At 61.5% G+C, this 109409-nt stretch carries 120 protein-coding genes, 2 tRNA genes and 1 riboswitch (1 of these 123 running past the window's edge); of the genes, 62 read left to right on the top strand and 60 right to left on the bottom strand.

The window, feature by feature from the left end; all coding sequences use genetic code 11:
• Window positions 1-314 carry the 3' end of an FAD/NAD(P)-binding protein gene (locus tag GNP00_RS20945; RefSeq protein WP_011582335.1) on the top strand. 1210 nt of this gene lie to the left of the window's left edge, so the window shows 314 of its 1524 coding nt (coding positions 1211-1524); its start codon lies off the left edge, out of view; its stop codon occupies window positions 312-314.
• Window positions 315-644: 330 nt separating this feature from the next.
• Here the strand turns inward: GNP00_RS20945 and GNP00_RS20940 are convergent.
• A tRNA-Leu gene (locus GNP00_RS20940) sits at window positions 645-729 on the bottom strand.
• Window positions 730-893: 164 nt separating this feature from the next.
• Between GNP00_RS20940 and GNP00_RS20935 the strand changes: the two genes are divergently transcribed.
• Window positions 894-1397, top strand: coding sequence for a disulfide bond formation protein B (locus GNP00_RS20935; RefSeq protein WP_041544827.1), 504 nt, complete (start codon window positions 894-896; stop codon window positions 1395-1397).
• Window positions 1398-1439: 42 nt separating this feature from the next.
• Here GNP00_RS20935 and GNP00_RS20930 read toward each other — a convergent pair whose 3' ends face one another.
• Together GNP00_RS20930 and GNP00_RS20925 are read right to left on the bottom strand one after the other, a co-directional pair.
• Window positions 1440-1997, bottom strand: coding sequence for an HNH endonuclease (locus GNP00_RS20930; RefSeq protein ID WP_011582337.1), 558 nt, complete (start codon window positions 1995-1997; stop codon window positions 1440-1442).
• A 126-nt stretch (window positions 1998-2123) separates the two neighbouring features.
• Entirely contained in the window at window positions 2124-2768 is a 645-nt protein-coding gene (locus tag GNP00_RS20925) for a DNA-3-methyladenine glycosylase family protein (protein WP_011582338.1), read from the bottom strand.
• An 86-nt stretch (window positions 2769-2854) separates the two neighbouring features.
• Between GNP00_RS20925 and gluQRS the strand changes: the two genes are divergently transcribed.
• Window positions 2855-3742: a tRNA glutamyl-Q(34) synthetase GluQRS gene (gene gluQRS / locus GNP00_RS20920; RefSeq protein WP_011582339.1), complete on the top strand. Its 888-nt coding sequence runs from the start codon at window positions 2855-2857 to the stop codon at window positions 3740-3742.
• A gap of 145 nt (window positions 3743-3887) precedes the next feature.
• On the top strand, window positions 3888-4778 hold the full coding sequence (locus tag GNP00_RS20915) for a DMT family transporter (RefSeq protein ID WP_011582340.1): 891 nt from the start codon (window positions 3888-3890) through the stop codon (window positions 4776-4778).
• Here the strand turns inward: GNP00_RS20915 and GNP00_RS20910 are convergent.
• Window positions 4745-5596 carry a YhjD/YihY/BrkB family envelope integrity protein gene (locus GNP00_RS20910; RefSeq protein WP_011582341.1) on the bottom strand — a complete coding sequence of 284 codons (852 nt, stop codon included), beginning with the start codon at window positions 5594-5596 and terminating at the stop codon, window positions 4745-4747. The genes GNP00_RS20915 and GNP00_RS20910 overlap by 34 nt on opposite strands.
• A gap of 94 nt (window positions 5597-5690) precedes the next feature.
• On the opposite strand from GNP00_RS20910, the gene GNP00_RS20905 reads away from it, so the two are divergent.
• The 7 genes from GNP00_RS20905 (at window position 5691) to GNP00_RS20875 (ending at window position 10993) form a co-directional block, all read left to right on the top strand.
• Window positions 5691-6524 carry an SDR family oxidoreductase gene (locus GNP00_RS20905; protein ID WP_011582342.1) on the top strand — a complete coding sequence of 278 codons (834 nt, stop codon included), beginning with the start codon at window positions 5691-5693 and terminating at the stop codon, window positions 6522-6524.
• A 21-nt stretch (window positions 6525-6545) separates the two neighbouring features.
• On the top strand, window positions 6546-6746 hold the full coding sequence (locus GNP00_RS20900; RefSeq protein ID WP_011582343.1) for a twin transmembrane helix small protein: 201 nt from the start codon (window positions 6546-6548) through the stop codon (window positions 6744-6746).
• A 20-nt stretch (window positions 6747-6766) separates the two neighbouring features.
• Window positions 6767-7345 (top strand): cob(I)yrinic acid a,c-diamide adenosyltransferase, encoded by a 579-nt coding sequence (locus tag GNP00_RS20895; protein WP_011582344.1) that lies wholly within the window; start codon window positions 6767-6769, stop codon window positions 7343-7345.
• A gap of 34 nt (window positions 7346-7379) precedes the next feature.
• Window positions 7380-8093, top strand: a complete 714-nt coding sequence (locus tag GNP00_RS20890) for a rhomboid family intramembrane serine protease (RefSeq protein WP_011582345.1) — start codon at window positions 7380-7382, stop codon at window positions 8091-8093.
• A 195-nt stretch (window positions 8094-8288) separates the two neighbouring features.
• Window positions 8289-9038, top strand: a complete 750-nt coding sequence (locus GNP00_RS20885) for an electron transfer flavoprotein subunit beta/FixA family protein (protein WP_011582346.1) — start codon at window positions 8289-8291, stop codon at window positions 9036-9038.
• Window positions 9039-9066: 28 nt separating this feature from the next.
• Window positions 9067-9996, top strand: coding sequence for an electron transfer flavoprotein subunit alpha/FixB family protein (locus tag GNP00_RS20880; RefSeq protein WP_166016263.1), 930 nt, complete (start codon window positions 9067-9069; stop codon window positions 9994-9996).
• Window positions 9997-10111: 115 nt separating this feature from the next.
• Complete coding sequence (locus tag GNP00_RS20875; protein ID WP_011582348.1) at window positions 10112-10993, top strand: 3-hydroxybutyryl-CoA dehydrogenase; 882 nt, start codon at window positions 10112-10114, stop codon at window positions 10991-10993.
• A gap of 23 nt (window positions 10994-11016) precedes the next feature.
• Here GNP00_RS20875 and GNP00_RS20870 read toward each other — a convergent pair whose 3' ends face one another.
• Window positions 11017-13290, bottom strand: coding sequence for an acyl-CoA dehydrogenase (locus GNP00_RS20870; protein WP_011582349.1), 2274 nt, complete (start codon window positions 13288-13290; stop codon window positions 11017-11019).
• Window positions 13291-13408: 118 nt separating this feature from the next.
• Window positions 13409-14074 carry a thiol:disulfide interchange protein TlpA gene (gene tlpA / locus GNP00_RS20865; RefSeq protein WP_011582350.1) on the bottom strand — a complete coding sequence of 222 codons (666 nt, stop codon included), beginning with the start codon at window positions 14072-14074 and terminating at the stop codon, window positions 13409-13411.
• Window positions 14075-14102: 28 nt separating this feature from the next.
• On the opposite strand from tlpA, the gene argH reads away from it, so the two are divergent.
• The 3 genes from argH (at window position 14103) to lysA (ending at window position 17114) form a co-directional block, all read left to right on the top strand.
• Window positions 14103-15524, top strand: coding sequence for an argininosuccinate lyase (gene argH, locus GNP00_RS20860; protein ID WP_011582351.1), 1422 nt, complete (start codon window positions 14103-14105; stop codon window positions 15522-15524).
• Between the two features lie 32 nt (window positions 15525-15556).
• On the top strand, window positions 15557-15763 hold the full coding sequence (lptM, locus tag GNP00_RS20855) for an LPS translocon maturation chaperone LptM (protein ID WP_011582352.1): 207 nt from the start codon (window positions 15557-15559) through the stop codon (window positions 15761-15763).
• Window positions 15764-15848: 85 nt separating this feature from the next.
• On the top strand, window positions 15849-17114 hold the full coding sequence (gene lysA, locus GNP00_RS20850) for a diaminopimelate decarboxylase (protein WP_011582353.1): 1266 nt from the start codon (window positions 15849-15851) through the stop codon (window positions 17112-17114).
• Window position 17115: 1 nt separating this feature from the next.
• Here the strand turns inward: lysA and GNP00_RS20845 are convergent, their stop codons facing one another.
• From GNP00_RS20845 to GNP00_RS20815, 7 genes are all read right to left on the bottom strand, one after another.
• The gene (locus GNP00_RS20845) at window positions 17116-18282 is read right to left on the bottom strand and encodes an OpgC family protein (RefSeq protein ID WP_011582354.1); all 1167 of its coding nucleotides are present in this window, start codon (window positions 18280-18282) and stop codon (window positions 17116-17118) included.
• The gene (mdoH, locus tag GNP00_RS20840) at window positions 18279-20075 is read right to left on the bottom strand and encodes a glucans biosynthesis glucosyltransferase MdoH (protein WP_011582355.1); all 1797 of its coding nucleotides are present in this window, start codon (window positions 20073-20075) and stop codon (window positions 18279-18281) included. The genes GNP00_RS20845 and mdoH overlap by 4 nt, the downstream gene beginning before the upstream one ends.
• A gap of 39 nt (window positions 20076-20114) precedes the next feature.
• Window positions 20115-20267 (bottom strand): hypothetical protein, encoded by a 153-nt coding sequence (locus tag GNP00_RS20835; RefSeq protein WP_157038108.1) that lies wholly within the window; start codon window positions 20265-20267, stop codon window positions 20115-20117.
• Window positions 20254-21858, bottom strand: coding sequence for an OpgD/OpgG family glucan biosynthesis protein (locus GNP00_RS20830; protein WP_011582356.1), 1605 nt, complete (start codon window positions 21856-21858; stop codon window positions 20254-20256). Before GNP00_RS20830 ends, GNP00_RS20835 begins: the two co-directional genes overlap by 14 nt.
• A 525-nt stretch (window positions 21859-22383) precedes the next feature.
• Complete coding sequence (locus GNP00_RS20825) at window positions 22384-22881, bottom strand: MarR family winged helix-turn-helix transcriptional regulator (RefSeq protein WP_011582357.1); 498 nt, start codon at window positions 22879-22881, stop codon at window positions 22384-22386.
• Between the two features lie 67 nt (window positions 22882-22948).
• Window positions 22949-24073 (bottom strand): alpha-hydroxy acid oxidase, encoded by a 1125-nt coding sequence (locus GNP00_RS20820; protein ID WP_011582358.1) that lies wholly within the window; start codon window positions 24071-24073, stop codon window positions 22949-22951.
• Window positions 24074-25234 carry a mandelate racemase/muconate lactonizing enzyme family protein gene (locus tag GNP00_RS20815; protein ID WP_011582359.1) on the bottom strand — a complete coding sequence of 387 codons (1161 nt, stop codon included), beginning with the start codon at window positions 25232-25234 and terminating at the stop codon, window positions 24074-24076. It lies immediately after the preceding gene.
• A 145-nt stretch (window positions 25235-25379) separates the two neighbouring features.
• Between GNP00_RS20815 and GNP00_RS20810 the strand changes: the two genes are divergently transcribed.
• Genes GNP00_RS20810 through GNP00_RS20795 form a run of 4 tightly spaced genes read left to right on the top strand, consistent with a single transcriptional unit; the run spans window position 25380 to window position 29094 of the window.
• On the top strand, window positions 25380-26339 hold the full coding sequence (locus GNP00_RS20810) for a tripartite tricarboxylate transporter substrate binding protein (RefSeq protein WP_011582360.1): 960 nt from the start codon (window positions 25380-25382) through the stop codon (window positions 26337-26339).
• A gap of 44 nt (window positions 26340-26383) precedes the next feature.
• Window positions 26384-26869, top strand: a complete 486-nt coding sequence (locus GNP00_RS20805) for a tripartite tricarboxylate transporter TctB family protein (RefSeq protein ID WP_011582361.1) — start codon at window positions 26384-26386, stop codon at window positions 26867-26869.
• A gap of 30 nt (window positions 26870-26899) precedes the next feature.
• Window positions 26900-28372 (top strand): tripartite tricarboxylate transporter permease, encoded by a 1473-nt coding sequence (locus GNP00_RS20800; RefSeq protein WP_011582362.1) that lies wholly within the window; start codon window positions 26900-26902, stop codon window positions 28370-28372.
• Window positions 28369-29094 carry an arylmalonate decarboxylase gene (locus GNP00_RS20795; protein WP_011582363.1) on the top strand — a complete coding sequence of 242 codons (726 nt, stop codon included), beginning with the start codon at window positions 28369-28371 and terminating at the stop codon, window positions 29092-29094. The genes GNP00_RS20800 and GNP00_RS20795 overlap by 4 nt, the downstream gene beginning before the upstream one ends.
• Window positions 29095-29358: 264 nt before the next feature.
• Here the strand turns inward: GNP00_RS20795 and GNP00_RS20790 are convergent, their stop codons facing one another.
• Both GNP00_RS20790 and GNP00_RS20785 read right to left on the bottom strand, forming a co-directional pair.
• The gene (locus GNP00_RS20790; RefSeq protein WP_166016261.1) at window positions 29359-30573 is read right to left on the bottom strand and encodes an MFS transporter; all 1215 of its coding nucleotides are present in this window, start codon (window positions 30571-30573) and stop codon (window positions 29359-29361) included.
• Window positions 30574-30585: 12 nt separating this feature from the next.
• On the bottom strand, window positions 30586-31410 hold the full coding sequence (locus tag GNP00_RS20785; protein WP_011582365.1) for an aldo/keto reductase: 825 nt from the start codon (window positions 31408-31410) through the stop codon (window positions 30586-30588).
• Window positions 31411-31600: 190 nt separating this feature from the next.
• Here GNP00_RS20785 and GNP00_RS20780 point away from each other — a divergent pair, with 190 nt between their 5' ends.
• Window positions 31601-32536, top strand: a complete 936-nt coding sequence (locus GNP00_RS20780; protein ID WP_011582366.1) for a LysR family transcriptional regulator — start codon at window positions 31601-31603, stop codon at window positions 32534-32536.
• Window positions 32537-32597: 61 nt separating this feature from the next.
• Here the strand turns inward: GNP00_RS20780 and GNP00_RS20775 are convergent, their stop codons facing one another.
• From GNP00_RS20775 to GNP00_RS20760, 4 genes are all read right to left on the bottom strand, one after another.
• Complete coding sequence (locus GNP00_RS20775) at window positions 32598-33704, bottom strand: LuxR family transcriptional regulator (RefSeq protein WP_011582367.1); 1107 nt, start codon at window positions 33702-33704, stop codon at window positions 32598-32600.
• 132 nt (window positions 33705-33836) lie between these two features.
• Window positions 33837-34223, bottom strand: coding sequence for a hypothetical protein (locus GNP00_RS20770; protein ID WP_011582368.1), 387 nt, complete (start codon window positions 34221-34223; stop codon window positions 33837-33839).
• Window positions 34224-34538: 315 nt separating this feature from the next.
• A tRNA-Arg gene (locus tag GNP00_RS20765) sits at window positions 34539-34615 on the bottom strand.
• 107 nt (window positions 34616-34722) lie between these two features.
• A complete protein-coding gene (locus tag GNP00_RS20760) occupies window positions 34723-35886 on the bottom strand; it encodes a M20 aminoacylase family protein (RefSeq protein WP_011582369.1) in 1164 nt (387 codons plus the stop codon).
• Window positions 35887-36071: 185 nt separating this feature from the next.
• Between GNP00_RS20760 and GNP00_RS20755 the strand changes: the two genes are divergently transcribed.
• Both GNP00_RS20755 and GNP00_RS20750 read left to right on the top strand, forming a co-directional pair.
• Window positions 36072-37178: a D-alanyl-D-alanine carboxypeptidase family protein gene (locus GNP00_RS20755; RefSeq protein ID WP_041545605.1), complete on the top strand. Its 1107-nt coding sequence runs from the start codon at window positions 36072-36074 to the stop codon at window positions 37176-37178.
• A gap of 6 nt (window positions 37179-37184) precedes the next feature.
• On the top strand, window positions 37185-38237 hold the full coding sequence (locus tag GNP00_RS20750) for a GTP-binding protein (RefSeq protein ID WP_011582371.1): 1053 nt from the start codon (window positions 37185-37187) through the stop codon (window positions 38235-38237).
• A 46-nt stretch (window positions 38238-38283) separates the two neighbouring features.
• Here the strand turns inward: GNP00_RS20750 and GNP00_RS20745 are convergent, their stop codons facing one another.
• From GNP00_RS20745 to xerD, 4 genes are all read right to left on the bottom strand, one after another.
• A complete protein-coding gene (locus tag GNP00_RS20745; protein ID WP_041544828.1) occupies window positions 38284-38541 on the bottom strand; it encodes a sulfurtransferase TusA family protein in 258 nt (85 codons plus the stop codon).
• Window positions 38525-39817 carry a L,D-transpeptidase family protein gene (locus GNP00_RS20740; RefSeq protein ID WP_041544829.1) on the bottom strand — a complete coding sequence of 431 codons (1293 nt, stop codon included), beginning with the start codon at window positions 39815-39817 and terminating at the stop codon, window positions 38525-38527. The genes GNP00_RS20745 and GNP00_RS20740 overlap by 17 nt, the downstream gene beginning before the upstream one ends.
• A 210-nt stretch (window positions 39818-40027) precedes the next feature.
• A complete protein-coding gene (locus tag GNP00_RS20735) occupies window positions 40028-40978 on the bottom strand; it encodes an acetyl-CoA carboxylase carboxyltransferase subunit alpha (RefSeq protein ID WP_011582374.1) in 951 nt (316 codons plus the stop codon).
• A 95-nt stretch (window positions 40979-41073) separates the two neighbouring features.
• Entirely contained in the window at window positions 41074-42000 is a 927-nt protein-coding gene (xerD, locus tag GNP00_RS20730) for a site-specific tyrosine recombinase XerD (protein ID WP_011582375.1), read from the bottom strand.
• A 337-nt stretch (window positions 42001-42337) separates the two neighbouring features.
• Between xerD and GNP00_RS20725 the strand changes: the two genes are divergently transcribed.
• Genes GNP00_RS20725 through GNP00_RS20715 form a run of 3 tightly spaced genes read left to right on the top strand, consistent with a single transcriptional unit; the run spans window position 42338 to window position 45353 of the window.
• Entirely contained in the window at window positions 42338-42925 is a 588-nt protein-coding gene (locus GNP00_RS20725) for a shikimate kinase (protein WP_011582377.1), read from the top strand.
• A 14-nt stretch (window positions 42926-42939) separates the two neighbouring features.
• Window positions 42940-44067 (top strand): 3-dehydroquinate synthase, encoded by a 1128-nt coding sequence (gene aroB / locus GNP00_RS20720; RefSeq protein WP_011582378.1) that lies wholly within the window; start codon window positions 42940-42942, stop codon window positions 44065-44067.
• Window positions 44064-45353: an HlyC/CorC family transporter gene (locus tag GNP00_RS20715; RefSeq protein ID WP_011582379.1), complete on the top strand. Its 1290-nt coding sequence runs from the start codon at window positions 44064-44066 to the stop codon at window positions 45351-45353. Before aroB ends, GNP00_RS20715 begins: the two co-directional genes overlap by 4 nt.
• Window positions 45354-45362: 9 nt before the next feature.
• On the opposite strand, the gene GNP00_RS20710 is transcribed toward GNP00_RS20715, so the two are convergent.
• Window positions 45363-45665 carry a BolA family protein gene (locus GNP00_RS20710; RefSeq protein WP_011582380.1) on the bottom strand — a complete coding sequence of 101 codons (303 nt, stop codon included), beginning with the start codon at window positions 45663-45665 and terminating at the stop codon, window positions 45363-45365.
• Between the two features lie 212 nt (window positions 45666-45877).
• Between GNP00_RS20710 and GNP00_RS20705 the strand changes: the two genes are divergently transcribed.
• From GNP00_RS20705 to GNP00_RS20685, 5 genes are all read left to right on the top strand, one after another.
• Window positions 45878-46498, top strand: coding sequence for a J domain-containing protein (locus tag GNP00_RS20705; RefSeq protein ID WP_011582381.1), 621 nt, complete (start codon window positions 45878-45880; stop codon window positions 46496-46498).
• A 76-nt stretch (window positions 46499-46574) separates the two neighbouring features.
• Window positions 46575-47561 carry a cobaltochelatase subunit CobS gene (cobS, locus tag GNP00_RS20700; protein ID WP_041544831.1) on the top strand — a complete coding sequence of 329 codons (987 nt, stop codon included), beginning with the start codon at window positions 46575-46577 and terminating at the stop codon, window positions 47559-47561.
• Between the two features lie 28 nt (window positions 47562-47589).
• Window positions 47590-47937 (top strand): GFA family protein, encoded by a 348-nt coding sequence (locus tag GNP00_RS20695; RefSeq protein WP_011582383.1) that lies wholly within the window; start codon window positions 47590-47592, stop codon window positions 47935-47937.
• Between the two features lie 21 nt (window positions 47938-47958).
• On the top strand, window positions 47959-49854 hold the full coding sequence (gene cobT, locus GNP00_RS20690; RefSeq protein ID WP_011582384.1) for a cobaltochelatase subunit CobT: 1896 nt from the start codon (window positions 47959-47961) through the stop codon (window positions 49852-49854).
• The gene (locus tag GNP00_RS20685) at window positions 49844-50863 is read left to right on the top strand and encodes an esterase-like activity of phytase family protein (RefSeq protein WP_011582385.1); all 1020 of its coding nucleotides are present in this window, start codon (window positions 49844-49846) and stop codon (window positions 50861-50863) included. Before cobT ends, GNP00_RS20685 begins: the two co-directional genes overlap by 11 nt.
• Window positions 50864-50865: 2 nt before the next feature.
• On the opposite strand, the gene GNP00_RS20680 is transcribed toward GNP00_RS20685, so the two are convergent.
• Complete coding sequence (locus GNP00_RS20680) at window positions 50866-51492, bottom strand: queuosine precursor transporter (protein ID WP_011582386.1); 627 nt, start codon at window positions 51490-51492, stop codon at window positions 50866-50868.
• 57 nt (window positions 51493-51549) lie between these two features.
• Window positions 51550-51846 carry a 50S ribosomal protein L28 gene (gene rpmB / locus GNP00_RS20675; RefSeq protein WP_011582387.1) on the bottom strand — a complete coding sequence of 99 codons (297 nt, stop codon included), beginning with the start codon at window positions 51844-51846 and terminating at the stop codon, window positions 51550-51552.
• A 302-nt stretch (window positions 51847-52148) separates the two neighbouring features.
• Here rpmB and GNP00_RS20670 point away from each other — a divergent pair, with 302 nt between their 5' ends.
• From GNP00_RS20670 to yddG, 5 genes are all read left to right on the top strand, one after another.
• A complete protein-coding gene (locus GNP00_RS20670; RefSeq protein ID WP_011582388.1) occupies window positions 52149-52502 on the top strand; it encodes an ArsR/SmtB family transcription factor in 354 nt (117 codons plus the stop codon).
• Window positions 52499-52975, top strand: a complete 477-nt coding sequence (locus GNP00_RS20665; RefSeq protein WP_011582389.1) for an SRPBCC family protein — start codon at window positions 52499-52501, stop codon at window positions 52973-52975. The genes GNP00_RS20670 and GNP00_RS20665 overlap by 4 nt, the downstream gene beginning before the upstream one ends.
• Window positions 52972-53616, top strand: a complete 645-nt coding sequence (locus GNP00_RS20660; RefSeq protein WP_011582390.1) for a glutathione S-transferase family protein — start codon at window positions 52972-52974, stop codon at window positions 53614-53616. Before GNP00_RS20665 ends, GNP00_RS20660 begins: the two co-directional genes overlap by 4 nt.
• A 231-nt stretch (window positions 53617-53847) precedes the next feature.
• Window positions 53848-54615 (top strand): DUF3108 domain-containing protein, encoded by a 768-nt coding sequence (locus tag GNP00_RS20655; protein ID WP_011582391.1) that lies wholly within the window; start codon window positions 53848-53850, stop codon window positions 54613-54615.
• A 15-nt stretch (window positions 54616-54630) separates the two neighbouring features.
• Complete coding sequence (gene yddG, locus GNP00_RS20650; RefSeq protein WP_011582392.1) at window positions 54631-55521, top strand: aromatic amino acid exporter YddG; 891 nt, start codon at window positions 54631-54633, stop codon at window positions 55519-55521.
• A 2-nt stretch (window positions 55522-55523) separates the two neighbouring features.
• Here yddG and gloB read toward each other — a convergent pair whose 3' ends face one another.
• Window positions 55524-56291, bottom strand: a complete 768-nt coding sequence (gloB, locus tag GNP00_RS20645; protein WP_011582393.1) for a hydroxyacylglutathione hydrolase — start codon at window positions 56289-56291, stop codon at window positions 55524-55526.
• 104 nt (window positions 56292-56395) lie between these two features.
• Here gloB and GNP00_RS20640 point away from each other — a divergent pair, with 104 nt between their 5' ends.
• Window positions 56396-57154 carry a class I SAM-dependent methyltransferase gene (locus GNP00_RS20640; protein WP_166016271.1) on the top strand — a complete coding sequence of 253 codons (759 nt, stop codon included), beginning with the start codon at window positions 56396-56398 and terminating at the stop codon, window positions 57152-57154.
• 1 nt (window position 57155) lies between these two features.
• On the top strand, window positions 57156-58220 hold the full coding sequence (locus tag GNP00_RS20635) for an NAD(P)H-dependent flavin oxidoreductase (protein ID WP_011582395.1): 1065 nt from the start codon (window positions 57156-57158) through the stop codon (window positions 58218-58220).
• Between the two features lie 21 nt (window positions 58221-58241).
• Here GNP00_RS20635 and metA read toward each other — a convergent pair whose 3' ends face one another.
• Entirely contained in the window at window positions 58242-59180 is a 939-nt protein-coding gene (metA, locus tag GNP00_RS20630) for a homoserine O-acetyltransferase MetA (protein ID WP_011582396.1), read from the bottom strand.
• Between the two features lie 53 nt (window positions 59181-59233).
• A riboswitch (SAM riboswitch) is annotated at window positions 59234-59311 on the bottom strand.
• Between the two features lie 78 nt (window positions 59312-59389).
• Between metA and hisC the strand changes: the two genes are divergently transcribed.
• Window positions 59390-60490 (top strand): histidinol-phosphate transaminase, encoded by a 1101-nt coding sequence (gene hisC, locus GNP00_RS20625; RefSeq protein ID WP_011582397.1) that lies wholly within the window; start codon window positions 59390-59392, stop codon window positions 60488-60490.
• Window positions 60491-60493: 3 nt separating this feature from the next.
• Window positions 60494-61453 (top strand): prephenate/arogenate dehydrogenase family protein, encoded by a 960-nt coding sequence (locus tag GNP00_RS20620; protein WP_011582398.1) that lies wholly within the window; start codon window positions 60494-60496, stop codon window positions 61451-61453.
• Window positions 61454-61528: 75 nt separating this feature from the next.
• Here GNP00_RS20620 and GNP00_RS20615 read toward each other — a convergent pair whose 3' ends face one another.
• Window positions 61529-62506: a DUF2125 domain-containing protein gene (locus GNP00_RS20615; protein WP_011582399.1), complete on the bottom strand. Its 978-nt coding sequence runs from the start codon at window positions 62504-62506 to the stop codon at window positions 61529-61531.
• Between the two features lie 61 nt (window positions 62507-62567).
• Here GNP00_RS20615 and GNP00_RS20610 point away from each other — a divergent pair, with 61 nt between their 5' ends.
• A complete protein-coding gene (locus tag GNP00_RS20610) occupies window positions 62568-63101 on the top strand; it encodes a gamma-glutamylcyclotransferase (RefSeq protein WP_011582400.1) in 534 nt (177 codons plus the stop codon).
• 23 nt (window positions 63102-63124) lie between these two features.
• On the opposite strand, the gene GNP00_RS20605 is transcribed toward GNP00_RS20610, so the two are convergent.
• The 4 genes from GNP00_RS20605 to ftsE form a co-directional block, all read right to left on the bottom strand.
• Entirely contained in the window at window positions 63125-63931 is an 807-nt protein-coding gene (locus tag GNP00_RS20605) for a lysophospholipid acyltransferase family protein (protein WP_011582401.1), read from the bottom strand.
• An 81-nt stretch (window positions 63932-64012) separates the two neighbouring features.
• Window positions 64013-64669 (bottom strand): YdcF family protein, encoded by a 657-nt coding sequence (locus GNP00_RS20600; protein WP_011582402.1) that lies wholly within the window; start codon window positions 64667-64669, stop codon window positions 64013-64015.
• A 143-nt stretch (window positions 64670-64812) separates the two neighbouring features.
• The gene (locus tag GNP00_RS20595; protein WP_049764951.1) at window positions 64813-65742 is read right to left on the bottom strand and encodes a cell division protein FtsX; all 930 of its coding nucleotides are present in this window, start codon (window positions 65740-65742) and stop codon (window positions 64813-64815) included.
• Window positions 65743-65794: 52 nt separating this feature from the next.
• Entirely contained in the window at window positions 65795-66454 is a 660-nt protein-coding gene (gene ftsE, locus GNP00_RS20590) for a cell division ATP-binding protein FtsE (RefSeq protein WP_011582404.1), read from the bottom strand.
• 194 nt (window positions 66455-66648) lie between these two features.
• Between ftsE and GNP00_RS20585 the strand changes: the two genes are divergently transcribed.
• The 3 genes from GNP00_RS20585 to GNP00_RS20575 all read left to right on the top strand — a co-directional run bounded on the left by GNP00_RS20585 (window position 66649) and on the right by GNP00_RS20575 (window position 68062).
• Complete coding sequence (locus GNP00_RS20585; RefSeq protein WP_157038109.1) at window positions 66649-66972, top strand: hypothetical protein; 324 nt, start codon at window positions 66649-66651, stop codon at window positions 66970-66972.
• Window positions 66973-67095: 123 nt separating this feature from the next.
• The gene (hpt, locus tag GNP00_RS20580; RefSeq protein WP_011582406.1) at window positions 67096-67638 is read left to right on the top strand and encodes a hypoxanthine phosphoribosyltransferase; all 543 of its coding nucleotides are present in this window, start codon (window positions 67096-67098) and stop codon (window positions 67636-67638) included.
• A gap of 58 nt (window positions 67639-67696) precedes the next feature.
• Window positions 67697-68062, top strand: a complete 366-nt coding sequence (locus GNP00_RS20575; RefSeq protein WP_011582407.1) for a response regulator — start codon at window positions 67697-67699, stop codon at window positions 68060-68062.
• Between the two features lie 62 nt (window positions 68063-68124).
• Here the strand turns inward: GNP00_RS20575 and groL are convergent, their stop codons facing one another.
• The 7 genes from groL to GNP00_RS20540 form a co-directional block, all read right to left on the bottom strand.
• The gene (gene groL / locus GNP00_RS20570) at window positions 68125-69753 is read right to left on the bottom strand and encodes a chaperonin GroEL (RefSeq protein WP_011582408.1); all 1629 of its coding nucleotides are present in this window, start codon (window positions 69751-69753) and stop codon (window positions 68125-68127) included.
• Between the two features lie 41 nt (window positions 69754-69794).
• Window positions 69795-70109 (bottom strand): co-chaperone GroES, encoded by a 315-nt coding sequence (locus GNP00_RS20565; protein WP_011582409.1) that lies wholly within the window; start codon window positions 70107-70109, stop codon window positions 69795-69797.
• 338 nt (window positions 70110-70447) lie between these two features.
• The gene (locus GNP00_RS20560; protein WP_011582410.1) at window positions 70448-73036 is read right to left on the bottom strand and encodes a TIGR02302 family protein; all 2589 of its coding nucleotides are present in this window, start codon (window positions 73034-73036) and stop codon (window positions 70448-70450) included.
• A 252-nt stretch (window positions 73037-73288) separates the two neighbouring features.
• Window positions 73289-73579 (bottom strand): GNAT family N-acetyltransferase, encoded by a 291-nt coding sequence (locus GNP00_RS20555; RefSeq protein ID WP_011582411.1) that lies wholly within the window; start codon window positions 73577-73579, stop codon window positions 73289-73291.
• Window positions 73576-74208 (bottom strand): alpha/beta hydrolase, encoded by a 633-nt coding sequence (locus GNP00_RS20550; RefSeq protein WP_011582412.1) that lies wholly within the window; start codon window positions 74206-74208, stop codon window positions 73576-73578. Before GNP00_RS20550 ends, GNP00_RS20555 begins: the two co-directional genes overlap by 4 nt.
• Before the next feature lie 3 nt (window positions 74209-74211).
• Window positions 74212-75144, bottom strand: coding sequence for a ring-cleaving dioxygenase (locus GNP00_RS20545; RefSeq protein WP_011582413.1), 933 nt, complete (start codon window positions 75142-75144; stop codon window positions 74212-74214).
• Between the two features lie 188 nt (window positions 75145-75332).
• Entirely contained in the window at window positions 75333-76535 is a 1203-nt protein-coding gene (locus GNP00_RS20540) for a PRC-barrel domain-containing protein (RefSeq protein WP_011582414.1), read from the bottom strand.
• 203 nt (window positions 76536-76738) lie between these two features.
• Here GNP00_RS20540 and GNP00_RS20535 point away from each other — a divergent pair, with 203 nt between their 5' ends.
• The gene (locus GNP00_RS20535) at window positions 76739-77647 is read left to right on the top strand and encodes a diacylglycerol/lipid kinase family protein (RefSeq protein WP_011582415.1); all 909 of its coding nucleotides are present in this window, start codon (window positions 76739-76741) and stop codon (window positions 77645-77647) included.
• Between the two features lie 6 nt (window positions 77648-77653).
• Here the strand turns inward: GNP00_RS20535 and GNP00_RS20530 are convergent, their stop codons facing one another.
• Genes GNP00_RS20530 through GNP00_RS20520 form a run of 3 tightly spaced genes read right to left on the bottom strand, consistent with a single transcriptional unit; the run spans window position 77654 to window position 78649 of the window.
• Window positions 77654-77854, bottom strand: coding sequence for a hypothetical protein (locus GNP00_RS20530; protein WP_041544836.1), 201 nt, complete (start codon window positions 77852-77854; stop codon window positions 77654-77656).
• Window positions 77855-77883: 29 nt separating this feature from the next.
• Complete coding sequence (locus tag GNP00_RS20525; protein ID WP_011582416.1) at window positions 77884-78321, bottom strand: hypothetical protein; 438 nt, start codon at window positions 78319-78321, stop codon at window positions 77884-77886.
• A gap of 13 nt (window positions 78322-78334) precedes the next feature.
• Window positions 78335-78649, bottom strand: coding sequence for a hypothetical protein (locus GNP00_RS20520; protein WP_011582417.1), 315 nt, complete (start codon window positions 78647-78649; stop codon window positions 78335-78337).
• A 165-nt stretch (window positions 78650-78814) separates the two neighbouring features.
• On the opposite strand from GNP00_RS20520, the gene GNP00_RS20515 reads away from it, so the two are divergent.
• Both GNP00_RS20515 and GNP00_RS20510 read left to right on the top strand, forming a co-directional pair.
• The gene (locus tag GNP00_RS20515) at window positions 78815-79912 is read left to right on the top strand and encodes an AI-2E family transporter (RefSeq protein ID WP_246259479.1); all 1098 of its coding nucleotides are present in this window, start codon (window positions 78815-78817) and stop codon (window positions 79910-79912) included.
• Between the two features lie 145 nt (window positions 79913-80057).
• A complete protein-coding gene (locus GNP00_RS20510) occupies window positions 80058-80474 on the top strand; it encodes a response regulator (protein WP_049764827.1) in 417 nt (138 codons plus the stop codon).
• Here GNP00_RS20510 and GNP00_RS20505 read toward each other — a convergent pair.
• Window positions 80457-81008 carry a sigma-70 family RNA polymerase sigma factor gene (locus GNP00_RS20505; RefSeq protein WP_166016259.1) on the bottom strand — a complete coding sequence of 184 codons (552 nt, stop codon included), beginning with the start codon at window positions 81006-81008 and terminating at the stop codon, window positions 80457-80459. The genes GNP00_RS20510 and GNP00_RS20505 overlap by 18 nt on opposite strands.
• A 4-nt stretch (window positions 81009-81012) precedes the next feature.
• Window positions 81013-81219: a NepR family anti-sigma factor gene (locus tag GNP00_RS20500; protein ID WP_041545611.1), complete on the bottom strand. Its 207-nt coding sequence runs from the start codon at window positions 81217-81219 to the stop codon at window positions 81013-81015.
• A 204-nt stretch (window positions 81220-81423) separates the two neighbouring features.
• On the opposite strand from GNP00_RS20500, the gene GNP00_RS20495 reads away from it, so the two are divergent.
• From GNP00_RS20495 to GNP00_RS20480, 4 genes are all read left to right on the top strand, one after another.
• The gene (locus GNP00_RS20495) at window positions 81424-82221 is read left to right on the top strand and encodes a response regulator (protein WP_011582422.1); all 798 of its coding nucleotides are present in this window, start codon (window positions 81424-81426) and stop codon (window positions 82219-82221) included.
• Window positions 82222-82363: 142 nt separating this feature from the next.
• Entirely contained in the window at window positions 82364-82531 is a 168-nt protein-coding gene (locus GNP00_RS20490; RefSeq protein WP_011582423.1) for a DUF1328 domain-containing protein, read from the top strand.
• 37 nt (window positions 82532-82568) lie between these two features.
• Entirely contained in the window at window positions 82569-82739 is a 171-nt protein-coding gene (locus GNP00_RS20485; RefSeq protein ID WP_157038110.1) for a hypothetical protein, read from the top strand.
• Window positions 82740-82809: 70 nt separating this feature from the next.
• Entirely contained in the window at window positions 82810-83115 is a 306-nt protein-coding gene (locus GNP00_RS20480; RefSeq protein WP_011582424.1) for a hypothetical protein, read from the top strand.
• A gap of 2 nt (window positions 83116-83117) precedes the next feature.
• On the opposite strand, the gene GNP00_RS20475 is transcribed toward GNP00_RS20480, so the two are convergent.
• From GNP00_RS20475 to xylF, 3 genes are all read right to left on the bottom strand, one after another.
• The gene (locus tag GNP00_RS20475) at window positions 83118-83903 is read right to left on the bottom strand and encodes an ATP-binding cassette domain-containing protein (RefSeq protein ID WP_011582425.1); all 786 of its coding nucleotides are present in this window, start codon (window positions 83901-83903) and stop codon (window positions 83118-83120) included.
• Between the two features lie 12 nt (window positions 83904-83915).
• A complete protein-coding gene (locus GNP00_RS20470) occupies window positions 83916-85229 on the bottom strand; it encodes a sugar ABC transporter permease (protein ID WP_011582426.1) in 1314 nt (437 codons plus the stop codon).
• 94 nt (window positions 85230-85323) lie between these two features.
• Entirely contained in the window at window positions 85324-86367 is a 1044-nt protein-coding gene (xylF, locus tag GNP00_RS20465; RefSeq protein ID WP_011582427.1) for a D-xylose ABC transporter substrate-binding protein, read from the bottom strand.
• A gap of 301 nt (window positions 86368-86668) precedes the next feature.
• Between xylF and GNP00_RS20460 the strand changes: the two genes are divergently transcribed.
• Window positions 86669-87934 (top strand): ROK family protein, encoded by a 1266-nt coding sequence (locus GNP00_RS20460; RefSeq protein ID WP_041545612.1) that lies wholly within the window; start codon window positions 86669-86671, stop codon window positions 87932-87934.
• On the opposite strand, the gene phoB is transcribed toward GNP00_RS20460, so the two are convergent.
• The 6 genes from phoB to GNP00_RS20430 form a co-directional block, all read right to left on the bottom strand.
• Window positions 87918-88607 carry a phosphate regulon transcriptional regulator PhoB gene (gene phoB / locus GNP00_RS20455; protein ID WP_011582429.1) on the bottom strand — a complete coding sequence of 230 codons (690 nt, stop codon included), beginning with the start codon at window positions 88605-88607 and terminating at the stop codon, window positions 87918-87920. The two genes, GNP00_RS20460 and phoB, sit on opposite strands and share 17 nt — an antisense overlap.
• Before the next feature lie 14 nt (window positions 88608-88621).
• Complete coding sequence (gene phoU, locus GNP00_RS20450; protein WP_011582430.1) at window positions 88622-89326, bottom strand: phosphate signaling complex protein PhoU; 705 nt, start codon at window positions 89324-89326, stop codon at window positions 88622-88624.
• 32 nt (window positions 89327-89358) lie between these two features.
• A complete protein-coding gene (pstB, locus tag GNP00_RS20445; RefSeq protein ID WP_085953118.1) occupies window positions 89359-90123 on the bottom strand; it encodes a phosphate ABC transporter ATP-binding protein PstB in 765 nt (254 codons plus the stop codon).
• A gap of 107 nt (window positions 90124-90230) precedes the next feature.
• Window positions 90231-91601: a phosphate ABC transporter permease PstA gene (gene pstA / locus GNP00_RS20440; protein ID WP_011582432.1), complete on the bottom strand. Its 1371-nt coding sequence runs from the start codon at window positions 91599-91601 to the stop codon at window positions 90231-90233.
• A 2-nt stretch (window positions 91602-91603) separates the two neighbouring features.
• Window positions 91604-92980, bottom strand: a complete 1377-nt coding sequence (gene pstC, locus GNP00_RS20435; RefSeq protein ID WP_207621485.1) for a phosphate ABC transporter permease subunit PstC — start codon at window positions 92978-92980, stop codon at window positions 91604-91606.
• A 112-nt stretch (window positions 92981-93092) separates the two neighbouring features.
• Window positions 93093-94133 (bottom strand): substrate-binding domain-containing protein, encoded by a 1041-nt coding sequence (locus tag GNP00_RS20430; protein ID WP_011582434.1) that lies wholly within the window; start codon window positions 94131-94133, stop codon window positions 93093-93095.
• Window positions 94134-94516: 383 nt separating this feature from the next.
• On the opposite strand from GNP00_RS20430, the gene GNP00_RS20425 reads away from it, so the two are divergent.
• Genes GNP00_RS20425 through GNP00_RS20415 form a run of 3 tightly spaced genes read left to right on the top strand, consistent with a single transcriptional unit; the run spans window position 94517 to window position 97627 of the window.
• The gene (locus GNP00_RS20425; protein WP_011582435.1) at window positions 94517-95746 is read left to right on the top strand and encodes a COG1470 family protein; all 1230 of its coding nucleotides are present in this window, start codon (window positions 94517-94519) and stop codon (window positions 95744-95746) included.
• Window positions 95743-96684: an ABC transporter ATP-binding protein gene (locus GNP00_RS20420; protein WP_011582436.1), complete on the top strand. Its 942-nt coding sequence runs from the start codon at window positions 95743-95745 to the stop codon at window positions 96682-96684. The genes GNP00_RS20425 and GNP00_RS20420 overlap by 4 nt, the downstream gene beginning before the upstream one ends.
• Entirely contained in the window at window positions 96671-97627 is a 957-nt protein-coding gene (locus GNP00_RS20415; protein WP_011582437.1) for an ABC transporter permease, read from the top strand. Before GNP00_RS20420 ends, GNP00_RS20415 begins: the two co-directional genes overlap by 14 nt.
• A gap of 49 nt (window positions 97628-97676) precedes the next feature.
• Here GNP00_RS20415 and GNP00_RS20410 read toward each other — a convergent pair whose 3' ends face one another.
• From GNP00_RS20410 to GNP00_RS20395, 4 genes are all read right to left on the bottom strand, one after another.
• A complete protein-coding gene (locus GNP00_RS20410) occupies window positions 97677-97946 on the bottom strand; it encodes a PepSY domain-containing protein (protein ID WP_011582438.1) in 270 nt (89 codons plus the stop codon).
• 158 nt (window positions 97947-98104) lie between these two features.
• Window positions 98105-98251: a hypothetical protein gene (locus GNP00_RS20405; RefSeq protein ID WP_157038111.1), complete on the bottom strand. Its 147-nt coding sequence runs from the start codon at window positions 98249-98251 to the stop codon at window positions 98105-98107.
• A gap of 129 nt (window positions 98252-98380) precedes the next feature.
• Entirely contained in the window at window positions 98381-98575 is a 195-nt protein-coding gene (locus GNP00_RS20400; protein WP_157038225.1) for a hypothetical protein, read from the bottom strand.
• Window positions 98572-98802, bottom strand: coding sequence for a hypothetical protein (locus GNP00_RS20395; protein ID WP_011582440.1), 231 nt, complete (start codon window positions 98800-98802; stop codon window positions 98572-98574). Before GNP00_RS20395 ends, GNP00_RS20400 begins: the two co-directional genes overlap by 4 nt.
• A gap of 154 nt (window positions 98803-98956) precedes the next feature.
• Here GNP00_RS20395 and GNP00_RS20390 point away from each other — a divergent pair, with 154 nt between their 5' ends.
• A complete protein-coding gene (locus GNP00_RS20390) occupies window positions 98957-99208 on the top strand; it encodes a DUF982 domain-containing protein (protein WP_011582441.1) in 252 nt (83 codons plus the stop codon).
• Between the two features lies 1 nt (window position 99209).
• On the opposite strand, the gene GNP00_RS20385 is transcribed toward GNP00_RS20390, so the two are convergent.
• Window positions 99210-100187, bottom strand: a complete 978-nt coding sequence (locus GNP00_RS20385; RefSeq protein ID WP_011582442.1) for an aldo/keto reductase — start codon at window positions 100185-100187, stop codon at window positions 99210-99212.
• Window positions 100188-100408: 221 nt separating this feature from the next.
• Between GNP00_RS20385 and GNP00_RS20380 the strand changes: the two genes are divergently transcribed.
• From GNP00_RS20380 to GNP00_RS20345, 8 genes are all read left to right on the top strand, one after another.
• Window positions 100409-101479, top strand: a complete 1071-nt coding sequence (locus GNP00_RS20380) for a GntR family transcriptional regulator (RefSeq protein WP_011582443.1) — start codon at window positions 100409-100411, stop codon at window positions 101477-101479.
• Between the two features lie 5 nt (window positions 101480-101484).
• Window positions 101485-103011, top strand: a complete 1527-nt coding sequence (locus GNP00_RS20375; RefSeq protein ID WP_011582444.1) for an ABC transporter substrate-binding protein — start codon at window positions 101485-101487, stop codon at window positions 103009-103011.
• A gap of 97 nt (window positions 103012-103108) precedes the next feature.
• Entirely contained in the window at window positions 103109-104089 is a 981-nt protein-coding gene (locus tag GNP00_RS23765; RefSeq protein ID WP_011582445.1) for an ABC transporter permease subunit, read from the top strand.
• Between the two features lie 7 nt (window positions 104090-104096).
• Window positions 104097-104942 (top strand): ABC transporter permease, encoded by an 846-nt coding sequence (locus GNP00_RS20365; RefSeq protein ID WP_246259477.1) that lies wholly within the window; start codon window positions 104097-104099, stop codon window positions 104940-104942.
• A gap of 32 nt (window positions 104943-104974) precedes the next feature.
• Window positions 104975-105919: a succinylglutamate desuccinylase/aspartoacylase family protein gene (locus tag GNP00_RS20360; RefSeq protein ID WP_011582447.1), complete on the top strand. Its 945-nt coding sequence runs from the start codon at window positions 104975-104977 to the stop codon at window positions 105917-105919.
• Between the two features lie 36 nt (window positions 105920-105955).
• Window positions 105956-106933: an ABC transporter ATP-binding protein gene (locus GNP00_RS20355; protein WP_011582448.1), complete on the top strand. Its 978-nt coding sequence runs from the start codon at window positions 105956-105958 to the stop codon at window positions 106931-106933.
• On the top strand, window positions 106926-107891 hold the full coding sequence (locus GNP00_RS20350; RefSeq protein WP_011582449.1) for an ABC transporter ATP-binding protein: 966 nt from the start codon (window positions 106926-106928) through the stop codon (window positions 107889-107891). The genes GNP00_RS20355 and GNP00_RS20350 overlap by 8 nt, the downstream gene beginning before the upstream one ends.
• Window positions 107892-107903: 12 nt before the next feature.
• On the top strand, window positions 107904-109139 hold the full coding sequence (locus tag GNP00_RS20345; RefSeq protein WP_011582450.1) for a metal-dependent hydrolase family protein: 1236 nt from the start codon (window positions 107904-107906) through the stop codon (window positions 109137-109139).
• An 85-nt stretch (window positions 109140-109224) separates the two neighbouring features.
• Here the strand turns inward: GNP00_RS20345 and GNP00_RS20340 are convergent.
• Window positions 109225-109409: hypothetical protein (locus tag GNP00_RS20340; protein ID WP_166016257.1), on the bottom strand; the 185-nt coding region annotated here is incomplete at its 5' end.

The raw sequence follows: 109409 nt of genomic DNA, 5'->3' as shown, positions 1-109409 counted from the left end.
GGAATGCGCCCGATCCGGTGGCTATCCCGCTCGTCGACAGCCTGCTGCGGTCCGGACAGGGACGTGCCCACCCCTTCGGAGGTATCGATGTTGAACGTAGGACCAGCCGGCTCCTGGATACCTACAGCCGTCCGCAGCCTCGCCTCTATGCCGTTGGCACAATGACGAGCGGAGCGTTTCAGGTGTTGAACGGGTACTCCGTACTCAGGCTGCGCACCGGCCATATCGCCGACGCCATACTCAAGCACGGCGAGGCGAGCCGTAATTGCCGATCAAGACACCGGGCGCTGGCAGCCGTGTTAGAGGACGACTAGAGCGGCACATCAAAGGCCTTTCGGTCGTGAGACACTGAAACACAGTGACCTGCACGCAGGGTGACCAATAACGGCGGACAGAGCATCGCCAATGACTGGCCGGTGGATGCCAAAAGCCAAACATCTCGTCGACGGCGCAGTTAGGATTTCCGCCAATCGGACCGTGCTATTCTCGCGCAACACCGTGGCAGAAAGCCGTCGCGTGCGCCGGCACGGGCGAATCGGAGTCAGTCGAACGGCTCACCCTTCATTGAAAGGCAGACCCGACGGTGGATCCCGAATCAGCGCTCCGCTCCAACTGCTCGTTCCGCAAACATTATTGGAATGCAATGGTGCCCCTGGCCGGACTCGAACCAGCACTCCTTGCGGAAACCGATTTTGAGTCGGTCGCGTCTACCAATTCCGCCACAGGGGCCCGCGCCGGGTAAGGCCAGGCAGGCGCGGACTATACGGGGAAGCGCGTCCGCGTCAACTCTTCGCGGAAGCCTGTCCCGAGATTGCGCTCTATCGCCGCGCCCGTTATAGAGCCGAACTCGATATTTTATGGTATTTTACGCAAGCAAAAAGGCACGTTGTTCAATGACGATTACAGCTCCAGCCACCAGGCTTCAGACCCTTACTGCTGGTTTTCTGGCCCTCGCCATGGCAGCCACCGTCGGGACCGCCCTGGGGTTCCAATACATTGGCGGGTACCTTCCCTGTAAGCTCTGCCTGGAGCAACGGGTTCCCTATTATATCGGCGTGCCGGTGATGGTCCTTGCCCTTATCTCCTCTGCGGTCAAGGCGCCCGCGATCGTCACGCGCGGTCTCCTTCTCGTGGGCGGTCTTCTGATGCTGTGGAGCCTCGGCATGGGTGCGTTTCACGCCGGTGTCGAATGGGGTTGGTGGGAGGGGCCCACCGACTGTGGAGCACTCCCGCCCAGCGTTTCCTCCGGAAACCTGCTCGATCAGCTCAATGCTGTCATTCCGCCTTCCTGCAATGTAGCGGCAGGACGCTTTCTGGGACTCTCCTTCGCGGGCTGGAATGTCATCGCCAGCGCCATTCTTGCCGTAATTGCACTGCGCGGCGCGCTGAAGCGCTGACAGGGACTGTATTGTCCTGATGCGGGGGGGGGGGCGCCGGGCTTACGGCTCCAGCTCGACGTCCCAGTATAGATAATCCATCCAGCTCTCATGCAAATAATTGGGCGGGAAAAGCCGCCCATTATTATGCAGATCGTGGACCGTCGGCCGGTAGGGTTTTTGTTGTGGCCACATCTTGGCCTGATCGGGCATGAGCCCGCCCTTCCTCAGATTGCAGGGAGAGCAGGCGGCGACCACATTTTCCCACGAGGTGACGCCGCCATGCCGGCGTGGGACCACATGGTCGAAGGTAAGCTCCTCCCGCGTGCCGCAATATTGGCACTGGAAGCGGTCACGCAAGAACACGTTGAATCGCGTAAAGGCCGGATAGCGCGACGGCTTCACATAGGTCTTGAGGCTGACGACACTCGGAAGCCGCATCGTAAAGGACGGAGACGAGATAGCCTGCTCGTACTCGGCAACGATATTGACCCGGTCGAGAAACACGGCCTTGACGGCGTCCTGCCACGACCACAGCGACAGGGGATAATAGCTTAGCGGGCGATAGTCCGCATTGAGCACCAGCGCGGGCATGCCGTCCGGCGATATAGCGATCGTCACGTCCTCATGGCTCCTGCTAGGCAGATCGATCGGCGCGGATAATGTAATCCCGCAGTGACAGGAATGTGAAGCCGGTATTGTAGTTCCGATAGGCCAAACCGCCCATTTCGCTGAATTTTCGGTATTTCAGGCCGCCGGAGCGGCTTCCGCGCCACGGATCTCACGATAATACGCCCAAAAAAGACGGGCTGCGACAGAGCGCCACGGGCTCCACGGTTCGGCTATGAGGGCGAGCTGATTCGCCTTTGGGCGCGCATCGAGCGCCAGCGCATGGCCAACCGCCGCCTGCAAGGCAATGTCGCCCGCGGGGAAGATGTCCGGATGGCCGGCAGCAACCAGCAGGTAAACCTGTGCGGTCCACGGACCGATGCCTGGAATGACTGTCAACGCCTCCATGGCATCTGCCGGCGGAAGGTTACCGAGATCGTCAAGGTCGAGCGCCTTGTCCCGCAGCGCCGCAGAGAGCGCAGTCAAGGTGCGTTGCTTCGCCCGCGATAGTCCCGCTTTCACCATCACGCTCTCGCCGGCGGCGAGAAATCCGTCGGGCGTCAACGGCTTTACCAATTGGGAAAGCCTCGCGAAAATCGCGTCGGCGCTTGCTCGCGAGACCTGCTGGGAGACAATGACCGAGGCAAGGCTATGGAAGCCTGGGGGGCCGCGCCGCAGCGGCACGGCGCCCGCGACAGCTCGCACAGGCCCAAGCCTTCGGTCGAGCAGAACCAAGGCGTCCAGTCCGCGCCTGATATCGGCTGCCGTTTCGATTCGCTCCATGGGGAATCCTTGCGCTTAGCTTCGGGCAAGCCTAGCAATGCAGGGATGGCCCCTACAATCCATTTCCTGCAAGGCTCACCGCTGCAATGACGGTTCCTGTCTTCCGCTTCGCGCCGAGCCCGAACGGGATGCTCCATCTCGGTCACGCCTACTCGGCGCTGCTCAACTATTCCATGGCGCACGCAGCCGGCGGGCGCTTTCTGCTTCGCATAGAGGATATCGACACCGCGCGCTGCACGCCGGAGCTGGAACTGGGGATCTACCGCGACCTTCGCTGGCTCGGCATCGATTGGGAAGAGCCGGTGCGCCGCCAGTCCGAGCACTTCGATGATTATACCGAAGCGCTCGAGCGTCTTATCGACGCGGACATGGTCTACCCTTCCTTCATGAGCCGCGGCGAAATGCGCGCCTTTATCGCGGATAAGGAAGCTGACGGCAAAAAGTGGCCACGCGACCCCGACGGGGCGCCGCTTTTTCCACCCATCGACAGGAAGCGCCCGGAATCAGAGCGCCGCCGGCGCATGGAGGACGGAGAGCCATTTGCATGGCGGCTGGATATGAAAGCCGCTCTTGCGCATGTGACGAAGCCATTCTTCTGGGATGAGAGCGGCGGCGGCCCGGATGGCCAGACCGGACGCATTGCGGCGGAGCCGGATCTTTGGGGTGACGTGGTGATCGCCCGCAAGGAAGTGCCGACAAGCTATCATCTGAGCGTCGTCGTGGACGACGCGCTGCAGGGCATCACCCACGTGGTGCGCGGACGCGACCTCTTCCACGCAACGGCGGTTCACCGGCTGCTGCAGGAACTGTTGGGCCTTCCTGTCCCGCGCTACCACCATCATGCGCTCATTGTCGACGAAGCCGGCCGCAAGCTTTCCAAAAGCAGGGGAGATACGGGCATCACCGCATTGCGGGAGGCAGGCGCCACACCGGGCGATATTGTGAGGATGATAGGCCTGGATACATCTGCCTAGCAAAGCCAGTCGATGAAACATTTCCGAATGCCGGCGCGTGCCTGCCTTCAATATCCCTGACCATGCTGTTTGAAATTTTTGCTTTCCTTGTCGCTTGAGACGATGCAGAGGATCGCGCCGAAGACCAAGGGAAAATCCGAAACCTATGCCCCAACTCGTCAAAGTCGCGCCAGCGCTTTTTGTGATCCTGTGGTCGACAGGCTTCATCGGCGCGCGCTACGCGATGCCATGGGCGGAGCCCTTCACGTTCCTCTGGGTGCGTTTCGCGCTGAGCGTTGCCCTTCTCCTGCTGCTGATGCCGATCATGGGAGCCCGCCCGCTGCCGGCACGCACGGCTTTCCATTCCGGCGTGGCAGGCGTGCTGATGCACGGTATTTATCTTGGAGGTGTGTTCTGGGCCGTTCACAAGGGGCTTCCCGCTGGGCTGGCAGGGTTGATTGTCGGGCTGCAGCCGCTGCTTACCGCATTGATGGCAGGCACTTTCACCGGTGAGGAAGTTGGCAGGCGTCACTGGCTTGGCCTCGTGGTGGGCCTTGTCGGGGTTGCAATTGTGCTTTCGCCCAAGCTCGGCCAAGTCGCTGGCGGTGTTACGCCCGCCACGATCTGGGTGGGTCTTGCCGCCGTGATCGCCATGAGCGCTGGAACGGTGTGGCAGAAACGTTTCGTCGGCAATGCTGATCTCATCAGCGGCACGCTTTGCCAATATCTGGGCGGCTTCCTCTTTGCGTTCCCGATTTCGCTTCTGTTCGAGACCCGGCATTTTGTGCTCAACGGCGAAATCGTCTTCGCTATGCTGTGGCTCGTGATCGTGCTTTCCCTGGGCGCCGTTCTCCTGCTCATGCTGCTGATCCGGAAAGGGGCTGTGGGCCGCGTGGCCTCACTCTTCTATCTCGTGCCCGCAGTAACGGCCGTCATGGCATGGGCGCTGTTTGGAGAAACGCTGACGCTGATCCAAATCGGAGGAATGGCGATCACCACGCTCGGGGTGGCGCTCGCCACCGCTCATCCCGCCACCGCCCGCCTCGCCTCGCGATAACGCATAATGGCGGCATTGATTTCACCGCCGAGAATGAAAATCGCTGAGATGATATAGAGGAAGACGACGGCCACCATGATTGAGGCCAGGCCCGCATAGGTCGTCGTATAGCTGCTGAAGCGCCCGAGATACGCGGCAAATATGCTGGATCCGGCGATCCAGCCCAATAGCGTGAAAATGATGCCGGGGATGATGTCGGTCAGCTTGCGGCTGCCGGCCGGCAGCCAGATATGCACCACAACCAGCGCAAAAACCAGAACCACCACCGCGACGATATATCGCCAGAGCGTGATCGTTCCCATGTAGGGCTCGATCCACTCGATGCGGGAGACGGCTATATTGGCGGCCACGGGCGCGATGACGAGGAGCACGCTGATGGCCGTAAACCCCAAGGTGGCGATCAGCACGAAGCCAAGGCTTTGCAGGCGCAGAAATATCATTGAGCGCCGTTCCTCCACCCGATAGGCGCGATTGAGGGAAAGCCTCAATGCCTCCACACCATTCGAGGCGAAGAATGCCGCAAGCACAACACCGAAGGTAAGCACGTCGCCGCGCCTGACCCCGAGCACGTTGCGGACCTCTCGGGCGAGCGGCTCCGCCACCTCCTTGGGCCAGGTGTCGAAGACGATGTGAACTGCGGTATCGGCAAACGCATCTGCCCCGAGAAAGCTCGCAAGCGCCGCAGCGAAGATGAGGAACGGAAAAAGCGCCATGATGGCGCTTACCGCCAGATGACTGGCCATAGCCCAGCCATCGTCTGCGTTGAAATGGCCGAACGCGTCTCTGACTATCCTTCTTAGCGCCACCAGCTTCCGCACACACGAATCCTTCCGACCGGTCCGGTTCTCGGGTATCTCAAATATGTGAAGCCGTGTAGCTGATAAACAACAAGCCTCCACGAATCGGCCGCTTATGAAAACGAACCGAACAATCCTTGTCACCGGAGCATCTTCAGGCATCGGCGCCTATTGCGCCCGGGCACTGAAGCAGGACGGCTGGCGTGTCTTCGCCACCGCCCGCAAGCCGGAAGACATCTCCGCTTTGGAGAATGACGGGATCGAAGCCTTCTATCTCGATTATCGCGAGCCGGCCTCAATCGCCGCCCTCGCGGAAAGCGTATTGGCGCGAACCGGAGGCCGGCTCGACGCTCTCTTCAACAACGGCGCCCATGCCCAGGCGGGAGCCGTGGAGGACCTGCCCGTGGAGGCGCTGCGCGAGCAGTTCGAGGCCAATTTTTTCGGCTGGCACGATCTGACACGGCGCATTGTGCCGGCCATGCGCGTGCAAGGCAGCGGCCGGATCGTCCATTGCTCCTCGATCCTCGGATTGCTCCCCATTAAATATCGCGGCGCCTATGCCGCATCCAAGCATGCCGTCGAGGGGCTGATGCTTTGCCTGCGCGCTGAACTTCAGGGCTCGGGCATCCAGGTCTCGCTTATCGAGCCAGGGCCTATCCGCTCAAACATCGCCGCAAATGGTCTTGCCTGGTTCGAGCGCTATATCGACGTGGAGAGCTCAGTCCACCGCGAAGCTTATCAGGCGCAGCTTGCCAGGCTAAGGGCCGGTGGCAGCAAGTCGCGCTTAAAACTCGGGCCGGAGGCGGTATATAAGGACCTGCGTCACGCGCTGCTTCACCCGCGACCGCGACCGCATTACGTTATAACCCTGCCGGCAAAGATCGGCGTCACCATGAAGCGATTCCTTCCCGCGGGGGTCTTCTACCGGCTGATTGCCGGCCAGGGATGACCCGTAAAGAAAGCAGAAAGCATGGCATCCACCATTTTCAACATCCTGGCCGTCATCGTCATGGTCGCCGTCGTCTTCGTGCTCGTCCGAGGACTCATGAACATGATGCGCGGCGGCTCGGGAAATACGTCCAACAAGCTCATGCAGGCGCGCGTGGCGCTGCAATTCGTGGCCATCGTGCTGATTGTGCTGGCGATGTGGTACAGCCAGGCGGGAAACTGACGATCCGGCAGGCAGCGCCCATGGTAAAGCTCAACAAGATCTACACGAAAACGGGGGACGACGGCACGACCGGGCTTGCTGCTGGCGGACGACGGCTCAAATTCGACCTGCGCATCGCCGCCTTTGGCACGGTGGACGAGGCAAGCGCCTGCATCGGCATGGCGCGCGTTCATACAGCCGCGAGTCATCCGCAGATCGACGCGATGCTCGCTCGCATCCAGAACGACCTCTTCGACCTTGGCGCGGATCTCGCGACCCCGGAGGGCGCCGAGCAATCCGGAGGGGCGCTGCGGATTGTGGCTTCCCAGACCGAGCGGCTGGAACGGGAGATCGACGCGCTCAATGAAGGGCTTGCACCTTTAAGATCATTTGTTCTTCCAGGCGGCTCGCCCGCGGCGGCAGCGCTTCACCTTGCCCGTACCGTTACACGGCGGGCCGAACGGCTGATGGTGGAGCTCAGCCGCGCGCCTGAGGAAGAGGTAGGCGATGAGGCGCTCCGCTACGTCAACCGCCTCTCGGATTTTCTCTTCGTGGCCGCGCGGGCCGTCAATGACAATGGCGCGCGCGACGTGTTATGGGTTCCCGGACAAAACCGCTGAATCGCGGCATGTTGCCTCGGGAGAGTGCAGGCTGATGTTCATTCCGATCCATGACGCGAACCACCTGCGCTACATCAAACGGCAATACGTAACGCTCGCCATTATCGGCCTGAACGTCCTCGTATGGGCCATGACATCGTTAAGTGGCGGGGAAGCCCTTCAGGCGGCCGCCCTCGGCCTTGGTTACATACCCAGCGTGGTGCATGACCTCGCGGTGCTGCCGCCCGAACTCGAGCTCGTGCCGGCGCCATTGACCTATGTGACCTATTCCTTCCTGCATGGAGATATCTTTCATCTCGGCGGCAATATGCTTTTCCTCTGGGTCTTCGGCGACAATGTCGAAGACGCGTTGGGGCACCTGCGCTATCTCGCATTTTATCTCGCCTGCACTGTCGCGGGAGCTTTCCTTCACGGCCTTGTCGCGCCGGATTCCCAGGCGCCGCTCATCGGAGCCTCAGGCGCGGTGGCGGGAGTTATAGCCGCCTATCTCATCCTGCATCCGCGCGTGAAGCTATGGGTCCTTGCCTTCGCGCGCATTCCGGTACGCCTGCCGGCCTATATCGTGCTCCTGCTTTGGATCGGCTCACAATTCCTCATGTTCGCGGTTGATCGCGAAAACCAGATCTCCTGGTCGGCCCATATCGGCGGCATTCTCGCTGGAGCGGTTCTTGTCGTGATCATGCGCCGGCAAGGCGTACCGCTTTTCGACCGTCGGATCGTGCTCCCCCAAGCGGCAAAGCTCGAATAAAAAACCGATCCTCAGCCCGCAAAGATTACGCCTGCACGGACTTGACGTATGCGGCAGCCCTTACTACGGTCCGGCCGCTCGCGCGAAGATATCTCCTTTGCGATCGTTTTTTCCCCTAGGCTTGGCGGAAAGCGGCAGACGGCCCATGCTGCTTGGATGATCCGGGCCGCCTTGTGGATTGAGAGGTGTAAGTGCATGAAAGTTCTTGTACCTGTGAAGCGGGTGATTGACGCCAACGTAAAGCCTCGCGTGAAGGCGGACGGCAGCGGTGTCGAGCTTGCCAATGTCAAAATGGCGATGAACCCGTTCGACGAGATCGCGGTGGAAGAGGCGATCCGGCAGAAAGAGGCCGGCAAGGTTGAGGAGATCGTGGCGGTCTCGATCGGCCCCGCCCAGGCGCAGGAGACGCTCAGAACCGCGCTTGCCATGGGTGCCGACCGCGCCATTCTGGTGAAATGCGATCAGGCGGTCGAGCCGCTTGATGTCGCCAAGATCCTGAAGGGCATCGCCGAGGCGGAAAAGCCGGGCATGATCATTCTCGGCAAGCAGGCGATCGATGACGACGCCAATCAGACCGGGCAGATGCTGGCGGCGCTTCTTGGCTGGGCCCAAGGCACCTTCGCTTCCAAGCTGGAGATCAGCGAGGGCACGGCGAAGATCACGCGCGAGGTGGATGCCGGCCTGCAGGTGGTGGAGCTGAAGCTGCCGGCAATCGTCACGACCGACCTGCGCCTGAATGAGCCGCGCTATGCCTCGCTTCCCAACATCATGAAGGCGAAGAAGAAGCCGCTCGACGAGAAGGCCCCTTCCGACTACGGCGTCGAAGTAAGATCCCGGCTCAAGGTGTTGACAACCGAGGAGCCGGCGAAACGCAAGGCGGGCATCAAGGTCTCCTCGGCCGCTGAATTGGTCGACCGACTGAAGAACGAAGCCGGCGTGCTCTAGGCCTGGCGGTTAGGAAAGGACAGGTACGATGGCAATTCTCCTCATCGCGGAGCACGACAACAACACGCTTTCGGAGCAGACCGCGAAGGCGCTCTCGGCGGCTCAAAAGATCGGCGGCGAGATCGATATTCTCGTGGCTGGCCAAGGCGCGAAGGCAGCGGCGGACGCCGCTGCCCGGCTTGCCGGAGTGCGCAAGGTGCTGCTGGCGGAAAGCGAGGCTCTCAAAGAGCAGCTTGCGGAGCCTTTGGCCGATACGATCGTGGCGCTGGCGACCGGCTATGATGCTTTCGTGGCCCCAGCCACCAGCATGGGCAAAAACGTCCTGCCGCGCGTGGCCGCACTTCTCGACGTCATGCAGGTGTCCGACGTCATCGAGGTGGTAAATGCCACGACGTTCAAAAGGCCGACTTATGCCGGCAACGCCATTCAGACGGTGGAAGCCACCGATGCGAAGCGCGTGATCACGGTCCGCACATCCTCCTTCCAGGCTGCCGGCGAGGGGGGATCCGCTCCGGTGGAGAACGTCGGTGCAGCAGCAGACAAGGGTCTGTCGCGCTTCGTGGAAAACAAGATCGCGGCAAGCGACCGGCCGGAACTGACCTCGACCCGGATCATCATCTCCGGCGGCCGCGCCTTGGGCTCGGCGGAAAAGTTCGAGGAGGTGCTCCTGCCCCTTGCAGACAAGCTCGGAGCCGCCATCGGCGCTTCGCGCGCGGCGGTGGACGCCGGCTACGCGCCGAACGACTGGCAAGTGGGCCAGACGGGCAAGGTTGTGGCGCCCGATCTCTATATTGCCTGCGGTATCTCCGGCGCCATCCAGCATTTGGCGGGAATGAAGGATTCGAAGGTCATCGTGGCCATCAACAAGGACGAGGAAGCGCCCATCTTCCAAGTGGCCGACTATGGCATCGTCGGCGATCTCTTCCAGATCCTGCCGGAGCTTGAAAAGGCGCTTTGACAATTTCTTGAGCGCATGCAGAATCGTTGAGGGCAGGGTGGACGAAATGACCCTGCCCTTTTAGCTTGCATCGCAGCAACACGGGAACGCGGCGGCAAAAGCCGCGGATGAGGATATGACGGGCAGCATCAAAACGGTGGGGGTCGTCGGCGCTGGGCAGATGGGAAGCGGCATTGCCCATGTAGCTGCGATCGCCGGCTATCGCGTGAAGCTATATGATATCTCTCCCGAGCGCATCGAAGCGGGCATCGCAACGGTGAGCGGCAACATGGCCCGCCAGGTCCATTCTGCAAAGCTCGAGGAACGGACCCGGCAGGAAGCGCTCGCCCGCATCATGCCCGCAAAGACCGTGGACGAGCTTTCGGACGCCGACTTGGTAATTGAGGCGGCGACGGAAGACGAAACGATCAAGCGCAAGATTTTCGCGCAGCTCTGCCCGATTCTGAATCCCGAGGCGCTGCTCGCCACCAACACCTCCTCCATCTCGGTCACGCGCCTCGCCTCGCAGACGGATCGCGCGGAACGTTTCATCGGCATTCACTTCATGAACCCCGTGCCGGTGATGAAGCTTGTCGAGATTATTCGTGGCATCGCCACGGAAGATCACACCTTCGAGACGGCGAAAGCCTTCGTGGAAAGCCTCGACAAGACAGTTACCGTCGCTGAGGATTTCCCTGCTTTCATCGTCAACCGCATACTTTTGCCCATGATCAACGAGGCAATCTACACGCTCTATGAGGGTGTGGGATCCGTCGAGGCGATCGACACGGCCATGCGGCTCGGCGCAAACCATCCGATGGGTCCATTGCAGCTTGCCGACTTCATCGGGCTCGACACGTGCCTTTCGATCATGCAGGTGCTTTATGAAGGGCTTGCAGATTCGAAATATCGCCCCTGCCCTCTGCTGGTGAAATATGTCGAGGCAGGCTGGCTCGGCCGCAAGACGGGCCGCGGCTTCTACGATTACCGCGAAGATCCGCCGGTTCCGACACGCTAGCTTGGAATGGATTTCCGCAAAGCCTATTCCGCTGTTTGCTTCTGACGTGGGCGCCGCGGTGTGGGCTTCTGCCGCTTGTGCTGGCCGGCCGTGGGAGAAAGCGCCTCCATCGGGAACGCATCGACCGCAACAACCTTTTCCACCGCCGCCGCAGCGCGGCCAAGCAACTCCCGTTCCGCTGGCGTAATGACCTTCTCATCCAGCGCCGCTTGAGTGTCGTGAATGCGTGCTTCCCGCATCTTCTTCTCGATAGGCGCGGCTTCAATCACAAGCCGGAAAGCTTCCTCCAAATCCTTGAGGGGATGCTCGGCATGGCCGTCGCCAAGATAGAGGCCGGGTGTCAGACGGTCCCTTTGAGATGAGGGTTTCAAAAGAATTTCCGCGATGCGCGCCGTCAGCCGGTCGGAGGGAGTGGGATCGGGCACGCCGAATGGAAAGGCGAGCAGCCGCACCAGCCACGCCGCCCAACGCGCGGGCAGATTGTCGAGCACGCCGCGAAAGGCGGCGGCGATGCGGCTTTCTCCCTGCCGCATCAAATACTCCACGATCGGCAGATCTTCGGCTTGGCGGCCTTCGTCTTCGAAGCGCTTCAGCACCGCGCCCAGGAGATAAAGTTCCGCAAGGATATCGCCCAGCCGGGCCGAAAGCATCTCCTTGCGTTTCAAAGACCCGCCCAGCGTCAGGAGCGCAAGATCGGCGGTAAGCGCAAATGCCGCCGTATGGCGGGAAAGCTTCTTCCAGTAGCGCGGGTTCGCGGCACTGCGCGGAGCGGGACCAATCATTGATCCCGACCAGCCGCGGAAAAAGGCGCGGCCTGCATTCTTTGCGGCATGCGCGAGATGCTTCCAAAAAACATCATCAAATGCGGTCAGCCCGCGGCCTTTGTCCTCATTTGAAAGCGCCAACAGCTCCTTCAGCATGAATGGATGCGAACGGATCGCGCCCTGGCCGAAAATCATCAGATTGCGCGTGAGGATATTGGCGCCCTCCACCGTAATGCCGATGGGGACCGAGCGATAGCCTGAGGCCAGATAGTTACGCGGCCCCTCGATGATGGCTTTGCCGCCGTGGACATCCATCGCGTGCGTCATGGAACGGCGCATGCGTTCTGTGGCATGATATTTCATGATGGCCGAAAGCACTGACGGCCGATGGCCCTTGTCCAGGGCGGCGAGGGTCAGCCTCCTTCCGGCATCGATCAGATAGGCATTGGCCGCCATTTCGGCCAGCGGCACTTGCACGCCCTCGAAAAAACCAATGGGGACATTGAACTGGGTGCGAATCCGCGCATAAGCCCCGCTCGTTCGCGCGGCCATCGCCGCGGATGCCGCCGATTGGGAGGGCAGCGAAATGCTGCGCCCGGCGGCAAGCGCGGTCATCAGCATGGTCCATCCCTGGCCGATCTGTTTTTCTCCGCCGAGAATGTGGTCGAGCGGCACGAAAACATCCTTGCCGTAGAGGGGGCCGTTCTGGAAAAAGGTGAAGAGCGGAATGTGCCGCTCGCCATGGGAAACGCCGGGCGTGTCGGTGGGGAGCAACGCCACCGTGATGCCAAGCTCTTCCCCGCGGCCGAGGAGTTTTTGCGGATCGCGCATCTTGAAGGCGAGGCCCATGACGGTCGCGATCGGTCCTAGCGTGATATAGCGCTTGTGGAAATTGAGCCTGATGCCAAGGACCTTCCTCCCCTTCCACGTGCCGTATTCCACCACGCCTGTATCCGTCATGGACGCGGCATCCGAACCCGCATGCGGCGATGTAAGCCCGAAGCAGGGGATTTCCCGGCCGTCCGCCAGCCGCGGCAGCCAATAATCCCGCTGCTCGTCGGTACCGAAATGCATGAGGAGTTCGCCGGGTCCGAGAGAGTTCGGCACCATCACGGTCACACCCGCGACCACGCTTGCGGAGGAGACGGTGCGAACGACCTCCGAATGGGCGAAATTGGAGAAGCCAAGCCCGCCATACGCCTTCGGAATGATCATGCCGAAGAACTTCTCGCGGCGCATGAAATCCCAAACCGAGTTCGCGAGGTCGCGGTCGCGCCAGTTGAGCGTCCAATCGTCGACCATGGCGCAAAGCTGGCGCACCGGCCCGTCCATGAAGGCCTGCTCCTCTGCCGAAAGCTCGGCCTCCGGCATGGAGAGAAGCTCGTTCCAATCCGGATTTCCGGTAAAGAGAGCCCCGTCCCACCAGACAGTGCCGGCATCGATCGCCTCCCGCTCCGTCTGGGAGATGGGAGGCATGATGCCGGAAGCCCACTTGAAAATGGGCGCGGTGAGACGATCGCGGCGAAAACCCATGGCGCAGCTCTCCTTGGCCTCTCGGCTGGCATCAGCTGCCTTGAGAATAGGCTCACCCTTGGGCAGGTTCCAGGAAGGAATGGCATCCGCTATGGCGGATGCACATAAAAGCGCTCCTTCAGCCTTCCTCGCCCACGGCGGCCCGGATCAGCCTCTTGGCGTCCTCGCTAGCCCACTCGGCAGGCCCGTTCATATGCGCCAGCAGGCAGCCATCTTCGTCCACCAGAAGAGTGACCGGAAGGCCAAGCGCCAGTCCCCGCGTCTTCAGCTCGTTGAAAACTCCAAGGGAACTGTCCCGATAATAGGCGAGCGACTTGATTCCGGTCTCCTCCAGAAACGCCTTCGGCTTCTCGTCGCCGCCACGGTCCACATTGATGGCCACCACCTCGAAACGGTCGGAGCCCATCTCGCGCTCCAGCATGTCCAGCGCGGGCATTTCCGTGCGGCACGGCACGCACCAGGTGGCCCAGAGGTTGATGAGAAGTGTTTTCCCGGCCAGGCCGGCTACCGTTATCGGCTCGCCCTCCGGCCCGTTGAAGCCGAGATTGCTGAGGGATTGAGGAGGATCGGCAGGCAGCATGGCGGCTACTTCACCGCTAATGGCGCTATCCAGCGCCTGAGCTTTTTGGCTCGTCGCCTCACAGGCGGCTGTCTCGACATTACCCGCGCTGAGGTTGCCATTCGGCCCACCCATCACGTATAGGGCGGTAACCCCGGCGATGATGCCTGCGACCGCGGAAAGCGCGACCAGACCAACCGCTGGAAACTTCCTATTCATCGGCATTTCTTTACTCCAGCGCCCGGTTACCATGATGAACGAGAACAAAGCCAGCAACCGCATGTGGGGCGGACGTTTTGCCTCAGGCCCCGATGCCATCATGGAAGCGATCAATGCATCCATCGGCTTCGATCGGAAACTCTATGCCCAGGACATCCGCGGCAGCCTCGCCCATGCGGCAATGCTTGCCGAAACTGGCATAATCTCCACCGAGGACGAAAAGAAGATCGCTCACGGGCTGAACACAATCCTGTCAGAAATTGAAGCAGGCAAGTTCGAATTTTCCACCAGACTTGAAGACATCCACATGAATGTCGAAGCAAGGCTGGCGGAGCTGATCGGCCCGGCCGCGGGCCGGCTGCACACCGCGCGCTCGCGCAACGACCAGGTGGCGGTCGACTTCCGCCTCTGGGTCAAGGAAGAGCTGTTGCGGATCGACGTGGCGCTTGGCGGCCTGATCGAAGCTTTCCTTGTCCGCGCCGAGGAACATGCGGCAACCGTGATGCCCGGCTTCACGCATCTGCAGACGGCGCAGCCAGTAACATTCGGCCATCATTTGATGGCCTATGTGGAAATGTTCGGCCGCGACCGTACCCGCGTGCGCGATGCCGTCGAGAGGCTGGACGAGAGCCCGCTGGGAGCAGCAGCGCTCGCGGGCACGAGCTTTCCAATCGACCGTCACATGACCGCGAAGACGTTGGGCTTTCGCGAGCCCACGCGCAATTCGATCGATACGGTTTCCGATCGCGATTTCGCGCTGGAATTCCTCTCCGTGAGCGCAATCTGCGCGACGCATCTTTCGCGGCTTGCGGAGGAGATCGTCATCTGGTCGACATCGCAGTTCGGCTTCATCCGCCTGTCCGATGCCTTCTCCACCGGCTCCTCCATCATGCCGCAGAAGAAGAACCCGGATGCGGCGGAGCTGGTCCGCGCCAAGACGGGCCGCATCAACGGGCATCTGATCGGCCTCTTGACGGTGATGAAGGGCCTGCCGCTCGCCTATTCCAAGGATATGCAGGAAGACAAGGAGGCCGTGTTCGACGCCGCGGAAACGCTGGACCTGATGCTTGCGGCGATGACCGGCATGATCGGTGATATGGAGGTGAATGCGGCCGCCATGAAGAAAGCTGCTGGAAGCGGCTTTTCCACCGCCACTGATCTTGCCGATTGGCTGGTGCGCGAGGCTGGCCTGCCCTTCCGCGAGGCCCACCACGTGACGGGCCGCGCCGTGGCCTTGGCCGAGGAGCGGAAATGCGGGCTGGAAAAGCTCGCGCTTTCGGACCTCCAGGCGATCCACCCGGCCATCACCGAGAACATCTTTTCGGTTCTGTCGGTCGGCAACTCCGTGAAAAGCCGCACATCCTTCGGCGGCACTGCACCCGCCGAGGTGCGCCGGCAGGTCCGCTATTGGAAGAAGCGGCTGAAACGGGATGCAAGTCTGGAGAAAAAGGGCTAGAAGGTTCCGGGATCCAACGGATTGGACGGCACATGAAAGTAAAGGCAACGCTCACTCTTCTTGTCCTCGGCCTGGCGGTCGGGCTCTCCGCCTGCGGCCGCAAGGGCCCGCTCGATACGCCCTATGAAGCGGCTGTCGAAGCGCGGCGGGAGGCGGAGCGGAATGACCAGCCTGTGCCGCCCGAGCCGCAGAGGCCTGCCACGAACCGGCCTTTTATCCTCGACCGGCTGATTCAATAGGCGCTCTGTCGATGTCGCGTACCGGCTGGTACCCTTCTCTGGTCCTCCGGCACCGTCACCACGGCGTAAGAAAAGAACCCGTCCAATGAACCACTTCCAATATCGCGACGGCGTGCTGCATGCCGAGAATGTGCCGATACCGCGGATAACGGCGGCAGTCGGCACACCTTTTTACTGTTACTCGACAGCCACGCTGGAACGCCATTACCGGGTGTTTTCCGAAGCGCTTTCCGGCCTCGACGCGCTCGTCTGCTACGCGATGAAAGCGAATTCAAACCAGGCGGTGCTAAAGACGCTCGGAAATCTGGGAGCGGGGGCGGACGTCGTCTCCCAAGGCGAGTTGCGCCGCGCGCTGGCAGCCGGAATTCCGGCGAACAAGATCCTCTTTTCCGGCGTTGGCAAGACCGGTGAGGAGATGGATTTCGCGCTTTCCGCGGGCATTTTGTGTTTCAATGTGGAATCCTTGCCAGAGCTTGAACTGCTCTCCGCCCGCGCCCGCGCAATAGGCGTTAAGGCGCCGGTGTCGCTGCGCATCAATCCGGATGTGGACGCGAAAACGCACAAGAAGATCTCAACCGGCAAATCCGAGAACAAGTTCGGCATCCCCTGGAAGGATGCTCGCGCGGCCTATGCCCGCGCGGCGAGCCTTCCAGGCCTCGAAGTCACTGGCATCGACATGCATATCGGTAGCCAGATCACCGAGCTGCAGCCGTTTGACCAGGCTTTTGCCCTTCTGACCGAGCTGACGGAGACGCTTCGCGCGGATGGTCACGCCATCAAGCATGTGGACCTTGGAGGCGGACTGGGTGTACCCTACCGGGAAGACAACGAGCCGCCGCCTCTACCGGATGCCTATGCCGAGGTGGTGCGCAGGCATGTGACGCGTTTGGGCCTGAAAGTGATCTTCGAGCCCGGGCGCCTCATCGTGGGCAATGCCGGGGTTCTGATCTCGCGGGTGCTTTACCTGAAGGAAGGCGAAGGGAAGAACTTCCTCATTATCGATGCGGCGATGAACGACCTCATTCGCCCGACACTCTACGATGCGTATCACACGATCCGCCCCGTTGCCGAACCGGCAGCGGATGCGCCGCACCTCAAAGCGGATGTGGTGGGGCCGGTCTGCGAGACGGGCGACTTCCTGGCGCTCGACCGCGATCTGCCCAGGATGGAACCGGGCGACCTGATTGCAGTCGGCACTGCCGGCGCCTATGGCGCGGTGCTGTCGAGCACCTACAATTCCCGCCTGCTGGTGCCGGAAGTTCTGGTGAATGGGGATCGCTTCCATATCGTGAGGCCGCGCCCCACCTATGAGCAGCTGATCGCCCTCGATTCCCTTCCAGACTGGCTTTAGCCTACGCCCGCCGTGCGATGGAACCGGCTACCGCCGGTTCGCCTATATTGGCGCCGTCTCGCACAGTCCGCTTCCGCTCGGAACTCGCCGCGATAAAGCGCGCGATGCCGTATTGGACGAGAATGCCCCCTGTCAGGAGCGCCGCATCCTCGACCATGCTTGTATCGAAGCGCGCGCGCAGGACCTGCAGCGCGATCGACAGCACGGTTCCGACCGTGAACACCGCGAGCCCGTGCTGCCCGATAAGCCGGATGGCGTGAAAGGCGGGTCCCGCCAGCAGGCGTGAAGCGGCGGGGAGATTCGTGAGCACATAAGTGAGCGCCAGCACATGCAGCAGCCGGGGAAGCGCGAGAAATGTCTTGTCCATTCCGCCGATGTAGAACGGGAGATATGGCTGGAACGGCAAACTGCCCATCTCCATCTGCACCCAGAGGAGGGAGAAGCCCAGATAGGCAAGGCAGGCGGAAAACAGCCATCCGTGATAGCCAAGCAGTCTGCGCTTGTGGATCATGGCAAGGCCGCCGGCAATGCCGATGGCGTAAATCAGCTGCCAGCTCACCGGATTGAAGAACCAGCCGCCTGGCAGCGGGAAATTAGGCAGGTTGATGCGGAAGGCGCCAGCCAGCACCCAGACCACGATGGCCACGGCTATGAGGCCAAGGCGGTTCCACAATCCTATCAGGATATAGACCGGTGAAATGACAAGCAGCGCCGCATACATGGGCAGGATGTTCAGATAGCCAAGCTGATGCGTAAGCAGCGGCAGACCCACCATCGTCCTGAGCGGCTGTTCGAGGAGCGGCGTGAAGTTCACGCGCGCAAGCACATCGATAGTATCGAGAAAGACAACGCCCGCCGCCAGAATTCCGATGGCGATAGCGGTGCAGACCATATGCGCGACATACAACGTGCCGGCGCGGCGCCAGACACTCAGGCAGCCTTTGAGATACTCTCCTGCACGGAACGGACGCGCATAGGCGAGCCCAACGGCGATGCCGGACATAAGCACGAAAGCTTCCGCCGCGTCGGAAAATCCGAAATTGCGCGAAGTAAGATTCTCGAAGGCGTTGCCCGGGACGTGATTGACGAAGATCATCAGGAGAGCAATGCCGCGGAAGGCATCTATCCTGTGATCGCGCCCGCCCAACTGCGGAAGCGTGGTGGTCATCGGCTGGTCCTGGCCTCCGCCGGATCCTCCGACTGCTCGGCCATTATTGAGTCCGAAAGTTCCACCGTGTCCGCTCGCCAACGCACCAGGACATTCTGCTGCTCGCGCATTACCTGCGAGGGCGTCAGTTCCTCGGGTGTGACGAACAGGCTGACCGGCGCGCGGCGGAGCGCCTGGCCGGCATAAGACGTGCCGCTGATCACAAACGGCGCCACGACCTGAGGACCCGCCACCAGAAGCACGAAAATCAGGTAATCCGGCGCAAGCCGGTAGGCCGCTCCAATCGTTATAAGCCCGACCACCATGACCCACCAACTGGCCGCCCAGGCCTCGCTGAGGCTGACGCGGCCGGCTTCCCGGTTGGCAGCAGGCCATCCTGCATCCGCCCCGGCCAGAATCTCAAGCACCGCCCGCGTCTGGAACAGCATCATGATCGGCGCGAGGACGCTCGTGCAGACAATCTCGATCACGACGCTGCAGAAAGCCCGGATGCTTCCGCCAAAGCGGCGATTCCGCCCGGTTATCATGCCGTCGATCAGAATAAGGAGCTTCGGCCCGAGAAGAAGCCCGACCACGCCGGTAAGCAGCGCCAGGGCATTCGCCGTTTCAACTTTGGGAAAAACGGGCAATCCAGGCGCCGGGAAATAATCCGGGATCACGGTCATGGCCGGAGCGATAATACTGGCAGCAAGGAAGAGCGCCCAAAGAGGCGCCGAAACATACGCCATAATACCTTGTACGAAGACGAAACGGCTCCATCTCTTCAATCCCGGGGCGGGCAAGATCCGGCTGTGCTGCAGATTACCCTGGCACCAGCGGCGGTCGCGCTTGGCGTAATCAATGACGTTATCCGGTCCCTCCTCGAAAGAACCGCGCAGATCGGGATCTATTCTCACCTTCCATCCATTCCGCGCCAGGAGAGCCGCTTCGACAAAATCGTGGCTGAGGATATGGCCGCCGAAGGGGGGCTTACCCGGCAATTGCGGGAGGCCGCAGCTCTGCGCGAAAGCGCGTGTACGGGTAATCGCGTTGTGGCCCCAAAAAGGACCCTCCGTGCCTTGCAGCAGTGCGAGGCCCTGAGCGTAGATAGGAGAGTAGTAAGAGGCGGAAAACTGAATGGCCCGTCCGAAGAACGAGCGTGCGCGAATGACCTTTGGCAAGGTCTGCAACAAACCAAGCTGAGGATCGGCCTCCATGCGCCGCACCATCTCCACCATCGTCGAGCCCTCCATCAGGCTGTCGGCGTCAAGGATGATGAGGTAGTCGTACAGCGCACCGGAGGTTTTGATGAAATCAGCGATATTGCCCGCCTTCTTTCCCGGATTTGAGGGACGACGCCGGTAAAAGATCTTGCAGATATGGCTCACCTCGGTTTTGAGCCGCACAAGCCAGAACTCCTCTTTCGCGGCAATCCGTTGATCGGTGGTGTCCGAAAGAATGACGAAATCGAATTGGCTGGCGAAGGATGTCCGGCCGATGCTCTTCACCATCGCAGCCACATGCGAGAAGGATTTGACGGGGTCCTCGTTATAAACCGGCACCACCACGGCAGTTCTGACCGTGATCGGACCGCGCAGGCGAGGCACGCGTCCACGCCGAAGCGAGAACAGCCCGTTGAGTGCCAGGACCGCGCCCCAGGCGAGCCAGGCCGTGCTGAGCGCCAGCAGGACCACGCGCGCGAGATCCAGCCACTGCAACCCATCTGAATCGAAATAGCCTATCGCCAGATAGCTGGCCGTAAGTGCCATCGCCAATGCAAAGAGAGCAGAGGCGGCGCGCCGCAACGTAACCATCACAAATCCCGTTCAAAAGCCGGTCTGCCGGCAAGATATCTATCTCAGCGCCAGCCACTGAAGGAACGGCCGCAGCAAAAAGCCGCGCCAGCGCCGCGACAACACTTGCTCCGGCATCGCCATGGGAGCCGCAGGCAACGCGCTCTGCTGAACGATATGATGCGCGCGCAAGTTTTCCTCAGCGCTGCTCATCGGTTCTTCTCCACTGATACGCCCACGTTTCAGATAGCCTCTGGCCGTTCAAACTCAAATAACCGGTCATCTCCACCGGCGCGTCTCCCTCGGGCATGAGGTCGATGACCAATCGCCATGCGCCATTGGCTTCGACACGAGATACCGCGCTGTGCACTATTTCCGCCCTTGTCACAGAAATACTGGCCTCAACGTTCGAATCCGCGGCTAGGTTCCCGAGCACATCTCCCTCGAAATCCACCACGAACTTCCTCAGGCCCTCTGCATTTTCCACGCCGGAAGTGCCGCCGATGCCGGCGCGCAAAGCGGTCACTCGCGCGAGCTGATTCGTCGGCTCCTCGATCGCGCCCCAAGTGAGGCGATACCGGTATTCGAACTGTTGGCCGGCTTTCACCTCCCCTTCCGGCATCCAGAACGCGACAATATTGTCGTTCACCTCGAGCTCTGTCGGGATCTCCACCAGGTTGAGATACCCCTTGCCCCAGTCGCCGAGCGGCTCGACAAGGAGCGACGGACGGCGCTCGTAATGCGCCTCCGCATCCTGGTAGTGGTCGAAGTCCCGATCGCGCTGGAACAGACCGAAGGCCTTGACGCCCGTTTCGCCGAAAAAGGACGTGGCGAGCTCCTTCGGGTTGTTCAGATGGCGCCACAGCTCCTCGCCATTGCCCCGCACGATCTTGAGGCCTTCGCTATCATGCACCTCACCCCGGTAATCGTCGAAGGCATGATGATTGTTCTGGCTGAAAAGAAACATCGAGGTCATCGGCGCGATGCCCAGTCTCTGGATGTCGTTGCGGATGAAGAGCCGCGCGATCACCTCCATGGTCGTATTCTGGCCGGGCGTGATCTGGAACGAATATGCTCCCGTGACGCTGGCGCTATCGAGCGCGGCATAGACCATGATGGACTTGCTTCTGCGCTCCGGCTTCTCGATCCAGAAATCGGTGAACATCGGAAATTCTTCGCCAACGGGCGTCGCCGTATTCACCGCAAGGCCGCGCGCGGAGATCCCATAGATGCTTCCCCGCCCCAACCCCCGAAAGTAGCTGGCGCCGAGAAACGACACGAGCTCGTCCATGATATCCGGATTGTTGAGCGGATAGTGCAGCCGGAAGCCCGCAACGCCCGGAAACTCCATGCCTTGAAATTTCTGCGGGTCCAACAAGGGCTGGCGGTACTCGAACATCTGCGATGTGATGTGCATCCTCGTGGCGGCGCCGTTCTCGATCACATGAAGATGCACCGGCTGCTTGAAGAGCCAGCCGGGATGGAAGGCCTGGAGTTCGAAAGGAGCCTCGCCGGCGAAAAAGGCAGCATCGGGCCGGAAGCGGATCGCGCGATGCTGATCATAGCTCAACTCCGTCACCGATTCCGGCAGAGCTTCCTCTACCGGTTGATATTCTTTTTCGGCCTTCTGCTTCATCGTGGCCGTCAGGAGGTCGAACGAGAAGGGTTGCGTTTCCCCGGGGAGAGACTGCTGAAGCTGCGCCGTTTCGGCCTGATCCTGTGCAAGGGCGACGGCATTGTTCAGAAAAGCGGTCATGCCCGCTAGTGCCCCGCCTCCTCCGATGATGAATGAACGCCTGTCCATGAAATCCTTCTCGATGTGAAGTTTGCGAATGCCGGGATGTCTTCGTCAGAATTGCGGCGATCGACCTACGAAGTTGGAAAGTCAGGCTTACGCTGCGTAAAATTCAGCGACGCGCTGTCATAGAATATGATGATGCTGGCTGCTCATTCAAAGGCAGACGCACATGCACGAACTATGGTGGATAACAAATGGTCGCGAACAGACCGCAAAACATTGCCGACCCGATAAAAGCGCAGCGCGAAACCATGAAAGCGCGGAAAGCCGACTGAGTTCCCCCGCCCGGGGAACGGCTTCCCGGCGCAGAGCAATCTGGCAACAGCCAAGATCTGTTCGCTCATAGCGGCAGGCTAGATAAAAAGCAAGGGTTTCAACGCCTTGGCGACGTGAGGTGTACTGTCACATCCCTTGAGCGTCAGACGCACGGAAGCGAGGCTGTTCTCAGGCGAGATGAAGGACAACGTCCTTCCAGTCAGCCACACGGCGTTGAGATCGCGTTTGAGAGGCGAAGCGATGGGCGGCGGTGCCTTAATCCGCCTGAAGCCCGTCGACGATGTCTTTCAGAATCGTCAGCAGGATCGCCTTGCGTTCTGGCCCAACAATCGCGTCCACACGCTCGATATGCGTGCGCGCCTTGGCTATCATCCGCTGATAAAGCGTCTCTCCCGCGCTCGTGAGATAACTGGCATAGGAGCGCCGGTCGCCCTCGAGGCGGACGCGCCGGATCAGCCCTGAATCCTCCAGTTGCCGTAGCGCGATGGCCACGCTGGACTTGTCGCGGCCACTGCCCCGTGCGAGCTCAACCTGGGTGATTCCCGGGTTCTCGAATATCAACGACATCAGCGCGAAGCTGCCAGGCTTTAGCTTATCCGGGCCGAGCACCGTGGCAAAGTCGTTGTAGCAGGCCTCATAGGCCGCCCGCAGGTAAAAGCCGGTCAGCTCCTCCAGAATCCCGAGATCTATCATGGATGGCCTTTCCGAAGGAGCTTCCAACGCTTGCTCCACGACATCATCTGGACGGGTCATCCGGCAAACCTCTCAGTCAGTCTCAAACAACGTGCCCGCAAAACGCCTCTCAAAACAGCGAAAACAGTCACAGTTCACAACGCCCGACCTGTGCCATGGCGTTTACGAGTTCTGCGCGGAGCATGTCAAAGAGATCGTTCGCCCCATTCGTCCCCCGCGCTGCAACGGCATAGAGGAACGGACGCCCGAGAAAAGTGAAATCCGCGCCGGCGAATAGGCTTTTCAGGATGTCCTCGCCGGTGCGGATCCCGCCATCAACCGCCAGCGAATAATCCGGCCCGACGGCTTCGCGGATTTGCTTCAGCGCATGCAGGGTGGCCGGCGCGCTATCAAGCTGGCGCCCTCCATGATTGGACACGATTACCGCATCCACCCCCTCTTCGCGAGCACGCATAGCGTCCTCGGGTGCCATGATGCCCTTGACGACCAGCCGTCCTTGCCAGCGCTCGCGTAGCTGCGCCAAAAGCGTCCAATCAAGCCGCCCGGAGCTCTGCCCGGCCATCAACTCCGCAAGGGACCGCGCGCCGGCACCGGGAGGGGCATAACGTTCCAGGTTGGCGAAGCGGGGCGCGCCCTTACGCAGAACTTCAAGCGACCACTTCGGATGCGTCATGAGATCCGCGATCATACGCGGGCCGATCTTCAACGGCAGGGCAAAGCCGTTGCGCAGGTCCCGCCGGCGCTTGCCCGGACGCGGCACGTCGACTGTGACAACCAGAACCTCGTAACCCGCGGCCGCGGCCCGGTCGATCAGGTCATCCACGATCTCCTGTGAACGGCCGACATAAAGCTGGAACCAGGCGGAAACGGCTGCCGTGCGTTTGAGATCCTCAAGGCTGGCGGTGGCCGGCGTGGAGGCAATATAAGGCGCACCGTTGCGCTCCGCCGCACCAGCCAGGACCAGATCGATTCCCGGCCAGGCGATGCCAGCCAGCCCAATGGGCGAGATGCCGAACGGAACCGACCATTCCTGCCCCAGGAAACGCCTCCCGGTCTTCAGGTCGCCATCGGTATTGACCAGCGCGCGTGGCCTGAGCAGCTCCGCCTCGAAGGCTGCTCGGTTGCGTGCCAGTCCCGCCTCGCTTCCCGCCGCCCCGTCGATGAAATCGAACGCGAAGCGCGGCATGCGCCGGCGGGCTGCTTCCCGCAGATCATCCGCACAGACCAGAGGCGCTTTCGACCGGTAGCGCATTCAGCCCTTTCCTTTTCCGCGCGATGTCGGCCGTGCCGCAAACTCGCGCAATGCAGCCGGATCCGCTGCGAAACCCAGCCCCGGTGTGTCCGGTAATTTCAGTACGGACCCCTGGCGCCGGGGAAGGCCGCTGTACAGCGCCTTGCACATCTCCACCGAGATCAGGTGCCACTCGACCATTCCGCCATGGGCGAGACCAGCGTGAAGATGCATGTTGTGGAAGGGAAAGGCGCCGCCATTGGCGATCTGGATGTTGCGGGCCTGAGCCAGGGCAGCAATCTTGGCGCCTGCGGTCAGCCCGCCGCAGATGACCACGTTGGGTTGAAGCACGTCCACGGCATCGGCGTCCAGAAGCGATTGGAAGCGCCACAACTGCCCTTCATTCTGGCCCGCAGCGACACGCAGATTGGAGGTGCGGCGGAGCTCGGCGAGCCGGGCTGGATCGTTGTCACGCACCGGTTCTTCGAAAAACGCGACGTTAAGGTCGCGCAGGCGGCTGGCGAGCCACGCCGCAGACCCGGGGTCGAGACTGCAGTTCGCATCGACGAAGATCTCGCAACCCTCGCCAACCGCCTCACGAACCAGCCGCACCCGCTCCGCGTCCTCGGCGACAATAGCGCGCAGATCCTCGCCTGCATTGCGGCGCTTCAGGGCGTGATGGCCGACAACCATCTTGAAATGCGTTACACCGTCAGCCTTCAGATGCCGGGCCGCGTCGACCAGCTGGTCACGGTCGAATGAACCAAAGCCGAAGGTCACGTACAGCGGGACCTCTTCGCGAGCACCGCCGAGGAGCTTCCAACAGGGTTGGCCGGTGACCTTGCCGAGGATATCCCAAAGTGCCAGATCAACCGCCGAAGCCACGTGGCTGGCGTAACCCGTCTGGCCGCGCGGCGTGAGCAGCCAATAGAGCCGTTCGGCGATTTTCTCGCGCTCGAGCGCATTGAGCGAGACGATTTCGGGTGCGACCAGTTCCTTCACGATCGCGACGATCACCTCTTCGTCCGTAATGGCTGTGAAGCCGTAGCCCACCACGCCGTCAGCGGTCGTCACCTCGACCACTGCGCAGGACAAGGAGGTCGCGACCTCCACCGGCCCGATCGAAAGCGTCACCGGGATATAGGCTGGATAGGCCGTGACGGTCTGGATCGCAAGATTCAAAGCTTTCCCTCCTTGGGCAGCACGCCGAATAAGTTGATTTCAAGATGGTTGACATGCAGAAAGTTTGATATCAATCTAATTTTCGCAGATCAAGCTCTCCGGATCGGGGCGGAGGTCTGAAGCTGGAATTCAAGGGAGGAACCGAATGCGTAATCTGTTGATTGCATTGCTTGCGTCCGCCGCCGCGGCGAGCATGGCGATTTTGCCCGCGCAGGCAGAATTTCCGGAAAAGCCGGTGAAACTGATCGTCCCCTTCAGCGCCGGCGGCGGCAGCGACGGACTGGCACGAGCCATTCAGGCGGCGATCGAGAAGCACGATCTCCTGCCGGTGCCGTTCGTCGTGGTCAACGCCGATGGTGCGGCGGGCACGGTCGGCACCCGTCAGGTTCTGGATGCCGAGCCCAACGGCTATACGATCTTGCAGATCCACCAGGAGATGTTCGCCGCTTCCGCGCTCGGGCGGGTCGAGTATACGCCCGACGACTTCGAACCTGTCATCCAGGCCACGCGTGGCTGCATGTTCGTGGCCGTTCCCGAAAGCTCGGAGTTCAAGACTCTGGAAGAGCTCATCGCTTATGCCAAACAGAACCCGGGCAAGCTGAAGCAGGCCGACGATATCGGCAGCGCAACACACTTCCCCTCCGCCATGCTCATGTCGCAAGCCGAAACCGAGTGGACGATCGTCCCGACCGGCGGAACATCCAAGCGGTTTGCCTCGCTCAAGGGCGGGTTCGCTGATCTGGCATTCATGTCAACGCCGTGGCTGGAGCGCGGGAAGAACGATCTTCGCCCGCTTGCGGCACTCGGCATGGAGCGTTTCGACGAGGCACCCGATCTGCCGACCGCGCAGGAACTGGGCTACGACATCAGCGCCTGCCTTATGCGCCGCTACTGGGCGCCCAAAAACACGCCGGAGGAGGCGATCAAAGTGATCGCAGACGCGATCGAGGCCGCGATCGAAACCGACGAGGTGCAGGAATATATCGCCAATAGCGGCGAGGAAGCCGCGGTACTCCGGGGCGAAGAGCTGCGCGCGGCGATCGCGAAAGACTATCAGGACTATGTCGGGGTCGTGGATGTGGTGAAAGCCACCTCAGGCCAGTAAAGCAACCGTCCGGGAGCCGCTACGGCATCGAATTGGAGAGTCAGATGACACGACGTCTTCTCCGTGAGAGCACGCCCGCACTTTTGTTCATGCTGGTCGTGTGCGCCGTCGCGGCTGCCGCGATCCACGCCAGCATGGCCATTCCCCCCGCCGTTTACGAGCGGATCGGCAGCGGGGCATTTCCCATGGCGCTGGGTGTCCTTGCGCTGGGTCTGGTCGGCCTGAAGGCACTCTCTTTTCTCATGGCTGGCGGCGCGCAGGAGGAGGTCGAAAGCGAAGCCGGCCCGGCAACCGCGCACTCGGCGGCAAAGGCGTTCGGGGCGCTTGCCCTCATCACCGCCTATTTCGCGACCTTCGCCCTGCCCGCCGTCCCTTTCACTTTGGCCACCTCGGCTTTCACCTTCCTGATGTTCGTCTTCCTGACCGGCGAGCGCCGCATTCCGGTCTTGGCCGCCGCTCTCATATCGTCGGTACTCTTTGCATTCCTGGTCCATTACGTCTTCACCAGCTTTTTCTACGTGGATATCTGATGCTGATCGCCGGATATTTTGGGGGGCCACATGTCTGAGGTTTTCGCTCACATCCTTACCGGCGGTCTGCCCTGGATCGTCCTCGGCACAGCCGTCGGCATCTTCGTCGGCGCAATCCCGGGACTCTCGGGTGCGATGGTCATATCGCTGGCCTTGCCGATGACCTTTTTCATGAGCGGCGAGGACGCGCTTCTGCTGCTGGTTTCCATGTATATCGGCGCCACGACCGGCGGCCTCATCAGCGCAACGCTGATGCGCATGCCCGGCACCGAGGCGGCGATCATGACGACGCTCGACGGCTATCCCATGGCCGCGGCCGGCGAGCCTGCTCGGGCTCTGGGCCTTGGCGTCCTTGCCTCTTTCGTGGGCAGCATGATCGCCTGGTTGATCCTTGCATTGTTGTCGCCCCCGCTGTCGCTCATCGCCGTTCGCTTCGGACCCTACGAAATCTTTGCCATGACCGTGGTGGCGCTGAGCCTTATCGCCACAATTTCCCGCGGCAGCTTGGTCAACGGCCTCCTGGCCGCGGTCCTGGGGGCCCTTGTCTCCCTGCCAGGCGTGGATCCCATCACCGGCACGCTGCGGCTGACCTTCGGCTTTCATGGCCTCGACAACGGCTTTGCCCTGCTGCCGGTCCTTTTGGGCGCGCTCGTGCTGAGCCAAGTTCTGGTGGACTGCGGCGATGCCATCAGGCCAATGAGCGCGACGCGCGGCGGGTCATGTGTTGTCATGCGCATGAGCGATCTCGCACGCTATGCTTGGACTTTCCTGCGCTCCTCGCTCGTGGGCACCTGGATCGGCATCCTGCCCGGCGTCGGCGGAACCACTGCCTCGATCGCGGCCTATTCCATTGAAAAGGCCGTCTCCCGAACGCCCGAGCGCTTCGGCAAGGGCGCGGCGGAAGGCATCATCGCTTCCGAGGCCGCCAACAACAGCGGGACCGTCGGCGCGCTGGTGCCGCTGATCACCCTCGGCATACCAGGCTCCGTGATCACGGCCATCCTGTTGGGCGCCATGGTGATCCACAACCTCAATCCAGGTCCGCTGCTCTTCGCCGAGAATCCAGCCATCGCCTATACGATCATCGGCGGCGTCCTCGTGGCGAATGTGGCGATGCTGGCAATCATGTGGTTGGCGACGCCTCTGCTGGCGCGGCTGATGTATGTTAACAAGGCCTATCTCCTGCCGCCGATTGTGGTCTTTTGCTTCATCGGCGCCTATTCGGTTTCCAGTCGCCTGTTCGATGCGGGCGTGATGCTGGTCTTCGCCGCCCTCGGGTATCTCATGCACAAAGCGAAGATCCCGACCGGGCCCTTCATCATCGCCTACATTCTGACGCCCATGGCCGAAGAAAACCTACGCTCCGGTCTGGTGATCTATGATGGCAGCTACCTGCCACTGCTGACCCGGCCCGTCTGCGCCATATTTCTGGCTGTGGCGGTCGCTTTCATTGTCTGGGCGCTGGTGAGTGAGTTGCGCAGCTTCAGGAAAGCCGCCGCATGAGTGCGGAAGACCCCGTCATCGGTCTCATTGTCCCTCCGGCCGCCGGCCTGGTGCCTCCCGAGGCGGTCGCCATGTATCCGGAAGTGACCTTCCACGCCTCTGGTCTCGGGCTCAAGGAAATGACGCCCTGTGGCTATGCCGGTGTAATCGACCTCGTCGGAGACCACGCTGAACGCCACGCGCAAGCCGGGGCGCAGGCGGTCGCGTTGATGGGAACATCGCTCAGCTTCTTCCGCGGCGCGGCCTTCAACGCCGAACTGATCACGCATATGAGCAACCGGAGTGGCCTGCCCGCGACCACGATGAGCCAGGCCGTGGTCGATGAACTGAAGTCCCACGGCGCGCGTCGGATCGCGGTCGTGACCGCCTACAGGCAGGACGTGAACAATCTGCTTGCCGCGTTCCTGAATGAACACGGCATCGAGGCCCGAAGCTTGAAGTCGCTCGGCATCACCTCGGTTGCCGACGTGGCGGGAACACCTGCAAAACGCCTGTTGCAGCTTTGCAAAGAGGCGGTACATGATGCCGGACCGGTCGACGCCGTCTTGATTTCCTGCGGGGGGCTTCATACGCTGGACGTCATCGTCGATGTGGAGATCAGCACCGGATTGCCTGTCGTCACCAGCGCCACAGCGGGCGTGCGCGGCGCCGTCGGTCTGTTGAAGCGATCGGCCGAGACAGCGGAACACGCCACGTCGAAATTTTTGACAGGCAGAGCGTGAGCAAACGCCTGGAAGCCTCGGCATTTCGATGAATCCGAACGACTTCATCGAGCACATAGCTTTCCGATCGGCTGCTCACGCTTGCATCGTTCTCAGCTGATTGAAGGCCGCAAGCACCTCTTGCCGTGCCTATTCATTTCTCTTGAAGCTGCGCCGGACCAAGCAGCACGCCCCGCTTGCCGAAAGGCTGGGCGGGGCGTGTTTTGCGTTTGGATCGGCCGCTATGGACGCAGGCTTTCCAGACCAAGCCCACCCAACCCCGCTTTAGGCTCCACACATCTTGAGTCGTGGGGATTTCTCGCGGCCGCCGATGAGCACCATGCCAAGACCCGCGGAGGCGAGCAGGCCGCCAGCGATGGAGACCGCCGCATAGCCAAGATCGAGGCTGATAACTCCAGCGCCGATGGCCGCTCCCAGCGCGTTGCCAAGGTTGAAGGCTCCGACATTGATGGAGGAGGCCAGGCCCGGCGCTTCCGATGCGGCTTGCATCACCCGCATCTGCACCGGCGGGACGATGGCGAATGCCGCAGCGCCCCAGACAAGGAGACCGATGGCCGCCCCCGCATGAGTGCCAAAGGCCAGCGGAAGGACGAGCATGATCACGGCGAGCGCACCGAGGAATATTTTGGTCGCGCCATCGAGCGACCAGTCGGCCAGCCGCCCGCCCAGCCAATTGCCGATGGTAAAGCCGATGCCGATCAACGCGAGCCCAATGGTGACGAAACGGTCGGACGCGCCGGTGAGGGTCTCAAGGGTAGGCGCGACATAAGTGTAAAGCGTGAACATCGCCCCCGCCCCCATGACGGTGGTCGCCATCGCAAGCAGCACCGTGGGTCGAGTAAGCACGCCCATCTCGCGCTTCAGATCCGGCATCGAGCCGCGCACGCCCTTTGGAAGAGCGGTCCAAAGCGCCGCGATGGCTGCGATACCGATAAGTGCCGTTCCGGCGAAGGCCATGCGCCAGCCGATCTGCTGGCCAACCCAGGTCGCTGCCGGCACACCGCCGATATTGGCGATAGTCAGGCCCATGAACATGGCGGCCACGGCGCTTGCCTGTTTTTCTTTCGGCACCACGCTTGCCGCCACCACCGCGCCCAGGCCGAAGAAGGCGCCGTGATTGAGGCTGGTGACGAGACGGGCAGCGAGCAGCGTAAAGTAGCCCGGAGCCATGGCCGACATCAGATTGCCGATGGTGAAGATAACCATCAGAAGGATCAACGCCGTACGCTTGCCGAAACGGCTGAAGGCGAGCGTCATGATCGGCGCGCCAATCATCACGCCGATCGCATAGGCGCTGATGAGGAGCCCCGCCGTCGGGATCGAAACATCGACCCCCTGCGCGATGACGGGCAGAAGCCCCATCGGCGAGAACTCGGTCGTGCCGATACCGAAAGCGCCGATCGCAAGAGCGAGAAGCGCCCAGCGGGGGGACGAGGATGCTTCGGCCGTCGTTCCGGCCGTCGAGACATTGGCGTTCATGATTGAAGCTCCTTAGGCGTCCCAATCAGGAGCAAGGCCGGGAGGGCTGACGAGCCGCCCGTCGGGGCGGGCAAGCTTGGCGATGGCGGCCATATCGGTTTCATCAAGGGCGAAATCGAAGATCGCGATGTTTTCCGCGACGCGTGCAGGGTTAGCCGTTTTGGAAAGGGCGACATAGCCCTGCTGGACAAGCCAGCGTAGCCCAACCTGTGCGGCGCTCTTGCCGTATCTGGCGCCGATCTGCTGCAGTACCGGGTCCTTCGGCACAGCGCCGTCGGCCATGCCGTAATAGGCGGTGACTGCGACAGCGCTGTCCCTTGCGGCCGCGACAAGCGAGTGCTGGGGCAGATAGGGATGCAATTCCACCTGGTTGGTGACGATCGGCGCGGCCGAGCGGGCGATCGACTCCCGCATCTGCGCGATGTTCTGGTTGGATACGCCGATAAACCGGGTCTTTCCGGCGTCCTTCACGGCATTCAACCTCTCGATCTGCGCCGCCACCGGAACCTCATGGGCCGGCCAATGCAGGAGAAGGAGATCAACCTGATCGACCTTCAGCTTTTCGAGGCTTTCGTCGACAGAAGCGGCGAACTTGTCGGCGCTATAGTTATCGACCCATACCTTGGTGGTCAGAAACAAATCCTCGCGGCGGGCACCGGCACGCTCCAGCGCCCGGCCGAGCGCGGCTTCGTTCTGGTAGATTTGAGCAGTGTCGAAGTGGCGGAAGCCGGCCTCGAGCGCGGCCGGGATAATGCGCTCCACCTCTGCGTCGGACATTCGGAAGACGCCGAAGCCGAGAGCAGGGATGGTCGCGCCGTGAGCGGTGACGGTTTGCATTGCGAAAGTCCTTCTGGATTGGTCAAACGGCCTTGCCGTGTCGGATCCCGAGCGCCATTCGCCGGGAATGCGGGGTGGAATCGAGCGCGGACGCGTTTGTCATGCGCGGTCAAATAAGGCGTATTCGGGGGCTTGATAATCCGCTCGATTCCCACATCATCTGTGAAACAAAATCATAAATGAGGCGCCGATGGACAACCGGACCTGGGAAATGCAGGTGTTCCTGCGCGTTGTGGAGACGGGCAGTTTTTCGGAAGCCGCGCGGCTGCTGCGCATGACGCCGTCTACGGTCAGCAAGCTGATCTCGCGGGTGGAGGCACGGCTCGGAGTGCGTCTTGTCGAGCGCTCGACCCGGCGTCTGTCGCTGACCACGGAGGGGCAAATCTACCATGAGCGCAGCCGGGCACTGCTTCAGGAGCTCGACCTGCTCGAGCGGGAACTTTCCTATGGTGCCGCGGCGACCGACGGTACGGTCCGGGTCAATGCCTCGGTCGCATTCGGAGTGCTGGGTCTGGAACCGCTTTTGCCCGAGTTCTGGCGCGCTTATCCCAACATCGTCGTCGATCTATCGCTGTCGGACGAGATCGTCGATCTCTACCTTGATCGTACCGACATCGCTTTCCGCGTGGGACCACTTCCCGATTCCGGCATGATGGCGCGCCGCATCGGCGTGGCTCGCCGCAAGATCGTCGCGTCACCTTCCTACCTTGGTCGCTGCGGGACGCCGCGCAAGGTCGAGGACCTTTCGCGGCACAACTGCCTGGGCTTCAACTTCCGCCGTGCTGCACCCGTCTGGCCGCTCAAGGAAAGCGGGCGAACCGTCGACCGCGTGGTGAATGGCTCACTGCTCGCCAATAATGGCGAGACGGTGCGGCGAATGGCACTTGCCGGTGTGGGGCTTGCCCGCATGGGCGACTATCATGTGCGGGCGGATCTTGCCGCAGGCCGGCTGGTGGAAGTGCTCACCGATGCGGTCGAATCCGATGAAGAAGAGGTTCATGCCGTTTTTCTGGGAGGGCTGCGAATGCCACAGCGCGTGCGTGTCTTCCTCGACTTCGTCGTGCCGCGACTGCAGCAGTTCCTCGGCGACACGCGCCCGGCGAAGATTGCATATGACCTGGAATAACGCTTTGCAAAGCAATGCCGTTAAATAGCCGTTCCTCGTCGAGGAACGGGAGCGGTCCGCCTCAGACACGGCTTCCGGCACGTCCCAACAGCGCCGCCAGTTCCGCCTGCCGCCGCGTATCTGTCTTATCGAAGACTGACTTCAGCTGTGCACGCGCGGTTTCGTACGACACGCCCAGCGAGTCCGCGGCGCGTTTGAGGCCTTCCCCGGCAGCCAGTGCAACCGCTAGCCTTGACTCGGCCGGTGTGAGTCCAAAGGCCAGGCGAAGCCGCACCTCGTCAGGGAGAGGCTGCCTGTCGAGATCGGTCACGAGGAGGAGCGCCCTCGACCGATGGAACACGTCGGCGAACAGGCCGGCTACAGGGAGCGCCTCGAACAGCAGAGGCCTCTTTCCCAGGCGGCGAACGAGCGCGGAACCCGGAAGACACGTGGACAACGAAACGTCGCGCGCCAATAGGCTTCGTATCAAGGCCTGGAGATCGTTGTTGCTGGACCGGTCAGCAGCGGCGAGCTTGCCGCCGCGGATTGCAAGATCGGGGCCAAGCAGTGCCTCGGCGCGGGTGTTGGCGCGCGCGACAGCGCCGCGCCAGTCCAGCAGCAGAGCAGGGCAGCCGATCCGATCGAGCACATCTAGACCGGTCGAGGCCTGCCTCATTGCCAGCTTTTCCGAAAGGGCAGTCATGCGTGCGAAGTGAGGCTTGAGCCCGGAAAGCCGAACGGCGTCATCGCGAGTGAAGTGCCCCTGGCTTCCGTACCTCAACATCGATACTGCCCAAATCCTGCCCTCAACCCGGTATCCGACAGCCGCGAAGCCGTAAAAGTCGAAAGGGAGGTAGAGCTCGTTATAATGCCGCAGCCGCCGCCGCTCCTCGTCGGTCGCAAGATCGTGCTCGATCACAACGCAGCCGCGGGAAAGCAGCGGCCAGCCGCGCTCGCCACGGTAATGGCCTTCGTACCAGCGATGCTTGATGTAGTGGTCAAGGAAATCGGTGTAGTCGTGGGAGGCAGGAACCTTCTCCAGGGCCGCCTTGTCAGCGTCCTTCGGATAGAACATGGTGCAGGCCGCGTCGACCGCGCGGGACAACTTATGAAGGGCATCCGGCCATGTTTCGGGCGCGATAACCGCCTCGTAGCAGCCGTTCACCGCCTTCTCGATGCGTTCCTCCATCAGCCACCCCCGAAGTCGTCGAGCCGCATCCGTCAGCACTCTGCCAGAGCTGAATTCGGTGTCAATTCTACTTCCGAGTGCTGCGGACCGCTCGCATAAACCCAAACGTGCGAGGCTCTCCGGAAGACGGGCTCATACCTCGACGCCTATCGAAACCTCCAATGTCGTGAGTATGTATCCGACTCTTTCGCCTGGAAGCTGCACAGAGGCGAGAGTCCAGATGCGTCCCGTTGGGTCCTCCTGTCTGCTATGCACCTTCTCGACCAGAACTCTTTCGGCAAAGACAGTACACGAGCTTCCGAAATCGGAAGGGAGCAGGCTTTCTCCTTTCACAAGGCGTCCCATGAGGGTGATCGCCGCATCAGCATGGACGCAAAACAGCGTAAGGACCGGCGTTTCCCTGCCGAGTTCGAGAGTCTTCCCGGATCCCGCATGGGAAACATGGATTGACGTAATTGCCACGGCCATCGCCAGCGTCAGTCCCGACGCAAAGCGTTTCAATTCGCAACCAGCGCGCATTTGCCCCCCTTTGCATTCTCAAGGTGGTGAGAACACCAGAGGTCAAACTAAGGGCGGCCACGGAGCCTTGCATCCCCCGATTGGGTTAAGCGGCCTTAAAGAGGCGATCCGTTGTCGTGCTGACGGAGCCGGCTGCTCGCCTACAGTCTCGATTGTCCCTCCGAGCGGGTCAAAAAAGCGGCTTCGACCTTAGTCATCATCTCAGGGATTACCGCCGCGCATGAACGGACCGGCCGGCTCGGACGGACGCGGTAAAGCGCGGAACGCCTCCACGCGAGGTGAAAATGGGATTTGTGGTGCTAAACCGTTGAATGTTGGTGATCCCGGCAGGATTCGAACCTGCGACCCTCAGATTAGGAATCTGATGCTCTATCCTACTGAGCTACGGGACCCATCCAGTGACGCACTCATACCCTGTAGCGGCGGTATAGCCAAGCCGAAATGGACTTCATGCAACCGCTCGCCGCCCCGCCCGAGACATTTTGCCGCCCCGAGTTTTTCACGCTGGAAGCGCACTTTCCACCAACCGAACCCAATAGCTGATCCCATATGGAATGGCTTCGTCGTTGAAGTCGTAGGAGGGATTGTGCAGGCCGGCGCTATCGCCGTTTCCGATGAAGATGAGACAGCCGGGCCGGGCCAGCAGCATGTAGGAGAAATCCTCGCCACCCATCAGGGGTGGGACATCGGTGGCCACATTGGCCGCTCCCGCCACGGCGACAGCCACCTGTGCGGCAAATTCGGCTTCCGCCTGATTATTTACGGTCACGGGATAGTTCGGATCATAATCGATCGCCACCTTCGCCCCATGGGCATGGGCAATACCTTCCGCGATCGTGCGCAGGCGCCCTTCGGCAAGCAAGCTTACCTCTCCTTTAAGCGTCCGAATCGTCCCTGCCATCTCGACTCTGTCGGGAATGATGTTGTGCGCATCGCCACCATGGAACTTGGTGACCGAAACGACGACGGATTCGAGCGGATCCGCCGATCTTGCGGCGATGGTCTGAAGGCCCATGACGATCTGCGCGGCGGTCACAACGGGATCGATTGTCTTATGCGGCATGGCTGCGTGACCGCCCTTACCCTCAACGACGATGTTGAACTCCGCGGTCGAGGCCATGATGGGCCCAGGCCTGATGCCGAAATGCCCGACCGGCATGCCAGGCAAATTGTGCATGCCGAAGACGCGCGTGATCCCGAAGCGCTCCATCATGCCGTCTTTCACCATCTCGTTCCCGCCGCCACCGCCTTCCTCGGCGGGCTGAAAAATAACGGCAGCGGTTCCCACGAAATTGCGCGTCTCGGCGAGATATTTGGCGGCGCCCAGCAACATCGCGGTGTGGCCATCATGCCCGCAGGCGTGCATGCGGCCCGGAACTGCAGAAGCATAAGGCCGATCGACCGCCTCCTGAAGCGGCAATGCATCCATATCGGCGCGCAGACCGATGCACGGGCCTGCGCCGCGGCTGCCGCGAATGATGCCGACCACCCCCGTGCGTCCGAGTCCCGTCACCACCTCATCGCAACCGAACTCACGAAGCTTGTCGCTCACGAAAGCGGCGGTTTCGTTCACGTCGAAGAGGAGTTCCGGGTTGCGATGCAATTGCCGGCGCCACTCGGTGACCTCACCTTGAAGTTCAGCAGCTCGGTTCACAATCGGCATGAAAACTCTTTCCTGTGCTTGCGGTCCGAAGGAATTTAGAAACAATGAAAAGGCGGCCCGTCATGATAACGACAAATTGCATTGGCTACCGCAACGGCGCATTCGAAGATTCGAATTAAGCGGAAGTTTCCTTGGCGCATTGTATGGACAATGTTGGCGGGCGCGCAACACGGAATTGGAACGTCATGAGGCTTTGGCGAAAGAGACAGGTCATCCTGCTGGCAGTGTTCTGCTATTCGATGCTGCACCTGCCTGCTCTTGCGGGACCCTACGTGCTTGTAGATGTTGGCACCGGCCGGGTGCTGGCCCAGGAAAACGCCTTCCAGCGCTGGTATCCTGCCTCGCTCACAAAGCTCATGACCGCCTATGTGGTTTTCCGGGAGCTTGAATCGGGCCGGCTGCAGATCAATTCGCCCGTTCGCATTTCGCAAAACGCGGCGAAGGAGCCCCCCAGCAAGATGGGCTATTCGGTGGGATCGGTGCTGACGCTGGATAACGCGCTGAAGATCTTGATGGTGCTGTCCGCCAACGACATTGCCACCGCCCTGGCAGAGAGTGTCGCCGGCTCCGAAGAGGCATTTGTGGCCCGCATGAATGCAGAGGCACAGCGCTTGGGCATGACGGACAGCCATTTCATCAACGCACACGGGCTGCCTGGCCCTTCGCAATTCACCACGGCGCGAGATCTTGCGATCCTCGCGCGCGCGCTGAGGGCCCAGTTCCCTCAATATGCCAGCTATTTTTCCATTGAAGGCATCCGCAACGGAAAATCCGTCAAGGAAAACACGAATTTCCTGATCGGCCGCTTCGACGGCGCGGACGGAATGAAGACGGGATATATATGCTCATCGGGCTTCAATCTCGTGGCGACGGCGACCCGTGGAGAGCGCACGCTTGCAGCTGTCGTGCTCGGTGCCCAGTCGCAGGTGCAGCGCGCCGAGATAGCCGCCGATCTCCTGACGCGCGGTTTTGAGACCCAGGGTCTGGGAGCACCAAGCATTGTCGACCTTCGCCCCTCCGAACAGGTCACTGAAGACGTCGCCGATATCAGGCCGGAAATCTGCTCCGAGGAAGCCGTGGCCAAACGCATGAAGGAGCGTGACGACGAAGGGCGCCTCATCTTGACCTCCCCTTATGTGCATCCGCTGGAACGCGAGCTGCGGGTGGTGGCCGTCGGGCTTGGCGGCGCGATAGGCGAAGATCCGGCGACGCCGCGCTACGCCAACATTCCGATCCCCACGCCCCGGCCCGCATATCCGCCCCGGCCTGTTGCCGTGCAGCAGGGCGGCTGAGCTGCCGTGGAGACTGCGAGGCCCATAGCACTGGTTGTCGTCACCGGCTTTCTTGGCGCCGGCAAGACCACATTGCTCAACCGCATCCTGAAGGCGCCCAATCTGGCAAATACCGCAGTCGTGATCAACGAGTTCGGCGATGTCTCGCTTGATCACCTTCTAATTGAGCAGTCTGGTGAGGAAATCGTAGAACTGGGCGGCGGATGCCTTTGCTGCACCGTCCGCGGCGACTTTGTGGACCTGCTTGTTTCATTGCCGGACCGCCGCCCGGCACTCGACCGCGTTATTGTCGAAACCACCGGGTTGGCAGATCCCGTTCCGCTACTGCAGTCGGTCATGGCACATCCGCTGCTGTCTCAACTTTACCGCACCGAATGCGTCATTACAGTCATCGATGCTATCACCGGCTCTGCAACACTCGATCGGCACGAGGAAGCGCGCCGGCAGGCAGCCGTCGCAGACCGGATCGTCGTGACCAAGGCTGAACTTGCACCGGAAGACGACCCGGATGCGCTTTTCCGAAAGCTTTCGATCCTCAACGGCAACGCAGAACTGCTGGATGGCCGCGACACATCAGTTGTCGAGATGCTGCTCCGTCCCGCATTCGGCGGACAGAGAACGCTCGCAGGCGAGCAGTGCGGCCACGCCCATGACCATGACCACGATCATGAACACCACCATCATCATGAGGATTTCCAGGGTATTGCGCTCAGGCATGCCGCTGCCTTGCCAAGATTGGTGATCGAAAACTTCCTCGACCTCGTCGCCTCCCAACAGGGAGACAAGATCCTGCGCATAAAAGGTTTGGTGGAAACGGTGGAGCATCCCGATAGGCCCCTCCTCATTCAGGGTGCGCAACAATTCTTCCATGCGCCGGAATTGCTGTCTCGCTGGCCGGACAATGAGCGCGGCACGCGCCTCGTCATTATCGGACGCGGCCTCGATACGGATTATACTCGTAGATTGTTTGCAGCCTTTACAGGCCAGGTGGCGATCGACACGCCCGACCGCACCGCCGTCGAACAGAACCCGTTATCCATACCGGGCTTCAGGGGTTAACTGCCCACCCTGTGCTGCCATGCCGCTGGTTGAGGTCAACCCTCGCCTAATCTTTTCCCTCGCCGCGCTCGATGAGAAAGCGGTGCCCGCCCGGCATGTTTTCTGTCTCAAGAAGACGATGATTATCCTGGTTGCAGAAGGCGGGAATATCGATCACGGCAAGAGGGTCGGTCGTTTCGACCCATATGCGCTGACCAGCCGGCATGCCGGCAAGGCGCTTCTTCGCCTTCAGCACGGGCAAAGGGCAGTTAAGCCCCTTAAGATCATAAACTTCCACTATATTCGCTTCACCTGCGTAGCGCATTCCAGAGCCTGCTCATGCGGCCGCCCTGCTCGGGAGCCGGCTGCACCTGAACGGTGGGAGCGGAGGCCTCGCTGTTGGGATTGGGCGTCGGAACAGGCGTGGTTCCCGTGATGAGCGGCGTGGCACCCACCTCGACCTGTGATTCCGCCACCGTTGCATTCGCTTCGTTGTTCGCAATCCCGACCTGAGCACGCTGTTGCTCCTGCGCGGGGGCGGCGGCGGCAGCGGCCTGGGTTTGTGGAGATCCCTGAGACACTGCCGCATAGGCCGAGACAGGCGTGGAGATCAGGGGTTTGGATTTCGCAACCGTCACCGGATTCAGCGAAGGCGGCTCACGGCTAACCCTCTCACCGCGGCTGCGGCGGCGGCTCCAATCGGCCACCAGCATCGCTTCCTCAACGCCGGCTATGGTCGGCTTCGGTTCCTTCTTCGACCAGCTCCACGCCGCTTTTGAGATGGCAAGATCCTGCTTCTTCTTATAGGCCTGATAGGCCATCAACAGCCCTTCAGGCTGCGTCGAGGGCGGGCAGGCCGCCGTCGGCTCGAAAGTATAGCCTTCCGCTGCCACACGGTTGAAGACATATCGCGCTTCGCAAACATCGACCTTGGGCGGCGCCTTGGTCATCTCGAAATGATCATAGCCTTCCTTCAGCATCTGCCAGAAAGGATAGTTCGGATCGTTCCGGTAGCGCGCCATGTTCTGTGCCGTCATGCGGAACGGAAAGGCCTGGAATTGAAAGGCTTCCTGCCCGCCGCGAAATGCATCACGCGCGAAGGCGTAGATTTCCTCCACCTGCTCGTCGGTCATGGAGTAGCAGCCCGCTGAAGAGCAGGCGCCATGCACCATCAGGTGCTGGCCGGTGCGGCCGTTCGCGCGGTCGTAAGCGTTGGGGAAACCGATATTGAAGGACAGATGATAGCTGGAATTCGGATTCATCTGCTGCGGCCGGATGGTATAGAAACCTTCCGGCGCCTGACGGTCGCCTTCCGTATATTTCGGCCCGAGCTTGCCGGACCATTTGCAGATCTCGTAGCTCTTTACGAGGTCGTAGCGTCCGTCCTTTTTCTGCTTCCAGACCTCGAGCACGCCCTCTTCCTTGAAGACACGCATCATGATGGGGGCATTCGTGCTCATGCCCTTCGCCTTGATGATTTCCGTGACTTCCGGCGGGAGCTTCCGCTCCGCTGCCTTGGGCGCGAGGTCCTCAAGGGATCCGCTGCATCCGACGAGAATGAAGGCCGGCAAAAGCACAGCACAAGCAAAACGGCTTTTCATGCAAAAGTCTCGGGTCCTGGTCGCCATTCCCCTCTCCCGGCGCAGGAGGCGGGTGTCCCCACTACTAAATACCCGTTAGGCTTTACAAATCATTACCAGCAACAGGCTATTACCGCTTATCCTGAAGCACAGAACAAGGCAAGATTATAACAAGTCACGAATATCTTCCGCCCCGAACAGTCCTGAGAAGTGCCGCTTGGAATCGGCTTCCTACAGGCTGCGGCCAATCGCCAGGAACTTCTCCCGCCGCTGCTCGCGAAAATCTCCCACCTTCTCGGCAAGCTCGCGAAAGCCGTTCTCGATCGTCTCGCCGGTGGTCCTGATAACGACGTCCGAAGCCCGGTGCGCGCCGCCGACCGGCTCGGGAATGATGCCATCGATCACCTTGAGCTGAAGAAGATCCTGCGCGGTGATCTTCATATTGGTCGCCGCGTCTTTGGCACGGGTGGAATCGTGCCACAAGATCGATGCGGCGCCCTCCGGCGAAATCACCGAATAAATCGAATGCTCCAGCATATAGACGAGATTGGCCGTGGCGATCGCGATGGCGCCGCCCGAGCCGCCCTCGCCGATGATGACGGAAATATTGGGGACCTTGAGGCTTAGGCATTTCGACGTGGATCGCGCGATAGCCTCCGCCTGGCCCCGCTCCTCAGCACCGATCCCCGGATATGCGCCCGCGGTATCCACCAGGCTTACGACCGGAATGCCGAAACGGTCGGCCAGATCCATGATCCGCACCGCCTTACGATATCCTTCGGGGCGCGCCATGCCGAAATTGTGCTTGAGCCGGCTGTGGGTGTCATTACCCTTTTCCTGGCCGACAATGGCGATGGATTGCCCCTTGAAGCGTGCAAAGCCAGCCACCACTGCCTCGTCCTCGCCATAGGCGCGGTCGCCCGCAAGCGGGGTGAAATCCGTGAAAAGCGCCCGCACATAGTCCATGCAGTGGGGCCGGTCGGGATGGCGGGCGACCTGAGCCTTCTGCCACGGGGTCAGCGCGCGGTAGACATCCCGCAAGGCGTCCTTGGAGCGCCGCTCAAGCCGGGATATCTCCTCGGCAACGTCGACCGCCTCCCCGCTTTCGCTGAGCTTCTTCAGTTCCAGGATCTTGCCTTCGAGGTCGGCGACCGGCTTTTCGAAATCGAGATAGTTGTACATTCACCCGCCAAAAAATCGGACACGAGACACCGCGGTTAGGCATTTTCAGGGCGCCACGCCGCTAAAAAACGTGGTTTCACATAGCGGTCATGACGCTAATCGGCAAGCGGGTGGTGCTTCTGCACCAGTTCCTGCAGCCGTTTTTCCAGCACGTGGGTATAGATCTGCGTGGTCGAGATGTCGGCGTGGCCAAGCAATTGCTGCACGGCGCGCAGATCCGCGCCGTTCTGCAGCAGGTGGCTGGCAAAGGCATGGCGCAGCACATGTGGGGAGATTTTGGCCGTTGAAATTCCCGCGCGTCCGGCCAGGCCCTTAAGCTCGCGCGCGAAGACCTGACGAGAGAGGTATCCGCTTGCCGATACCGCCGGGAACAGCCAGGGGCTGTTCGCGAAAGAGGGATGCCGCGCCCGCTCCTTGAGCCACAAGGCCACCGCTTCACGCGCCTTGGCGGAAAGCGGAACCATGCGCTCCTTGCCTCCCTTTCCCCGCACGGTGAAGAAGCGCTCGTCCCTTAGAGCCACTCTGAGCGGCAGGCTGACCAATTCCGAAACGCGCAGACCCGAGGCATAAAGCATTTCCAGGAGCGTTGAGAGCCGTTGGGCAGCGACGCGCGCGGGCGTGCCCGCTGGCGCCTCTCGTGCCTCGTCCGCTGCCCTTTCGAGAAGCGCGTTCATTTCCGATTCGCTTAGCGTCTTGGGCAGGGGGCGGCCCTTCTTCGGGCTGTCGAGCACGCCGGTGGGATCATCGTCGCGCATGCCTTCGGAATAAAGGAACTTGAAGAACTGACGCAGCGAAGAAAGCTTGCGCGCCTGGGTTGTCGAGGCGAAGCCGCGCGCAGTCATGTCCGCGAGGTATTTGCGGATATCAGCGGCGCTCGCCTTGAAAACCCCGCCGCAAGGCGCTTCGAGGTAAGCGTCCGCGTCTCCCAGATCCCGGCGATATGAGGCGAGTGTGTTGTCGCTCGCGCCCCGCTCGGCCGCCATCATCTCCAGAAACGCTTCAATCTTCGCGCCGCTCGCCATTTTCATCCTGCCTTGCAAGTCGAAATTACTAAGCGAAGAACGCAAACAATTTCCAAACAGCGCTGGCGGCAGGCATTCACCGCCGGTCGAGCCGTTCCGGTGGAATAGGCACCACGATTTCCGTCTGCCTCGGCGTCACAAAGGTCGCCAAGGCGTACATAACAGCGTATGCAAGCACAACGAGAATAGCGAGCTTCGTCAGAAGCCGAAAAAGCGTAGGCATATCCACCCTTTGTAGTCCCAGACGCTTATCTACCGCCGAGTCGGCCAATGCAAGCGGGCGGGTCGTTATCCCAAATGCTTGACGTGTCCCAGTTTTCGTGTCGAAAGCTGTGGAATGATGTCGTCGGCCAAATCCACCCCGGAACTCGATACAAACGCCGTGCTGAAGCAGCTGGGGCGGCGCAGCATCGTTTTTGTCGGGCTGATGGGCGCCGGCAAGACCGTCGTCGGGCGCAAGGTGGCCGGGATGCTGGGGCTGCCCTTCATCGATAGCGATCACGAGATAGAATCCGTGTCCCGCATGTCGATACCGGAGCTCTTCGCCGGCTACGGGGAAGACGAGTTCCGGGCGCTTGAACGCCGGGTCATTGCCCGGCTGCTCAGGGACGGTCCGAAAGTTCTTTCCACCGGCGGCGGCGCATTCATGAGCGAATCCTCACGCCGTGCCATCCTGCGCCAGGGAGTATCGGTCTGGCTGAAAGCCGATCTCGACACGCTCATGCAACGTGTCGCAAAGCGGCAGGACCGGCCCCTGCTCAAGACCGATGATCCGCGCGCGGTAATGCAGCGGCTGATCGAAATCCGCTATCCGATCTATGAACTTGCCGACATAACCGTGCGTACGCGGGACGACCCGAAGGAAGTGATCGCCTCTGAAGTCCTTGAGGGAATTGCCGCATTTCTGAAGAAAGGCGCCAGATGAAGGAAAACCGCGAAATGAGCCGCACCACCGGCGACGCCGTTACCGTCACCGTGGGGCTCGGAGAGCGCGCCTACGATATTCTCATCGGTCCAGGCCTCACCGCATCTGCTGGAGAAGAGCTTTCCGCGCGCTTGCCCGGCAGCCGGGCCGCGATTGTCACGGATGACAATGTCGCCGCCGCGCATTTGGAAGCGTTTGAAGCCAGTCTTGCGGCTGCCGGCATCGAATGCGTCGCGGTGCGCCTGAGGCCTGGCGAACGCAGCAAAAGCTTCGAATCACTGGAAGAGACGGTCGACGCTATTCTCGCCGCAAAGCTGGAGCGGCGAGATGCGGTCATCGCCTTGGGCGGCGGCGTCGTGGGCGACCTTGCGGGCTTTGCCGCGGGAATTGTCCGCCGCGGAATGAATTTCGTCCAGGTGCCGACGTCGCTCCTGGCGCAAGTCGATTCCTCGGTGGGCGGCAAGACCGGCATCAACACCCCGCGCGGCAAAAACCTCGTGGGCGTGTTCTACCAGCCGAAACTGGTGCTGGCAGACACGAGCGTGCTCGACACGCTGCCTGTGCGCGAGTTCCGCGCCGGCTACGCGGAAGTTGCCAAATACGGGCTCATCGACCGACCCGCTTTCTTTGCCTGGCTGGAAGCGAACTGGCGGGAGATCTTTTCCGGCGGCAGCGCACGCATCGAAGCAATCGCAGAATGCTGCCGCGCCAAGGCCGAGATCGTGGAGAGGGATGAGCGCGAGACGGGCGACCGCGCCCTGCTCAATCTTGGCCACACTTTCGGCCACGCGCTTGAAGCGGCCACCGGGTATGACGGCGGGCGTCTTGTTCACGGTGAAGCCGTCGCGATCGGAATGGTGCTGGCGCACAAATTTTCCACGCGCATGAATCTCGCGAGCGCGGATGATTCCGCCCGTGTGGAGGCGCATCTGAGCGCGGTAGGGCTGCCGACCCGGACCGACCAGATCCCCGGCGGACTGCCGGATGCTGAAACGCTGCTTTCATTCATCGCGCAGGACAAGAAGGTGTCGCGTGGCGCGCTCACCTTCATCCTCACGCATGGCATCGGGCAATCCTTCATCGCCAAGGATGTGCCCGCTTCAGAAGTGCTTGCCTTTCTCAAGGACGTTGTACCGAAATGACCACCGGGCTCCTCGTCACGGGCGTAATCATCTTGTGCCTGATCATCCTTTCCTTTCTCTTTTCCGGAACGGAAACCGGGATGACTGCCGTGTCCCGTGCGCGGCTTCATACGCTGGAACGCGGGGGAGATAGCCGTGCAGCGGTGGTCCAGAAGCTGATTGCACGGCGGGACCGCCTTGTGGGCGCGCTGCTCATTGGCAACAACCTGGTCAACATCCTGGCATCGTCGCTTGCCACCAGCGTTCTCCTCGCCCTGTTCGGCGATGCCGGCGTGATCTACGCGACGATTGGCATGACCGTGATGCTCGTGATCTTTTCGGAAATCCTGCCGAAGTCCTGGGCTCTCGCGCGGCCGGAGCAGTTTGCGTTGTCTGTATCTCCCTTCGCGCGGCTTATCGTCCTCATCTTCGGCCCGCTTTCATCGGCGGCGAACATGATCGTGCGTCTGCTTTTGGCGATCTTCGGCATCAATCTCTCGCGCGACAAACCGCTTCTCTCCGCCCATGAGGAACTGCGCGGCACCGTCGAAGTCCTGCATCGCGAGGGAGGCGTCGTGAAACAGGATCGCGACCGCGTGGGCGGCCTGCTCGACCTGCACGAGCTTGAAGTCTCAGACGTGATGATCCACCGCACGAATATGCGCTCGGTCAATGCCGACGAGCCGCCCGAGGCTGTAGTGAGCGAAATCCTGGGCAGCCCCTATACGCGCATTCCGGTCTGGAAGACGAAAACGGAGAACATTGTCGGCGTGGTCCACACCAAGGACCTCCTGCGCGCGTTGCACGAGGTCGGAAACGACCCGGCCCGCATCGATATCATGAAGGTGGCTAGCAAGCCCTGGTTCGTGCCCGACACAACCTCGCTGCAGGACCAGTTGAACGCCTTTCTCCGGCGCAAGGCGCACATCGCCATCGTGGTGGATGAGTATGGCGAGGTGGAGGGACTCGTCACGCTTGAGGACATCATCGAGGAGATTGTCGGCGATATTTCCGACGAGCACGACGTGGAAATGCAGGGTGTGAAACAGGAAGCGGACGGTTCCATCGTGGTGGACGGCTCCGTTCCCATCCGTGATCTGAACCGCGCGCTCGACTGGAACCTGCCGGACGACGAGGCCACCACCATCGCCGGGCTCGTTATTCACGAGACGCAGACGATACCGGAGGAGAAGCAGGCCTTCACCTTCTTCGGCAAGCGTTTCATCGTAATGAAGCGGGAGAAGAACCGCATCACCCTGCTGCGCATCCGCCCTGCGGTGGAAGAGAAGCCTGCGATCAAGAAATAGGCAGCGCTCTCACCACCGCGTCTTCTCGCCGGGCGCTGCCGGCTCGATGGCCAGCGCGTGCAGGCCACGTTTGAGTTCTTCCGCCAGCACCTCGTTCACGGCGCGGTGCCGTTCGATCCGGGTCTTGCCGGCAAAAGCGGCGGAAACGATGCGCACACGGAAATGCGTCTCACCCGTCCCGTCGAAAACCTCTTCATGGCCGTGCTCGGTGTGGTGATGGCCCGCGTGAAGATGACTTTCGTTGATGACGGCAAGGCGTTCCGGCGAAAACGCCTGCATAAGCTTGTTTTCGATTGCAGTTTGAATGGACAAGAATGCCTCCTGACACCATATAGGGGAAGCTCCCCGTCATGATCGCCATCGTGGCCTAAAGCATTTTCGGCCCAAGTGGAATCACTTGGTCCCTCAAAATGCGCGGCAATGGCCTGAAGGCGGGCTAGGCCCAACGCCGGCGAAATGTCAATTCTTGTTTCGCCGCCGCGAAAGGCCATAATCTCTTCTGATTTGCTGTTTCCAGGACGGGCATGAAACTGAACTCGAAATATTTCGAGAAAATCCGCATCCGCCCCGGGCGCCAGCCGGAGGCGGACACCGCCGCGCCGCGCTGCCAGTGGGATGGCTGCGAGGAGCCCGGCCTGCACCGTGCGCCCGTGGGCCGGCACCGGGAAGGGGAATATTTCCGCTTCTGTTTCGAGCACGTGCGCGAATACAACAAGAATTACAACTACTTCTCCGGCCTGAAGGACAGCGAGATCGCGCGTTTCCAAAAGGAGGCGCTGACGGGCCACCGTCCTACATGGAAAGTGGGCTCGAACGGCACGGGCCAGGCAGCGGCAGATTTCGCCCCCTTCCGCTCCGGCCATGCCGCCTACTATCGCCGCGTGGGCGACCCGTTTAATCTGTTTGGCGGAGCCGAGGGCCGCTCCCGTGCTCCCGTAGAGCGGCGATTGAAGCCACTTGAGGCCAAGGCGCTGGAAACACTGGGCCTCGCGGCAAATGCGACTGGCGCTGATATAAAGGCGCGCTATAAAACGCTGGTAAAGCGCCACCATCCGGATGCGAATGGCGGCGACCGTGGGTCCGAAGCGCGCCTGCGCGATGTCCTTCAGGCCTATCGGCTCCTCAAGCAGGCGGGTTTCTGTTAGCCCGGGTCTCTGCTAAGAGGCCAGCGTAACGATGACAAGCGGCGCGGGCCCTCCCCTCGCGCGCGCTGGAGGTATGATGAACAAGATCGATCGCGATATCGCCAATCTGCCCGACACCACGGTTTCCGTGCAGGAGACCTTCGGCTTCGAAGCCGATATGGTCGTGCCTGCCTATGCCGAGTCGGACCCGCATGTCCCCGATATCGATCCGGACTACCTGTTTGACAAGCAGACGACGCTCGCGATCCTGGCCGGTTTCGCCTACAACCGCCGCGTGATGATTTCGGGCTATCACGGCACGGGCAAATCCACCCATATCGAGCAGGTGGCGGCGCGCCTCAACTGGCCCTGTGTGCGCATCAATCTCGACAGCCATGTGAGCCGTATCGACCTCGTCGGCAAGGACGCGATCGTGGTCAAGGAAGGCAAGCAGATCACCGAATTCCGCGACGGGATTCTTCCCTGGGCCTATCAGCACAACGTTGCGCTCGTCTTCGACGAATACGACGCCGGCCGCCCGGATGTAATGTTCGTAATCCAGCGCGTGCTGGAGTCTTCCGGCCGGCTGACGCTACTCGACCAGAGCCGCGTCATCAGGCCGCACCCTGCCTTCCGTCTCTTCGCCACCGCCAACACGGTGGGCTTGGGCGACACGACGGGCCTTTACCACGGCACCCAGCAGATCAACCAGGCGCAGATGGACCGCTGGTCGATCGTCACCACGCTCAACTACCTGCCGCATGACGAGGAAGTCGCCATCGTTCAGGCGAAGGCCAAGCATTATCAGAACGAGAAGGGCAGGGAGATCGTGGGCCGCATGGTGCGCGTGGCCGACATGACACGTTCGGCCTTTATGAACGGCGATCTGTCGACCGTAATGAGCCCGCGCACGGTGATCATGTGGGCCGAGAATGCGGAAATCTTCGGTGATGTCGGCTTCGCCTTCCGCCTCACATTCCTCAACAAGTGCGACGAATTGGAACGCGCCATGGTGGCCGAGTTCTACCAGCGCGCTTTCGGCGAGGAATTGCCGGAATCGGCGGCGAACGTGGTTTTGAGCTAGCGGGTAGTCACCGGGTTGGGAGAAATGGATGCATTACGAAGGTAGCTGCCATTGCGGCGAGGTGCGGTTCAACGTCGATGTCGATCTTTCGCGCCCGATCACCTGCAACTGCTCATACTGCCAGCGCCGCGGCAGCATCTTGGCGTTCACGCCGGAGGAAAACTTCGAGTTGGAGCAGGGCGAGGACAAGCTGACCGAATACCGCTTCAACACCAGGCAGATTGCGCATTCCTTCTGCTCGGTCTGCGGCATGCAGTCCTTCGCCCGCGCAGCCGCGCCCGACGGCACGAAGATGGTGGCGGTCAATGTCCGCTGCCTTGAGGGTGTCGATATTGAAAGCCTGAAGCCCACCCAGGTTGATGGCCGCTCACGCTAGGAGCGGCTTGGAAGGTCATTCGTGAGCCAGACAAACCGCAAGCCAGGACAGCCCGCCGAAAACCCGCTTGATCCGTTCAAGCGCGCGCTCACCGGCTGCGTGCGGGCAATTGCTGGCGATCATGAGGTCGAGGTTGTCTTCTCCAAGGACAAGCCGGCACTGGCGGGAACGCGGGTCCGGCTGCCGGATTTGCCCAAGAAGACGACGGCCGAAGCATTGAGCGTGACCCGCGGCTTGGGTGACTCCATGGCGCTTCGCCATGCTTGTCACGACGCGCGCCTGCATAGTCGGCTGGCGCCGCATGGCACCCAGGCCCGCGCCATCTTCGATGCCGTCGAGCAGGCGCGGGTGGAAGCGATCGGCGCCCGCTCCATGCAGGGTGTGTCTGACAACCTGGCCGCCATGCTGGAGGACAAATACGCCCGCGCGAACCTTTCCGAGGTGCGCGACCGCGCGGAGGCTCCGCTGGAGGAAGCGCTTGCCCTGATGGTTCGCGAGAAGCTGACCGGGCGACCGGCGCCGAAGAGCGGCGAACGGCTCGTCGCTCTTTGGCGCGATTGGATCGAGGAAAAAACCGGCGCCGACTTGGACACGCTGCTTCCGCGCATCAACGACCAGGACGCGTTCGCCCGCGCCGTCCGCGAGCTGTTGGGCGCCATGGAAATGGGCGAGGACCTCGCCGAGGATCAGCAGAACGAGGAGAGCGAAGAGGATAACGACCAGCCCCAGGGCGAGGACGCTTCTGAGGAAGGCGGCGAGGACCAGTCGGAGGGCGAACGAAGCCAGGCCGAGGAGGCGGACGCTTCGAGCGACGAAAACGAAGCCGGCGAGAGCGAAGCCGCCGCCACCACGGCCGAGGATGCCACCGACCAGGAAGACATCGACGCCGAAACACCTGGCGAGGCCCGTCGGCCCGAAAGTCCTTTCGACCAGGCCGCGCATGCGATCGATTACCGCGTCTTCACCACTGAATTTGACGAAATGATCGGTGCGGAGGAACTTTGCGACGAGCAGGAGCTCGACCGGCTGCGGGCCTTCCTCGACAAGCAACTCGCCAATCTGCAGGGTGTCGTTGGGAGGCTGGCAAACCGCCTGCAGCGCCGCTTGATGGCCCAGCAGAACCGCTCCTGGGAGTTCGACCTGGAAGAGGGCGTGCTGGATACGGCGCGTCTGCCGCGCCTGATCATCGATCCCATGCAGCCGCTTTCCTTCAAACAGGAGCATGACACGAATTTCCGCGACACGGTGGTCACGCTGCTCATCGACAATTCGGGTTCGATGCGCGGGCGGCCCATCTCCGTTGCCGCGACCTGCGCCGACATCTTGGCGCGGACATTGGAGCGTTGCGGCGTCCGCGTTGAGATCCTGGGCTTTACCACGCGCGCCTGGAAGGGCGGGCAGGCTCGTGAAAAATGGCTCAAGGAGGGCAAGCCCGCCGGTCCCGGGCGGCTCAACGATTTGCGCCACATCATATACAAATCCGCCGATACTCCGTGGCGGCGCGCAAGGCGCAATCTGGGTCTCATGATGCGCGAGGGCCTGCTCAAGGAGAATATCGATGGCGAGGCGCTGCTCTGGGCGCATCACCGCCTCATCGGCAGGCCCGAGCAGCGAAAGATCCTGATGATGATCTCGGACGGAGCGCCGGTCGATGACTCGACGCTATCCGTAAATCCCGGAAACTATCTGGAACGTCATCTGCGCGGCATTATCGACCTGATCGAGACGCGCTCGCCCGTTGAACTGCTTGCAATCGGTATCGGCCACGACGTGACCCGCTACTATCGTCGTGCAGTAACGATTGTCGACGCGGAAGAGCTGGCTGGCGCGATGACGGAGCAGCTTGCCTCCCTGTTCGAGGAAGAGGGCTTCCGCCGCGGCAGCCGGTCCGTGGGGCAGATGCGCCGTGCGGGCTGACGAGGCGCGGGCGGGCGTTTTCGGCCTCGCCCTTCTCAGTGCAAGCCTCATTTCCCTTCCCACGGCCACGGCGCATGATGCGGTTCCGCAGGCTCTTGCCATCTCCACCCGGCCCATTACCGAGTTCCGCATCGGCTCGGAGCAGACCCGTTTCGGCCAGCTCGAATTTGTCGGCGGGCTTGAAATGGTATCACGCGACCGCGGCTTCGGCGCCCTCTCCTCCTTCCGTTTCCTATCCCCAGGCGGCCAGTTCATTGGGGTGACTGACACGGGCTTCTGGTTCTTCGGCAGCGTCGTTCATGACGAGAAAGGCCGCCCGAGCGCCATAGAAAACTTCACCATGAGCCCGATACTGGATGCCGATGGAAAGTCGGGCGAAAAATGGACGACCGATGCTGAATCCATTGCCGTGCGCGGGGAAACCGTCGTCGTAGGATTCGAGAGGGACCATCGCCTCTCGGAATTCCGGCTGGTGTCGGGACATATGGGCGCGCCGATCGCCAATCTGGATTTCCTCGTGCCTCGCCACGAGCTGCGCATCAATGGCGGCTTGGAGACGGTGGCTTTCGCGCCGGAAGAAAGCGCCCTCCTCGGCGCCCTTGTGACCGTGGCCGAGCGCAGCATCGACACGCAGGGAAATGTTTTCGCCGCGATCCTCGATGGACCGCGCAAAGGGGTCTTCACCGTCGCCCGCCGGGACGAGTTCGATATCACGGACGGCGCCTTTCTGCCCGATGGCGATCTACTGCTGCTTGAGCGCCGTTTCTCGATGTTGGACGGTGTGGCGATGCGGCTGCGCCGGATTGAGGCGGAAACCATCCGCGAAGGCGGCGTGGCAGACGGCCCGGTACTCCTCCAGGCCGATATGAGTTACCAGATCGACAATATGGAAGCGCTCGATATATGGCAGCGCCCGGACGGCGCGACCATGGTCTCGTTGATGTCGGACGACAACCACTCCATCCTCCAGCGCAACCTCTATCTGGAGTTCAGGTTGCTGGAAGAGTGAAGCTACCGCGCGGGCTCCGCTGGCCGGAGCATCGTCAGCATCGCGCCGTAGGGCACAAGCATGGCAAAGCCGATCAAAAGCTTTAGGCAGAGATCACCCAATGCCAGGGAAACCCAAAGCGGCACTTCCACGCCAAGGCCGAACAAAGGCACGGGAAAGGCGAGCGAGCCGTCTTGAAGGCCAAGGGCGGTATCCAGGAAGGAGAACGCAGCGGCAAAAGCGAGAGAGAAGAACAAGAGGGTGTCCAGCGAAGAGCCGACGAGTGTAGAGATCAGCGGCGCCCGCCACCAGGCGCTTCGCCGCAGCCGGTCAAAGATTGCAACATCGAGGAGCTGCGCGGCCAGGAATGCCGAACCCGAGGCAAGCGCAATGCGCGGGCTGGCAAGCAATACGGAGAGCACCATGGCCAGCACGAAGCCCACGATCACCACCCGGCGTGCCGCCGCCGGCCCGAAGCGCCGGTTGGTTAGATCATTGACAAGGAAGGCGATGGGATAAGTAAAAGCGCCCCAGGTGAGGATCTCGCCGAGCCCGAAATGTGCGAAGGGAAACTGGACGAGGAAATTCGACGCGGCCACCACGATTGCCATGGCGGCCACGAACGGCCAGACTGCGAGGACACGGTTCATTTTTTTATCCTGGGTGATGGAACCAGTGGGCGGGCAAGCCCGCCTAAGGGAAACCGATCAGGCCTCGGTCTGCTCGGTGAGCTTCTTGGCGACCTGCTTCTTGAGAAGCCGGGCACGCTGCGAAAGCTCGTTGGACTTGGCCTTCAGGAGAAAGGCGTCAAGCCCGCCGCGATGCTCCACGGAGCGGAGCGCATTGGCTGAAACGCGCAAGCGGTAGCTCTGGCCGAGCGCCTCGGACATCAGCGTTACGTCGCAGAGATTGGGGAGGAAGCGACGCCGGGTCTTGTTGTTGGCGTGGCTCACATTGTTGCCGCTCATCACGGCCTTGCCGGTCAGTTCGCAAGCGCGGGACATTGGTTTTATCCTTTATCTTTCGGGCCATGACCAACTACCGCACCAAAACTGCGGCGCGCGGGTCCTTAAGCGGCCTCGTGGAAGTAGCGGGTTCCATAAAGGCAAAACCGTCTATGGTCAAGCTTTGCCCGCGCCGGGTAGTGCCTGGCGCGCAAAGCGCGGCCCATGAGCCGTAGGCGGCCTTTATACCGCTTGCCATGCGCCTCTTCTCTCCCGGTTGGCGATGTACGACTGCATTCCTCTTGACGAAAGTTTTCGACGGCTGTATTTAGCAACTATGCTAATTAGAGAGATTGCTAAATATGCAGCATGCGGATGATCCTCTCAGCGTGACCTTGTCGGCGCTGGCCGATCCCACTCGGCGCGCGATCCTGGCGCGGCTCAGCCAGGGCGCGGCGACCGTCAACGAACTCGCCGAGCCGTTCGACATCTCGTTGCCGTCGGTCTCGCGGCATCTGAAGGTGCTGGAGGGCGCCGGCCTGATCTCGCGCGGACGCCAGGCCCAATGGCGGCCATGCAAGCTGGAGGCAGCACCTCTGAAAGAGGTCGACGACTGGCTCGGAAAGTACCGGAAGTTCTGGGAAGGAAGCTTCGACCGGATGGATGCGTATCTGAGCGAGATCACCAAGGCAGAGGCGAAGGGGAAGAAGCAATGAGCGAGATCCGCGACGACGAACTGCTGATCGAACGGGAATTCGACGCGCCGGCAGCCCTTGTCTTCCGCCTGTGGGAAGACCGGGATCATATGCTGCGTTGGTGGGGCCCGGAGAAGTTCACGACCATCGAGCTCGATTGGGAATTGACGCCCGGAAGGCCATGGCGTGGGGCGATGACGTCGAAACAGTTCGGGCTGTCCAGATTCGGCGGCACGATCCGCGAGGTGGAGAAGGACAGACGCATCGTCTTCACCTTCCAGTGGGACGAGGAAGCGGGGCGGGACTGCGACACGGTAGTGACCGTGACCCTCGCGGAGAAGGACGGGAAGACAATCCAGACCTTCCATCAGACGCCGTTCTCGACCGTGGCAATCCGCGACAGCCACATCGGCGGGTGGAACTCCCTGTTCAACAAGCAGCAGGTCTATGTCGAGAACATCGCCCTGGCAGAGCAGAAAGGATTGCGCACATGATTACGCTGACGACCTATGAATGGGTTCCGGATTTCGCCGCGCCGCTGATGCGGGCGTTCCGCGTTCGCTGGGCGCTGGAGGAGGCGGACCTTCCCTACCGGGTACGCACGGTTACGCTGGGCGCGGAACAGAGATCGCCCGAGCATCTGGCGCGCCAGCCTTTTGGACAGGCGCCTGCAATCGAGGAAGATGGGCTGGTGCTGTTCGAGAGCGGAGCGATCGCGCTCCACATAGCGGAGCAGAGCGAGATGCTGCTGCCGACCGAGCCCGCCGGGCGCGCGCGGGCGATCGCCTGGCTCTTCGCGGCGCTGAACTCGGTGGAGATCGCGGTCCAGGAACTCGCCGTCATCGACCTGTTTCATGCCGAGGAGGCTTGGACTAGCGAGCGGCGACCTCAGGTCGAGGCTTTCGTGCGCGACCGGCTGGCGATGCTGGAGAAGGCGCTCGGCGGGAAGGACTATCTTGAAGGGCGCTTCACGGTGGGCGACCTGATGATGGCGGATGTTCTGCGAATCCTGCAGCACACAGACCTGCTGGAGGCGTACCCGGCGCTGAAGGCCTATAAGGAGCGCTGCGAAGCGCGGCCGGCCTTCCAGCGGGCTATGAAGGCGCAGATGGAAGGCTTCGGGATGGCGGCTTAGGCCGCCCCCAAAAGAGGGGAGAAACGCCCGGGCCTGATGATGCACCCCGCGTATCATTAGCAGCCCCTTCGGGTGCCTCCGGGAAGGTTTCGCTCCTCACCCGCTCGAAAGCAAGACCGGGACACGACCCTTCGCGAGGCGGGCGCGGACGTCCACATATCCGCCAAATTGCCGTTTTTCTATCGGGGAAAGGGGCGCATTGCGGCGGGATGGCCGCTTTGGAGACCGAAGATGACTTTCTTGCGTGCACGCGCGGTCGTCGCCGCCTTGATGCTCGCCGCCGTGACGACGCCGCTTTCCGCCGCGTTGCAATCCTACCGGGTGCAGTACGACGCCTCGCTTTTCGGTTTGCCCGTGGGGCGCGCCACATTCGAAAGCCGTTTCGAAGGCAATGATTTCGCGGTCGCCGGCAGATTCGCCAGCGCCGGCATCGCGCGCATCTTCGAGCGCACCGACGGCACGGTGAAAGTGAATGGCCGCCTTGGAAAAGAGGCCGCGCGCCCGAGCCTCTACGAGCTGGAATACACCGAAGGCAGCAAGCGCCAGATCACGACGATACGCTTCAGTGGCAGCAAGGTGGTCGAGACCAGGAACGATCCGCCGCTGAAGAAGCGCGGAGACGACTGGGTCCCGCTTGCCCGCAAACACCTCTCCGGTGTGGCCGACCCCTTATCCGCCCTGCTGTTGCCCGTTTCGGGCGGCGCGGCGGCGGTCTGCAACCGCACGATCCGCCTCTATGACGGTGAGATCCGCGCCAATATCGTTCTTCAGCCCGCGAGCGAGCGGGAACGTTTTCGCAGGGCCGAGGTCACCTGCCAGGCGCGATTCGTGCCGGTCTCGGGCTACCGGAAGAACCATTCCTCCATCACTTATCTGCGCGATCGCTCGCGTATTTTGGTGGGGTTCACGCCGGTCGCGCGACGGGATCTCTATTCGCCTGTCGAAGCCACCATTGCCACCAAGATCGGAACAGTGCACATCAGGGCGCGTGCGATGTGACTTCGGAGAGAAAGGATGGCGCGTGCCACATTGATTGGCTTTTCGGCAGTTGCCATGTGGGCGCTGCTGGCGCTTATGACAGCGGCGTCAGGCCAGGTGCCGCCCCTCCAGCTTTCCGCAATGACTTTCGCCATCGGAACGGCCGTCGGGCTTACCGCTCAGGCTGCTTCCCCGGCCTTCCGCAAAAGCGAGAAAGTGCCGCCGATGGTGTGGCTCATCGGAATCGGCGGGCTCTTCGGCTACCACTTCCTCTACTTCACGGCGCTTCGCAACGCGCCGGCCGTGGAGGCGAGCTTGATCGCCTATCTGTGGCCGCTGCTGATCGTGCTCGGCTCCGCGCTGATGCCCGGCGAGCGGCTCGGCTGGCATCATATCGCCGGCGCGTGCCTCGGCCTCCTCGGCACATTTCTCATCATCACCAAGGGCGGCGGCTTCACCTTCGAGAGCCGTTATCTTCTGGGCTATGCGGCGGCTGGAGCCTGCGCGCTCTTCTGGTCCGGCTATTCGCTGCTTTCGCGACGGTACCAGGCGGTACCGACCAGCATCGTGACCTGGTTTTGCGCGGCCACCGCGCTCCTTTCGGCCATCTGCCACCTCGCTCTGGAACAAACGGTCTGGCCCGCAAACGCAGGCGAATGGCTGGCTGTTCTCGGCCTGGGCCTTCTCCCCGTTGGGGCGGCCTTCTATGCGTGGGATTACGGCGTAAAGCACGGCAACATCCAGGTCCTGGGTGCCTCCAGCTATGCCGCTCCGCTTCTTTCCACGCTTATCCTGATCGCAGCCGGCCGGGCTGAACCGACTGCCACCACTCTTGCCGCATGTCTTCTCATCACGGGCGGCGCAGCGCTTGCCGCGAAGAATATGATCCTCCGCCGCAAGCAGGCGACCGCGGGCAACGCGGCCTGAGGCTAGAACACGTCCTTCCTTTTGCGGATTTCGGCAAAGACCTCGACATCCGCAGCGTTCTTCATGCCGAGATTGTTCCGAAGAACCGGGTCATGGCAACGCAGGAAGGGATTCGTGGCCATTTCTTCGCCGAGCGTGGTGGGCAGCGTGGGTCTGCCTTCGCGCCTCAGTGCCTCGATCTTCTTCGCCCTCTCCTTGAGTGCGGAATTGGTCGGGTCGACCGAAAGCGCGAAACGGGCGTTGGACTCCGTATATTCGTGGCCGCAATAGATGACGGTCTCGAGCGGCAGTTCGACCAGTTTCTTGAGCGACTCGTACATGACCGGTGGCTTGCATTCGAAGAGCCGGCCGCACCCCAGCGCAAACAGCGTGTCTGCGGTGAACGCAATGCCGGCCTTGGCAAAATAAAAGGTGATATGACCTGCCGTATGCCCGGGCGTTTCGATCACCCGCGCTTCCTGGTTGCCGACGCGCACCACGTCGCCCTCGTTAACCTGCCGGTCAATGCCGGGAATCTTGCTCGCCTCCTTTGCGGGGCCAATAATGGTAAGGCCGAAACGCTCCTTGAGCGCCAGATTGGCTTCCACGTGATCGGCATGATGATGCGTGATGAGAAGCAGCGAGGGCGTCCACCCGGTACGCTTGATCGCCTCCAGAATAGCCTGCTCCTCCGGTGCATCCACCAGGGCCGTGATACCGGTTTCGGAATCGCGGGCGAGAATCCCGAAATTATCGCTGCGGCACATGAACTGTTCGATTTCGAGCGTCATCGTCGCCTCCTTTGTTCCCGTGAGACATAAAGTTTAGGCCAACCTTTGTCACCCGCCGAAAGACTTTCTTGAAGCAATCGCCGGGGATGCTTACCCTCTTTCCCATGAACACCGATATCGTCGACCTCAGGGCATTCTACGCAAGCCTGCTCGGCAAGCTTGCGGAACGGTCCATTGCGATGGCGCTGGCTTCGCTCTGGTGCAAGCTGCCGGACGAGCGCCTGGTTGGTCTCGGCTATGCCATTCCGTGGCTCGATCGCTTCGGCGCTGATGCCGAGCGCGTGTTCGCCTTCATGCCGGCGCGCCAGGGGGCGCTCCGCTGGCCGCCAGGGCGGGCCTCCGCGACCGCGCTTGTCTTCGAGGAAGAATTGCCGCTCGCGGACGCCGCGGTGGACCGTGTCCTTGTTGTCCACGCGCTGGAACACGCGGAAAATCCGCGGCAGATGCTGATCGAGCTCTGGCGCGTTCTGGCGCCAGGCGGGCGCATTGTCATTGTGGTGCCGAACCGGCGCGGTGTCTGGGCGCGCTTCGAGCATACGCCGTTCGGAACGGGGCTCCCCTACTCGCGCTCGCAACTTGTGGAGCTACTGCGTGAAGCGAACTTCACCCCTGGTGCCTGGGCCGACACGCTGCATTTTCCGCCCGCGCGGCGGCGCTGGCTGATGCGGCTCCACCAGGTGCTGGAGCGAACCGGCAGGCGCTTCTGGCCTCTTTTCGCCGGTGTGCTTGTGGTGGAAGCTGAGAAGCGGCTTTACCACGGCATTCCCGCAAAGGCCCGCCGCAAGCGTCGCGTTCTGGTTCCCGTGCTCAGCCCGCAGGGCGCAACCCGTGCGGTCGCCCATATGGACAAGAAGGAGGGGTAGCATGTGGCGTGACCGACGGATTCTCGACCTTTTTCATATCGAGGTGCCGGTGCTGCTGGCCCCTATGGCCGGCTCCGGCGGCTCGGAACTCGCAATAGCCGTTGCTGAAGCGGGCGGGCTGGGGTCGCTTCCCTGCGCGATGCTATCGCCGGAGCAGATCCGAACCGAACTCGGCATCATCCGGCAGCGGGTGAGCAAGCCCATAAACCTCAATTTTTTCTGCCATAAGCCGCCTCATCGCGACCCAATGCGGGAGGCTGGCTGGCGTAAGCGGCTTGAACCCTATTATGCCGAATTCAAGCTTGATCCCACTCCCGCAGCGGCGAATGCCGGCCGCAATCCCTTTGACGAGGAAAGCTGTAAAATCGTCGAGGAATTTCGGCCGGAGATCGTCAGCTTCCATTTCGGCCTGCCGCAAGAGCCGCTGCTTGAGCGCGTGCGCAACACCGGCGCCAGAATAATCGCCTCCGCCACGACAGTTGCGGAAGCGCGATGGCTGGATGAGCGCGGCTGCCATGCCATTATTGCTCAAGGCGCCGAAGCGGGGGGACATCGGGGCATATTCCTGGAGGACGATATCAACACGCAGCCCGGCACAATGGCGCTCGTGCCTCAGGTGGTGGATGCCGTTTCGGTACCGGTCATCGCCGCGGGCGGCATCGCGGACGGCCGCGGCATTGCCGCCGCCTTCATGCTGGGTGCATCAGCCGTTCAAATCGGCACAGCCTATCTTCAAACCCCGGAAGCCTTGAGCGGCCCTCTCCACCGCCAGGCATTGGCTGAAGCACGGGAAGACCGCACCGTGCTGACAAACGTCTTCACCGGCCGCCCCGCGCGCGGATTGATCAACCGGATCGTCCGCGAGGTGGGGCCGATCAGCGCCGAAGCGCCAGCCTTCCCCCTTGCCTTGGCTGCCGTCGGACCGCTCCGCAAAGCTGCAGAAGAAGCAGGAACAGGCGACTTCTCGCCACTGTGGGCCGGCCAGGCCGCGCCACTTGCAAGGGCAATGCCCGCAGGCGAACTCACGCTGAAGCTCGCAAAAGATGCAGCGGCGCTTCTAGGGTGATGAGGCTATCCTGGTTGCCCGTCAGGAAAGGGCATGCTCCAAGTTCCTGCCGATCTTGTCCAGATCGTAAGGCGTGGTCTGATACACCTGGTTGATCCAGTTGCCGAAGAGCAGATGTGCGTGTGAGCGCCAGCGATTGAGCGGCGGCCGCGTCGGATCATTGCCCGGGTAATATTCATGTGGCACCTCGATCGGCACACCGGCGGCCACGTCCCGGTCATACTCCTCCTTGAGCGATGTGGAATCATACTCGATGTGATTGAACATATAGAGCCGGTTCCCGGCGGCTTCCGCGAGCAGGCATGGGCCGGTTTCGTCCGAATCCATGAGCATTTCCAAGCCGGAATTAGCGGGAATATCGGCAGTGCGCACCTCCGTCCAGCGCGAGACTGGAAGCGCCAAATCGTCCGAGAACCCGGCGAGATAGGGAGAGGCGGGAGCATTGTTGCGGTGCCGGAACACCCCAAACGCCTTTTTATCCAACGTATGCTTCGGAATGCCGTGGAAATGCCAGGCCGCGGCCATCGCGCCCCAGCAGATGAAAAACGAGGAGTGGACGTGGGAAGTGGTCCAATCGAGAATGCGCGTCATTTCGTTCCAATAGGTGACGTCCTCGTAAGGCAAAAGCTCGATGGGAGCACCCGTCACGATAAAGCCGTCGAACTTGCGCGGCGCCACCTCTTCCCAGGTTTCGTAGAAGGTGATGAGGTGATCTTCCGGCGTGTTCTTGGCTTTGTGGTTGCCGATGCGCACCAGCGTCAGTTCCACCTGGAGCGGGCTGGCCCCGATCAGGCGGGCGAACTGCGTCTCGGTGCGGATCTTGTTCGGCATGAGATTCAAGAGCCCGATCTGCAGCGGACGAATGTCCTGACGCAGCGCCGTCTTTTCATCCATGACGGAGACGCCCTCGCGCACAAGCACCTCGCGGGCAGGCAGCTGATCGGGAATCTTGATCGGCATCGTGAAACTCCAAACAAAAAAGACCGGCGGCGAAATCGCGGCCGGTCCCAACGGACTTGGTATCCACGGCCTTTTAGCGACTTCTTTTACGTGGCTGCAAGCCGACCGGCCAAATCACCACGGGTTCGCCTGCTATTTAGGCTCGCCAACCCTTTGCGTCAATGGAATTGATAGGCTAAAGCAGGCGGCCTCGAACCACGGATCATTCGATGACTGCGCTCGATCACCCACAGCCCAGGCCCGGTATCAAGAACATTGCGGCCTATGTGCCCGGCCGCGAAAGCGCTCCCGGCGTGGAGAAGATTTGGAAGCTCTCGTCCAACGAGACGCCGCTCGGCCCCTCCCCCGCGGCTCTGGAAGCAGTGCGGGAGGCGAGCCAGCATCTGGAGATCTACCCCGACGGCTCTGCTTCGAAGCTGCGCGACGCGATCGCCAAGGCGCATGGGCTCAACCCGGCTAACATCCTCTGTTCCAATGGCTCGGACGAACTTCTCGCCTTGCTGGCGCAGACCTATCTCATGCCTGGTGACGAGGGCATCTACACTGAGCATGGTTTTCTCGTCTATCGCATCCAGATCCTCGCGGCGGGGGCCACGCCTGTTGTCGCCAGAGAGAAGGATGAGCGCGCCGACGTCGATGCAATCCTGGCTGCGGTTACCGAGCGCACGAAAATCGTTTTCCTCGCAAACCCGAACAATCCGACCGGTACATATCTGCCGATGGAAGAGGTGAAGCGCCTGCGCTCCGGACTGCCGCGCAAGGTGCTGCTCGTTCTGGATGCTGCCTACGCCGAATATGTGCGCCGCAATGACTATGAGGCTGGGGTCGAGCTTGTCTCGTCCAATGACAATGTGGTCATGACCCGCACTTTCTCGAAGATCCACGGCCTTGCCGGTCTTCGCATTGGTTGGATGTACGCGCCGATCCATGTGGTGGATGCGGTGAATCGCGTGCGCGGACCCTTCAACGTCAACGCCATTGCCATCGAAGCCGGCACGGCTGCAACGCATGACAAGGCGCATGTGGAGCGGGCCGTGGAACATAACGAGACCTGGCGCACATGGCTGGCGCAGGAGTTGGAGAAACTCGGGCTTCGAGTGACGCCCAGCGTTGCGAATTTCTTGCTCATCCACTTTCCGGAAAATGGCAGCAAGACCGCCGAAGAGGCGGACGCCTTCCTGACGGCCCGCGGCTATATTTTGCGGCGCGTCACCGGCTACGGCTTTCCCCACGCGCTTCGCCTCACGGTCGGCACCGAAGAAGCCAATCGCGGCGTGATTGCCGCATTGGCCGAGTTCTTGGAAAGGTAAATCGTGGCCGATCCCCTCTTTAATAAGATCGCGCTCATCGGCATCGGCCTTATAGGTTCCTCGATCGCGCGCGTGATCCGCCGGGAAGGCCTGGCTAAAACGATTGCGATCGCCACAAGGCGCGCGGAAACATTGGCCAGGGCCCGCGATCTCGGTCTCGGCGACGAATATTTCGCCAAAGCCGCCGACGCGGTGGCAGACGCTGATCTGGTGATCGTGTCGGTGCCTGTGGGCGCATCGGGCAGTGTTGCGCGGGAGATTGCCGGCGCGCTGAAGCCGGGCGCAATCGTCACCGATGTAGGCTCGACCAAGCAGTCGGTCATCGAGCAGATGAAACCGGCCCTGCCCGACTTTGTGCATTTCATCCCCGGTCATCCGATTGCGGGGACGGAGCATTCCGGGCCGGATGCGGGATTTGCAGAGCTGTTCGAGGGCCGCTGGTGCATTCTTACCCCGTTTGCGGATACGGACGAGAACGCGCTGTCCCGCCTGACGCAATTTTGGGAGCGCTGTGGCTCCAAGGTCGACGTCATGGACGCGCAGCACCACGACCTGGTGCTCGCCATCGTTTCGCACCTTCCTCACATCATCGCCTACAACATCGTAGGCACGGCGGATGACCTGGAGACGGTGACGAAGTCGGAAGTCATCAAGTATTCAGCCTCGGGTTTCCGCGATTTTACGCGCCTTGCGGCTTCCGATCCGACCATGTGGCGCGATGTATGCCTGCACAACAAGGATGCGATCCTGGAGATGCTGGCCCGGTTCTCCGAGGACCTCTCCGCATTGCAAAGGGCGGTCCGCTGGGGCGACGGCGACAAGCTTTTCGATCTTTTTACCCGCACCCGCACCATCAGGCGCTCGATTATTGAAGCGGGCCAGGAAGTGGACGCACCGGATTTCGGTCGTCAGGTGGTCGCACATCCGCCCAGCGCACCGGCTCGCGGAAAGCGCGATTCCTAGTTCCAATAGTTTACAGCGTCCATTGTGCGTCTGAGGACGCACGGCGCATTAATCATAGTTCCTGAACGCAGGTTCTCACTCGACAGGGGGAATCTGGCCGAGCGGTATAAAGCCAAGGAAGGCCCTGCCCCGCACGACACGGATCTGAAGCGGCGTATTGCCGAGCCCCTTGAGCATGCCGGCCGCCGCCATGATCTGTTCCCGCTCGTCAGGAAAATTGCGCGCCATGATATCCGCAACCGCGGCGGGATCATCGATCCTGACGGCAAGCTCGGCGTCGACCAATCCGTCATTGCCGACTGAAACGGGGCCTGATGCGGAGAATCCAGCCGCTTGCCCCACGACGCCAACAACCATTTCCTCAATAGTAGCCGACTTCCCGCGCAGGCTCTGAAGGCGGCTTTCGGCCAGGGAGACGCCATCTTTCACCAGCAGGAGAGCCCGCCCTTCCAGCGGTGGCAGGCTGGGCGCGATTTCCGCGCCAGCGGCGAGGTTCCTGAAGCTTACGGCCGCCTCGAGGTCCATCTGCCTTTGCCGCGCATGAAATTGGATGTCACCCAGGCTCAGGAGCGGCTTTTGATTCTCATCCTCCGCGATTTCCACATCTACGCCTTCGAAGGAAAGCCTTTCAGGCAAAGGACGGGACAAGCGCAGGCTGCCCAGAAGTGACTTCCATCGCGCCTCAAGAGGCACCGTGAAGGGAAGGATGATCTTCGCCGGCCCATCCAGCTCGCTCAGAACCCGGAACGGCTGGTAAACATTGGCGGTGGAATGCAGCCGACCTGCCCGGATGGAAACGCCGTCTCCGACATTCTCGTAAAAGACGCTCTTACAGTGCAAACCAATGCGGAATGGAAAGCCGGCCGCCTCGGGCTCCTCGCAAAATGCGCGCACGCCGCCCCCATTGAGGCCGGCGAGCGTCGCCGCCACGCGAGTTTCCAGCGCGCCTGCCGCATAGAACCAGCTTGCCGTATAGGCGGTGCAGACAACGACAACCGCGGCGGCAAGCCACCCGATGCGCCGGCCGAAACGTGAGCTCGTGCTTGACGCCATGGCGTTGCTCCCGTTACCCGAATCAGCATTCTCCCTACCGAAGCAGGGCAAAGATTGCGAAATGGACGATTTTTGGGTCTTTGGCTACGGCTCTTTGATGTGGCGGCCAGGTTTTGCTCATGTAGAGACGCGAAAGGCCCGTCTATTCGGCTATCGCCGTGCATTGTGCGTCCATTCCCATGTGCATCGGGGCACGCCGGACCGGCCAGGCCTCGTGCTTGGGCTTGACCGCGGCGGCTCCTGCCTCGGGCTCGCTTTCCTCGTCCCCGGCGAACTCGCCGGCGAAGTCATCGCTTATCTGCGGGAACGGGAGCTGGTGACGAATGTCTATCTTGAGCGCCGCCTGCCCGTCCGGTTGGAGAGCGGGGCGACCGTGAACGCTCTGGCCTACGTGGTCGATCGCTCTCACCCGCAATATGCGGGGAGAATGGAGCCGTCGGAGGCGGCCCGGAGAGTCTCGGGCGCGGTCGGCCAATCGGGCCGCAACGAGGAATATGTGATCAATACCGTCGAGCACCTACGGGCGCTTGGACTGCGCGATCACTGGCTGGAAGCTGTGGCAGCCGGGATTGCCGAGCCAGCAAAAGGCCTATAGCGACTGGATGCCTTCCGTAAATTTCACGTTTGCTCCTTTGAAGCCGAAGCCTCTCTATTCAGCTGCTCGATACGCGCAACAGCGGTCGGCGGGAGTGGTGGGGAGCCAGGGCTACGCGCCGCGTCCAGGAGCAGCTCATCGCAAGCTGCCTCGGTTTCCCCGATCAGGCGCCGCAGGAATTCCTCCCGTGGGAGCCCCGGCTCGATGGGAGGCAAAAATCGGGCGCGGATCACGCCGGGATAACGCATGAATTTCCGTCGCGGCCAATAAAGGCCAGCAACATGTGCAACCGGCACGACGGGCACTTGGAGCTGAGTGTAGAGCTCGACGATGCCGTATTTGTAAGCAGGCTCCGCGCCCGGCGGCCTGCGCGTTCCCTCAGGATAGATGATGAGCTGCCGGTTTTCCCGCATTCGCTCGCGGCCAATCTTCACCGCCTGTTTCAGAGCCTTCGAGCGGCTCCCGCGATCGATAGGGATCATGCGCATCTTTGCCACATACCAGCCGAAAAGCGGGATCCACATGAGTTCCCGCTTCAGGATGTAAACTGCGTCGGGGATCCAGGGCAGAAAGGCGATCGTGTCCCAGAATGACTGGTGCTTCGGAGCAATAATGCACGAGCCTTCGGGAAGATTTTCGAGGCCGGAGATTTCCGCCCTTGCGCCCGCACACACCTTATGGAGCCACAAACAGGAGGCTGCCCAGAATTTCGGCACGAACCAGGCACTTTTCCGCGGCAACAGGAAATAGATCGGAGCCCAGAGAAGCATCTGGATCACGGTATTCAGATACAGGGCAATGTTGAAAAACAGCGAGCGGAGGAAGAGCATGCGGGAACCCGATCGAAAGGCGCGAGGCGCCACCATCAGCTGTTGGTTACCGCAAGCGGGCCCGATGTAAAGAGCGGAAGTTTATTTGTGCGCGACGGTGGTGCTTGGAGGCGCTGAAAGCGTTTCGCCTTTTTCTGCGGGAAACAGGCCTCGGGCAAGGGCCGCGATATATTTGGTGTACTCGATCAGAAGAACCCTCAGCGCGTCGGGATTGCTGATCCAGGCGCCATCGTCAAGCGGTGTGTTGACTACAGGATAGGGCTGCAGATCCGCGTTTGGCAGGATGCGGCGCATTTCCAGAAGGCTGCGCGGCATGTGGTAATTATTGGTGACGACGATGATGCTGCCATAGGTATTCGCGCTCACCCATTTTGCGCTTTCCTGGGCATTGCCAACCGTATTGAGTGCAGCCCGGTCGATATCCACACAACAGTTGAAAAGCGCCCGGTCGCCGCCCGTGGCAAGCCTCAGATCGTCCACGCGCGCAACGGGATTGACGCCGCTGATGAGCAGCCGTTTGGCCTTTCCGGCTTTGAGCAGGTCCATGCCGGTATCAATGCGCGATTGGCCTCCCGTAAGCACCACGATCCCGTCGGCCGGATTGAGTTCCGCCGGCGCACGCAGGCGCACAACATGATCTGCAAAGATTCCGAAGCCGGCGACATAAAGGACAAAAAACAGGAAAATAGTCGCGGCCGCGCTCCGCACTCCCACCCACATACGACGCGGGCGGCGCAAGCCACTCTCCACCGACGTACTCGCAATTCCCGTCATTGCCTTACAATTAACCGGCAATTGCGGCGACGGCGAGTCGCGGCGAACTGTTCGCGAGCACAATGCGTTAACCGAAGTTTCGAGCCGTGAAAATTGATGCTTTGAGGTCATGTCTCAATATGCCGGAGATAGCTGATGACCGTAATATGCGAAGTAGCGGCGGTAAGAGCTGCAATCAAAATCACCACGAGGCCGACGCCTAGATAGCCTGACATGCCGATTGAAAAATTTCCGAATAGCGCTGCCGCCTGATCGCCTTCCGGAGTGGCTACATTGTGCGAGGACCACCAGGAGAACACAACGAAAACGATAACGGCCGCCAGGCCGCCGGCGGCGGCCCCGCGCATCCCGGCGAGCAGGAAATGCCGGCGAAACTCGCGGGCGATGAAATTTGCTTCCGCGCCCACGAAATGCAGCACCTCAATCACATGGCCGTTGCCGGCCATGGCACCGCGGGTGGCAAAAATCACGGTTAGCGCGGTGGCCGAAAGCATAAGCGCCAGAACGCCGATGCCGATGGTGACGGTTGTTGTCGCCATTGCCACCAGCCGATCAACCCAGGTGCGATGGTCATCGAGCACGGCGCTGGGTACGGCTTGCTGCAACTCCGCCCGCATCGCCGCGAAATCCGGCCGCTCGGCTGGATCGATCGTGACGATGATGAGTCGCGGCACCGGCAACTCTTCGATATCGAGACCTGGCCCAAGCCACGGTTCGAGCAGCCGGGCCGTGGCCTGGCGATCGACGATGGTCGCGCTTTGCACGCCGCGATAGCGGGTGACGATGCGCTGCGCATCCGCCAGAGCGGCCTCCATATCCAGCCCCTCGGCGGGCTTGATCTGGACGGTTGCTTCGCGGGCGATCTGCGTCTGCCAGGTGGCCGCCGTGTCACGCACGAGCGTGACCGCGCCGAGCGTCAAGCAGGAAAGAAACGTCATGATGGCAATGACGAGCACCATCGCGCGCCCGGCAATGTTATCGGCCGGAACGATCGGGTTCTGCCTGCGCGCCTTCCGCGCCGTGCCCTGCTGCTTCATGGCGCCGACCCACTCCACAAGGCGGATGACCTGGTCCCTGGCGGCGATCGATCTAATCATAGATCTCCAGCCTTCCGCCAGAAAGGATCATTCGCCGCGCATCCACCTGTTCCATGAGCCCTATGTCATGGGTGGCGATAACCACTGCCGTGCCCAGGCGGTTTAGCTCGATCAGAAGGCGCAGCAGACGGCGCGCAAGCTGCGGGTCCACATTTCCTGTCGGCTCGTCGGCAAGCAGAATCTGCGGCTGCTCGATGAGCGCGCGCGCAATTGCCGCGCGCTGCTTTTCACCCCCCGAAAGCACCGGCGGGAACACATGCATGCGATCGCCCAGCCCGACCCATTTCAGCAGTTCGATCACGTCGCTGCGGTAGCTCGCCTCCTCGCGTCCGCGCACGCGCAGCGGAAGGGCTACGTTCTCATATGTGTTGAGGTGGTCCAGAAGGCGGAAGTCCTGAAAGACGACACCGATGCGGCGGCGAATGAGCGGCAGTTCCTCGCGCGTGATCCGCGAGCGATCCTTGCCGAAGATGGTGATGAGCCCGCGGGTAGGCTTCAGCGACATGAAAAGAAGCCGCAGCAACGTGGTTTTCCCCGTGCCTGAAGGGCCGCTCAGGAACTGGAAGGAGCGTTCCTGCAAAAAGAACGAGACGTCGCGGAGCACCTCCGGGCCCATCCCATATCTCAAGCCCACATTCTCGAAGCGAATCACGTGTACAGACCTGCGCGTTCAAAGCGGATGAGCAGCCGCTGTTTGCGTATAGCGGCCCGAGACGCGGACCTCACCTTTGGCGGTTATGGTTAATGCCTGATTAACATTCGCGTGAAAACAGCCAAATCGCGGAAACATTAACCATTCTTCGCTACATGCGACGGATTGTCTGTGAAAAAGCGGTTCGGTCTCTAATGGAATATAGACGAGTGTGCTCCACGCCGGGCGAGTTGCTGACCACTCCGGCATTGCCACGGACAAGCCGAAGCCGCCACTACGACGACATCCTGGAAGCGGAATATGAAACTCTGCTTCCCGAGCACTATTTCCGTGCCCCTCACCCGATTTTTGCAACGGTGGCGGGGCAACAGCCTGCCGGCATTTACATTTTGCGCCGGGGCGGAACGGGCCTGCGCTTTCGCTCGCAGGCTGCCCGCTTCGCCTCAACGCTGGTCACCGCGGCCGGCGCGTCCTGCGCGACCGGCCTGCGCACGCTACGCAAGAAACTCCTCGGATAAAGCCGCATCCAGCCGCGCGCGGCGATTTCAATAATTTACAGCTTCCCTTATGCGCCCTAAAGGACGCAGGGCGCCGTAAAGTTTGTGCGTTATTGTTGGTGAAGTTCAAGGAGCAGTCCTGCAATGCCTGTCGTCCGTGGCAAGGAAATCGAAGTTCTCTATTCCGCGTCCACCATAGCGCGACGCAATCTTGAGCTCGCCAAGGAGATTGCCGCTCGCGACTACACCGACCTGCTTGTGATTTCGGTTCTGAAGGGCTCCTTCATTTTCGCTGCCGATCTCATTCGCGCCATGCATGACGCCGGGATTTCCCCGGAGGTCGAATTCATCATGATATCGAGCTATGGCGCAGGCACCACAAGCGGCGGGATCAAGGTGCTGCGTGACATCGACAACGATGTGAGCGGACGCGACATCCTGTTGATCGACGATATTCTGGAGTCCGGCAAAACCTTGCAATACACGCGTGACCTGATGCTTTCACGGGGCGCGAAATCCGTTTCCATTGCCGTGCTTCTCGACAAGCATTCGCGCAGGCAGGCGAGCCTTGAGGCTGATTTCGTCGGCTTTGAATGTCCCGACTACTTCGTTGTGGGCTACGGAATGGACGTTGCGCATGCTTTTCGCGAGCTGCCCTTTGTCGGCATTGTGAAGGGCGAGGCCTGATCGCGCGAATTTGCCTCGCGTTCAGCGAACGTCAAGAATTGGCGGCCAAAATCACGCAATGGCAAAACTTCTGATCGTCGACGACGACCATTCGGTCCGAACCTTTACCGCACGCGCACTAGCAGCCGCCGGCCACATGGTGGAGATGGCGGAGGACGGCATTGATGCGCTTCAAAAACTGGAGAACGCAGAGGGCGCCTTCGACCTCGTGCTGTCGGATATACGGATGCCCGCCATGGACGGCATCGAGATGGCGCGCACGGCGGCGCGAACCTTCCCCGGCCTACGGCTTCTGCTGATGACCGGCTATGCCGAGCAGCGCGAGCGCGCCGCCGAGATGGACGGCACGGTACTCGGCGTGGTGAACAAACCCTTCACGCTTGCCGAGATCCGCGACCGGGTCGGCAAAGCGCTGGCAGCTTGACCATTCCCGCGCGAGAGCGCGGCCGGAGGCCGGCCGCGCCCTTAAAGCCTTGAGAAGGCTGTTTAGAAGTCCATCCCGGCGCCCGCGGGCATGGCGGGAGCGGTTTCCTTCTTCGGCCGGTCGGCCACCATCGCTTCGGTGGTGATCAGCAGCCCGGCAACGGAAGCGGCATCCTGCAGTGCAGCGCGCACCACTTTCACCGGATCGATCACGCCCATCTGATAGAGGTCTCCATATTCACCGGTCTGGGCGTTCCAGCCATAACCGAAGTCCGGCTTTTCGCGCACTCTCCCGACGATGATTGAGCCTTCAGCGCCCGCGTTCTCGGCGATCTGCCGGATCGGAGCTTCGATGGCGCGGCGGACGATACTGATGCCGACCTTCTGGTCCTCGTTCTCGCCCGTGACATTGTCCAGCGCCTTGGCCGCACGCAGGAGCGCCACGCCGCCGCCGGGCAGCAAGCCTTCCTCGACCGCCGCGCGCGTCGCATGCATCGCATCGTCCACCCGGTCCTTGCGCTCCTTCACCTCGACTTCGGTGGCACCGCCGACGCGGATCACGGCAACGCCCCCAGCGAGCTTGGCCAGCCGCTCCTGCAGCTTCTCGCGGTCGTAGTCGGAGGTCGTCTCCTCGATCTGCGCCTTGATCTGATTGACGCGGCCCTGGATCTCGTCCTTGGAGCCAGCCCCGTCGACAATGGTGGTGTTCTCCTTTTCGATGACCACTTTCTTGGCGCGGCCAAGCATCTCGAGCGTGACGTTCTCAAGCTTGATGCCGAGATCCTCGGAGATGGCGGTGCCGCCGGTGAGAATGGCGATGTCCTGCAGCATGGCCTTGCGGCGATCGCCGAAGCCAGGAGCCTTCACGGCTGCGACTTTCAAGCCGCCGCGCAGCTTGTTGACCACCAGCGTTGCAAGGGCCTCGCCCTCCACATCCTCCGCGATGATGAGAAGCGGCTTGCCGGACTGCACCACCGCCTCAAGAACGGGAAGCAGCGGCTGAAGGCTGGCAAGCTTCTTCTCGTGAATGAGCAGATAGGGCTCATCGAGCTCCACCCGCATCTTCTCCTGATTGGTGATGAAATACGGGGAGAGATAGCCACGGTCGAACTGCATGCCTTCGACCACTTCGAGCTCGGTCTCGGCGGTTTTGGCTTCCTCGACCGTAATCACGCCTTCATTGCCGACCTTCTCCATCGCCTGGGCCAGGAAACGGCCAATCTCCTGATCGCCATTGGCAGAAATCGTGCCGACCTGCGCGATCTCGTCGTTCTTGGTGACCTTACGGGCGTTCTTCTTGAGCTCCTCGACGATAGCCTCGACGGCCTTGTCGATGCCGCGCTTCAGATCCATCGGGTTCATGCCGGAGGCGACTGCCTTTGCGCCTTCCTTCACGATGGCCTGAGTAAGAACCGTCGCCGTGGTAGTGCCGTCGCCGGCGGCATCGTTGGTTTTCGAGGCCACCTCGCGCACCATCTGAGCGCCCATATTTTCGAACTTGTCCTCAAGCTCGATCTCCTTGGCGACGGTGACACCGTCCTTGGTGATGCGGGGGGCGCCGAACGATTTGTCGATGACGACGTTGCGGCCCTTGGGACCAAGAGTGACCTTCACAGCATTGGCGAGGACATCGACACCGCGCAGCATGCGCTCGCGGGCATCCGAATGAAATTTTACGTCCTTGGCAGCCATTTTAATACTCCTTCATTGGCGGATTCGACTGATGGCCGCGCTCAAGCAGCCTTCTTGACCTCGGCTTCCTTGTCGAGAATGCCGAGGACGTCGCTTTCCTTCATGATGAGCAGATCCTCGCCTTGAAGGCGGATTTCTGTGCCGGACCACTTTCCGAAAAGGATGCGGTCTCCGACCTTCACTTCCAGGGCGATGAGCTCACCCTTCTCGTCGCGGACGCCAGGGCCGACTGCCAGCACCTCGCCTTCCTGCGGTTTTTCCTTCGCGGTATCGGGAATGATCACCCCTCCCGCCGTTTTCTCCTCCGCCTCGATGCGGCGGACAAGCAGGCGGTCATGCAAAGGACGGAACTTCATGTCTTCCTCCTGGGACAAACAATTTTTCGAAGCACCTCCCGCGCCATCCCTTTCCGGCGCGGTACGCGGCCCGTCATGGCACCACGCGCGAAAAATTTGGTTTTGAAAATTTCAGCCTTCAAGAGGGCGCGGAAGAAAAATTAGCACTCACCTATTGAGAGTGCCAAAAGACTTCCTGCAACGCCGGCATGTATCGGGCGTTCCGCACATTTTAACCGTTCCGCGTGCCCATTCCGCAGGGTTGTGTTTCAGGATTCGGGAAGCGGGCGTTTGAGTCGTGGCGCAGCGCGTACTCGATTGCCGGCCTCAGGTTCTGGCGCCCAGACCGCGATCCGCCATCACCGCATGTCGAGAAGGCGTTCCAGATATTCGCGCTCGACCTCGGGGCTGAGCGCATTTCCGAGCCGGCGGCGGATCGCATCGAGGATTTCGCGCGCCCGCTGAGTGTCGATTTCGTCCGGGACCTTCACATCGTCACCGAAATCAGGTCCGGTGGTTGCACGCGGGCGACCCAGCGGATCGCGGCCGAAGGTGCCCTGCCGGCTCCCCTGCTGGCCTTGGCCACCTTGATCGCCCTGCATTGCCTGCATCTGGTTCATCATGTCCTGGGCGCCCCGGCGCAACGCTTCAAGCGCCCGCCCCTGCTCGCCGACGGCACGCTCTCCCTCGCCCTGACCCAGCGCTCCCTCGGCCTCGCCCATGGCTTCTCCGGCTTCTCCAAAACCGTCGCCCGGCTGGATCCCGAGGCCGCGCAAACCTTCCGTCAGGCTTTCGAGTTCCTGCCGCAGGCCACCCTGGCCCTCCTGCAGGTTGCGCAGTGCCTCTGCAAGCTCTTCGGGCGACATTCCCTGTCCCTGGCCCGGCTGCTGACCCTGGCCTTGCTGACCCATTTGGCCCTGTTGGCCCATCTGCCCCTGCTCGCCCATCTGTCCTTGCTCGCCCATTTGGCCCTGCTGCCCGTGCTGCTGCTGGTCGAGGCGGAAGGTCTCGTTCATGAGCTCCTGCTGGCGGCGCATGAGCTCGCCCAGACGATCCATCTGCTGGCGCATTTCGGACTGCTGGCCACCCTGGCCCTGCTGCGGCTGAGCCATCTGCAGGTTGTTCATCATGTTCTCAAGCTGAGAAAGCAGATCCCGCGCTTGGTCGCGCGCGCCCGATCTGGCGAGATTCTCGATCTGGTCGAGCATGCGCTGGAGATCATTCTGGCTCAGCATTTCGCTGTTCGGCATTTCCGATAGTTGCTGGTTCTGCATGGCGCGCTCGGCAAACTCCCGCAGGAACTCCTGCATTGCCTGCCGCAGTTCATCCATCAGCCGCTCGATTTCCTCGTCGGTGGCGCCATTCTCCAGCGCCTGCTTGAGCTCTTCTTGTGCCTGGCGCAGCCGCCTCTCGGCGGCGGTCATGTCGCCATCCTCGATGATGAGCGCGATCTCCCAGAGCTGGGCGACCACGTCGCGCAGCGCATCATCATTGCGCGCCATGGAAAGCTTGGACCGCGCGGCGGAGATGAGAAGGAAATGCGTAGCGTCCGCAAAAGTCTCCTCGGGCCAGAGGAGCAGCGCATCCATAAGCGAGAGCACGCGCCGCTTCTGTTTCGCGTCCAGAGCAAGAACCCGGCGCTGCTCGATCACGGACCGCGCAAGGGGATTTGTGAATGTGCGCTCGGGGAGCCGGAACGTCTTCGTTTCGCTCTGCGCGGTCTGTTCCGCAGCGTCCGTTGCCGAAAGAGTGAGCCTTACTTCCGATCCGGCCCATGGATGCTCTGTCAGGTCGCGCGATGCCTTGGCGGTGGTGCGGTCGCCGCCCCGCGGCAAGGTAAGCGGCATTTCCGGCGCTTCGAACAGCGGGCGCGCCTGCGGATCGGCCTCGGTCTGTTCGAATGCGGCCTCAGCCTTGGTGGCTCCATAATCATCCTTGATTTCGTAGGCCAGTTCCAACGCGCCATTCACAGCCCGCCTCGGCTCTTCTACGAATCTGATCTGCGGCGGCTCATCGGGAATAACCGAGAAGGTCCAGCTCTGCAGTTCCCTGCCACCATTGCGCAGGATCACGTTCCCGCCTGAGGACAGCACGTGCGAAAAGCGCGACGCATTTCCCGCCTGCGAGGCTGCGGCTGCATCCGGCGCAGCTTGCTCATCCGATGCGAGCGGTTGCTCCTCTCCTGACATGTCCACGAAATGCAGGCTCTCCCCGCCCGAGCCGCCGCTGACACGCACCGCCACCGTGCTGTTTTGGGGCACGGTGAATGCATGCTGCTGAATATTGGCATCGGCCGTGAGGAAGATGGGCGCGCGCCCGGTATAGGCCGGCGGCGTTACCCAGGCATCGACGCGCGCAGTGGCCGCCTGCGTCGCTGCCGGCGGTTCGAAGGCATCGGAGATGCGCCCGCCATAGGGCCCAGTGGAAAAAGCAAGCGCCGTGACGAAGAGGAGGGCGGCGAGGGCACGCAAGCCGAACGGGTCGCGCTCTGGAATCGAGGTCCGGGGCAGGTCACCTTTGAGCCTGGAAAGCCGCTCGGCCATGCGCCGCTGGTGCTCGCGCCACAGCGCCATGGCGAAAGGATCGTCACCATGGGTGGCGAGCTGGTCCGACTGGACGGAAACCGGCGCATGTTCCAGAAGATTGGCCTGTTCGATGCGGCGGTCGATTTCAGCCGCGGTCGGCATGCGGAAGGAGCGCATTGGCCAGAAGCTGGCAAGAGCCCCTACGGCGAGCACCCCGAGAACACCGAGCCGCGCCCAATCCGGGAGAATACGAAATACCCCCAGCCAGGCAAGGCTCAGGAACAGGCTGATTATAACGAGAAGCGGCAGGATGACGGGCCACAAACGCTCGACGAGGATAACCGCGCGCACCGCAGTGCGCGTCCGCCGGAGGCGGATGAGCAGCCCGGGTTTCAGGCCGTTTGTGGAATGTTGCTCCGCCATCACCCTTCCAGATCGAACGGCGGACGCCTACGGGAAGCACCGCCTCACCGGTAAGATAGCATCAAACAGGGCAAAGACGAGGCGGAAGGATCGAAACTTCAGCAAAAACGGCGTTCACGATTACGTTGGGGAATGAAACGCCGAAAGTCCCCTCCTCGGCAGCCGTGAAACGGGAGACATAACGAATTCCGAATTCGATGCGAGCTCGGCCTCCCACGCCCCGCAGGCCGCTGTGAGGGCGGAGCACTTAAGCTAACGTGCCAGCACGTCGCCCCACTCGGGGTGACGGCGGAACTGGGCTGCGGCAAAAGGACAAAGCGGCCTGATTTTCAACCCGTTCATCCGCGCGTCCTCGACGGCTCGTCTCACCAGCGCTTCCCCGATGCCTTGCCCGCGGAAAGCCGGCGGAACCTCCGTATGATCGATGATGATCTGCTTCTCACCGATTCTGGTGAAGGTCATCTGCGCTTCTTTGCCATCGGCCGCATGAACGTAACGGCCTTTGCTGCCGGCTTCGTGAAGCTTGATATGCGGTTCCTTCATCGCGTTTTTTCCCGAGGATCACCGTAGGCGGAAAAGAAATCCCGCGTCGCGTCAATCTCGTTCGAGCGCAGCTCGTGGCCGCCTTCGTGCCAGACGATCTCGCTCGCAGCGCCGGCTGCTTCCAGGTATGAGGCAAGCCTGTTCGTCAGCGGCGCAGGACAGACCGGATCATGCCGCCCTGCCGTGATCAGAAGCCTGATTTCCACGCTGTCCGAGCCGAAACGAGGCTCAAAGGGGATGAGGGGATGCATCAGCACTGCAGCGTCGAAAAGCGAAGGATTGCTGAAAATAGTTGTGGCGAGAATATTCGCCCCATTTGAATAGCCGAGGCCGAGCACGGCACCGGGCTTTTCGGCCGCCACATGCGCGCGAACGAAGCTCACCATTTTTTCCGTGGCGCGGGCAAGATCCGCCATATCGTAGACGCCCTCGCCAGTGCGGCGGAAGAAACGGGGCGCTCCGTGTTCGCTCACATCCCCGAGAGGAGCGATAATCCCCGCCCAAGGAGCCACCTCGCGCGCAAGCGGGAGGAGCTGGCGCTCATCCCCGCCGGTCCCGTGAAAGAGAAACAGAAGGGGCCGGCCGGGACCGGCCGGCGCCGAGAAATGCCTGTAGGCATCGATCCCCATGGTTCAGCTCCCGATCGCCGGCAGGCGCGCCTCAAGATAGGGGCGCAGGTGCTCATGCTGGCGCGGCAGTTTCAGGGCCTCGCCTAGATGATCCATGTCCTCATCCCGCGCAAAACCCGGATCATCCGTTGCGACCTCGAAAAGCACGCCGCCCGGCGATCGGAAATAGATTGCCAGAAAATAGTCCCTGTCGATCACAGGCGTCACTTGAAAACCCTCCTGCGAGAGTGCCTGGCGTACGGTGCGCTGGGCGGCGGCATCGGGCACGGCGAATGCGATGTGGTGCACGGAGCCCGCTCCCTGTCGCGCAGGAGGTGCAGCACGATCGGCCTTGATGTCGATGGTCGCCGCGCCGTTGCCAGTCTCGCGCTGCAAGCGGACGACATTTCCTTCTCGGCCCTTTTCCTTGAAGCCCATCAGCTCCAGAAGCTCCTGCGTAGGCTGGCCGTCATTGAGCAGCAAGGTAGCGGAACTAAAACCGCGGATCGCATGGTCAGCCGGAATCCCCGCACCCGTCCAGGGTTCGCGCCCGTCACCCGCCACGGCTGCGAGCGCAAAGCTATCGCCGTCGATCCCGTCGAAATAGAGCTGGTCTTCGCCAAAGGCTTGAGCTCGCTTTATTCCGCCCACTGCGCTGTCGGCAAGATGCCTTTCCCAGAAATCCAGGCTTCCTTCCGGCACGGAAAAAACGGTCGTGCTGACTTCGCCCGCGCCTCGCGCTCCGCTGGCAATGTTCGGGAACGGGAAATAGGTCATCACCGTACCCGGTTGAGCGACGCGATTGGCATAATAGAGATGGTAGACGTCCGGTGCGTCGAAATTGACGGTCTTCTTGACGCGCCGTAGTCCCAGGACCCTCGTGTGGAACTGATCCGTGACGTTGGCATCGCGGGCCATGGACGTGATGTGGTGAATGCCTTCGATTGCATCAAGCATGGTTTAGCCTCCTTGGCGGAGGGGCGCTCCACCCCGCCGCCTATTCGCGCCATAAATGGAGCGAGCCCGACCAAGCCGAAAGATACGCTATGGAAGATGCACTGTCTTCCCGATAGAAACGATGCTCCGCGAAAATGAAAAGGCCCCGTTGACGGGGCCTTTCCAAGCGTCGCAAGAGCGAAACGGTCTTACTGCGCCTGCAAGCGCATTTCGTCACGGTTTTCCGCGTAGGAAGCCTCATCGTAAGCGGGCTGCGCCTCGAGCTGTTCCTGCGTGAAATTCGTGAACAGGTACAGATCGCCATCTTCATCGGCCATGAAATTGAGGTCGTCCATGCCGATCGCGACCTGTTTCTCGCCGACGCCTAGGAACCCGCCGACATCCACGATCACCGCATCCACCTGGCCTTCGGGGGTGAGGGCGACGTCGCCGATCTCGCCAATATTCTCCTCATTGGCGCCGTAGACGGTGGTTCCGACAAGCGTCTCGGCCGTCAACTGGTCAGGCGTGGCTTGCTGCATAGTGCTGCGGTCAATGGCGCCGGTCTGCGTCTGGTCGGTAGCGGCCTCGCCGGCACCCATCTGATTGTCTTGGGCGGTCTGCTGGTCAGCGGGCCGCTCCTGCTGCGCCTGCTGATCGGCCGGCTGCTGCGCCTGCTGATCATCGCCAGCGCCGGTCGCCGGAGCTGTTGCTACTGCGCCGCCCGTGGCTCCACCGGCCTGATCGCCGGTTTGCTCGGTTTGATCGGCAGCCATTTCGCCGCTTTCCTGACCTGAATCGGCCGGAGCCATTGCGGTTTCACCGCCAGCCTCGCCGCCTTCCTGACCTGAGTCTGCCGGAGCCATCGCGGTTTCGCCGCCAGTCTCTCCGCCTTCAGCCCCTTCTTCCTGAGTGCGGGCCGTTGCAAGGTCCTGCTCGGTTGCAGGCGTGGTTTCGCCTACCTGTGCGTCCGCCGGCATCGGCTCATAGGCTGAGCGATCGAATTCCGGCAACGCCCTCAGGGCATCCTCAGTCGTTTCCACGACGAGCCGGCGTTCGCCATCCGGCTGATCGGTCCATTGAGCCAGATTGAATTCGAGGGCTACATCTTTCTGCCCAATGCCAAGGAACCCGCCGACGCCGACAACGATAGCTTCGATCTGACCTTCATTGGTGATCACGAGATCGCTGACATCGCCTATGTCTTCTGCATCATCGCCTGTGCTGTTATAAACAGCCTCTCCGATGATATTGGACGCGAGATGCCCTTCAGCGTGGACCACCATCTGCTGAGTTTGGCTCTCGGCGGGCGCAGCCGACGGGGCCGTCGTGGGCGGGGTCGTTTGCTGGGCGATCGCACCGCCTGCAAGTAGGGTGGCAAGCGCGGTGGTCGCCAAAAGTGTGCGGATCATGTTAAGCTCTCCATGTGCAGTTTTGCTGTACATGGCCGCGCATCCGACCGAACCTGGCAGTGAGGAGCGGGTGTGCGGCCACCACATTTCTACAACGTGCGGGCCATGAAACGGTTCCGCGATGAGTGCGGTCGCGCCTGGGAACTGAAAGGGCTTGTTACACATTCCTTCCGCGAACGGCTAACCTCTGCACAGGGCATTTCATGCGCATCCGTGCCGTACTGAACCGCGGCGGCGGAACGCTCAGCACAATGGATCTGGACGTCCTTACCGCGCGCCTGACGAAGGTGTTCACAGAGGCGGGCCATACCATCGACGTCATGGCGGTGGATGGAAGTGATATCCTGAGTGCGATTCAGGACAATTGCGGAGCGCCGGATGCCGAAGCCGTGCTTGTTGGCGGCGGCGACGGCACTGTTTCGCTGGCGGCAAGCCTGATTGCGGGGTCAGATAAGATTCTGGCGGTGCTACCGGCGGGGACCATGAATCTTTTTGCCCGCAGCCTCGGCATCCCCCTCGATATCGAAACCGCCATCGCAGCGCTTGCCGAGGGTCACATACGCCGCGTCGACATGGCCCGCGTCAACGGAAGGCCCTTCGTCCACCAATTCTCCCTCGGCATGCATCCGCAGCTCATCCGGCTGCGCTCGCGCATCCCGTTCCGCGGGAGATTGGGCAAGCTGCTGGCCTCTGCGCGCGCGGGCCTGGCCACATTACGCAACCCGCACAATCTGGATGTGTCGCTCACTTTCGGGGATGCGGAGCTTCTTACAACCACATCCGGCATAGGAATCACGAACAACCTGCTTGGCGAAGGGCACCTTCCCTATGCGGACAAGCCGGATGGCGGCGTGCTCGGCGTCTACATCACCCGAGCGGAAGATAGGTGGGATCTGCTGGCGTTCTTCATAAACATGGCGCTCGGGCGCTGGCGCGAGAACAACCAGGTAGAGATCCACGAGGCCGACGAGGTGCACCTCAGGATACTTTCACCCGGCAAGCAGTTCAGGTGCGCGATCGATGGCGAGCTCTACCCGCTGGAGCGCGACATGCATGTCGAACTCTGGCCGAAGGCTCTGCGGGTGCTGGTGCCCGCCGAAGGAGCGCGATAAGATTTTCTAATCCTGCGACTGCTCCAGTGGAACGCGTTCGGTCGAATCGGGCATCTCGACGGGCTGGCGCTCGTCTATGAAGACGCCGTATATCTCAACGAACACCCAGACGATGCCGGCGAGCAAAAGCGCGCCGATCAGGACCAGAAGAACCGGTATCCCTTCCCGCCCTTGGCGCGCCTTTTTAGGGGGCACTTTTTCGTCCATCGATCCAAAGATCCTTTCTAGCCTTCGGCCTAATCCTCAGCCCGGCGGCTTCTGCGCATCAGCTCCGTATAGGCAAGATAGCCACCGAGCCCGGCCAGAACCATGACGGCGGTGACCCAATTGCGTTTCTTGCCGACAAGGCTCGGCAGCATCGCAAGAGCCGAGGCGCCGACCATCATGCTTTCAGCCCGCTTGCTCATCTCCGCGCGCCGGCGCGACCGCGCCGAAATCCTGTAGGCGATGAAAATTACGGCGCTCAGCACCAGTAAACCAAGACCGAACCAGACTGCCGTAGCGATCGCTCCCCAGCGGGTGGCGGCGGCGAGATACGCCGCCAGCACCAGAAAAATGACCGCCAGAAAGCCGAGAAAGCCGGCAGCCAGGTAGAAAATCGCTGCAGTCTTGATCCGCCTTTTAACCGCTGCCGCTTCGCCAGTGGCAAGCAGGGCAATGAGTCGGGCGAACATCCCTCTACCGCACCTAGCGGCGCATCATCATTGCAAACAGGAAGCCGGCACCGGCCGCCAGAGCAAGAGCGGTGAGCGGCTTCTCCCGTACGGTTTCGATCACGTCGTCCTGGAATTCCTCCGCGCTGCCACGGAGTTGATCGGCCTGCTCCAATGCTGCGCGGCGCGCCCGCGACATCGAGCGATTCCCCACCTGCATCAGGTGATCCTTAAGCCGTGCGATGTCTTCCTTGAGCTGCTGGATATCGGCTTCGACATCCCGCCTTTCCTGCGCGTCGGCTCCGCCCTGCCGTACATCTTCCTTGGGTGCTCGTGGGCTAGTCGCCATAATCCACTCCTTTTCGCAATACAACGGCGGAACGCGCAAGCGTCGCCTTGGTTCCGCGGCGATCCGGCCCGTTTAAGGTCAGCCTCCGGAACAATCGTCACGCGCCGCCGTTGACGCAAATCCTGCACCGGTACACCCATGCACAATGTATTGAGGAAGAGAAAGTTGCCGGCCGCCAGCATCCCGCCGAAGTCCGGGCTGGATATGGTTTTGAACAGGGGCGCGCAGGCTTCAGCCATCGGGCTTGCGATCGCCGTTGCAATCGCCGGTCTCTACGCAATGCGTTTCCTGGCCGCGCCGGTATCGCTCGCGATTGTCGTCGGCCTCATGCTCAGCCCCGTCGCGCAGAGGCTGGAGAACCGAAAGTTGCCACCGAGCCTGTCTGCGGCCGTGGCAGTCCTCATATTCATTTTCTCGGTCGGCTTCCTTGTTGTCGCCGTGGCAGCGCCACTAACTTCCTGGGCCGGGCGAGTTCCGGAGATATGGCGCGAGCTCCAACTGCAGCTTACCAATCTCTCTCAACCCCTCGATACGATCCGGAGCATCCGTGAGGAGATTCGCAACGTGACGGGGGAATCGAACGTCACCGTTTCCGTGGAAGACGGATCGGCCATGGAAAGCGTCGCCCTGCTGGCGCCCGCGGTCATAGCCCAGGCTCTGATCTTTCTGGCGAGCCTTTATTTCTTCATCGCCACCCGAAACGATACGCGCCTTACGGTGCTAAGGCTGTGCTCAGGCCGGCTTCTACGCTGGCGTGTTGCCCATATCTTCCGCGACGTGGAGGAACTCGTTTCCAATTATCTGCTGGCAATCACCATCATCAATATCTGTTTGGGCTTTGCCGTCGGCATCAGTCTCTGGCTCATAGATGTTCCATCGGCTCCCCTCTGGGGCGCCATGGCCGGTCTGCTCAACTTCATCGTCTATATTGGCCCGATCACCATGGCGGTCATCCTTTTGGGAGTGGGATTTGCGAGCTTCGATTCAATTTGGGGGAGTATTTCGCCGATGCTCATTTACCTTCTGATCAACGGCATCGAGGCGCAGTTCGTTACGCCCAGCGTCATCGGCCGGCGTATGACGCTCAACCCATTCCTGGTATTTCTCGCTATCACTTTCTGGCTTTGGCTTTGGGGACCCATAGGCGGCTTTGTCGCTGTGCCGGCCTTACTGGTTTTCTTCGCGGTGGCCCGCAACATTCTTCCAGGTTTCGAGTGGGCGCTATCGGAAGAACGACGGCGGCAATATTCACGGCTGCCCTGAACGGAAGAGCTTTTATTCGGCGATTTACCCTAGGTCTGTTCGCGGCCGCCGCCACAGACCAGGCCGAGGCCATATCTTTTTTAAATGACAGGTTCCCAAATAGATGGGACAGCGTCAAAAAAGGGCTGTCACCGGGGAAGGGCGCTTGAAGAACGATATTTTTGAGGGGCTGAATATCCTTCTCGTGGAAGAAGAAGCGTTGATCGCGATGGATATCGAACAGCTTTGCTATGATTTGGGCGCCGCCACGGTGGAGACCGTCAACTCAGAAGCAAAGCTTTGCCCCGAGGCGCTGGATTCGGCTGGCGCCAATGCGCGGATGCTCGGTTTTGACGCCGCCATTCTGGACGCCAAGGTGGGCGAAGGCTGTACCACCGATCTTGCCCGCCGCCTCAAGGAGCATGGAATTCCATTCGTCTTCGCCACGGGCTATACCAGCGGCGACGCCATATTCGAGGAATTCCCCGACGTGCCCGTCGTGTCGAAGCCTTACACCGCAGATGAATTGGTCAGTGCGATCCGGTCAGTGGTCGACCGCGCCCGCCTAAGCCACTGCCGCTGAGTTGGTCACCTGCGCCGTAATCGCATCGGGCCCGAAATCACCTTCCCCCGAGATTGACAGGATCTCCTGCAGTCGACTGCGCGCCCGGCTGACACGGCATTTGATCGTGCCTACCGCGCATCCGCAGATCTCGGCGGCCTCCTCATAGGAAAACCCGGAGGCCCCGATCAGTATAATGGCCTCCCTCTGATCTTCGGGCAGGAGAGCAAGCGCGCGGCGAAAATCGTTCAGGTCCGAATTGCCCTCTTGGGCGGGATGGATAGACAAGCGCGCGGTGATGCTTCCGTCGCTATCTTCAACCTCGCGCCGACGCTTGCGCATTTGGGAATAAAACTCGTTGCGAAGGATGGTGAAGAGCCAAGCCTTGAGATTGGTGCCTGGTTGGAAGCTGTCCTGCTTGTCCCAGGCTTTAACCAGCGTTTCCTGGACCAAATCATCGGCCCGGTCAGCATTTTTTGCGAGCGATACTGCAAAAGCGCGCAGCGTTGGCACTGCGGCCAAGAGACCGTCGCGGAAACTTGGTGACGCCGACATCGGTTTAATCCTTTTTCGCCGTCGATCCTTGCTGTTCCTGCTGCTGCAGCTGATTCAGCAGTTGGCTGAAACGGTCCGGAACTTCCTCAGAGATCAACTCGTCGTAATATTGTCGAAGTTTACGGCCTATTTCGGAATTTGGTCCCAGGGGATCGGCTGCAGGATTGCGCTTGCTGCCGTTCCTGCCCTTGTCGAGCTTCTGGTATGTCATACCTTTCTCGTCGTCCGCGTCCTGCCCCACATCTTTGAACATTCTCGTCATTTCGAGTCTTCGCCCACAAGATCACAATTCATGCCTAAACGGGAAGCATCCAAAAAAGTTCCAACTCCGCTAGGAACTTTTTTGTCCAGGCGGCGTTGAACACCATATCTTGCCTTAGTTCCAGGGTTTCTTCTCTAGGGGATAGAAATAAGCATGAGCCTGTCAGCGAGAATTGCACCGCACCTGCCATACCTTCGCCGCTTCTCGAGAGCCGTATCCGGTTCCCAGAGCAGCGGTGACGCCTTGGTCGCAGCAACTCTGGAAGCCTTGATCGCCGACACCTCCATCTTCCCGGAGGCCTCCTCGGATCGGATTGCGCTCTTTAAGCTCTTTACGAAGCTCTTCGGAACCTTTGAGATCCGGGTTCCGGAGGTGAGGCCCACCTCCGCCTGGGAGCAACGAGCGGTAACCAACCTTTCCGCGCTCGCCCCGCAACCGCGCCAGGCTTTCCTGCTTGTGGCGGTGGAAGGTTTCGACACAGCCGCAGCGGCGGAGATCATGGATGTGAGCGAACAGCGGCTCAATGATCTGCTCAGCCAGGCAAGTGACGAGATCTCGCGGCAGGTCGCCACCGACATCATGATCATCGAGGACGAACCGCTCATCGCCATGGATATCGAGGAGTTGGTGGAAAGCCTCGGTCATCGGGTCGTTGGAACGGCCCGCGCTCACCAGGAGGCGACCGCGCTCTTCGAAAAGACGCAGCCCAGCATGGTTCTCGCCGACATCCAGCTCGCGGACGGCAGCTCGGGCATCGACGCCGTGAACGAGATTCTGAGCACCACGCCCGTTCCGGTGATCTTCATCACCGCCTTCCCCGAGCGGCTTTTGACAGGTGAGCGGCCCGAACCGGCATTCCTGGTCACGAAGCCGTTCAACCCGGACATGGTCAAGGCGCTTATCAGCCAGGCTCTTTTCTTCGATCACCAGGCAAGAGCCGCCGCGGCCTAGCTGGACCGGACGGACTGGACCGAGAGAAAGCCGCCGCAGGGCGGCTTTTCTTATGCCCGGAACCAACATTCACACCCTCGCGTTTCCTCAACGAGAGAAGGGGCAGCCCTAAGGTTTCCCCTGTGAAACATGGGAGTTGCAAATGTTGTACTGGGCTCTTGTATTTTTGGTAGTGGCCATCATTGCCGGCGCGCTTGGTTTTGGCGGCATCGCAGGTGCGTCCGCCGGCATAGCACAGATCCTCTTTTATATTTTCCTCATCCTTCTGGTGGTCTCGCTGCTCTTCGGATTGTTCCGTCGAGCGCGCTGAGTGAAACCCTGCGGCAAGCCACTGAGGAGGAGAGTAAATGAAGGTGCTCAACAACATCGAGGATGCGGCGCGGATCGCGATGGTAAGTACGGAATCGCGTGACCCTCTGCCGCCCGGGCCAAACTATGGCCCGTTTGGGTATTTCAGGCTGGCGATTTTGGCCCTTGCCGCCTTTGTCGGCATCCTTCTCGTGATCAACGTCTTTTGATCATCCCCCCCGGCCCTGCCCCGGAACTTGCGGGCAGGGCCGGCGGTTTTCCCGGTGAAAGGATATCGCCATGGAAACCGCAGCTTTTCTGCTACTGATTATCGGCTGCACAGAAGATGTCAGCCGTTGCACTGAGCTACCGGCTCCAGCGCCAATCTATGCCGATTCTGCGGAATGCGAAAATGTGCTCCCAACGGAAATGCGGCGCCATATGCAGGGTTTTCCGCAGATTTTTGCAAAATGCGTGGCCTTCGATCCGGCACTGGAAGAGGAGGATGCGCAGCTTACCTGGCGCATCGACGGAAACGGAGATCTCATCGCCGGGGTAGAGCCCGCGAAAACGGAAGAGCTGCGCGTGGCGAGGACCGACGGATAGGATCAGGCGGCGATCTGCAATGCGCCGGGCCCGGGTATCGCGCCGGGCGGGCACTTTCCAAGAATGATCATTCCGAGAACATCGTCCTCAGTGACATCCGCCGTGGACGCCGTGCCCACCACCTGCCCGTTTTTCATGACGACGACGCGATCGGCCAGATCGAACACGTCGTGAATGTCGTGGCTGATCAGAAAAATGCCGAGCCCTTCCGTCTTGAGCTGGCGAACCAGGTCGCCCACCTGGGCTGCCTCCTGCGGCCCGAGCGCGGCCGTGGGCTCGTCCATGATGAGAATGCGCGCATTGAAGTAAATGGCGCGAGCGATCGCCACGGTCTGCCGCTGACCGCCGGAAAGATTGCTGACCGGATCCTTGAAGCGCTGAAAACGAGGATTGAGCCGGCCCATGACCTTGCGCGTTTCCGACTCCATGGCAACGTCGTCCAGCGTGCCCCAAGCCGTCCTGAGCTCGCGTCCGAGGAACAGATTGGCCGCCGCGTCGACATTGTCGGCCAGGGCAAGCGTCTGGTAGATCGTTTCGATGCCGTATTTCTTGGCGTCGCGGGGATTGTTGATCTGCGCTTCCTCACCATTGATGAGGATGGTTCCGGCATCTCGTTTGTAGGCGCCCGAAAGGATCTTGATCAGCGTAGATTTGCCAGCCCCGTTATGGCCCACGAGAGCCACCACTTCACCCGCGAAGAGGTCCACCGATACGTTCTCGACGGCATGAATGCCGCCGAAGGCGATCGAGATGTTCTTCATTTCAACGAGCGGTGTCCCAGTATCCATCGCGGCCTCCCGTTATTTCACGCGCTTGCGGTAGAGCGTGTCGAGCCACACGGCGACCACCAGCACGATGCCAACGACGATGTTTTGCAACGGCGTGTCGACGCCGAGCAGAATCATGCCGCTGGCAAGCGACTGCATCAGGACGGCGCCGATCATGGCGCCGGCGATCGTCCCGATGCCGCCGCCAAGCGATGTGCCGCCGATAACGGCCGCCGCGATCACGAGCAATTCATCGAGCGTGCCCATCGCGTTGGTGGCGGCGTTAAGGCGAGCCGTCGAAATGGCGCTGGAAATCCCCACAAGCGCACCCATGAGGATGAAAACCTTCATCGTCACCCAACGCGTGTTGATGCCGGCGAGCACCGCCGCTTCGGGATTGCCCCCGATGGCGAAGACGTAGCGGCCGAACCGCGTTCGGTTTGCAAGAAAGGTCATCACGACACCGACTCCCACGGCGATGAGCACCGGGATCGCGATGCCATGGGCGATGAAGAGTCCTCCTTCGGGCACGGTAATGTTGTTTTCTGTCGCATACCGCCGGACGATGGCCGAAGGCCAGGGATAGGAATTGGCAACGGCCACGGCCCCCAGGATGAAAGCGCAGCCCATAACCGCCAGAAGGCTTTCGGCCCAGACAGGCCGCAGCGGGAAGTGAAATTTGCGCCGCTGCTTTCGGCCATTGGCCAGCATGAGCAGGAGCGCAACACAGGCGATCAGGCCGACCACCCAGCTCCAGAACGCACCGATGGCGCCATCTGGGCCGCCGCCCATCAAGCGGTATGTGGCATCGAGCGGCGCCACGGTGCGGCCGCTGGTGACCCACCAAGCCGCACCGCGCCAGACGAGCAGCCCGCCCAGCGTCACGATGAATGACGGCACGGCCAGATAGGCGATGATGTACCCTTGCATTGCGCCGATAAGCGCTCCAAGCGCAACACCCACCAGAATTGCTGCGATCCAGATTGCTAAGTGACCGAAGCCAAGCCATTGCGGCAGGATTTCGGTCTGGGTCACACCCATGACCATGCCGACGAATCCGAGCAGCGAGCCCACCGACAGGTCGATGTTGCGCGTGACGATCACCAGCACCATGCCGGTGGACATGATGGCGACCGATGCGGATTGGACCGACAGGTTCCAGAGATTGCGGGGCGTAAGGAACAACCCGCCGGAGACGATATGAAAGCCGATCCAGATGACGGCGAGCGCGCCGACCATGCCAAGCATGCGCGTGTCGAGCTCCGTCGCCCTGAGAAGGCGCTGAGGCAGGCTGCTGTTCACTGCGGCAGCTTTTTTTGAAAGCGCATGGGAGGTTACATCCGTCATATTGGTCTCCTCCGTCCGGCCAAGACGGCCGGGACCGATACGCAGAACGCCGCGGTCGCTCAAACCGCGGCGTTCTGCGCCGCTATAGCGCTTTTCAGCCGCAGACGTCGACGGTGCCGGGCTGCACACCCTGGCAGACAACATCCTTCGTAACCCAACCGGCATCTATGACGAGGTTGAGGTTATCCTTCGTGATCGGCACCGGCTTCAGGAAGACGGAGTTCATCTCGACTTTGTTGGGGCCTTCGGCCCACTTGGTCGCGCCCTCAACCTGATCCATCGCCGTCCCCTCCGCAAGCTGATTGGCGATCTGCGCGGCGGCCTTACCGAGTTCACGCGCATCCTTCCAAACGGAAACGGTCTGCGTTCCGAGCGCAATGCGATTCAGCGCGGCATGATCACCGTCCTGCCCGGAAACGGGAACCGAGCCCGCAAGACCCTGTGCTTCCAATGCAGCGATTGCACCACCCGCCGTTCCGTCATTCGACGCAACGACTGCAGCGACCTCGTTGTTGTTGGCGGTCAGGAACTGCTCCATGTTGCGTTGCGCATTGGCGGGCAGCCAGCCGTCCGTATAGGCCTCGCCGACATTCTTGATCTTGCCGGAATCGATGGCTTCCTTGAGGACTTCCATCTGCCCCTCGAACAGGAAATCGGCGTTGGGATCGGCCGAAGAGCCCTTGATGAAGACATAGTTGCCCTCGGGCGCCACCTCGAACACGGCGCGCGCCTGCATGCGCCCGACCTCTTTATTATCGAAGGTCAGATAGAACGCATCCGGATTTTCGATGAGGCGGTCATAGCCGATCACCGGAATTCCTTCAGCGACCGCATTTTCCACGGCGGGGCCAACCGCCGATGCATCCTGCGCGAGGATGATAAGTGCGTTGGCACCCTGCGCGATCAGGGATTCCACGTCTGTAAGCTGTTTGGCCGGCGAGGACTGTGCGTCGGCGGAAATATAAGTATTTCCATCGGCCTCGATTTGCGCCTTGATGGCCGCCTCGTCGGTCTTCCAACGCTCTTCCTGGAAATTTGACCAGGACACCCCAATTGTTTTGCCTTCGGCAAGCGCCGCCGACGACAGTGATAGAGAAAAGGCAATCCCCGCCAGTACGGCGGTTGCGGTATTTTTCATAGTTTTCCTCCCAGCGCCGGTGGCGCGACCTCCCTCTGACTTGCGCCGATCCCGCGGATTTGACATGTCACGTTTGTGCAAAACGGGATGTCTATCCAGATTCATCGGAGCCCGTCATTTCCGGCTCTCGCCATCCGGGACTGCATCCGAAACGACAATTCGGAGCAATCTCCGGCCGCAATGCCGGGAGGCTCATTTTTTCGAGCCTCGAAAAAAGGAATGACGCAGGTGCTCGCCCGTGTCAATATCGACTGAAGTGCAAAACTGGCGGCAAACGGCGCCGCCGGTCCAGGGAGGAAACGTGACCGCAGGCATCCGCCATGACGAGATGCGCAAGCGCAATCGCGCGCTGGTGATCGCCGCCGTAAGACAATCGGACCAGCCCTCGCGCACCGAAATCGCCAAGCTTACCGGCCTTAGTCATTCGACCATTTCCACCATCTCAGCCGGCCTTATCGCAGAAGGCACCATGCGGGAGGTGGAACAAGACGGCGACACAGCGCCAACTCGCCGCGGCCGCCCGCAGGTGGCACTCAGCCTCAATCCGGATGCCGCGTCCGTGGCTTGCCTCTACCTGTCATTCAACAGCCTTTCGGTGGTGCTTGCGGATTACCGTGGAGACGTAATCAATCAGCGGACGCATCGCCTCGATACGCTGGCGATGAGCCGCCAAGACTTGCTGGAAGCGACTATTGCCGCCCTGCAAGACCTTACCCGCGATCGGGGGGAGTTTCTCCGAATATCCTGCGCGGTACAGGGCATAACCGATTCAGCCGGCCGTGAACTTCTCTGGTCTCCGATCACGCCGCTGAGCCACCTGCCGGTGGGCGCCGCGCTGGAAGACGCCTTCGGCGTGCCGACGACGGTGCAGAACGACAGCAACATGATGGCGGAGGCACTGCGCTGGCTCAATCCCAAGCGCTACAGCGACAATTTCATAGCCATCCTGCTCTCCCACGGAATCGGGATGGGGCTGATGCTGAACGGAAAGATGTTTAGCGGGACCCGCTCTTCTGCCGGCGAATTCGGCCACATGATCCATAAGCCTGGCGGTGCGCTCTGCCGTTGCGGGCGCATGGGTTGCATCGAGGCCTATGCCGGGAATTATGCCATCTGGCGCCGGGCATCAGGAAGGAGCCCGGAGGAAAGGCCGGTGGCGGATATCGAGGCGGGCGAGATGGAGAAGCTGGCTCAACGCGCCCGGTGCGAAGAAGGACCTGCACGCCAGGCCTTCCGGGAGGCGGGACGTGCTATCGGTTTCGGTCTCGGCAATCTGTTTGCCTTGATCGATCCGGCGCCCGTGGCAATCATCGGCCAGGGGACGGCTGCTTTTGACATATTGGAGCCGGAAATCCGCAGCGCACTCGCCGAAACGGCGGGCGGCCAGCACGCGGAGGCGATTTCTTTCGAGACGATGCCGAGGGCGCGCCCTCTCATATTGCATGGCGCGGCGATGACGGCGCTGACGGACCTGGACCGGCACGTTTTTGCCGGAGGCCCAGGGGTTCGCTCGGATGAACCGGCAAAGGGCCGCAGGAAGATGGCCCTCGTCAGTTCTCCCGGATAGCGTATCCAGCCCCACGGATGGTGCGAATGACATCCGGCATGCGGCCCTGGTTAACGGCCTTGCGCAGGCGGCCCACATGGACGTCGACCGTGCGCTCGTCGATATAGATCGTCTCGCCCCAGACATTGTCGAGGAGCTGGCTGCGCGAAAAGACGCGGCCCGGATGCTGCATCATGAATTCGAGCAGGCGGAACTCCGTGGGGCCAAGATGGATCTCGTTCTTGCGCCGATAAACGCGATGCGCTTCGCGGTCGAGCACGATATCGCCCACCTTGAGCACCGTTGAAAGCACTTCCGGCTTTGCCCGCCGCAAAAGCGCCCGGACGCGGGCGATGAATTCTGGCGTGGAGAAGGGCTTTACCAGATAATCGTCGGCGCCGGTGGAAAGGCCGCGCACGCGGTCGCTCTCCTCGCCGCGGGCGGTCAGCATGATGATGGGCAGTCGCTCGGTCTCAGGCCGCATTTTAAGGCGCCGGCAGAGCTCGATTCCTGAAATCGCGGGTACCATCCAGTCGAGGACGAGCAGGTCCGGCACGTTTTCCTGCAGCCGCACCTCAGCCTCGTCACCGCGCGTGACCACTTCGACCTGATAGCCCTCGGCTTCAAGATTGTAGCGAAGCAGCACGCAAAGCGGCTCGTCGTCCTCCACGACCATGATTTTCGGTGCGATCATTCACAAGCCCCCGCTCAGGAATTGACCGTCATCTGGGTTTCATCCTGCTTCGGCCGCTGAACGGGAAGCTGGAGCCCGGTGAGCACATAATAGGCGTTTTCGGCGATGTTGGTGACGTGATCGCCGATGCGCTCCAGGTTCTTTGCGCAGAAGAGAAGATGCGTGCAGGCGGTGATGTTGCGCGGATCTTCCATCATATAGGTGAGAAGCTCGCGGAAAACCGACGTATACTGCACGTCGATCTTCTCGTCCTCGTCGCGCAGCTTCGTGAGGGCTTCCGTCTGCCGGTTCACATAGTGCTCGACCACCGCCTTCACCTGTTCGAGCACCATGCCCGCCATGGTTTCGATTGGGTGGGTGAGACCATGGGGAGTGCCGGCCCCGCCGACTGCGCCGACCCGCTTGGCGATGTTTTTCGCCAGGTCGCCGATACGTTCGAGATCGGCGGCCATGCGGATGGCGCCGACGACGGCACGCAGGTCCTGCGCCATGGGCTGGCGCTTGGCGATGAGGGTGATGGCGCTCTCGTCCAGCTCGCGCTGCTTGGCGTCCATGACGGCGTCGTCCGAGATCACCCGCTGCGCCAGCGCGTTGTCGGCATAGAGAAGCGCGCGCGTGGCAGCCTGGGTCATCGCGCCAGCGAGATCGCCCATGTCCCGGATGAGGCGGTCGAGATGCTCCAGATCCTGGTCGAAAGAGGTGACGGTGTGCTGGCCCATGAAGCCGTTCCTTTTGATAGATTGTGCCCCGATCAACCGAACCGGCCGGTGATGTAATCTTGTGTGCGCTTTTCTTCTGGATTGGTGAACATCTTGTCGGTCGGCCCCTCCTCGACGAGATAGCCAAGATGGAACATGGCCGTGCGCTGAGAAACGCGGGCGGCCTGCTGCATCGAGTGGGTCACGATGACAATCGTGTAATTCTCACGCAATTCATCGATCAGCTCCTCCACCTTGGCGGTGGCGATGGGATCGAGCGCCGAACAGGGCTCGTCCATGAGGATGACCTCGGGCGAGACCGCGATGGCCCGGGCGATGCAAAGGCGCTGCTGCTGCCCGCCGGAAAGGCCGGTCCCCGGCTCGTGCAGGCGATCTTTCACCTCGTTCCAGAGGCCCGCCTTCTGAAGGCTGGTTTCGACGATGCGGTCGAGATCGCCCTTGGCGCTCGCCAGGCCATGGATGCGCGGGCCATAGGCGACGTTCTCGTAAATCGATTTCGGGAACGGGTTGGGCTTCTGGAAGACCATGCCGATCCTGGCGCGCAGCTCCACCACATCGATGGAGCCGTCATAGATATCGGCGCCGTCGAGTTCGATCCTGCCGGTTACCTTGCTGCCCTCGATCGTGTCATTCATGCGGTTGAAGCAGCGCAGGAAGGTGGATTTGCCGCAGCCCGATGGCCCGATGAAGGCGGTCACCGCGCGCTCGGGAACATCGATGGAAACGTCGAACAATGCCTGTTTGGAGCCGTAGAAGACGTTCACCTCCCGCGCCTTGACACGGATCGGGCGGGGCATCGCGTCGGGCGTCCGCACGGTCGAGGACTTAATGGAATAGAGATCCGTCTGTCCGACGATCTTCTCGGTCGGCATATGCATCTCCATCACCTCCGCATGTTCGTTGTTCATGTGCGTCGCTCCAATCTTGTCCGCAGATAGATCGCCAACGCGTTAAGCGTGATCATGAGGCCGAGCAGCACGATGATCGCGGCGGACGTACGCGCTTCGAAGAAATTGCGGTTCTCATTGCCCTGCCAGAGATAGATCTGCACCGGCAGCGCGGTGGACTGGTCCAGAGGAGTCGCCGGCACGGCCGCCACGAAGGCGTTCATGCCGATGAGGAGCAGCGGCGCCGTCTCGCCGAGCGCTTGGGCGACGCCGATGATGGTGGCCGTCAGGATGCCGGGATAGGTGACCGGCAGCACGTGATGAAAAACCGTCTGCATGCGCGATGCGCCAAGCCCCAGGGCGGCTTGCCGCAGCGAGGGCGGGACGGCCCTCAGTGCCGAACGGGTGGCGATGATGATCGTGGGCAAGGTCATCAGCGTAAGCACCAGCCCGCCCACCAGCGGGGCCGAAAGCGGCAGGCGGAAGTAGTTGATGAAGACGGCGGCACCCAAAAGGCCGAAGACGATGGAGGGCACGGCGGCGAGGTTGTTGATGTTCACCTCGATCAGGTCCGTGAACCGGTTTTTCGGCGCGAACTCTTCCAGATAGACCGCGCTTCCCACGCCGAGCGGCACCGCCAGCACGATCACCACCAGCATCATGTAAAGGGAGCCCATGAAGGCACCGGCCAGGCCGGCGCTCGCGGGTGCCGAGCGCGAATCCACATTCGTGAAGATCTGCGTGGCGAATGCGAAGCGGATCGTGCCATTCTCGAGCAGGCGGTCCGCCAGCGCGCGAGCCGGCGCGGAAAGCTGCTGCTGACTGTCTGGCAGGCTGCGGTCGATATTGCCCTTCAGCCAGTTGTCCACATTGGCCGAGGCGAGGAGGTCCACCTTGACGGTTTGCCCCAGCAGGGCGGGGTTCTCCACGAAGCGGTCGCGCAGGACGAAGCGTTCGCTGGTCTCGACGATCGAGAGCGCCTGGCGGGTGTCCACCTCCATATCCGGAGCCGCCTGGCGGATGGCGGCCTCCAGGATGCGGTTCCAGTTGACCAGGGTCACCTGCCGCTCCCAGTCGAGCCGGGCCTTCTGATAATCCGCCGGTGACTGGCCGGGCTGCGGTTCCGGCCTGGGATCGACCTCAATGACGGCGGGATCGAAGAAGACATCCAGCGTCAGCGAGGCCTGGGTGAAGGCCGGAATGCCCTTGGCGAGGATCATGCTGAAGAGAATGAGCACCGCGCCGAGAGCGGCGCAGATGGCGGCGATCCCATAGGCACGGAACCGGCGCTCGCGGGCATGGCGGCGCGTAAGGCCGCTGCGGATGGTCTTCAGCGTATCGCCGGGCGCGTCCGAAGCCGTCTGCGTCTGGGAAAGGATCTCGGCCATGACTATTCGTACTGCTCCCGGTAGCGGCGAACGATAAAGAGCGCCACGACGTTAAGGATGAGGGTCATCAGGAAGAGCGTCAATCCGAGTGCGAAGGCGACGAGCGATTGCGGCGAGGCGAAGTCGGTGTCGCCCGTGAGCTGGTTCACGATCGTCACGGTCACCGTCGAGACGGGCTCGCCCGGATTGAGCCGCAAATAGGGGCTGTTGCCGGCGGCAAGCACCACGATCATCGTTTCGCCGATGGCACGGCTGACCGCCAGCAGGAAGGCGCCGACAATGCCGGGAAGGGCTGCCGGCAGGATCACGCGACGGATCGTTTCCGACTGGGTGGCGCCCAGGCCGAGCGAACCGTCGCGCATGGCACGCGGCACTTGGCGGATGATGTCGTCGGACAGGGAGGAAATGAATGGGATGATCATGATCCCCATCACGATGCCCGCCGTGAGCGCGCTGGTGGCGCGGATGTCGAGCCCGACCAAGTCGCCGATGCCCGCGAGGAACGGCCCCACGGTCACCAGCGCGAAGAAGCCGTAGACGATCGTGGGAATGCCTGCCAGTACCTCGACGACCGGCTTCACGGCGTTGCGGATGTTGGGCCGCGCATATTGCGTGAGATAAACCGCTGTCATCAGGCCGATCGGCAGCGACACGAGCATGGCAATGCTGGCAATCATCACCGTGCCCCACAGGAGCGGGAGAAGCCCATATTCCCCCGTGCCCGCACCCACCGTCGAGAAACGGGGGTTCCAGACCGTGCCGAAGAAGAAATCGATGGGGCTGACGAAGGTGAAGAAGCGGAGCGCCTCGGTCAGCAGCGAGGCGACGATGCCGATCGTGGTGAGGATCGCCACGACCGAGCAGGCGATCAGGAGATATCGGACGACGCGCTCCACTTCGTCCCTGGCGCGCAGCCGCGGCGCGATCCGGCGGCGGGCAAGATAAAGTCCGAGGGCGCCCGTCCCCGCCGCCGCCGCCACAACGAGGGCGAAGGCGAGGTTCCGGAATTCGCGCAGCGCCTGACCGGCGGCGCTCTCATAGGGTGCCGGCTCGCCGACAACGCCGAAACCGGTCGCGATCTGCTCGATCCGGCTGAGTGCCTGCGCAAGCTCGGAACCGCCCATCGCCCGAACGTCGGAAGGAAGCTGCGCCATGACAAAGGCGCGCGAGGCCGCGTCGCTGAAAAAGGCCCACAGGCCGAGGATGAGAAGGGCGGGAACAAGCGCCCAGATGGCGACGCGCGCGCCGTGATAATTCGGCCGAGAATGAAGCCGTCCGCCGGCGGGAGCGACCTGCCTGCTCCGCGACCAGCCGACCTGATAGGCAAAGCCGATAAGGATGAGCAGGAGCGTGGCGACGATAAGACTGTTCACGTTCAAAGCCCTCGAGGCTCAGTAGCCGCCCGCGCGGCACGGATGAACAAAGGAACGCGATGCTACCCGAAACCGTCAAGTGGGGAGCCTTGAGAGACTCCCCACTATTTTATGTGTCCTACTGGACGTCGGCGGCGGTCAGAGCCTTGCGCTCCTTGAAGGCGTCCACAACTTCCGCGGTCTTTTCCTCGGGCTGCGGGATCATGCCGGCGCCCTCGAGCGTGCCGCCCGCACCGGCCATCTGGTCGGACATGAAGAACTCGACATACTCTTCGATGCCCGGAACCTGGCCGATATGCTCGCCCTTCACATAGAAATACAGCGGGCGGGAGACCGGGTATTCACCGGAAGCGATCGTCTCGAGCGACGGGGTCACGCCCGACATGGTGGCGACCTTCAGCGTATCGCGGTTCTGGTCGTAGAAGCTCAGGCCGAACACGCCGACCGTGTCCGGGTTACTCTGCAGGCGGGCCAGCGTCTCGGTGTAGTCGCCGGCGATCTCCACGACCACGTCCTGACGGATGGCGGTGCAGGCGGCCTCCATGGCCTCCTCTTCCATCTCCGGCAGTTCGGCCGCTTCGCAGCCCGCGTGCAGCACCTTCTCCTCGAACACTTCGCGCGTGCCGTGGTTGGACGCCGGGATGGCGACGGCGATCGGCTGATCTGGCAGCGAAGAGTCGATCTCGCTCCAGCTCTTGTACGGATTGTCGACCATCTCGCCTTCCACCGGGACCTTGGCGGCTACTGCCTTGAAGACGTGAACCGGCTCAAGCGCGAAATCGCCCTTGTCGGCGCTGGTCGCGAAGACAATGCCGTCGAAACCGATCTGGATTTCCAGGATCTGGTTCACGCCGGCCTGGTTGCAGGCCTCGATTTCCGAAGCGCGGATGCGGCGCGAAGAATTGGCGATGTCGATCGTGTTCTCACCCACGCCCTGGCAGAACTGACGCAGGCCGCCGCTCGAGCCGCCGGAGCCGACGACCGGCGTCTTGAACTCCGGAAACGCGTTGCCGAACTCTTCGGCCACGATGCTGGCGAAGGGAAGAACAGTCGAGGACCCAGCGATCTGGATCGTATCGCGCGACTGCGCGGCGGCGAAGCCGAGCGACGCGGCAAGGGCGGAGGACGCCACAGCTGCCGCAAGGAAATACTTATTCATTTGGCTACTCCTGTCCGGAATTCGGTGTTGACGCCCTGTCGCGTCGGGAGAGGCCTTAACGCCCCTGTGTAACAGTTCGATGACAGTTTAATGTCGGTCCGATAAAGAGCGACAGTCCCCTGGATCTGCAAGCAGGGCGCATCGCACCCGCGATGGTGCAACGGAGACTCTTCCCTTTTGGGGAATGTTCCACATAGGCCGTCCGCTGCCGGGAGCAGGGCCTGAATGCCCTCACCTCGTGGCGGCAGAAGCAGAAGGATTACAAAGATGTAACCCTTTTGCCCCAGTCTCGCCACAGTTGCGGCAATTCTTTTCCCTGCCTATATCAAATCTACGGCCGTTCCGGCCGGATACGCATTGATCGCAAAGCAGGGAGGGCAACCATGGTTCCTGCGCATGCTTTTTTTGCGCGCAAGACTCTCACCAAAACCCTAAGTGCAACTGTCGTTCTGGCTGGCCTGCTCACGGCCTCGCCGCAATCAGCTCAAGCCCAGTCTATATCGACGGCGCCATCCGCCGCCGAGCAACAGATTGAGGGCCTGTGGCTTACCACCCCTTATCCGGACTTCTTCGCTCAAAGTGGCGAGGAGGTGGATATCGGACTCACGCTCGCCAACAAGGGAATGCCGCCCCAACGGGTGGAATTCAGCGTCTCCGGTTTGCCTGATGGATGGCAATGGGAGATCGACGGCGGCGGAAAGCGGGTTGGCGCCGCCATCGCCGCATCCGACCAGACGGTAGATCTTTCATTGAAGCTCACGCCCGCTGAGGGCGCGGCGGACGAGACCTATCAGTTCACCATCACCGGCCGCACCGGCGATCAGACGCTGGAGCTGCCGATTTCCCTTACCCTGGCGGAGACGGAGCCCGCGCAGCTGACGCTCGAACCGGAACTGCCGGCCCTTCGCGGGACGGTTCGGTCCTCCTTTGATTACCAGGTGGCAATCACCAATGACGGCCAGGAAGACACCGTCGTCAATCTTGTCTCGGAGGCGCCGGCCGGATTTCAGGTAACCTTCAAGGAGCGTTACGGCTCTCAGGAACTCACCAGCCTTCCGCTGAAGGCGGGCGAAAAGAAGGATCTCTCGGTTTCCGTGAAGGCTCCTGAAAATGCGCAAGCGGGTCAATACCCGGTCAGGGTTGGCGCAGCTGGCGGCGACGCGTCTGCCGAGACCCAGCTTGTTTTGGACATCACGGGTCAGCCTGAGCTTTCGCTCGCCGGTCCGGGCGGCCGGCTATCGGGCGATGCAACGGCCGGCGAGCAGCGCAGCTTCAACTTCACTGTCGAGAACAGCGGCACTGCGCCCGCGCGCGCCGTCAAGTTCTCCGCAAGCCCGCCCTCCGGCTGGAACGTGGAGTTCAGTCCTGAGGAAATCGCCGAAATACCGGCGGGCGAGACAGCTGAAGTGGCCGTGAACATGACGCCCTCCGACCAGGCGATCGCCGGCGACTATGTGGTCTCCGTACGTGCCAACGGCGATGGCGCGTCAGACAGCGCCAGCTTCCGCGTCACCGTGCGCACCTCCACGATCTGGGGCGTGACAGGGCTCGGCGTCATCGCCGCCGCGGTTGTCGTTCTTGGATTTGCGGTCACACGGTATGGCAGGCGATGAATACGGTCATAGAGACGAGCAACCTCGTCAAGCGCTATCGATCCCTCGCAGCCGTGGACGGGCTTGACCTGACGGTCGAGCGAGGTGAGGTATTCGGCCTGCTCGGGCCCAATGGCTCGGGTAAAACGACGACCATCCTTCTCCTCCTCGGCCTCACGGAGCCGACATCAGGAACCGTCCGCGTGCTAGGCCTCGATCCGCTGCGCAATCCGCTGCAGGTCAAGCGCCGCGTGGGCTATCTGCCGGATCAGATCGGCTTTTACGACAATCTGACGGCGCGCGAGAACCTGCTTTACACCGCGCGCCTGACGGGTCTTTCCGCCGCCGAGGCAAATACGCGCATCACGGAAGCACTTGAACGCGTGCGGCTCACCCATGCCGAGGATCGGCGCGTGGGAACCTTCTCTCGCGGCATGCGCCAACGCCTCGGCCTGGCCGAGGTGCTGATCAAGCGGGCGGAAATCGCCATACTCGACGAGCCGACCTCCGGGCTCGATCCGCAATCCACCCAGGAGCTCCTTGAGCTGATCGTGGAGCTTGCGAGGGAGGGCATCACCATTGTGCTCTCCTCGCATTTGCTGACCATGGTGCAGACCATCTGCAACCGCGTTGCGCTCTTCAATCGCGGCCGGATCGGGCTTATGGGGCGGGTTTCGGATCTGACGAGTGATGTCCTCGGCGGGACCCATGTGGTCGAAGTGGAGGCCGAGGGCGTGGATCTCAGGACCGCACTTAACGGCGCGCCGCACATCACGGGTGTGACGGAGCAGCGGCAAGGCCTCTGGCGTGTGGATGCCGACGCCGACGCTCGGCCCGATATCGCCCGCCGCGTGGTCGAGGCCGGCGGCGCGCTGCGGACCATGTCCATCCGCCAGACGACGCTGGACGAGGTCTATGTCAGGTACTTCGAGGAGGAGAGGATTCATGCCGCAGCGTGAAGGCTCACCCTTTACCGGGCTTGCGACGGTCGCCCTGAAGGAGGCGGCCGACCATATGACGAGTGCGCGCATCCACCTGGTGATGCTGCTGGTGCTGCTCACCGCCTTCGGTTCGGTCTATGCCGCCATCGGCCAGATCTCCCAGACCGTGAGCGAGGACCAGTTCCTGTTCCTGCGCCTGTTCACCACGGCGCGGGAGCCGCTGCCCTCCTTCGTTGCCTTTCTGGGATTCCTGTTGCCGCTGGTCGCTATCGCGCTCGGCTTCGATGCCATCAATGGTGAATATAACCGGCGCACCATGTCGCGCATCCTCTCGCAGCCCATTTACCGGGATGCACTGCTGACAGGCAAATTCCTGGGCTGTCTGCTGGTGATTGCCTTGTGTCTCCTGGTGCTCTGGCTTTTGGTGACCGGAATGGGCATCCTGCTTTTGGGACTGCCGCCCAGCGGGGAGGAAATCCTGCGCGGCCTCGCCTTCCTGCTTGCCTCCTTCGTTTATGCGGGGGTGTGGCTTGCGGTGGCGATGGTGTTTTCCACCATCTTCCGATCACCGGCGACCTCGGCCCTGGCCACCCTCACGGTTTGGCTGCTCTTCACTGTCTTCTGGCCGATGCTGTCACCGCTGATTGCAGGTGCGGTCGTGCCGGTTGATCCGTTCGACCCGATGACGGCGGTGCATCAGGTCGAGCTGCAACGGGCCGTCGCCCGCATTTCACCCAACACGCTTTTCGGGGAAATGACGTTGGCGATCCTCAATCCCGAAACGCGGTCGCTGGGCATCGTGTTCGCCAACCAGCTCAGTCAGGCGGTGATTGGAGCTCCGCTGCCGATCTCGCAAAGCCTGATGCTCATCTGGCCGCAGCTTGCCTGCATGATCGCAGCGCTGGTGGTGCTGTTCACTGGAGCTTATGTCTCCTTTCAGCGGCAGGAGATCAGGGCGTAACCCGCCCTGATCCTTTCCTGCAGGGCTTGCACGTAATGATCGCGCCTCTTTAGAGCGGGTCTCCCGTGACGGGATTGATCCTCATTTCAACCTTGGCCTTGTCCTTGGTGTAATAGATGATCTGGTAGTAACCCTCGTCATCCCAATCGAGTTCGTCCAGGTAACGAAAGTCGGCGCGATCCTCGATCTTGGCAATGATGGCCGAGGCTTTCATGGCTGTTTCCGGCGGCACTGCGCTCTCGTTGGTCGTCTGCGCAAGGAGTGGCGTAGAGGCAAATAAGGCGGCCAGAAAAGGCGCAAGGAAGCTTCTGTTATTCATGTAAAATGTCCTCTCAATACTATGCCGACGCTTTTCAACTTGAAAAAGCGGGAAGAGGTTCCGCCCGGCGGCTGCCGGGCGGAATTGCTGACGCGGTTCTTGGGAGGTACTAATGCGTAAAAGATCCGGCAGACTGGATCAGCGGCCGCCGCCGATATCTAATCGACGGCGTGGAAATCTACTGCCTGCCCCCAGCTGACCTGTGATTGGCTCACCCGCTTGCTAAGCGAGGGGTCGAGAGCCATCGACAGAACGCCACCAAGACAGACAGCGAAGACAACGGTAAGAAACAGGCGTACGAGCATCGGATCATCCCCCTGGAAGATCTCACGCTATCTGTGATCGCCCGAACTGTGACTGAATGCGGTGTTCATCCGCAATTCAAACATCTTACCTGCGCGTAAATTGTTGTGTGTTTCGCGCTTGAAAAGCGTTCAAGGACCGCCGGCAAGCGCGCCAATCACAACCATTGTGAGATCGTCGAGGTCAATTTCGCCATCGACGGAAAGCCTTGTCTTTCCCGGCGAAACCTTCAGCGCGCCCGGCCTTATATCGGCCTGGCGCTTCAATTCGTCGATGATCGCCTGTTTGACCTTTTCTTCCAGGGGAGAGGCTCCCCCGGGATTCATATCGCCGGCACCCATTTCCAGAACACGCCTTCCATCCGTTCAGTGTAATATTCGAATTCGCATTCGAACCGCCGGCCATAGGCTTTGGCCGCTTCGGCGGCGGCCTCGCTGATCGGGTTCATGCCAGTGCCTGGAGCGAACCATTCCTCAAGAAGATCGCTCGGCACATACGCACCAATCCGCAGCGGAAGCTTCGCAAGCACGATGTCCATCTCCTCCGGCGGCATAACACCCTCCAAAATCTTCAACAGGAACCGGCGCAAGGCCGGATCGTTCCAACCGGCAGATAGTCGGACCGGCCGCGAGCAAATTCAAGTTGAAAGAAACTGCAACTTTTGCACGCCAAAAGCGTTATAGTCGGCCTTAGGGAGAGGACCGCCAATGAACGAGGAACAATCCGTCCAGTCGTGTTTCGAAACTCCCGTCCGCGTCGCCGCCCGTCCAGGAAAAGTCAGAGAGATTGCAAGCCCGCAGCAAGCCTTTGACTTTCTGCGGACCTGCCCGGTGCAGGAAGGGCCGATTTACGAGAGTGCGCTGGAAGCCTGTTTCACCGCGACTTACGACGATACGGCCGTCGAAGACGCCTGGCGCGGCCTGAAGGCCTTCGCCAAGGCTCACGGCTTCCTCGCATGAGCTAGGTGTGTCCGGCGACGCGCTTCGGCTGGTAGTGCGCTTCGAGCAAAGCAACGTCCTCATCGCTCAGCTCTACATCCAAAGCGGCAATGGCATCGTCGAACTGTTCCAACCGTGAAATGCCCACGATCGGCGCGGTGATGCCGGGCCGCGAGGCAACCCAGGCATAAGCGACTTGCGCCATTGGCCGCCCTTGGCGCGTGGCAACTTCGCGCACGGCGGCAATCACTTTTGCATCCTGTTCCTCGGTCGATCCATAGAGCTTTACCTGTGTGCGGTCCGTTTGAGCGCGTAACGTGGCTTCATCGCCGCTGCGGCCGGCCAGGCGGCCGCGCGCCAGCGGGCTCCAGGGAATCACGCCGATCCCTTCGCTGCGGCAAAGCGGCAGCATCTCCCGCTCCTCCTCGCGGTAGATGAGGTTGTAATGAGGCTGCATTGAAACGAAGGGCGCCCAGCCGTGCTGGCGCTGCAGGCCAAGCGCCTTCATGAACTGCCAGGCGAACATGGACGACGCCCCAAGATAGCGCACCTTGCCGGCCCGCACGAGGTCGTTGAGCGCGTCGAGCGTTTCTTCAAGCGGTGTTTCGTAATCGAAGCGATGCAGCTGATAAAGATCGATATAGTCGGTGCCAAGGCGTTTCAGGCTCGCGTCGACCGCTTCGAATATATGCTTCCGGCTCAGGCCCCGGTCGTTTGGATCGTCGCTCATCGCATTGTAGAGTTTGGTGGCAATCACGAGCTGGTGCCTCGCCCGAAGCCGCTTCAGCACCCGGCCGGTCACCACCTCGCTCTCCCCCAGCGAATACACGTCGGCGAGATCGAAGAAATTGATGCCCAGATCCAGCGCGCGCTCGATGATCGGCGTCGCGGCCTGCTCGTCCAGAACCCATGAAGCCCATTTGGCCGAACCGAAGGTCATACAGCCCAAGGACAGGCGAGAAACCTTCAGACCCGAACGGCCGAGATTGACATATTCCATCAATACACCTTTTCCAAACTGACCTGCTTCGCCCGCACATTTATTGCAGAAGCTGGCGGCCGGCGGCAACGCTCCACATTAGCCTTTTTGCTAAATGCGCCGGAACAATACCGATAAATATTTGATATTATATCGTTTTCTTCCTGATATAAAAATATTCCTGATCCGTTGCACTGACCAAAAAACGTGATACGGTCTAGTGTACCAAGGGATTAGAACACATGTTCCCGGTAGACGCTTCAACCATAGACAAGTCTCTGCCCGTACCTGTGGGTACGCAGCTTTATGGGTTGCTGAGCTACTATCTCTCCCATTCCGACATACCCTACGGCACCAAACTGCAGTCGGTGCGCCAGCTTGCGGCCGAGCTGGGTATTGCCCCGATGACGGTCAGCCAGGTGTACCAGCAACTGCGCGATGCCGGCTTGATCGAGATGAGGCGCGGAAAAGGCGCCTATTCGGCGCGTGATCCGCACAAGAAGCTGGGCGATGAGGCCGCGATGGCCAATCTGCGCGAGGAAATCGGCAAGGTTTTGGACAAGGCCGACCGGTTGGGAATATCCCCTTCCGTCCTCGCCACCATGATCACCGCTCAGGCGCAACTGAGAAAACCGCGCGGCGGCCTCACGATCATGTTCGTGGGCATTTTCGAGGCTGCCACGCGCGACTATGTCGCCGAAATACGCCCGGTACTTGAACCGGGAGACCAGATCCATCTGGTCACGCTCGATCAACTCACGGTCTCGGCCGAGGCGCAAGCGGCGGTGCGCCGCGCGGATGTCGTCCTCACATTCGTGCACCGGGAGGTGGAGTTACGCAAGATCGTGCCAGAAGCCAACATCCTGGCGATCCGCTTCATTCCTTCCACGCATACCCGCCAGGCGTTGGCAGGGCTTCCTCCGCGGGCGCGTGTCGCCGCAATTACCTATTTCAAAGATTACATCGCGATCATGAAGCCCAGCGTACGCGAATTTGCGCCGCACGTGTCGGACGTTACCGTGGCTTGGGCTGCCGCGCCGGACCTCCCCGAGCTTCTGAATCGCTGCGATGCCGTGATCTATGCGACGGGGGCCGATGATGTGCGGCGGCTCGCACGCCCGGGTATTCCCTGTTTCGAATTTCGCCATGCGCCTGATCCCGATGCGCTGGAAAATCTGCTGGTGCCCTATTTGGCGCAACTGCGGCGCGCCAAGATCGCCAGCGCGGACGCTGGAAAAAACGGGGCTTCAGAACCTTCAGAAATGCACCGCCGCAGGAACCGCCGCGAACCGGCGCTTCTGTCCAGAGGGTAATAACGATGAAAAAACTGCTGCTCTCCACAACCGCACTTTTGTTTGCCCTGGCGATCGGGCCTGCCTTCGCCCAGGAGACCATCGTGGTCGGCACCGATGTCGACGCGGGCACTCTCGACTCGCGCCTGACGCGGGACACGACGGCTTATCGTGTCGCCGACCTCATATATTCCGGCCTGGTCCACATCACTCCGCAGCTCGAAGTCGTTCCCGACCTTGCCGAAAGCTGGGAGACGCCGGACCCGCAAACCTTCATCTTCAAATTGCGCGACGGGCTTAAATTCTCCGACGGCACGCCGCTTACCGCCGACGACGTGGTCTATACTTACACGACGCTGCTCAATCCCGATTTCAACGCGCCGATGCGCACCCTCTACACACCCATCCAATCGGTGGAGAAGGTCGACGACCTGACGGTGAAATTCAGCCTCGACGCGCCTTATGCGCCGCTGCTTTCCTATCTCGACCTTGGAATCGTGCCGCAGGAACTGGCGGAAGGCGGCCATGATATCGCCACCCAGCCGGTGGGCGCGGGCCCGATGAAGCTTACATCCTGGAACCGCGGTGCGGAAATCGCGCTCGAGGCAAACCCCGAATATTGGGGTGGCGCTCCGCAAATCGAGAAAGTCACGCTTAAGATCATCCCGGACAACTCTGCCCGCGCGCAGGCCTTCGAGGCGGGAGATCTCGACGTGATCCAATCGCCGCTCTCGCCACAGGACATATCGCGTCTTGCCGGGGACGATCGCTTCGGCAATGCGATCATGCCGGGCCTCGGTGTCACCTACATCAATTTCAACACCAAGGACCCGCTGCTTTCGGACCCGAAGATGCGGCAGGCCTTCTCCATGCTGGTGGACCAGCAGACGATCGTCAGCGACATCTATCAGGACGTGGACAAGGTTGCATCGTCCGTGCTCCTGCCCTCTTCTTGGGCCTATTCGCCCGATATCAAGCAGCCGACCTTCAATATCGAAGGCGCCGTGGCCCTTTTCAATGAGCTCGGCTGGACCGACAGCAACGGCGACGGCATCCTGGACAAGGATGGCAACAAACTGACGGTCACCCTCGCCACGCATAGCGAGGACCCGAACCGCGTTCAGACGATCGAGTTTCTGCAGACCATGTTCAGCCAGGCCGGCGTGGATGCCAAAACGCAGATCACGGACTGGCCGAGCTTTTCGACAAACTATGTGCAGAAATCCCAGCACCAGATCGCCCTGCTGGGATGGCTGAACATCGTCGACCCCGACAGGCTGCTCTTCTCTCAGCTTACGACCGGCGGCTCCACCAATTGGGGCGGCTACTCCAATCCGAAGGTCGATGAGCTCCTGCAAAAGGGCCGCTCCTCGCTCGATCAGCAGGAGCGCGCGGCAGCCTACCAGGAAGCGGCGAAAATCCTCGCCGAAGAGCTTCCCTACTTCATCGTGTCGTATCAGGGTTACCAGCTCTTCTACGACAAGGAGCTTCCGACCGAGGTGACAGCGACGCCGCGCGGCTATCTCCGCGGGCTTATCGGGATGGAAAATTGATGCCGGGTGCCGGCCGCTCCCATCCTGCGGCCGGCAGTCCGCCCGGACCTGATTCCCACCAGGAAAACTCTCGCAGACACAGACAAGACCCGACGCCGTGATCGCCTATCTCATACGACGCCTGTTGCTTTTCATTCCCATGGCCATGGGAATGGTCGTCGTGACTTTCGGGCTGCTCCTGATCATCCCCGGGGATCCGGCCTCGGTCCTTCTCGGGCAGGAGGCTTCGCCCGAAGCGATAGAGCGGCTGCGGGATTCGCTCGGCCTCAACGATCCTTGGTATGTGCGGCTTTGGGATTATTTCGCCAGCCTTCTTTCCGGCGACCTCGGCACATCGATCTTTCAGAACCAGCCGGTCGCAACGATCATCCTCGGCCGCCTCGGTGCCACCATAGAACTTGCGATCGCTGCCCTTGTGATCGCCACGGTGCTGGGGCTCGCCATGGGCGTGGTCTCGGCCATGCGGCAAGGCTCGATCATCGACACGATCACCATGATCTTCGCCCAGCTCGGGGTCTCCATGCCGGTCTACTGGCTGAGCCTCCTGTTGATGCTCGCCTTCGCCGTGCAGCTCGGCTGGCTTCCCGCGATCGGGCGCGGAATGCCTCTGCCCGAAGCTTTCTGGGCAGCCATCACCGGCAGGCCGCAGGCTCTGATTGAATCGCTAAGCCACCTCCTTTTGCCGGCGCTTGCGCTTTCAGCGACCCCTGCAGCCATCATCTCACGGCTCACCCGCACATCCATGCTGGAGATGCTGCGCGAGGATTTCGTACGCACCGCCTATGCCAAGGGATTGCGGCGGCCGCGTGTGATCATTCGCCATGTGCTGCGCAACGCGCTTCTGCCGGTTCTTTCCGTTATCGGCCTGCGTTTCGGGATGCTTTTAGGCGGCGCCGTGCTGACGGAATCGATCTTTGCCTGGCCGGGACTCGGGCAACTCACGATCACCGCCATCTCGCAGCGCGACCTGCCGCTGATCCAGGGCATCGTGCTCACCTTTGCGCTGATCTTCGCGCTCGTGAACCTGCTCGTCGACCTGCTCTATGCGGCCGTCGACCCGCGTGTGAGGCTCGGCTGACATGCGAATGCCGAAGCCGCTTCGAAATCCGTCTTTCGTCATCGGCGCCGCGATAACGCTCTTCATCGTCGGCTGCGCCGTGCTTGCGCCCCATGTCGCCCCTTACGGGGTGGAGCAGATGGACATGCGCAACCGGTTTGCCGGGCCGAGTCTGGAACACCTCCTGGGTACCGACAATTTCGGCCGCGATCTCTGGAGCCGGATGGTTTTCGGCGCACGCATCTCGCTGATGATCGCTTTGATCTCGGTCGGCGGAGCAGCCCTTATCGGAACGGTGGTGGGGCTCGTTTCCGGCTATTTCGGCGGCTGGGTGGATCTGGTGCTAGGGCGTATCACGGACATCTTTCTCGGCTTCCCGGCGATCATCCTGGCGCTTGCGATTGTCGCCGTGCTGGGGCCTGGAATTGTGAATGTCTCGCTGGCGCTGATCGTCGTCTTCTGGACTGAGTATGCCAGGGTTGTGAGGGGCGCGACCCTCGTGCTCCGCGAGCAAAACTATGTGCAGGCGGCACGGGCGTTGGGGGCCGGTCCCCTACGCATCATCTTCCGCGAGATCCTGCCCAACGCGCTCGGGCCGATCATCGTGCTCGCCTCGCTCGGGCTGGGGACTGCTATTATCGCGGAGTCTGCCCTTTCCTTCCTCGGCTTCGGCTTGCCGCCGCCGGCGCCGACCTGGGGATGGACGCTCTCCTACGGCACGCGCTTCATGCGTGACGAACCGTGGCTCGCCATCGTCTCGGGCGCAGCGATCATGATCACCGTTCTGGGTTTCAACCTGCTGGGCGACGGCCTGCGCGACCTGCTGGATCCGCGCCAGCTTTCGCGCGGCCGAGGCGAGCGGCGAAAAGCCTGAATTTCAACCATCCATTTTACGAGGAAGCAAAGATGGTCAAATCGACAAGGATCCTGCGGCCAAGATTCACGACCCACGCGGACGGCTCCGACGCAGTGCTCGTCATGCACGAGCTCATAGGCGAAACGGACGGGCCGACAATCGGCCTTTCGGCGGCGATCCACGGCAACGAGAACACTGGCGCGCAGGCGATGCTCGATATCTACCGAGCCATCAAGGACATGCCGCTGAAGGGCCGTATCCTAATGTTGCCGGTGGCCAATGCGCGGGCCATGGCGGTCAATCACCGTTTCACGCCGATAGATGAGCTGAACCTCAACCGCGAGTTCCCCGGCAACCGCAACGGCAACTATACCCAGCAGCTTGCTGCCGCTATCACCTCGGAATTCCTGGAGAAGATCGATGTTCATATCGATCTCCATGCGGGTACGGATCGGCCCACGGTCGACTATGTCTATATCTGGAACGACGAAGCGCTGTCGCGCGCCTTCGGCTCCAAGATCCTGTACCGCCCGGCGCCCGACAAGGACGGAACCGTGTTTACCGGCACGACAAAAGCCGTGACAATCGACAAGCGGAACATTCCGGCCGTGGTGGTCGAGCTCGGCGGCGGCATCGTCGACCAGACCCCTTACGTAGAGCGCACGGTGAACGGCGTGCTCAACATGCTCCGCCATCTCGGCGCGATCCCCGGCGATGTGAAGCCCGCGCCGAAACAGGTGGTGGTGGACGAGATCGCCGGCATCCGGCCGACACAGGGAGGCTGGCTGGAACCGCTCTGCCCGCCGCTTGGCGAGGCGATCGGGAAGGGCCAGCTTCTCGGCCGGGTGGTGAGCCCCTACACCTTCGAGACGCTGGAAGAGATCCCCAATCCGTTCGAGCGTGGCATCATGATCCTGTCGCACCTGTCACGAAACCTCGTGGAGAGCGGCGATTACGGCTTCATGGTGGGCAATCTCGCGCGAGCGACGGACTGAGCGTTCGGAAAGGCGATGATGACGACGCCCGCCACCATGCTTGCGGATAAAAAGCCGGTCCTTGCGGTGGAGGACCTGGAGATCCGTATTCGCGGTGAGCACGGATCGTTCTCTGTCGTCGCGGATATGAGCCTGGCCGTGGCGGCGGGCGAAACGCTCTGCATCGTGGGGGAATCCGGCTGCGGCAAGTCGATGACCGCGCTCGCCCTCCTCCGCCTCCTGCCGGAGGCGGCGGAGATCGCAGGCGGCCGCGTGGAAATCAACGGCCGAGACGTCCTCAAGCTCGGCGCCCATGAGGTGGAGGATCTGCGCGGCGAGGAGATTGCCATGATCTTCCAGGAGCCGCTGACCGCCCTCAACCCCGTGATGACGATCGGGCTCCAGATCGCCGAAGCTGTGCGCCAGCACCGAAAGGTAAGCGCATCGGCCGCGATGGCGCAGGCAGTCGAAACATTGAAGCTCGTGCAGATGCCAGACCCCGAGAGGCGCGCCCGGCAATATCCGCACGAGCTTTCCGGCGGCATGCGACAGCGCGCGATGATCGCGCTCGCGCTCGCCTGCGATCCAAAGATCATCGTCGCGGACGAGCCCACGACCGCGCTCGACGTGACAATCCAGGCACAGATTCTCGGCTTGATAGCTGACCTGCAAAAGCGTCTCGGCTCGGCGCAAATCCTGATCACCCATGACCTTGGCGTCGTTGCCGAGGTGGCGGACCGGGTGATCGTGATGTATGCGGGCCGAAAGGTCGAAGAGGCGTCTGTGTACGACCTCTTCGACCACCCTATTCATCCCTATACGAAGGGACTCATGGGCGCCATCCCGCGCGGACGCGCCTCCGAAAGGCTGGCGGACATCCCCGGCACGGTCCCGCCCATGTGGGACCTCCCCAAGGGCTGCGCTTTCGCGCCACGCTGCCCCGGCGCCTCGGCCAGGTGTCTGGAGGAGCGACCGCTTTTCGAGGAGAAGCGGCCCGGCCATTTCGCGGCCTGCTGGGAGCATGACGATGTCTGACGCCCTTCTTGAAGTCGAAGGCCTGACGGTCCACTTCCCCATTCGCAAGGGCGTTCTGCAGCGGCAGGTGGGGACGGTGCGAGCCGTCGACGGTATCGATTTCAGCCTGAAGCGCCGCGAGACGCTGAGCCTTGTCGGCGAATCCGGATGCGGAAAGTCGACCACCGGACTGGCGCTTATGGGGCTTGTCAAAGCCACGGCTGGCACGGTGACTTTCGCGGGCGAGCGCATCGCGGGCTTGCGCGGGTCGGCGCTGCGCGCATTCCGCCGTCGTGTGCAGATCGTCTTCCAGGACCCGTTTTCCTCGCTCAATCCCCGCCAGCGCGTGCGCGATATCATTCGCGCGCCTCTCGACATCCACCGCGTCGGCACGGCGCGCGAGCGGCAAAAGCGCGTGGCCGAACTCATGGAGCGCGTGGGTCTCAGGCCGGACCAGGCGGACAATTTTCCGCACCAGTTCTCCGGCGGCCAGCGGCAGAGGATCGGGATCGCCCGCGCGCTGGCTTTAAAGCCGGAGATCATCATCTGCGACGAGCCAGTCTCGGCGCTCGACGTCTCGGTCCAGGCGCAAATCCTCAATCTGCTGGCGGATCTACAGCGCGATCTCGGTGTTTCCTATCTCTTCATCTCCCATGATCTGGGCGTGGTGGAGCATATATCTCGCCGCGTGGCCGTGATGTATCTGGGCAAGATCGTGGAGATTGCGGATCGCGATGCGCTCTTCGCCAGGCCCACGCATCCCTATACCGAGCTTCTGATGAAGTCGGCGCCGTCGCTCGACCCTCGCCGGCGCCATGTCTTCAGCGCAAGCAGCGATGTCGTGCCAAGCGCGACGCAGAAGCCATCGGGTTGTCCGTTTCATCCCCGCTGCCATCTCGCGACGGAAGAGTGTAAAGCCGCCGACCCGGCATTGACACCGAGGGATGATGGGCGGCTGGTAGCGTGCCACCATCGTTGAACGGAGGTTCTGATGACCAGCTTTCTTTTCACCAATGGCAGGGTGCTTGACCCCGAGGCTGGTGTGACGAGGGGCGGCCTTGATGTGCTCGTGGAAGAAGGCCGCATCAGAAATGTGGGCGAGCGCCTCGATGCGCCCTCGGGCGCGCGGCGCATCGACCTTGCCGGCCGCACGCTCATGCCGGGCCTGATCGACTGCCATGTGCACGTGGTGGCGGAAACGCTGGACCTTTGGGCCAACATAATCGCGCCCACCTCACTCTCTGCCTTGCGCTCGGCGCGCGTCATGGAAGAGGCGCTGCAGCGAGGTTTCACCACCCTGCGGGATCTCGGCGGGGCGGATATCGGGTTGGTGCGCGGCGTGGAGGAAGGTCTGATAAAGGGTCCGCGCCTCATTATCTGCGGGAAAGGGCTCACCACGACGGGCGGGCATGCGGACCTCAGGCAGCGAACGGACAACCGGCCGGGCATGATGTCGGACCGTCTGGGCTCCATGGGCTATGTGGTGGACGGCGTCGACGCCTGCCGGCTGGCCGCGCGGGAGATGATCAAGGGCGGGGCGCGCTTCATCAAGATCATGGCTAATGGCGGCGTCTCTTCTCCCAACGACCCCATCGAATCCATCCAGTTCTCGCGCGAGGAGATTGCCGCCATCGTGGAGGAGGCCGAGAACGCGAACATCTATGTCTCGGCCCATCTTTATACAGATCGCGCAATCCGCCGCGCCGTGGAGCTCGGCGTTCACTCGCTGGAGCACTGCAACCTGATCGAACCGGAAACCGCCCGAATGGCGGCCGAAAAGGGCTGCATCGCCGTGCCGACGCTGGTGGCTTACGAGGCGCTGCATCTGGAAGGCAAGCGCTTCGGCTTCGGCGAGACGGAGTTCTCCAAGATCGACGTGGTGCGCAACGGGGGCCTGAAGTCGCTTAAGATCATGCGAGACGCCGGCCTCAAAATGGCCTTCGGCTCCGACCTGCTCGGCGAATTGCGGAAATATCACTGCATGGAATTCGAGCTTCTGGCGAAGGTGCTCACACCCGTGGAGATCATCCGCTCGGCCACCGTGATCGGCGCGGAGCTTTGCGGTTATGCCGGCAGCCTCGGCGTGATCGCGCCGGATGCACTGGCCGACCTGATCGTGGTCGACGGTGATCCGCTGGAGGACATCGCCCTTCTGCAGGACGATGGCGCGCATATCCCGCTGGTCATGCGCGACGGCGTCGTCCTGAAGGACCGGCTCGAAAGCTGAAGACATCCTGAGCAGAAGAGCTTCTTGCCTCATTCCACAGGACCGTCCAACACCCGACTGAGTAGCATCCGCCGCCAAGCCCCCGTCACTGATCGATGGTGACCTTGAAGGAGACCTCGCCCTGGTCGCCGGGGAGCATGGTTCCGGTGCAGTCCCAGCGCAGGATGCCCCGATAGCCGGCGGTTCCGCCGGCCGGCGGCACGGCGGGGGCGCAGTCGAGGCTCGCCGGGTCCTGCACCACCGTCATCGGCGCGGAAAGGGTGGTGTAGC

The sequence above is a fragment of the Chelativorans multitrophicus genome, from assembly GCF_011317445.1.
In the GTDB taxonomy this organism is placed as follows: Bacteria; Pseudomonadota; Alphaproteobacteria; order Rhizobiales; family Rhizobiaceae; genus Chelativorans; species Chelativorans multitrophicus.
Note: the sequence above shows the minus strand (reverse complement) of the source record. Positions and strands in the feature narration are given on the sequence as shown.

What these genes read in the sequence shown, in the direction of transcription:
- GNP00_RS20935 (WP_041544827.1), top strand. Translation starts at nt 894, where the DNA reads ATGACGATTACAGCTCCAGCCACCAGGCTTCAGACCCTTACTGCTGGT.
- GNP00_RS20925 (WP_011582338.1), bottom strand. Translation starts at nt 2,768, where the DNA reads ATGGAGCGAATCGAAACGGCAGCCGATATCAGGCGCGGACTGGACGCC.
- gluQRS (WP_011582339.1), top strand. Translation starts at nt 2,855, where the DNA reads ATGACGGTTCCTGTCTTCCGCTTCGCGCCGAGCCCGAACGGGATGCTC.
- GNP00_RS20915 (WP_011582340.1), top strand. Translation starts at nt 3,888, where the DNA reads ATGCCCCAACTCGTCAAAGTCGCGCCAGCGCTTTTTGTGATCCTGTGG.
- GNP00_RS20905 (WP_011582342.1), top strand. Translation starts at nt 5,691, where the DNA reads ATGAAAACGAACCGAACAATCCTTGTCACCGGAGCATCTTCAGGCATC.
- GNP00_RS20900 (WP_011582343.1), top strand. Translation starts at nt 6,546, where the DNA reads ATGGCATCCACCATTTTCAACATCCTGGCCGTCATCGTCATGGTCGCC.
- GNP00_RS20895 (WP_011582344.1), top strand. Translation starts at nt 6,767, where the DNA reads ATGGTAAAGCTCAACAAGATCTACACGAAAACGGGGGACGACGGCACG.
- GNP00_RS20890 (WP_011582345.1), top strand. Translation starts at nt 7,380, where the DNA reads ATGTTCATTCCGATCCATGACGCGAACCACCTGCGCTACATCAAACGG.
- GNP00_RS20885 (WP_011582346.1), top strand. Translation starts at nt 8,289, where the DNA reads ATGAAAGTTCTTGTACCTGTGAAGCGGGTGATTGACGCCAACGTAAAG.
- GNP00_RS20880 (WP_166016263.1), top strand. Translation starts at nt 9,067, where the DNA reads ATGGCAATTCTCCTCATCGCGGAGCACGACAACAACACGCTTTCGGAG.
- GNP00_RS20875 (WP_011582348.1), top strand. Translation starts at nt 10,112, where the DNA reads ATGACGGGCAGCATCAAAACGGTGGGGGTCGTCGGCGCTGGGCAGATG.
- GNP00_RS20870 (WP_011582349.1), bottom strand. Translation starts at nt 13,290, where the DNA reads ATGGGTTTTCGCCGCGATCGTCTCACCGCGCCCATTTTCAAGTGGGCT.
- tlpA (WP_011582350.1), bottom strand. Translation starts at nt 14,074, where the DNA reads ATGCCGATGAATAGGAAGTTTCCAGCGGTTGGTCTGGTCGCGCTTTCC.
- argH (WP_011582351.1), top strand. Translation starts at nt 14,103, where the DNA reads ATGAACGAGAACAAAGCCAGCAACCGCATGTGGGGCGGACGTTTTGCC.
- lptM (WP_011582352.1), top strand. Translation starts at nt 15,557, where the DNA reads ATGAAAGTAAAGGCAACGCTCACTCTTCTTGTCCTCGGCCTGGCGGTC.
- lysA (WP_011582353.1), top strand. Translation starts at nt 15,849, where the DNA reads ATGAACCACTTCCAATATCGCGACGGCGTGCTGCATGCCGAGAATGTG.
- GNP00_RS20845 (WP_011582354.1), bottom strand. Translation starts at nt 18,282, where the DNA reads ATGACCACCACGCTTCCGCAGTTGGGCGGGCGCGATCACAGGATAGAT.
- mdoH (WP_011582355.1), bottom strand. Translation starts at nt 20,075, where the DNA reads ATGGTTACGTTGCGGCGCGCCGCCTCTGCTCTCTTTGCATTGGCGATG.
- GNP00_RS20835 (WP_157038108.1), bottom strand. Translation starts at nt 20,267, where the DNA reads ATGAGCAGCGCTGAGGAAAACTTGCGCGCGCATCATATCGTTCAGCAG.
- GNP00_RS20830 (WP_011582356.1), bottom strand. Translation starts at nt 21,858, where the DNA reads ATGGACAGGCGTTCATTCATCATCGGAGGAGGCGGGGCACTAGCGGGC.
- GNP00_RS20825 (WP_011582357.1), bottom strand. Translation starts at nt 22,881, where the DNA reads ATGACCCGTCCAGATGATGTCGTGGAGCAAGCGTTGGAAGCTCCTTCG.
- GNP00_RS20820 (WP_011582358.1), bottom strand. Translation starts at nt 24,073, where the DNA reads ATGCGCTACCGGTCGAAAGCGCCTCTGGTCTGTGCGGATGATCTGCGG.
- GNP00_RS20810 (WP_011582360.1), top strand. Translation starts at nt 25,380, where the DNA reads ATGCGTAATCTGTTGATTGCATTGCTTGCGTCCGCCGCCGCGGCGAGC.
- GNP00_RS20805 (WP_011582361.1), top strand. Translation starts at nt 26,384, where the DNA reads ATGACACGACGTCTTCTCCGTGAGAGCACGCCCGCACTTTTGTTCATG.
- GNP00_RS20800 (WP_011582362.1), top strand. Translation starts at nt 26,900, where the DNA reads ATGTCTGAGGTTTTCGCTCACATCCTTACCGGCGGTCTGCCCTGGATC.
- GNP00_RS20795 (WP_011582363.1), top strand. Translation starts at nt 28,369, where the DNA reads ATGAGTGCGGAAGACCCCGTCATCGGTCTCATTGTCCCTCCGGCCGCC.
- GNP00_RS20790 (WP_166016261.1), bottom strand. Translation starts at nt 30,573, where the DNA reads ATGAACGCCAATGTCTCGACGGCCGGAACGACGGCCGAAGCATCCTCG.
- GNP00_RS20785 (WP_011582365.1), bottom strand. Translation starts at nt 31,410, where the DNA reads ATGCAAACCGTCACCGCTCACGGCGCGACCATCCCTGCTCTCGGCTTC.
- GNP00_RS20780 (WP_011582366.1), top strand. Translation starts at nt 31,601, where the DNA reads ATGGACAACCGGACCTGGGAAATGCAGGTGTTCCTGCGCGTTGTGGAG.
- GNP00_RS20775 (WP_011582367.1), bottom strand. Translation starts at nt 33,704, where the DNA reads ATGGAGGAACGCATCGAGAAGGCGGTGAACGGCTGCTACGAGGCGGTT.
- GNP00_RS20770 (WP_011582368.1), bottom strand. Translation starts at nt 34,223, where the DNA reads ATGCGCGCTGGTTGCGAATTGAAACGCTTTGCGTCGGGACTGACGCTG.
- GNP00_RS20760 (WP_011582369.1), bottom strand. Translation starts at nt 35,886, where the DNA reads ATGCCGATTGTGAACCGAGCTGCTGAACTTCAAGGTGAGGTCACCGAG.
- GNP00_RS20755 (WP_041545605.1), top strand. Translation starts at nt 36,072, where the DNA reads ATGAGGCTTTGGCGAAAGAGACAGGTCATCCTGCTGGCAGTGTTCTGC.
- GNP00_RS20745 (WP_041544828.1), bottom strand. Translation starts at nt 38,541, where the DNA reads ATGCGCTACGCAGGTGAAGCGAATATAGTGGAAGTTTATGATCTTAAG.
- GNP00_RS20740 (WP_041544829.1), bottom strand. Translation starts at nt 39,817, where the DNA reads ATGAAAAGCCGTTTTGCTTGTGCTGTGCTTTTGCCGGCCTTCATTCTC.
- GNP00_RS20735 (WP_011582374.1), bottom strand. Translation starts at nt 40,978, where the DNA reads ATGTACAACTATCTCGATTTCGAAAAGCCGGTCGCCGACCTCGAAGGC.
- xerD (WP_011582375.1), bottom strand. Translation starts at nt 42,000, where the DNA reads ATGGCGAGCGGCGCGAAGATTGAAGCGTTTCTGGAGATGATGGCGGCC.
- GNP00_RS20725 (WP_011582377.1), top strand. Translation starts at nt 42,338, where the DNA reads ATGATGTCGTCGGCCAAATCCACCCCGGAACTCGATACAAACGCCGTG.
- aroB (WP_011582378.1), top strand. Translation starts at nt 42,940, where the DNA reads ATGAGCCGCACCACCGGCGACGCCGTTACCGTCACCGTGGGGCTCGGA.
- GNP00_RS20715 (WP_011582379.1), top strand. Translation starts at nt 44,064, where the DNA reads ATGACCACCGGGCTCCTCGTCACGGGCGTAATCATCTTGTGCCTGATC.
- GNP00_RS20705 (WP_011582381.1), top strand. Translation starts at nt 45,878, where the DNA reads ATGAAACTGAACTCGAAATATTTCGAGAAAATCCGCATCCGCCCCGGG.
- cobS (WP_041544831.1), top strand. Translation starts at nt 46,575, where the DNA reads ATGAACAAGATCGATCGCGATATCGCCAATCTGCCCGACACCACGGTT.
- GNP00_RS20695 (WP_011582383.1), top strand. Translation starts at nt 47,590, where the DNA reads ATGCATTACGAAGGTAGCTGCCATTGCGGCGAGGTGCGGTTCAACGTC.
- GNP00_RS20680 (WP_011582386.1), bottom strand. Translation starts at nt 51,492, where the DNA reads ATGAACCGTGTCCTCGCAGTCTGGCCGTTCGTGGCCGCCATGGCAATC.
- rpmB (WP_011582387.1), bottom strand. Translation starts at nt 51,846, where the DNA reads ATGTCCCGCGCTTGCGAACTGACCGGCAAGGCCGTGATGAGCGGCAAC.
- GNP00_RS20670 (WP_011582388.1), top strand. Translation starts at nt 52,149, where the DNA reads ATGCAGCATGCGGATGATCCTCTCAGCGTGACCTTGTCGGCGCTGGCC.
- GNP00_RS20665 (WP_011582389.1), top strand. Translation starts at nt 52,499, where the DNA reads ATGAGCGAGATCCGCGACGACGAACTGCTGATCGAACGGGAATTCGAC.
- GNP00_RS20660 (WP_011582390.1), top strand. Translation starts at nt 52,972, where the DNA reads ATGATTACGCTGACGACCTATGAATGGGTTCCGGATTTCGCCGCGCCG.
- GNP00_RS20655 (WP_011582391.1), top strand. Translation starts at nt 53,848, where the DNA reads ATGACTTTCTTGCGTGCACGCGCGGTCGTCGCCGCCTTGATGCTCGCC.
- yddG (WP_011582392.1), top strand. Translation starts at nt 54,631, where the DNA reads ATGGCGCGTGCCACATTGATTGGCTTTTCGGCAGTTGCCATGTGGGCG.
- gloB (WP_011582393.1), bottom strand. Translation starts at nt 56,291, where the DNA reads ATGACGCTCGAAATCGAACAGTTCATGTGCCGCAGCGATAATTTCGGG.
- GNP00_RS20640 (WP_166016271.1), top strand. Translation starts at nt 56,396, where the DNA reads ATGAACACCGATATCGTCGACCTCAGGGCATTCTACGCAAGCCTGCTC.
- GNP00_RS20635 (WP_011582395.1), top strand. Translation starts at nt 57,156, where the DNA reads ATGTGGCGTGACCGACGGATTCTCGACCTTTTTCATATCGAGGTGCCG.
- metA (WP_011582396.1), bottom strand. Translation starts at nt 59,180, where the DNA reads ATGCCGATCAAGATTCCCGATCAGCTGCCTGCCCGCGAGGTGCTTGTG.
- hisC (WP_011582397.1), top strand. Translation starts at nt 59,390, where the DNA reads ATGACTGCGCTCGATCACCCACAGCCCAGGCCCGGTATCAAGAACATT.
- GNP00_RS20615 (WP_011582399.1), bottom strand. Translation starts at nt 62,506, where the DNA reads ATGGCGTCAAGCACGAGCTCACGTTTCGGCCGGCGCATCGGGTGGCTT.
- GNP00_RS20610 (WP_011582400.1), top strand. Translation starts at nt 62,568, where the DNA reads ATGGACGATTTTTGGGTCTTTGGCTACGGCTCTTTGATGTGGCGGCCA.
- GNP00_RS20605 (WP_011582401.1), bottom strand. Translation starts at nt 63,931, where the DNA reads ATGCTCTTCCTCCGCTCGCTGTTTTTCAACATTGCCCTGTATCTGAAT.
- GNP00_RS20595 (WP_049764951.1), bottom strand. Translation starts at nt 65,742, where the DNA reads ATGAAGCAGCAGGGCACGGCGCGGAAGGCGCGCAGGCAGAACCCGATC.
- GNP00_RS20585 (WP_157038109.1), top strand. Translation starts at nt 66,649, where the DNA reads ATGGAATATAGACGAGTGTGCTCCACGCCGGGCGAGTTGCTGACCACT.
- hpt (WP_011582406.1), top strand. Translation starts at nt 67,096, where the DNA reads ATGCCTGTCGTCCGTGGCAAGGAAATCGAAGTTCTCTATTCCGCGTCC.
- GNP00_RS20575 (WP_011582407.1), top strand. Translation starts at nt 67,697, where the DNA reads ATGGCAAAACTTCTGATCGTCGACGACGACCATTCGGTCCGAACCTTT.
- groL (WP_011582408.1), bottom strand. Translation starts at nt 69,753, where the DNA reads ATGGCTGCCAAGGACGTAAAATTTCATTCGGATGCCCGCGAGCGCATG.
- GNP00_RS20565 (WP_011582409.1), bottom strand. Translation starts at nt 70,109, where the DNA reads ATGAAGTTCCGTCCTTTGCATGACCGCCTGCTTGTCCGCCGCATCGAG.
- GNP00_RS20560 (WP_011582410.1), bottom strand. Translation starts at nt 73,036, where the DNA reads ATGGCGGAGCAACATTCCACAAACGGCCTGAAACCCGGGCTGCTCATC.
- GNP00_RS20555 (WP_011582411.1), bottom strand. Translation starts at nt 73,579, where the DNA reads ATGAAGGAACCGCATATCAAGCTTCACGAAGCCGGCAGCAAAGGCCGT.
- GNP00_RS20550 (WP_011582412.1), bottom strand. Translation starts at nt 74,208, where the DNA reads ATGGGGATCGATGCCTACAGGCATTTCTCGGCGCCGGCCGGTCCCGGC.
- GNP00_RS20545 (WP_011582413.1), bottom strand. Translation starts at nt 75,144, where the DNA reads ATGCTTGATGCAATCGAAGGCATTCACCACATCACGTCCATGGCCCGC.
- GNP00_RS20540 (WP_011582414.1), bottom strand. Translation starts at nt 76,535, where the DNA reads ATGATCCGCACACTTTTGGCGACCACCGCGCTTGCCACCCTACTTGCA.
- GNP00_RS20535 (WP_011582415.1), top strand. Translation starts at nt 76,739, where the DNA reads ATGCGCATCCGTGCCGTACTGAACCGCGGCGGCGGAACGCTCAGCACA.
- GNP00_RS20530 (WP_041544836.1), bottom strand. Translation starts at nt 77,854, where the DNA reads ATGGACGAAAAAGTGCCCCCTAAAAAGGCGCGCCAAGGGCGGGAAGGG.
- GNP00_RS20525 (WP_011582416.1), bottom strand. Translation starts at nt 78,321, where the DNA reads ATGTTCGCCCGACTCATTGCCCTGCTTGCCACTGGCGAAGCGGCAGCG.
- GNP00_RS20520 (WP_011582417.1), bottom strand. Translation starts at nt 78,649, where the DNA reads ATGGCGACTAGCCCACGAGCACCCAAGGAAGATGTACGGCAGGGCGGA.
- GNP00_RS20505 (WP_166016259.1), bottom strand. Translation starts at nt 81,008, where the DNA reads ATGTCGGCGTCACCAAGTTTCCGCGACGGTCTCTTGGCCGCAGTGCCA.
- GNP00_RS20500 (WP_041545611.1), bottom strand. Translation starts at nt 81,219, where the DNA reads ATGACATACCAGAAGCTCGACAAGGGCAGGAACGGCAGCAAGCGCAAT.
- GNP00_RS20495 (WP_011582422.1), top strand. Translation starts at nt 81,424, where the DNA reads ATGAGCCTGTCAGCGAGAATTGCACCGCACCTGCCATACCTTCGCCGC.
- GNP00_RS20490 (WP_011582423.1), top strand. Translation starts at nt 82,364, where the DNA reads ATGTTGTACTGGGCTCTTGTATTTTTGGTAGTGGCCATCATTGCCGGC.
- GNP00_RS20485 (WP_157038110.1), top strand. Translation starts at nt 82,569, where the DNA reads ATGAAGGTGCTCAACAACATCGAGGATGCGGCGCGGATCGCGATGGTA.
- GNP00_RS20480 (WP_011582424.1), top strand. Translation starts at nt 82,810, where the DNA reads ATGGAAACCGCAGCTTTTCTGCTACTGATTATCGGCTGCACAGAAGAT.
- GNP00_RS20475 (WP_011582425.1), bottom strand. Translation starts at nt 83,903, where the DNA reads ATGGATACTGGGACACCGCTCGTTGAAATGAAGAACATCTCGATCGCC.
- GNP00_RS20470 (WP_011582426.1), bottom strand. Translation starts at nt 85,229, where the DNA reads ATGACGGATGTAACCTCCCATGCGCTTTCAAAAAAAGCTGCCGCAGTG.
- xylF (WP_011582427.1), bottom strand. Translation starts at nt 86,367, where the DNA reads ATGAAAAATACCGCAACCGCCGTACTGGCGGGGATTGCCTTTTCTCTA.
- phoB (WP_011582429.1), bottom strand. Translation starts at nt 88,607, where the DNA reads ATGATCGCACCGAAAATCATGGTCGTGGAGGACGACGAGCCGCTTTGC.
- phoU (WP_011582430.1), bottom strand. Translation starts at nt 89,326, where the DNA reads ATGGGCCAGCACACCGTCACCTCTTTCGACCAGGATCTGGAGCATCTC.
- pstB (WP_085953118.1), bottom strand. Translation starts at nt 90,123, where the DNA reads ATGCCCCGCCCGATCCGTGTCAAGGCGCGGGAGGTGAACGTCTTCTAC.
- pstA (WP_011582432.1), bottom strand. Translation starts at nt 91,601, where the DNA reads ATGGCCGAGATCCTTTCCCAGACGCAGACGGCTTCGGACGCGCCCGGC.
- GNP00_RS20430 (WP_011582434.1), bottom strand. Translation starts at nt 94,133, where the DNA reads ATGAATAAGTATTTCCTTGCGGCAGCTGTGGCGTCCTCCGCCCTTGCC.
- GNP00_RS20425 (WP_011582435.1), top strand. Translation starts at nt 94,517, where the DNA reads ATGGTTCCTGCGCATGCTTTTTTTGCGCGCAAGACTCTCACCAAAACC.
- GNP00_RS20420 (WP_011582436.1), top strand. Translation starts at nt 95,743, where the DNA reads ATGAATACGGTCATAGAGACGAGCAACCTCGTCAAGCGCTATCGATCC.
- GNP00_RS20415 (WP_011582437.1), top strand. Translation starts at nt 96,671, where the DNA reads ATGCCGCAGCGTGAAGGCTCACCCTTTACCGGGCTTGCGACGGTCGCC.
- GNP00_RS20410 (WP_011582438.1), bottom strand. Translation starts at nt 97,946, where the DNA reads ATGAATAACAGAAGCTTCCTTGCGCCTTTTCTGGCCGCCTTATTTGCC.
- GNP00_RS20405 (WP_157038111.1), bottom strand. Translation starts at nt 98,251, where the DNA reads ATGCTCGTACGCCTGTTTCTTACCGTTGTCTTCGCTGTCTGTCTTGGT.
- GNP00_RS20400 (WP_157038225.1), bottom strand. Translation starts at nt 98,575, where the DNA reads ATGAATCCCGGGGGAGCCTCTCCCCTGGAAGAAAAGGTCAAACAGGCG.
- GNP00_RS20395 (WP_011582440.1), bottom strand. Translation starts at nt 98,802, where the DNA reads ATGCCGCCGGAGGAGATGGACATCGTGCTTGCGAAGCTTCCGCTGCGG.
- GNP00_RS20390 (WP_011582441.1), top strand. Translation starts at nt 98,957, where the DNA reads ATGAACGAGGAACAATCCGTCCAGTCGTGTTTCGAAACTCCCGTCCGC.
- GNP00_RS20385 (WP_011582442.1), bottom strand. Translation starts at nt 100,187, where the DNA reads ATGGAATATGTCAATCTCGGCCGTTCGGGTCTGAAGGTTTCTCGCCTG.
- GNP00_RS20380 (WP_011582443.1), top strand. Translation starts at nt 100,409, where the DNA reads ATGTTCCCGGTAGACGCTTCAACCATAGACAAGTCTCTGCCCGTACCT.
- GNP00_RS20375 (WP_011582444.1), top strand. Translation starts at nt 101,485, where the DNA reads ATGAAAAAACTGCTGCTCTCCACAACCGCACTTTTGTTTGCCCTGGCG.
- GNP00_RS20365 (WP_246259477.1), top strand. Translation starts at nt 104,097, where the DNA reads ATGCCGAAGCCGCTTCGAAATCCGTCTTTCGTCATCGGCGCCGCGATA.
- GNP00_RS20360 (WP_011582447.1), top strand. Translation starts at nt 104,975, where the DNA reads ATGGTCAAATCGACAAGGATCCTGCGGCCAAGATTCACGACCCACGCG.
- GNP00_RS20355 (WP_011582448.1), top strand. Translation starts at nt 105,956, where the DNA reads ATGCTTGCGGATAAAAAGCCGGTCCTTGCGGTGGAGGACCTGGAGATC.
- GNP00_RS20350 (WP_011582449.1), top strand. Translation starts at nt 106,926, where the DNA reads ATGTCTGACGCCCTTCTTGAAGTCGAAGGCCTGACGGTCCACTTCCCC.
- GNP00_RS20345 (WP_011582450.1), top strand. Translation starts at nt 107,904, where the DNA reads ATGACCAGCTTTCTTTTCACCAATGGCAGGGTGCTTGACCCCGAGGCT.